108 protein-coding genes, 1 tRNA gene and 1 riboswitch (2 of these 110 only partly in view) are annotated in these 115,343 nt (G+C 46.4%); of the genes, 21 read left to right on the forward strand and 88 right to left on the reverse strand.

Annotated elements, in window-relative coordinates; genetic code table 11:
- The 4 genes from mqnC to metA all read right to left on the reverse strand — a co-directional run.
- Positions 1 to 1,128: the 5' portion of a cyclic dehypoxanthinyl futalosine synthase gene (gene mqnC / locus MKY28_RS17020; protein WP_047844209.1), read on the reverse strand. 9 nt of this gene lie to the left of the window's left edge; only the first 1,128 of its 1,137 coding nucleotides appear in the window; the start codon lies at positions 1,126 to 1,128; its stop codon lies beyond the left edge, outside the window.
- Between the two features lie 229 nt (positions 1,129 to 1,357).
- On the reverse strand, positions 1,358 to 2,530 hold the full coding sequence (locus tag MKY28_RS17025) for a trans-sulfuration enzyme family protein (RefSeq protein ID WP_340936449.1): 1,173 nt from the start codon (positions 2,528 to 2,530) through the stop codon (positions 1,358 to 1,360).
- Positions 2,527 to 3,714 carry a PLP-dependent transferase gene (locus MKY28_RS17030; RefSeq protein ID WP_340026917.1) on the reverse strand — a complete coding sequence of 396 codons (1,188 nt, stop codon included), beginning with the start codon at positions 3,712 to 3,714 and terminating at the stop codon, positions 2,527 to 2,529. Before MKY28_RS17030 ends, MKY28_RS17025 begins: the two co-directional genes overlap by 4 nt.
- A 24-nt stretch (positions 3,715 to 3,738) precedes the next feature.
- Positions 3,739 to 4,656 carry a homoserine O-acetyltransferase MetA gene (gene metA, locus MKY28_RS17035; RefSeq protein WP_340026918.1) on the reverse strand — a complete coding sequence of 306 codons (918 nt, stop codon included), beginning with the start codon at positions 4,654 to 4,656 and terminating at the stop codon, positions 3,739 to 3,741.
- Positions 4,657 to 4,892: 236 nt separating this feature from the next.
- Positions 4,893 to 5,016, reverse strand: a riboswitch (SAM riboswitch).
- Between the two features lie 451 nt (positions 5,017 to 5,467).
- Between metA and corA the strand changes: the two genes are divergently transcribed.
- A complete protein-coding gene (corA, locus tag MKY28_RS17040) occupies positions 5,468 to 6,403 on the forward strand; it encodes a magnesium/cobalt transporter CorA (protein WP_036610074.1) in 936 nt (311 codons plus the stop codon).
- A 70-nt stretch (positions 6,404 to 6,473) separates the two neighbouring features.
- Here corA and MKY28_RS17045 read toward each other — a convergent pair whose 3' ends face one another.
- The 8 genes from MKY28_RS17045 to MKY28_RS17080 all read right to left on the reverse strand — a co-directional run bounded on the left by MKY28_RS17045 (position 6,474) and on the right by MKY28_RS17080 (position 13,798).
- A complete protein-coding gene (locus MKY28_RS17045; RefSeq protein ID WP_047844208.1) occupies positions 6,474 to 7,475 on the reverse strand; it encodes an HRDC domain-containing protein in 1,002 nt (333 codons plus the stop codon).
- A 176-nt stretch (positions 7,476 to 7,651) separates the two neighbouring features.
- The gene (locus MKY28_RS17050; RefSeq protein WP_340936450.1) at positions 7,652 to 8,530 is read right to left on the reverse strand and encodes an ROK family protein; all 879 of its coding nucleotides are present in this window, start codon (positions 8,528 to 8,530) and stop codon (positions 7,652 to 7,654) included.
- Between the two features lie 72 nt (positions 8,531 to 8,602).
- Positions 8,603 to 9,289, reverse strand: a complete 687-nt coding sequence (locus tag MKY28_RS17055; protein WP_340936451.1) for an MOSC domain-containing protein — start codon at positions 9,287 to 9,289, stop codon at positions 8,603 to 8,605.
- A gap of 30 nt (positions 9,290 to 9,319) precedes the next feature.
- A complete protein-coding gene (locus MKY28_RS17060; protein WP_306068570.1) occupies positions 9,320 to 10,426 on the reverse strand; it encodes a phosphodiester glycosidase family protein in 1,107 nt (368 codons plus the stop codon).
- A gap of 5 nt (positions 10,427 to 10,431) precedes the next feature.
- On the reverse strand, positions 10,432 to 11,325 hold the full coding sequence (locus MKY28_RS17065) for a 5'-3' exonuclease (RefSeq protein WP_017689620.1): 894 nt from the start codon (positions 11,323 to 11,325) through the stop codon (positions 10,432 to 10,434).
- Between the two features lie 139 nt (positions 11,326 to 11,464).
- Positions 11,465 to 11,830 carry an arsenate reductase family protein gene (locus tag MKY28_RS17070; protein WP_017689621.1) on the reverse strand — a complete coding sequence of 122 codons (366 nt, stop codon included), beginning with the start codon at positions 11,828 to 11,830 and terminating at the stop codon, positions 11,465 to 11,467.
- A gap of 412 nt (positions 11,831 to 12,242) precedes the next feature.
- Positions 12,243 to 13,226 carry an RluA family pseudouridine synthase gene (locus MKY28_RS17075; RefSeq protein WP_340026922.1) on the reverse strand — a complete coding sequence of 328 codons (984 nt, stop codon included), beginning with the start codon at positions 13,224 to 13,226 and terminating at the stop codon, positions 12,243 to 12,245.
- Complete coding sequence (locus tag MKY28_RS17080) at positions 13,223 to 13,798, reverse strand: cob(I)yrinic acid a,c-diamide adenosyltransferase (RefSeq protein ID WP_036610088.1); 576 nt, start codon at positions 13,796 to 13,798, stop codon at positions 13,223 to 13,225. Before MKY28_RS17080 ends, MKY28_RS17075 begins: the two co-directional genes overlap by 4 nt.
- 148 nt (positions 13,799 to 13,946) lie before the next feature.
- Here MKY28_RS17080 and MKY28_RS17085 point away from each other — a divergent pair, with 148 nt between their 5' ends.
- Positions 13,947 to 14,558 (forward strand): DedA family protein, encoded by a 612-nt coding sequence (locus tag MKY28_RS17085; RefSeq protein WP_091014720.1) that lies wholly within the window; start codon positions 13,947 to 13,949, stop codon positions 14,556 to 14,558.
- A gap of 85 nt (positions 14,559 to 14,643) precedes the next feature.
- Here the strand turns inward: MKY28_RS17085 and MKY28_RS17090 are convergent, their stop codons facing one another.
- The 7 genes from MKY28_RS17090 to MKY28_RS17120 form a co-directional block, all read right to left on the reverse strand.
- Positions 14,644 to 15,186, reverse strand: a complete 543-nt coding sequence (locus tag MKY28_RS17090) for a bifunctional adenosylcobinamide kinase/adenosylcobinamide-phosphate guanylyltransferase (RefSeq protein WP_340936452.1) — start codon at positions 15,184 to 15,186, stop codon at positions 14,644 to 14,646.
- 37 nt (positions 15,187 to 15,223) lie between these two features.
- Positions 15,224 to 15,775: a hypothetical protein gene (locus tag MKY28_RS17095; RefSeq protein ID WP_310333874.1), complete on the reverse strand. Its 552-nt coding sequence runs from the start codon at positions 15,773 to 15,775 to the stop codon at positions 15,224 to 15,226.
- 167 nt (positions 15,776 to 15,942) lie between these two features.
- On the reverse strand, positions 15,943 to 16,164 hold the full coding sequence (locus MKY28_RS17100) for an aspartyl-phosphate phosphatase Spo0E family protein (protein ID WP_179198508.1): 222 nt from the start codon (positions 16,162 to 16,164) through the stop codon (positions 15,943 to 15,945).
- A 188-nt stretch (positions 16,165 to 16,352) separates the two neighbouring features.
- Complete coding sequence (locus tag MKY28_RS17105; RefSeq protein ID WP_036610094.1) at positions 16,353 to 17,561, reverse strand: aminotransferase class I/II-fold pyridoxal phosphate-dependent enzyme; 1,209 nt, start codon at positions 17,559 to 17,561, stop codon at positions 16,353 to 16,355.
- 13 nt (positions 17,562 to 17,574) lie between these two features.
- Entirely contained in the window at positions 17,575 to 18,075 is a 501-nt protein-coding gene (locus tag MKY28_RS17110; protein WP_024628343.1) for an Lrp/AsnC family transcriptional regulator, read from the reverse strand.
- Between the two features lie 160 nt (positions 18,076 to 18,235).
- Positions 18,236 to 18,631 (reverse strand): spore coat protein, encoded by a 396-nt coding sequence (locus MKY28_RS17115; RefSeq protein WP_017689630.1) that lies wholly within the window; start codon positions 18,629 to 18,631, stop codon positions 18,236 to 18,238.
- A 31-nt stretch (positions 18,632 to 18,662) separates the two neighbouring features.
- Positions 18,663 to 18,899 carry a hypothetical protein gene (locus MKY28_RS17120; protein ID WP_036610100.1) on the reverse strand — a complete coding sequence of 79 codons (237 nt, stop codon included), beginning with the start codon at positions 18,897 to 18,899 and terminating at the stop codon, positions 18,663 to 18,665.
- A 97-nt stretch (positions 18,900 to 18,996) separates the two neighbouring features.
- Between MKY28_RS17120 and MKY28_RS17125 the strand changes: the two genes are divergently transcribed.
- Entirely contained in the window at positions 18,997 to 20,217 is a 1,221-nt protein-coding gene (locus MKY28_RS17125; protein ID WP_340936453.1) for an NAD(P)/FAD-dependent oxidoreductase, read from the forward strand.
- Between the two features lie 95 nt (positions 20,218 to 20,312).
- Here MKY28_RS17125 and MKY28_RS17130 read toward each other — a convergent pair whose 3' ends face one another.
- From MKY28_RS17130 to MKY28_RS17145, 4 genes are all read right to left on the reverse strand, one after another.
- The gene (locus MKY28_RS17130; RefSeq protein WP_036610105.1) at positions 20,313 to 21,527 is read right to left on the reverse strand and encodes an MFS transporter; all 1,215 of its coding nucleotides are present in this window, start codon (positions 21,525 to 21,527) and stop codon (positions 20,313 to 20,315) included.
- Positions 21,528 to 21,656: 129 nt separating this feature from the next.
- On the reverse strand, positions 21,657 to 22,223 hold the full coding sequence (locus MKY28_RS17135; RefSeq protein WP_076327048.1) for a hypothetical protein: 567 nt from the start codon (positions 22,221 to 22,223) through the stop codon (positions 21,657 to 21,659).
- Between the two features lie 119 nt (positions 22,224 to 22,342).
- Complete coding sequence (locus tag MKY28_RS17140; RefSeq protein WP_036610109.1) at positions 22,343 to 22,762, reverse strand: DUF350 domain-containing protein; 420 nt, start codon at positions 22,760 to 22,762, stop codon at positions 22,343 to 22,345.
- Between the two features lie 71 nt (positions 22,763 to 22,833).
- Positions 22,834 to 25,200, reverse strand: a complete 2,367-nt coding sequence (locus tag MKY28_RS17145) for an endonuclease MutS2 (RefSeq protein ID WP_047842259.1) — start codon at positions 25,198 to 25,200, stop codon at positions 22,834 to 22,836.
- A gap of 187 nt (positions 25,201 to 25,387) precedes the next feature.
- On the opposite strand from MKY28_RS17145, the gene MKY28_RS17150 reads away from it, so the two are divergent.
- Both MKY28_RS17150 and MKY28_RS17155 read left to right on the forward strand, forming a co-directional pair.
- Complete coding sequence (locus tag MKY28_RS17150; RefSeq protein ID WP_036610114.1) at positions 25,388 to 25,747, forward strand: phage holin family protein; 360 nt, start codon at positions 25,388 to 25,390, stop codon at positions 25,745 to 25,747.
- Between the two features lie 220 nt (positions 25,748 to 25,967).
- Positions 25,968 to 26,360, forward strand: coding sequence for a cytochrome c oxidase subunit II (locus MKY28_RS17155; RefSeq protein WP_036669784.1), 393 nt, complete (start codon positions 25,968 to 25,970; stop codon positions 26,358 to 26,360).
- A 104-nt stretch (positions 26,361 to 26,464) separates the two neighbouring features.
- Here the strand turns inward: MKY28_RS17155 and MKY28_RS17160 are convergent, their stop codons facing one another.
- From MKY28_RS17160 to leuB, 14 genes are all read right to left on the reverse strand, one after another.
- Entirely contained in the window at positions 26,465 to 29,173 is a 2,709-nt protein-coding gene (locus tag MKY28_RS17160; protein ID WP_340936454.1) for a hypothetical protein, read from the reverse strand.
- Between the two features lie 138 nt (positions 29,174 to 29,311).
- The gene (gene pheT / locus MKY28_RS17165) at positions 29,312 to 31,765 is read right to left on the reverse strand and encodes a phenylalanine--tRNA ligase subunit beta (protein WP_340936455.1); all 2,454 of its coding nucleotides are present in this window, start codon (positions 31,763 to 31,765) and stop codon (positions 29,312 to 29,314) included.
- Positions 31,766 to 31,847: 82 nt separating this feature from the next.
- Positions 31,848 to 32,882 carry a phenylalanine--tRNA ligase subunit alpha gene (gene pheS / locus MKY28_RS17170; RefSeq protein ID WP_036669769.1) on the reverse strand — a complete coding sequence of 345 codons (1,035 nt, stop codon included), beginning with the start codon at positions 32,880 to 32,882 and terminating at the stop codon, positions 31,848 to 31,850.
- A 410-nt stretch (positions 32,883 to 33,292) separates the two neighbouring features.
- Positions 33,293 to 35,185 (reverse strand): ribosomal protection-like ABC-F family protein, encoded by a 1,893-nt coding sequence (gene abc-f, locus MKY28_RS17175; RefSeq protein WP_340936456.1) that lies wholly within the window; start codon positions 35,183 to 35,185, stop codon positions 33,293 to 33,295.
- 519 nt (positions 35,186 to 35,704) lie between these two features.
- Positions 35,705 to 35,775, reverse strand: a tRNA-Gly gene (locus MKY28_RS17180).
- A 160-nt stretch (positions 35,776 to 35,935) separates the two neighbouring features.
- Entirely contained in the window at positions 35,936 to 38,062 is a 2,127-nt protein-coding gene (locus tag MKY28_RS17185; RefSeq protein ID WP_340936457.1) for a bifunctional diguanylate cyclase/phosphodiesterase, read from the reverse strand.
- Between the two features lie 289 nt (positions 38,063 to 38,351).
- Positions 38,352 to 39,308 carry an aldolase catalytic domain-containing protein gene (locus MKY28_RS17190; RefSeq protein ID WP_036610133.1) on the reverse strand — a complete coding sequence of 319 codons (957 nt, stop codon included), beginning with the start codon at positions 39,306 to 39,308 and terminating at the stop codon, positions 38,352 to 38,354.
- Positions 39,309 to 39,391: 83 nt separating this feature from the next.
- Positions 39,392 to 40,705, reverse strand: a complete 1,314-nt coding sequence (locus MKY28_RS17195; protein ID WP_340936458.1) for a DUF4129 domain-containing protein — start codon at positions 40,703 to 40,705, stop codon at positions 39,392 to 39,394.
- Positions 40,702 to 41,817, reverse strand: coding sequence for a DUF58 domain-containing protein (locus MKY28_RS17200; protein WP_340936459.1), 1,116 nt, complete (start codon positions 41,815 to 41,817; stop codon positions 40,702 to 40,704). Before MKY28_RS17200 ends, MKY28_RS17195 begins: the two co-directional genes overlap by 4 nt.
- A 4-nt stretch (positions 41,818 to 41,821) precedes the next feature.
- On the reverse strand, positions 41,822 to 42,787 hold the full coding sequence (locus MKY28_RS17205) for an AAA family ATPase (protein ID WP_340936460.1): 966 nt from the start codon (positions 42,785 to 42,787) through the stop codon (positions 41,822 to 41,824).
- Positions 42,788 to 42,908: 121 nt separating this feature from the next.
- Positions 42,909 to 44,015: a PAS domain-containing sensor histidine kinase gene (locus MKY28_RS17210; RefSeq protein WP_036610143.1), complete on the reverse strand. Its 1,107-nt coding sequence runs from the start codon at positions 44,013 to 44,015 to the stop codon at positions 42,909 to 42,911.
- A gap of 446 nt (positions 44,016 to 44,461) precedes the next feature.
- The gene (locus MKY28_RS17215; protein ID WP_017689649.1) at positions 44,462 to 44,878 is read right to left on the reverse strand and encodes a hypothetical protein; all 417 of its coding nucleotides are present in this window, start codon (positions 44,876 to 44,878) and stop codon (positions 44,462 to 44,464) included.
- A 356-nt stretch (positions 44,879 to 45,234) separates the two neighbouring features.
- Complete coding sequence (locus tag MKY28_RS17220) at positions 45,235 to 45,774, reverse strand: peroxiredoxin (protein WP_036610146.1); 540 nt, start codon at positions 45,772 to 45,774, stop codon at positions 45,235 to 45,237.
- Between the two features lie 278 nt (positions 45,775 to 46,052).
- Positions 46,053 to 47,138, reverse strand: a complete 1,086-nt coding sequence (gene leuB / locus MKY28_RS17225) for a 3-isopropylmalate dehydrogenase (protein WP_036669759.1) — start codon at positions 47,136 to 47,138, stop codon at positions 46,053 to 46,055.
- Between the two features lie 233 nt (positions 47,139 to 47,371).
- Here leuB and MKY28_RS17230 point away from each other — a divergent pair, with 233 nt between their 5' ends.
- Positions 47,372 to 48,352, forward strand: a complete 981-nt coding sequence (locus MKY28_RS17230; protein WP_036610151.1) for an aldo/keto reductase — start codon at positions 47,372 to 47,374, stop codon at positions 48,350 to 48,352.
- Between the two features lie 417 nt (positions 48,353 to 48,769).
- Here the strand turns inward: MKY28_RS17230 and MKY28_RS17235 are convergent, their stop codons facing one another.
- The 4 genes from MKY28_RS17235 to ilvB all read right to left on the reverse strand — a co-directional run bounded on the left by MKY28_RS17235 (position 48,770) and on the right by ilvB (position 53,935).
- Positions 48,770 to 50,311, reverse strand: coding sequence for a 2-isopropylmalate synthase (locus tag MKY28_RS17235; protein WP_036610154.1), 1,542 nt, complete (start codon positions 50,309 to 50,311; stop codon positions 48,770 to 48,772).
- A 139-nt stretch (positions 50,312 to 50,450) separates the two neighbouring features.
- Positions 50,451 to 51,443: a ketol-acid reductoisomerase gene (gene ilvC / locus MKY28_RS17240; RefSeq protein WP_036669754.1), complete on the reverse strand. Its 993-nt coding sequence runs from the start codon at positions 51,441 to 51,443 to the stop codon at positions 50,451 to 50,453.
- A gap of 261 nt (positions 51,444 to 51,704) precedes the next feature.
- The gene (gene ilvN / locus MKY28_RS17245; protein ID WP_024628317.1) at positions 51,705 to 52,187 is read right to left on the reverse strand and encodes an acetolactate synthase small subunit; all 483 of its coding nucleotides are present in this window, start codon (positions 52,185 to 52,187) and stop codon (positions 51,705 to 51,707) included.
- Positions 52,184 to 53,935 carry a biosynthetic-type acetolactate synthase large subunit gene (gene ilvB / locus MKY28_RS17250; protein WP_036610160.1) on the reverse strand — a complete coding sequence of 584 codons (1,752 nt, stop codon included), beginning with the start codon at positions 53,933 to 53,935 and terminating at the stop codon, positions 52,184 to 52,186. The genes ilvN and ilvB overlap by 4 nt, the downstream gene beginning before the upstream one ends.
- 604 nt (positions 53,936 to 54,539) lie before the next feature.
- Between ilvB and MKY28_RS17255 the strand changes: the two genes are divergently transcribed.
- Entirely contained in the window at positions 54,540 to 54,983 is a 444-nt protein-coding gene (locus MKY28_RS17255) for a GNAT family N-acetyltransferase (protein ID WP_036611020.1), read from the forward strand.
- Positions 54,984 to 54,989: 6 nt separating this feature from the next.
- Here the strand turns inward: MKY28_RS17255 and MKY28_RS17260 are convergent, their stop codons facing one another.
- The 9 genes from MKY28_RS17260 to MKY28_RS17300 all read right to left on the reverse strand — a co-directional run bounded on the left by MKY28_RS17260 (position 54,990) and on the right by MKY28_RS17300 (position 63,831).
- On the reverse strand, positions 54,990 to 55,379 hold the full coding sequence (locus MKY28_RS17260; protein ID WP_047842246.1) for a hypothetical protein: 390 nt from the start codon (positions 55,377 to 55,379) through the stop codon (positions 54,990 to 54,992).
- Between the two features lie 214 nt (positions 55,380 to 55,593).
- Positions 55,594 to 56,556 carry an ABC transporter permease gene (locus MKY28_RS17265; RefSeq protein WP_036610165.1) on the reverse strand — a complete coding sequence of 321 codons (963 nt, stop codon included), beginning with the start codon at positions 56,554 to 56,556 and terminating at the stop codon, positions 55,594 to 55,596.
- The gene (locus MKY28_RS17270; protein ID WP_036610168.1) at positions 56,557 to 57,636 is read right to left on the reverse strand and encodes an ABC transporter permease; all 1,080 of its coding nucleotides are present in this window, start codon (positions 57,634 to 57,636) and stop codon (positions 56,557 to 56,559) included. It lies immediately after the preceding gene.
- Positions 57,629 to 59,167, reverse strand: a complete 1,539-nt coding sequence (locus tag MKY28_RS17275) for an ABC transporter ATP-binding protein (protein WP_036610171.1) — start codon at positions 59,165 to 59,167, stop codon at positions 57,629 to 57,631. The genes MKY28_RS17270 and MKY28_RS17275 overlap by 8 nt, the downstream gene beginning before the upstream one ends.
- A gap of 299 nt (positions 59,168 to 59,466) precedes the next feature.
- Positions 59,467 to 60,507, reverse strand: coding sequence for a BMP family lipoprotein (locus MKY28_RS17280; RefSeq protein ID WP_340936462.1), 1,041 nt, complete (start codon positions 60,505 to 60,507; stop codon positions 59,467 to 59,469).
- 579 nt (positions 60,508 to 61,086) lie between these two features.
- Positions 61,087 to 61,446, reverse strand: a complete 360-nt coding sequence (gene rplT / locus MKY28_RS17285) for a 50S ribosomal protein L20 (RefSeq protein WP_017689664.1) — start codon at positions 61,444 to 61,446, stop codon at positions 61,087 to 61,089.
- Positions 61,447 to 61,534: 88 nt separating this feature from the next.
- Positions 61,535 to 61,738, reverse strand: coding sequence for a 50S ribosomal protein L35 (gene rpmI, locus MKY28_RS17290; RefSeq protein ID WP_017689665.1), 204 nt, complete (start codon positions 61,736 to 61,738; stop codon positions 61,535 to 61,537).
- 24 nt (positions 61,739 to 61,762) lie between these two features.
- A complete protein-coding gene (gene infC, locus MKY28_RS17295; protein WP_017689666.1) occupies positions 61,763 to 62,257 on the reverse strand; it encodes a translation initiation factor IF-3 in 495 nt (164 codons plus the stop codon).
- A 335-nt stretch (positions 62,258 to 62,592) separates the two neighbouring features.
- Complete coding sequence (locus MKY28_RS17300) at positions 62,593 to 63,831, reverse strand: glycosyltransferase family 2 protein (RefSeq protein WP_036610177.1); 1,239 nt, start codon at positions 63,829 to 63,831, stop codon at positions 62,593 to 62,595.
- 711 nt (positions 63,832 to 64,542) lie between these two features.
- Between MKY28_RS17300 and MKY28_RS17305 the strand changes: the two genes are divergently transcribed.
- Together MKY28_RS17305 and MKY28_RS17310 are read left to right on the forward strand one after the other, a co-directional pair.
- The gene (locus MKY28_RS17305; protein WP_017689668.1) at positions 64,543 to 65,070 is read left to right on the forward strand and encodes a phosphatase PAP2 family protein; all 528 of its coding nucleotides are present in this window, start codon (positions 64,543 to 64,545) and stop codon (positions 65,068 to 65,070) included.
- A gap of 50 nt (positions 65,071 to 65,120) precedes the next feature.
- Positions 65,121 to 66,272 carry a UDP-N-acetylglucosamine--LPS N-acetylglucosamine transferase gene (locus MKY28_RS17310; RefSeq protein WP_036669745.1) on the forward strand — a complete coding sequence of 384 codons (1,152 nt, stop codon included), beginning with the start codon at positions 65,121 to 65,123 and terminating at the stop codon, positions 66,270 to 66,272.
- Between the two features lie 140 nt (positions 66,273 to 66,412).
- Here the strand turns inward: MKY28_RS17310 and MKY28_RS17315 are convergent, their stop codons facing one another.
- The 3 genes from MKY28_RS17315 to MKY28_RS17325 form a co-directional block, all read right to left on the reverse strand.
- Positions 66,413 to 67,966, reverse strand: a complete 1,554-nt coding sequence (locus MKY28_RS17315) for an ABC transporter substrate-binding protein (protein WP_036669742.1) — start codon at positions 67,964 to 67,966, stop codon at positions 66,413 to 66,415.
- Positions 67,967 to 68,066: 100 nt separating this feature from the next.
- Positions 68,067 to 68,996, reverse strand: a complete 930-nt coding sequence (locus tag MKY28_RS17320; protein ID WP_340936463.1) for a carbohydrate ABC transporter permease — start codon at positions 68,994 to 68,996, stop codon at positions 68,067 to 68,069.
- A 30-nt stretch (positions 68,997 to 69,026) separates the two neighbouring features.
- A complete protein-coding gene (locus tag MKY28_RS17325) occupies positions 69,027 to 69,932 on the reverse strand; it encodes an ABC transporter permease (protein ID WP_017689672.1) in 906 nt (301 codons plus the stop codon).
- A 408-nt stretch (positions 69,933 to 70,340) separates the two neighbouring features.
- Here MKY28_RS17325 and MKY28_RS17330 point away from each other — a divergent pair, with 408 nt between their 5' ends.
- Positions 70,341 to 72,593, forward strand: a complete 2,253-nt coding sequence (locus MKY28_RS17330) for an AraC family transcriptional regulator (protein ID WP_340936464.1) — start codon at positions 70,341 to 70,343, stop codon at positions 72,591 to 72,593.
- A gap of 135 nt (positions 72,594 to 72,728) precedes the next feature.
- On the opposite strand, the gene trmB is transcribed toward MKY28_RS17330, so the two are convergent.
- Positions 72,729 to 73,484: a tRNA (guanosine(46)-N7)-methyltransferase TrmB gene (trmB, locus tag MKY28_RS17335; RefSeq protein ID WP_076252463.1), complete on the reverse strand. Its 756-nt coding sequence runs from the start codon at positions 73,482 to 73,484 to the stop codon at positions 72,729 to 72,731.
- A 152-nt stretch (positions 73,485 to 73,636) separates the two neighbouring features.
- Positions 73,637 to 73,837 (reverse strand): hypothetical protein, encoded by a 201-nt coding sequence (locus MKY28_RS17340; RefSeq protein ID WP_036610190.1) that lies wholly within the window; start codon positions 73,835 to 73,837, stop codon positions 73,637 to 73,639.
- Between the two features lie 318 nt (positions 73,838 to 74,155).
- On the opposite strand from MKY28_RS17340, the gene MKY28_RS17345 reads away from it, so the two are divergent.
- From MKY28_RS17345 to MKY28_RS17360, 4 genes are all read left to right on the forward strand, one after another.
- Positions 74,156 to 75,109 carry a TIGR01212 family radical SAM protein gene (locus tag MKY28_RS17345; RefSeq protein ID WP_036669734.1) on the forward strand — a complete coding sequence of 318 codons (954 nt, stop codon included), beginning with the start codon at positions 74,156 to 74,158 and terminating at the stop codon, positions 75,107 to 75,109.
- On the forward strand, positions 75,110 to 75,694 hold the full coding sequence (locus tag MKY28_RS17350) for a class I SAM-dependent methyltransferase (RefSeq protein ID WP_036610195.1): 585 nt from the start codon (positions 75,110 to 75,112) through the stop codon (positions 75,692 to 75,694).
- A 189-nt stretch (positions 75,695 to 75,883) separates the two neighbouring features.
- The gene (locus MKY28_RS17355; RefSeq protein WP_047842239.1) at positions 75,884 to 76,861 is read left to right on the forward strand and encodes a type I phosphomannose isomerase catalytic subunit; all 978 of its coding nucleotides are present in this window, start codon (positions 75,884 to 75,886) and stop codon (positions 76,859 to 76,861) included.
- A 41-nt stretch (positions 76,862 to 76,902) separates the two neighbouring features.
- Positions 76,903 to 77,883 carry an alpha/beta fold hydrolase gene (locus MKY28_RS17360; RefSeq protein WP_253506954.1) on the forward strand — a complete coding sequence of 327 codons (981 nt, stop codon included), beginning with the start codon at positions 76,903 to 76,905 and terminating at the stop codon, positions 77,881 to 77,883.
- A gap of 129 nt (positions 77,884 to 78,012) precedes the next feature.
- On the opposite strand, the gene odhB is transcribed toward MKY28_RS17360, so the two are convergent.
- The 6 genes from odhB to MKY28_RS17390 all read right to left on the reverse strand — a co-directional run bounded on the left by odhB (position 78,013) and on the right by MKY28_RS17390 (position 85,626).
- Positions 78,013 to 79,284: a 2-oxoglutarate dehydrogenase complex dihydrolipoyllysine-residue succinyltransferase gene (gene odhB, locus MKY28_RS17365; protein WP_091032882.1), complete on the reverse strand. Its 1,272-nt coding sequence runs from the start codon at positions 79,282 to 79,284 to the stop codon at positions 78,013 to 78,015.
- A gap of 5 nt (positions 79,285 to 79,289) precedes the next feature.
- A complete protein-coding gene (locus tag MKY28_RS17370) occupies positions 79,290 to 82,163 on the reverse strand; it encodes a 2-oxoglutarate dehydrogenase E1 component (protein ID WP_047842236.1) in 2,874 nt (957 codons plus the stop codon).
- A 634-nt stretch (positions 82,164 to 82,797) separates the two neighbouring features.
- Entirely contained in the window at positions 82,798 to 83,232 is a 435-nt protein-coding gene (locus tag MKY28_RS17375) for an NUDIX domain-containing protein (RefSeq protein ID WP_076318297.1), read from the reverse strand.
- A complete protein-coding gene (locus MKY28_RS17380; RefSeq protein ID WP_036610208.1) occupies positions 83,233 to 83,730 on the reverse strand; it encodes a GNAT family N-acetyltransferase in 498 nt (165 codons plus the stop codon).
- A 359-nt stretch (positions 83,731 to 84,089) separates the two neighbouring features.
- A complete protein-coding gene (locus MKY28_RS17385) occupies positions 84,090 to 84,599 on the reverse strand; it encodes an 8-oxo-dGTP diphosphatase (RefSeq protein WP_076318296.1) in 510 nt (169 codons plus the stop codon).
- A 238-nt stretch (positions 84,600 to 84,837) separates the two neighbouring features.
- The gene (locus MKY28_RS17390) at positions 84,838 to 85,626 is read right to left on the reverse strand and encodes a DUF3891 family protein (protein WP_036610214.1); all 789 of its coding nucleotides are present in this window, start codon (positions 85,624 to 85,626) and stop codon (positions 84,838 to 84,840) included.
- 195 nt (positions 85,627 to 85,821) lie between these two features.
- Here MKY28_RS17390 and coaA point away from each other — a divergent pair, with 195 nt between their 5' ends.
- Positions 85,822 to 86,751: a type I pantothenate kinase gene (coaA, locus tag MKY28_RS17395; RefSeq protein ID WP_076318295.1), complete on the forward strand. Its 930-nt coding sequence runs from the start codon at positions 85,822 to 85,824 to the stop codon at positions 86,749 to 86,751.
- A gap of 64 nt (positions 86,752 to 86,815) precedes the next feature.
- Positions 86,816 to 87,178 (forward strand): DUF423 domain-containing protein, encoded by a 363-nt coding sequence (locus tag MKY28_RS17400; RefSeq protein WP_036610220.1) that lies wholly within the window; start codon positions 86,816 to 86,818, stop codon positions 87,176 to 87,178.
- A gap of 68 nt (positions 87,179 to 87,246) precedes the next feature.
- Here MKY28_RS17400 and MKY28_RS17405 read toward each other — a convergent pair whose 3' ends face one another.
- The 17 genes from MKY28_RS17405 to MKY28_RS17485 all read right to left on the reverse strand — a co-directional run bounded on the left by MKY28_RS17405 (position 87,247) and on the right by MKY28_RS17485 (position 101,520).
- Positions 87,247 to 87,798, reverse strand: a complete 552-nt coding sequence (locus MKY28_RS17405; RefSeq protein ID WP_340936465.1) for a histidine phosphatase family protein — start codon at positions 87,796 to 87,798, stop codon at positions 87,247 to 87,249.
- A gap of 24 nt (positions 87,799 to 87,822) precedes the next feature.
- Positions 87,823 to 88,605, reverse strand: coding sequence for a glutamate racemase (gene murI / locus MKY28_RS17410; RefSeq protein WP_339198352.1), 783 nt, complete (start codon positions 88,603 to 88,605; stop codon positions 87,823 to 87,825).
- Positions 88,606 to 88,900: 295 nt separating this feature from the next.
- Positions 88,901 to 89,287: a hypothetical protein gene (locus MKY28_RS17415; RefSeq protein WP_036610226.1), complete on the reverse strand. Its 387-nt coding sequence runs from the start codon at positions 89,285 to 89,287 to the stop codon at positions 88,901 to 88,903.
- 67 nt (positions 89,288 to 89,354) lie between these two features.
- Positions 89,355 to 89,573 (reverse strand): hypothetical protein, encoded by a 219-nt coding sequence (locus MKY28_RS17420; protein WP_076318292.1) that lies wholly within the window; start codon positions 89,571 to 89,573, stop codon positions 89,355 to 89,357.
- The gene (locus MKY28_RS17425) at positions 89,573 to 90,289 is read right to left on the reverse strand and encodes a GNAT family N-acetyltransferase (protein ID WP_340936466.1); all 717 of its coding nucleotides are present in this window, start codon (positions 90,287 to 90,289) and stop codon (positions 89,573 to 89,575) included. The genes MKY28_RS17420 and MKY28_RS17425 overlap by 1 nt, the downstream gene beginning before the upstream one ends.
- A gap of 2 nt (positions 90,290 to 90,291) precedes the next feature.
- On the reverse strand, positions 90,292 to 90,663 hold the full coding sequence (locus MKY28_RS17430) for a hypothetical protein (protein WP_321163442.1): 372 nt from the start codon (positions 90,661 to 90,663) through the stop codon (positions 90,292 to 90,294).
- 97 nt (positions 90,664 to 90,760) lie between these two features.
- A complete protein-coding gene (locus MKY28_RS17435; RefSeq protein ID WP_340936467.1) occupies positions 90,761 to 91,636 on the reverse strand; it encodes a serine/threonine protein kinase in 876 nt (291 codons plus the stop codon).
- The gene (locus tag MKY28_RS17440) at positions 91,633 to 92,211 is read right to left on the reverse strand and encodes a GNAT family N-acetyltransferase (RefSeq protein WP_340936468.1); all 579 of its coding nucleotides are present in this window, start codon (positions 92,209 to 92,211) and stop codon (positions 91,633 to 91,635) included. The genes MKY28_RS17435 and MKY28_RS17440 overlap by 4 nt, the downstream gene beginning before the upstream one ends.
- A complete protein-coding gene (locus tag MKY28_RS17445; protein WP_340936469.1) occupies positions 92,208 to 92,789 on the reverse strand; it encodes a DJ-1/PfpI family protein in 582 nt (193 codons plus the stop codon). Before MKY28_RS17445 ends, MKY28_RS17440 begins: the two co-directional genes overlap by 4 nt.
- Before the next feature lie 214 nt (positions 92,790 to 93,003).
- Positions 93,004 to 93,924 carry an SDR family oxidoreductase gene (locus MKY28_RS17450; RefSeq protein WP_340936470.1) on the reverse strand — a complete coding sequence of 307 codons (921 nt, stop codon included), beginning with the start codon at positions 93,922 to 93,924 and terminating at the stop codon, positions 93,004 to 93,006.
- A gap of 69 nt (positions 93,925 to 93,993) precedes the next feature.
- Positions 93,994 to 95,322 carry a F390 synthetase-related protein gene (locus tag MKY28_RS17455; RefSeq protein ID WP_340936471.1) on the reverse strand — a complete coding sequence of 443 codons (1,329 nt, stop codon included), beginning with the start codon at positions 95,320 to 95,322 and terminating at the stop codon, positions 93,994 to 93,996.
- A complete protein-coding gene (locus MKY28_RS17460; protein WP_340936472.1) occupies positions 95,319 to 96,179 on the reverse strand; it encodes an MBL fold metallo-hydrolase in 861 nt (286 codons plus the stop codon). The genes MKY28_RS17455 and MKY28_RS17460 overlap by 4 nt, the downstream gene beginning before the upstream one ends.
- Positions 96,173 to 97,168 carry an NAD-dependent epimerase/dehydratase family protein gene (locus MKY28_RS17465; RefSeq protein WP_340936473.1) on the reverse strand — a complete coding sequence of 332 codons (996 nt, stop codon included), beginning with the start codon at positions 97,166 to 97,168 and terminating at the stop codon, positions 96,173 to 96,175. Before MKY28_RS17465 ends, MKY28_RS17460 begins: the two co-directional genes overlap by 7 nt.
- Complete coding sequence (locus MKY28_RS17470; RefSeq protein WP_340936474.1) at positions 97,165 to 98,457, reverse strand: ATP-grasp domain-containing protein; 1,293 nt, start codon at positions 98,455 to 98,457, stop codon at positions 97,165 to 97,167. Before MKY28_RS17470 ends, MKY28_RS17465 begins: the two co-directional genes overlap by 4 nt.
- On the reverse strand, positions 98,447 to 99,448 hold the full coding sequence (locus MKY28_RS17475) for a beta-ketoacyl-ACP synthase III (RefSeq protein WP_340936475.1): 1,002 nt from the start codon (positions 99,446 to 99,448) through the stop codon (positions 98,447 to 98,449). The genes MKY28_RS17470 and MKY28_RS17475 overlap by 11 nt, the downstream gene beginning before the upstream one ends.
- Positions 99,449 to 99,991: 543 nt before the next feature.
- Positions 99,992 to 100,882, reverse strand: coding sequence for a TIGR01777 family oxidoreductase (locus tag MKY28_RS17480; protein ID WP_340936477.1), 891 nt, complete (start codon positions 100,880 to 100,882; stop codon positions 99,992 to 99,994).
- A gap of 116 nt (positions 100,883 to 100,998) precedes the next feature.
- The gene (locus MKY28_RS17485; RefSeq protein ID WP_076252508.1) at positions 100,999 to 101,520 is read right to left on the reverse strand and encodes a hypothetical protein; all 522 of its coding nucleotides are present in this window, start codon (positions 101,518 to 101,520) and stop codon (positions 100,999 to 101,001) included.
- Between the two features lie 167 nt (positions 101,521 to 101,687).
- On the opposite strand from MKY28_RS17485, the gene MKY28_RS17490 reads away from it, so the two are divergent.
- Together MKY28_RS17490 and MKY28_RS17495 are read left to right on the forward strand one after the other, a co-directional pair.
- Positions 101,688 to 102,062, forward strand: coding sequence for a BlaI/MecI/CopY family transcriptional regulator (locus MKY28_RS17490; RefSeq protein ID WP_017689706.1), 375 nt, complete (start codon positions 101,688 to 101,690; stop codon positions 102,060 to 102,062).
- A 9-nt stretch (positions 102,063 to 102,071) separates the two neighbouring features.
- The gene (locus MKY28_RS17495) at positions 102,072 to 103,400 is read left to right on the forward strand and encodes a M56 family metallopeptidase (protein WP_340936478.1); all 1,329 of its coding nucleotides are present in this window, start codon (positions 102,072 to 102,074) and stop codon (positions 103,398 to 103,400) included.
- Positions 103,401 to 103,499: 99 nt separating this feature from the next.
- On the opposite strand, the gene MKY28_RS17500 is transcribed toward MKY28_RS17495, so the two are convergent.
- From MKY28_RS17500 to MKY28_RS17510, 3 genes are all read right to left on the reverse strand, one after another.
- Entirely contained in the window at positions 103,500 to 104,234 is a 735-nt protein-coding gene (locus MKY28_RS17500; protein WP_339188715.1) for a YdcF family protein, read from the reverse strand.
- Positions 104,235 to 104,284: 50 nt separating this feature from the next.
- A complete protein-coding gene (locus tag MKY28_RS17505) occupies positions 104,285 to 104,413 on the reverse strand; it encodes a nucleotidyltransferase family protein (protein WP_143781264.1) in 129 nt (42 codons plus the stop codon).
- Between the two features lie 214 nt (positions 104,414 to 104,627).
- A complete protein-coding gene (locus MKY28_RS17510; RefSeq protein WP_076252512.1) occupies positions 104,628 to 105,473 on the reverse strand; it encodes an AraC family transcriptional regulator in 846 nt (281 codons plus the stop codon).
- 235 nt (positions 105,474 to 105,708) lie between these two features.
- On the opposite strand from MKY28_RS17510, the gene MKY28_RS17515 reads away from it, so the two are divergent.
- Both MKY28_RS17515 and MKY28_RS17520 read left to right on the forward strand, forming a co-directional pair.
- On the forward strand, positions 105,709 to 106,239 hold the full coding sequence (locus MKY28_RS17515) for a TetR/AcrR family transcriptional regulator (RefSeq protein WP_340032292.1): 531 nt from the start codon (positions 105,709 to 105,711) through the stop codon (positions 106,237 to 106,239).
- Positions 106,240 to 106,327: 88 nt separating this feature from the next.
- Positions 106,328 to 107,434 (forward strand): MFS transporter, encoded by a 1,107-nt coding sequence (locus MKY28_RS17520; protein ID WP_340936480.1) that lies wholly within the window; start codon positions 106,328 to 106,330, stop codon positions 107,432 to 107,434.
- Positions 107,435 to 107,460: 26 nt separating this feature from the next.
- Here the strand turns inward: MKY28_RS17520 and MKY28_RS17525 are convergent, their stop codons facing one another.
- Positions 107,461 to 108,069, reverse strand: a complete 609-nt coding sequence (locus MKY28_RS17525; RefSeq protein WP_101313290.1) for a DUF1349 domain-containing protein — start codon at positions 108,067 to 108,069, stop codon at positions 107,461 to 107,463.
- A gap of 223 nt (positions 108,070 to 108,292) precedes the next feature.
- Between MKY28_RS17525 and MKY28_RS17530 the strand changes: the two genes are divergently transcribed.
- Positions 108,293 to 108,559 (forward strand): SunI/YnzG family protein, encoded by a 267-nt coding sequence (locus MKY28_RS17530; RefSeq protein ID WP_017689713.1) that lies wholly within the window; start codon positions 108,293 to 108,295, stop codon positions 108,557 to 108,559.
- A gap of 146 nt (positions 108,560 to 108,705) precedes the next feature.
- Here MKY28_RS17530 and MKY28_RS17535 read toward each other — a convergent pair whose 3' ends face one another.
- The 6 genes in view from MKY28_RS17535 to MKY28_RS17560 are tightly spaced (at most 28 nt apart) and all read right to left on the reverse strand, a layout consistent with a single transcriptional unit that may run on beyond the window.
- Complete coding sequence (locus MKY28_RS17535) at positions 108,706 to 109,695, reverse strand: glycosyl hydrolase (protein WP_340936481.1); 990 nt, start codon at positions 109,693 to 109,695, stop codon at positions 108,706 to 108,708.
- 1 nt (position 109,696) lies between these two features.
- Positions 109,697 to 110,707: a carbohydrate ABC transporter permease gene (locus tag MKY28_RS17540; protein WP_340936482.1), complete on the reverse strand. Its 1,011-nt coding sequence runs from the start codon at positions 110,705 to 110,707 to the stop codon at positions 109,697 to 109,699.
- Between the two features lie 28 nt (positions 110,708 to 110,735).
- A complete protein-coding gene (locus tag MKY28_RS17545) occupies positions 110,736 to 111,635 on the reverse strand; it encodes a carbohydrate ABC transporter permease (RefSeq protein WP_340936483.1) in 900 nt (299 codons plus the stop codon).
- Positions 111,632 to 114,217, reverse strand: coding sequence for a DUF5696 domain-containing protein (locus MKY28_RS17550; protein ID WP_340936484.1), 2,586 nt, complete (start codon positions 114,215 to 114,217; stop codon positions 111,632 to 111,634). The genes MKY28_RS17545 and MKY28_RS17550 overlap by 4 nt, the downstream gene beginning before the upstream one ends.
- Before the next feature lie 14 nt (positions 114,218 to 114,231).
- The gene (locus tag MKY28_RS17555; RefSeq protein WP_076209262.1) at positions 114,232 to 114,852 is read right to left on the reverse strand and encodes a YIP1 family protein; all 621 of its coding nucleotides are present in this window, start codon (positions 114,850 to 114,852) and stop codon (positions 114,232 to 114,234) included.
- Positions 114,833 to 115,343, reverse strand: partial view of an NHL repeat-containing protein gene (locus tag MKY28_RS17560; RefSeq protein WP_340936485.1) — the 3' end only. 956 nt of this gene lie beyond the right edge of the window; the window shows 511 of its 1,467 coding nt (coding positions 957–1,467); its start codon lies off the right edge, out of view; the stop codon is at positions 114,833 to 114,835. The genes MKY28_RS17555 and MKY28_RS17560 overlap by 20 nt, the downstream gene beginning before the upstream one ends.

Below are 115,343 nucleotides of genomic sequence, written 5' to 3' on the forward strand. Positions count from 1 at the left end.
CATTACGAAATCTTCATGTACGGCATTTTCTTCGTCGAACATGCGCACAATCTCGTATCGGGTGTTACGTTGTGCCGGGATATAACCGGACTCCCGAATCAAACGGAGAATGGATTCAATGTTAACTTTATATGTTGCACCAGCAGCAGATACAACGTTCTCTTCAATCATCGTGCTACCGAAGTCATTACAGCCAAATTCAAGCGACTTCTTACCGATCTCAGGACCCATCGTTACCCAAGAGGATTGAATGTTCTTGATATTATCAAGCACCAGGCGGCTGATGGCTACAGTCTTCAAGTACTCTTCTGGAGTCTGACGCTCCAGCTTGAGGTTTGTATTATCCGGCTGGAAAGTCCAAGGAATAAACGCCAGGAAACCTTCGGAGTCATACTTGTTCGCAATACATTCGTCCTGAGCTTCACGTACACGGAGCAAGTGTAATGCACGCTCTTCCATCGATTCACCAAGGCCGATAACCATCGTTGCCGTTGTGTTCATTCCGATGCGGTGTGCAGTTTGCATAACGTCCATCCAATCCCGCCATGAACCTTTCAAACGGCTGATCTTCCGACGTGTGCGGTCATCCAGAATTTCAGCGCCGCCGCCAGGCAAGGAATCCAGTCCAGCTTCGTGAATGGCACGAACAACTTCTTCCAATGTAAGGCCATCGGATACTTCAACCATTTTCATAATCTCCGCTGGGGAGAAAGAGTGCATCGTGATGTTCGGGAAACGCTCTTTGATGGCTTTCAACAGGTCTGTATAATAGCTGAAAGGCAAGTTTGGATTCGTTCCACCTTGCATCAAAATCTCGGTACCATTCACATCTTCCGTTTCCTGAATCTTCTGGAAAATAACTTCGTCCGGAAGCACATAACCTTCATCCGAACCAGGTCTGCGGTAGAAAGCACAAAAACGGCAGTACACATCACACACGTTTGTGTAGTTGACGTTACGCCCAATTACAAATGTTCTGTATGGTTCAGGGTGCATGCGTTTCATAATGACATTAGCAGCTGCCCCGATTTTGTCCACTTCATTCGATTCAAATAGCTCAATCGTGTCTTCCAAGTCCAAACGTTCGCCCCGAAGGGCTTTATCTAAGATACGGTCTACCGTACTCATCGTAAAAAAGCCTCCCTCATGAAGAGAAATTATATAACGATCCGTCCCAACTTGTTCAAGAGAAGCAAGTTCTGGTGGCAACATCGTATTTCTGTACTCCACATATCGTAACACAGGTTACATGTGAAAAAAAGCACCTTATGTACAGGTGCTTTAAAAATAAGTAAAAATTTTTACATATGGAAAAGAATTAGTTCGAACTTAAGTGATACGCATCGGCGTATTCGGGCTAGGATTCCTGAAGTGCTTGCTCCAAATCTACAATCAGATCTTCGATATCTTCCAGACCTACAGAGAAGCGCAGCAACCCATCTGTAATGCCACGGTCACGGCGAACCTCAGCCGGCATTGCCGCATGAGACATCATCGCTGGGTAGGACAGAATACTCTCCACAGCTCCCAAGCTTACAGCAACAATGGGGAGCTTCACCCGGTTAAGAACTGCTTTTGCACGATCACCTGAACCGACGTCAAATGAAACGACAGCTCCATATCCTGTGGATTGGCGCTCATGTGCCTCACGGCCCGGATGTTCCTCCAGTCCAGGATAAAAGACAGCGGTAATATCACTGCGCTCATTAAGCCATGCCGCCAGTTTGGCTGTGCTTCGTTCACTATGAGCCATGCGAGCCCCCAAGGTTTTCATCCCGCGCATCAGAAGCCAGGATTCTTGTGCCCCGAGTACAGTCCCGAGTCCATTTTGCAACTGTTTCAGTTGTACGCCAAGTGATTCCGTGCGAGCAACAGCTAACCCTGCGAGTACATCACTGTGACCTCCGAGAAACTTCGTAGCACTATGTACGACGATGTCCACACCAAGCTCAATTGGACGCTGATAGTACGGTGTCATAAAGGTGTTATCCAGAATCGTGATCAGGTCATGTTCCTTCGACCAGTCAGTTACGGCAGCGATATCCGTAATTCGTAGTGTAGGGTTGGACGGTGTTTCCATATAAACTGCCTTGGTGTTTGGCTTGAGTGCCGCTTTTACTTCATCTATATTGGTCATGTCTACAAAGGTTGTCTCGATCTGCATACGGCTTAATATGGAAGTAAGCAAACGATACGTACCTCCATATACGTCTTCCGTTACAATCATGTGATCCCCTGCGGAGAACATCATGAACACGCTGGATATCGCGGCCATTCCCGATGAATAGGCGAATCCTCGTGCACCGCCCTCCAGCAGTGTGATGTAATCTTCCAAAGCCTGACGTGTCGGATTACCCGAACGACTGTAATCATGTTGAGGCGGATTGAAGATATCAAAATGATGGAATGTTGATGCTTGGTAGATCGGTACACTGGACGCTCCAGTCGTTTTGTCAATCTCATCTCCAAAATGGAGCAATTTGGTATCAAATTTTAACTCGGATTTGGGCTTGTTGTTGGACTCACTCATGAGTGCACGCCTCCTTCCACTTCCTGTTGTGCAACTGTCAGAGCATTGCCGAGATCTGCAATCAGATCATCTGCATGTTCAATGCCTACGGAGAACCGGAGCAAACGGTCATCCACACCTACGGCTTCACGAATTTCAAGCGGAATATCCGCATGAGTCTGTACTGCGGGATAAGTCATGAGTGATTCAACTCCGCCGAGACTTTCGGCAAAAGCAATGAGTTGGATATGACGCAGCAACGGTTCAACATAACGTGCATCCTTCACTTTGAAAGAGAAGATACCTGTATTACCCGTGGATTGTTTGTTCTGTATCTCATACCCCGGGTGATCGGATAGACCTGGATGATACACTTCAACCACCGCTGGGTGCTCAAGCAAGTATTTGGCAATAGTAAGTGCATTGTGCTCATGACGCTCCATGCGAAGAGCCAGCGTTTTCATACCTTTCATCAACTGGTAGGAGTCACTTGGAGATAATACCGCTCCAATGGAATTATGCAGGAACGCCATCTCAGCAGATAATGCCTCACCCTTGGTAATAATTAGTCCGGCGAGCACATCATTATGTCCACCCAGATATTTGGTAGCGCTATGAATGATGATATCGGCACCCAGTTCAATCGGACGTTGGAAAAATGGAGTCAGCAACGTGTTGTCAACAATGGTCAACAGGTTGTAACTTTTCGCCCAGGAAGCGACAGCTTCCACATCTGTGATCATCATCAACGGATTGGTTGGTGTCTCAATAAATACAGCTTTGGTATTCGGCTGACGAACATTTTCCAGTGCTGCAATGTCATTTGTATCCACATAACTTGCGGTTACACCGAAACGGGACAAGATGCGTTCAAGCAGACGATAGGTTCCGCCGTATAGATCCAGCGATACAATCAGATGATCCCCTTGACCGAACATGGCAAAGATGGTTTGTAGCGCGGCCATACCTGAGCTACAGGCAAATCCTGCATCACCGGACTCCAGCGCTGCGGCCGCCTCTTCCAACACTTTGCGAGTTGGGTTGGTCGTACGAATATAATCAAACCCCGTGCTTTGTCCAAGCTTCGGGTGGCGAAACGCAGTGGATTGATAGATCGGAAAGTTAATGGCGCCTGTAACCGGTTCATTGATGGACCCAATTTGTGCTAAGCGGCTTTCGATTTTCAACTTGTTGTTGTCTTCCATTGCTGCATCCTCCTGTAATCTCGATTAGATTTGCGGGCCAATATCGTAAGGTGTTTCTTGATACACATAGTAATTGAGCCAGTTAGAGAATAATAAGTTGGCATGAGCGCGCCAAGTAGCTGGTGGCACACGGGAAGGATCGTCATTCGGATAATAATGTCTAGGCAATGCGATATCCAACCCTTTAGCTGTATCCCGGTCATACTCCCACTTTAATGAGAACGGGTCATACTCGGCATGTCCTGTGGCAAAAATCTGTTTGCCGTCTCTGGTAGCAACCAGGAAGATCCCCGCTTCCTCAGATTCAGCCAAAATCTCTAATTTCTCATTCTTTTCAATATCTTCGCGTCTCACTTCCGTATGACGGGAATGTGGAACGTTGAATACTTCATCGAATCCACGCAACAACGGAACATGTGGTTTGTTGATGGTATGTGGGAAAACGCCAAAACACTTTTCATCAAGTGCAACCTTGGGTACGTCAAAATGATGGTATAAACCTGCCTGGGAAGCCCAACATATGTGGAGGGTTGAAGTCACATTGGTTTTAGTCCATTCGAAGATCTCCTGGATTTCATTCCAATAGTTCACGTCTTCGAAATCCATCTGTTCCACAGGGGCGCCCGTAATGATCATTCCATCGAAACGACGGTGTTCAATCTCATCAAAGGTTTTATAGAACAGATCCAAATACTCCTGAGACGTATTCTTCGACGTATGGGATTTGGGATGTACGAGAACGACATCCACCTGAATAGGCGTGTTTCCCACCAGACGAAGCAATTGTGTTTCGGTCGTTTCCTTTGTGGGCATCAGGTTTAATATAGCGATACGGAGTGGACGAATATCCTGCTGATATGCAGAAGTTTCATCCATGACGAAGATATTCTCTCCTTCAAGTACTTCTTTTGCTGGTAGCGTATCGGGTATTTTGATTGGCATAGTAAGTCTAACTCCTCCTTGTGCATAGATAGATGCAGCCACCCCTGGCTTGATGTCTTCACATCAATACAGTTATAGACTGCCTTGAGCTTGTAAAAACATTGAATTGCTCTTTCATCCAACGTTACAAACAACCTCAAGTTCCTTAGCGAAAATCACTGCTGAGAAGTCGGGGCATATGACAAAGACCTTCCTCGGATTTCGAGAAAGGTCATATGTAAAATAGATATGCGCCTCTCTCATCTCTCAGTTACAACAGTGCCACCTGACACTTAGTCGCTGCAAGAATTAGCACCGTGCGGTATACCGCCGGTTGCCGGGTTTCATCGGGCCAGTCCCTCCACCTACTCTTGATAAGATTTCGCTGTATTAGATTGTAATTAAATATGGTTCACCGTCTACTTTATTACATTAATGCCCTCACGTCAAGATGCAGTTCGATGTCTGCTTCCCAGATCGGAACCGTTCATCATCCGTTGTCATACACTGCCTCAGGGCGCGAAATAGACACATTTTTGCGCTTGAAAGCACCTTGTACCAGCGGTATACTAAACAAGGTGTTATAAACCCTTATGTGAGAGGTGACATATTAAATGGATGGCGACCCGAGGCCTGACTGGCAGCCGAATTCCGACAAACTGCATAGAGAACTGACATCAGCATGCCGGCAGCGGGACGTGACTTCCGTTTGATTATATAGTGAACGCAGCCCTGATCTCCAGGCTCCGCTGCCGACCGGCTGATTTGTTCTTTTTGCGCCCATAATGATAATATCCGCCAAGTTGGCGGGTGCAGAAGGAGTAGATTAACGATGAAAATCCGGTTGGTAAACAACGGTGTATTTATTCCGGTGGACGACATTCAGCAGGCGCTGACTCCACCAGCGGAAGGATTTTACTGGATTGATGCAGACGTAGACGATTTGGCGGTACTTCAGCCGCTGTTCTTGATGCATGATCTGGCTGTAGAAGACTGTCTTAGTGACGAAGAACAACGTCCGAAGATTGAAATTTATGAGAACCATTATTTTATTGTGATTAATAGCATCCGTTTTGATGATGAAGAGATATTTCTACGTGCGGTCAACTTATTCCTTGGCAGACATTTCATTATTAGTGTTACCAAGCACAAGATCAGCGAATTGCGCACACTGAAACCGATCCTGTGGGAACAGGAAATCAGTACACCGGATCGTCTGCTGTATTTGCTGGTTGACTTGATTGTTGATAATTATTTCACCGTAGGTGACCGAATTGAAGCACGAATCGAGAAGCTTGAGGAAGACATTCTGATGCACACCAAAAAGTCACATTTGAGTGAAATTATCGGGCTGCGCAGTGAGATTCTGTGGCTGAAGAAAGTGCTCGGACCTCAGAAAGAGGTCATTAATACACTCAACAAAAAAGATCTGCGTCTCATCGATGATCAACTGCAAAAGTATTTCAGTGACATCTATGAGAATGCCGTAAAAATATCTGAAACCTTTGAGACATATCGCGACCTGATGGGCAACTTGCGAGAAGCCTACCAATCCAGTATTGCGAACCGGGCGAATGAGATCATGCGTGTATTTACCGCCATTACCACGGTCTTCATGCCGCTGACGGTCATTACCGGTATATACGGCATGAACTTTACGAATATGCCAGAGCTTAACTGGAAATACAGTTATTTTGTTGTGATTGGCCTGATGGTTACCCTGGGCCTGAGCATGTTCTTCATTTTCCGCAAGAAAGACTGGGTATGAACTCGTATGAAATAAGAAAGACGAAGCGCTCCTCCGGGAGAAACGCCTCGTCTTTTTTCATTTCTGATCATTAACCAACATTCTTCTCTGTCTCTGCGTGCCGACGGAAGCGGATTCGAATCATGCGCAGTCTTTCATAGACCTGCTCCAGACTTCCTCCATCGGGTTTCTCTCCTCCATACACCTTATGTAATACTGGCTTCAGGAACGTATCTCCCAGCTCCTCATACGCACTCCATACGGCCTCTTGTTCGTTCTCTGGCATCACTGCCAGCTCCACATCAAGAAGACAATCGGTGTCATAACCTTCGTGATCCAGTGCCTCTAACAGCTCAACCAACTCGCGTCGGGATAATCCGGATCGATTAACAATCTCCTCTAACGTATACCCTTCCTTCATGCCTTCAAGCACCTGCTTACGCGTGGTGAACTTATCAAGTTCCTGCTTGTACTTCTGCTCTCTCTGCTTGTATAACCAACTCTCATACTCTTCTTCCTTCAGCGCCGTGTATACCCAGTCCAGCGGGAATGTCGTTGAACGTTCCAACCCGTTTGTAATCTCCATCCATTCCGTACCATACTCAGTTGCTTTGCTCTCTCCTACGCCCGGAAGTTGCATCAGTTCATCCAGCGATTGCGGAACAAAGGCACTGATCAAACGCAACAGACGATTCGTTGCAATAAAATACGGTGCCTTCCGGTCAGACACAGCTCTCTTCCTGCGCCATGTGCACAGATCCGTATATAATTGCTCATTGCCGTATAACTCACTGTAACAATGGAGCCGCTGTCCACCATAACTGCGTGACTTCAGATCATCATTCTCATGAAATAACCCCTGCAACTGCGGTCGGTACCCCTCACTCATCTGTATGGCAAGCTGATGACGGTAAATATGAAGCAGCTCCTCCCAAGAAGTCCCTTCATACCAGATGCTGTCCTCACGCTCTCCTTCCTCGTAGCGACTCCATCCCAGCTGCCAACTATCTTCCTCTTCCCCAATCCATAACTGTGCATACTCTGCATTCTGATCTGACATTCTGGACAATCTGTTCATGAAAATGACTTCCATTTTCGTTCCCTCCCTTTGAATATTCAGCTTATACGAGTTAAAGATGCTACCTATAGGCAGCACAAAAAAACACCCCTCCTGCAAAATCCATGCAAGAGAGGTGCTTCCTCATTAACCGTACTATGCTGTTGCCCATATCATACCACAATGGTAAAATTCGTCAATCCCTTAATGACCTACTTATTCAATGCCAACTTGGCAAGCGCCAGTGAACCACACAGACCCGCATTGTCACCAAGTCCTGGTGAAACAACATACTGGTCAATGTCGGATTGAAGTGCCGGATGCTGAACGTATCCAGCCAGCAACTCCTGCAGTTTGCTACGAACCATCGGGAACAGGTGCTCCTGCTTCATTACTCCTCCACCCATGACAATTTTCTGCGGAGAGAGAATCAGAACATAGTTCATCAGGGCGTGTGCCAGGTAATGTGCTTCGATCTCCCAAGATTTATGATCTGCAGGCAGTTCATAAGCCGGTTGCTCCCAACGTTTGTTAATGGCTGGACCTGCTGCAAGGCCTTCGAGGCAGTCACCATGATACGGACAGAAACCCTCGTATGTATCCTCCGGATGTCTGCGTACAATGATATGTCCCATCTCTGGATGTGACAATCCATGGACCATTTTACCGCCAACCACAGCACCTGCACCAATACCTGTACCCACAGTGATATACAGACAGCTCTCAAGACCTTGTGCAGCGCCCCAGGTTGCTTCTCCAAGTGCCGCACCATTCACATCCGTATCAAATGTCATCGGCACATCAAAATGCTCCTTGAGCTTGCCAATCACGTTATACTGTCCCCAATGTGGTTTAGGTGTTGTTGTGATATAGCCATATGTTGGGCTTCCTTCAATCGGATCAATCGGACCGAATGAACCTACACCCAGAGCTTCAATGCCTTTGCCTTCAAAAAATGAAATCACTTGAGCCATGGTCTCTTCCGGTGTTGTTGTTGGAAAACTTACGCGTTCCAGAACTTCTCCGTTTTCTGTGCCAATACCACATACAAATTTGGTTCCGCCTGCTTCAATTGCGCCTAAGATCGTCATGTTAGTCACACTCCCAAGTTAGTTTAAAAAGGAATTCGAATTGCTTTACTTGATGACACGATAATTACCCTGCTACTTGTTCTCCAGCTTGGACAATCGTTTCATTAACGTTTGCCTCCAGCTGTCTGACAGCGCAGAAATGGCCAGCAACGCCTGAATACCTTCGACATTTTCTTTCCCCTGATGCATGATTCGATTGGCTTCAAGAACCGTCATTGAGGCTGGATCGGTGCTGATCCGTCGAAATATCGATGAAGGCCTTACCTCACCTTCTTGCAGTACACGAAAGTAAAAGCCGGTATATCCACTCTCCTGAAAATAAACAGGCAGCTCCTTATAGTCATACCTCGCACCCAGCTTGAAGCAAGGTTGTCTGGGCTGACTGACCTGCACTGTGGCTTCGCCCAACTCGTACACATCACCAATCCGTACGTCTTCTTCGGCACAGCCTTCAACCGTCAGATTTTCTCCACAAGCTCCCCAATCCAGCTTGCGATCCATCAGTTGTTCGAGCACCGGATAACGACTGTAATCGTATACACAAACGGCTTTGTCAGGGCCGCCATGATGCACCAGATCCGCCTGCGCGTCCCCTGTCATTCCAGTGAATGACAGGAAAACCGCGTCGGATACAGGATGTTTCACAATGCCGCTCAGCACTTCACGCTTCTGCCCAGGGAGCGGCCGCGGCAGTCCTACATTAATGGCCAGAACAGCTGTATTGCCCTCCCCTGGCTTTCGATCAGATGTGAGTGTCATTTGCGTCATACCTCCTATAATCACTTTCTTTTAACGCACAGAGCCGCCAAATACGAGTGTATTACTCAAGAGCCGACCTGGAGAAGTCAGCATTTTGCCCCCGGCATACATACCCGAGGAAGCACCGCCATCCAGATTCATGGCCTGTTTGGCGCCAAGCTTCTGCATCACCGCTGCCCACTCCTTGATTGTTGCTCCGGAAACGGTAGCCAGCATAACAGAACCGTCCGCCATGATCGCAATACCACTTCTGGCTCCGGAAGCATTAAGAATCTTGGCATCCTTGAAACCTTCGCTCGTCGGATTGACAGCTACCTTACCGTCTTTTACCAGACGGGGTCCTGCCCCAACAGCAGTCACTACATCTTGCCAAGGGATCTCTTTGCCTGCTGCGTTCGTATACTTATAATTCATTTCTACGGTCGAACCAACGGTGAAACGGTCCGAAGAAGACTTCTGATTACCTGTGAAAACCAGTACCGAGCCATTCTTAGGAATCGCTACATTTGTATTGGGCACTTTTTTGGTCACGATACCTTTCTCCATGACAACCGCAGTGCCACCTTTGAATCCGACTGTGGCACCTCGTTCAGGCGTATACAGCATCGTAATGCTTGCGTTCGCTGAAGGTGTTCGATTAATAAAGGTTGCATACCAACTCCGTGATTTACCTTTTGTATCCGTTACTTTACCTGTCAAACTCACCTGAAGTGAATCCATGATCGCCGAGCCGTCTTCCTTAAATCCGATGGATGTTCCGTATCTTCCAATATGTATGACCTTACCATTTGCTATTAACATACCGTATGGATCTGGTGCTCCGTTATATGCTTCAAAAAATGCTCCGTTAATGGCTGCTTGCGCACCATAGGCTTTCACAATCGATGGCAATGTTGCCGTCTGGCCAACTTGCTTCTTCGCGAGTCCCACGGTAACCGGTGTTCCCTTTGGAATCGAAACGGTCTGTACGGTAAAATTACGTCCTGCTGCTTTTACTTTCTGTACTTTGGTGTTAATTGCTGCTTTGGCATCCACTGTCTGTGGTGCACTTACTGCTCCCGAAAGAATTACGGGCAAGGCCAGGACGAGGGCCATAGCCCCTGTCCACCACTTTTTGCCTGTTCGTACGTTATTCATGTTGCTCACCCTATTGCCACTCCCATCCAAGAGCCAAGGCTCTTCATCTCAAGTTGTTCAAACTTGTCCATCACCATATCCGGATCAAGACGCAATTCACAGATATCCAGCGCACAGGCAACCGGAACAGCACAATGAATCTCTGCCAGTTTGCGGGACAAATGAAGCATGTCCAGATCATTCTCAATCTTGTTACGCACCGAAGGGGTCAGTTTATCCATGTTGCTCAGAATCCCTTCAATGGAGCCGTATTCCTGTACAAGCTTCAACGCTGTTTTCTCACCAATTCCCCGTACTCCGGGATAATTGTCGCTGGCATCTCCCATCAGACCCTTCATGTCAATCACTTGACGAGGTGTCAGTTGTTTCTCAGCCATGAGCGTTTCAGGGTTGTACACCATGTAGTTGCCATGGCCTTTTTTCATAATAATGATACTTGTGCGGTCATTGATCAGTTGCAACATGTCGTGGTCACCCGTCAATACCATAACATTCATATCGGTCTCTTCGGTATAATACTTCGCAAGCGTCCCGATGCAATCGTCGGCTTCGAATCCTTGTGCACCTATATTCGGAATACCCAGGCTATCCATGACTTCACGAATCAGAGCAAATTGGGGAATCAGGTCATCCGGAGCTTCGGCCCGGTTGCCTTTGTAGGCTGCATATTCTTCACCTCGGAACGTCTTACCGCCCATATCCCAACAACATACGACATGACTTGGCCCAAAAGTCTGAACCGCATCCCAGAAATAACGGATAAATCCGTAGACTGCGTTGGTAGGCAATCCTGCTTTTGTACGTCTGATATATCCGCTTGCAGATGTCGCATAAAAAGCACGGAACAACACCGCCATACCGTCTACCAGCAACAAAGTAGGTTCATTACGTTGATTCACTTGAATTTGTTCTCTCCTATCTAAATCTAGCATATAAAATATCGAAACTAATTCTATCATTATAGCATAGTTCCGCCAACCATCGTTCAGCCAAAAAAGCCCTGAATTTTGAACAATTCAAGGCTGATATTCAGCGCGTTTATGCGTTATTCCATTCCTGCTCGTACGTTTCTTCCTTGAATCCAACCGTCACCTTTTCTCCATCCGTAACGATCGGACGTTTGATCAGTCGACCATTGGAAGCCAGCAAACGAATCTGTTCATCAGCGGACATGCCCGGAAGCTTGTCCTTCAATTGTTGTTCTTTGTATACTTCCCCACTCGTATTAAAGAACTTTTTCACTTCCAGTCCACTCTTTTGGATGAGTTCTGTTAGTTCAGATTCTGATGGCGGTGAGTCAAAAATAGGGATTAACTCCAGCTCATGTCCTTGAGCTTCAAGCCATTTTACAGCTTTGCGGCATGTGCCGCATTTGGCATATTGATATACTTTTAAGTTACTCATGGTATGTGTTCCTCCTCTGCTCCGGTTTCGTGTGGCTCCGGTTTCGACTTCTCGCTTCCCTTGGTTTGCTTCGCAAATCCAAAAGTCGCTCCAAATCGATACCATCGCCATGTAATTTTACTGACTTTTGCGAATGAGATCAAAACACACATTCGCGATATTTTTTGGGTCAAAATCTTACAGCTTTTATTTCTTTAAAAGCTTCAAAAGATTTGAATTCTTGAAGTATTTAACATGAAATTGGTAAACATCAATACATTAAACCATAAAGATTAGCCTACGGCATACTGTTCGGGTGCATGAAGCATCCCTCACAAGGGTTAGCAAACAGCATTGAACCCCAAACAGGACGGGCCTTGCACAAGCTACGGCAAAGGGTTCATATCTTAGGGAAGTGCTCCGACGCTCTCTCTTAGAGCATCTCCCTTGGAGCTGCCTCATCATTCAAACGCTTCTCTAGGGCGGCCATATCTGCTGGAAAAGGAGCTTGAAACGTTATGCGTTCCTTTAGAATTGGATGTTCAAACGTCAATTCACAAGCGTGTAATGCCTGGCGTTCGATCCAGGTATCCCGTTCTTCTCGAACAGCCATGGTCTGCTCATCGATCTCATGCACAGGTAGTGTCTTGTACATTCGATCACCTATCAACGGGCAGCCGATGGACGTCATATGTACCCTGATCTGATGGGTTCTGCCACTTTCCAGCTTGAGGCTTATCGCACTGGCGCTACCTTCTGCCCAACGTGTTACGGTCGTGTACAACGTTCTTGCAGCGTAACCATCAGGTGTTACGATTCGGCGGTGTGGCTCTTCAGGATCGCGGTCAATCGGGCCATCTACTGATCCCTGTTCCGGGACAGGGCTTCCGTGCACAAGTGCAATATATTTCTTGTCTACTGTTCCAGCGATCATCTGTTCAGAGACATGCTGATGCACATAAGGGTTCTTGGCTATTGCGAGCACACCTGACGTTTCCTGATCAAGTCGATGAATCGGTCTGAACCGGAAGCGCTCACCCTTAGATTTCCAATAATGAACAACGCCATTTGCCAAAGTACCCGTATAATGTCCATGCGTCGGATGAACGATGATGCCCGCATCCTTGTTGACAATAAGCAAGTGCTCATCTTCATACAGAACGGTAAAGGGAATAAGCTCAGGCAAAATATCATCCGATTCCTCTTGCTCCATCCGAACTTCAACGACATCACCCGCAGCTACCTTGACGCTAATGTACACGCGCTCTCCATTTAACATGACACCTTGTTCGGTCAGCTTAATTTTGGACAAAAGCTTACGCGACACCAGCAGCCGCCGCTGAAGCACGGTCTTCAGCAGCCAGCCATCTTCTTGTTCGGTCACCGTGTAGACAATCGGCGAATAATACTGGCTCATTCTTTGCGGCGGAAGACTTTTTTGCTCCGCACATATTCAATATCCGCCACCTGTTGTCTCGCGTTGGCCGTCCGTGCAACCACGAAGAAATAATCAGACAGTCGGTTTAGATACCGCCGTACAGACGGATTAATATCTGTATGTTGTCCGAGTGTTACCGTGCGACGCTCTGCGCGACGACATACAGTACGGCACACATGAAGAGCAGAAGAAAGCTGACTACCACCAGGAATAATGAACCGTTCCACTTTTGGATTCTCTGCATCATACTGGTCGATCCATTGTTCCAGACGTGTGACCATTTCATCTCTCACCTTATATTTGGTCTCACTAATCTTCACAAAGGCCAGATCCGACCCGCAATCAAACAGTTCCTGCTGAACTTCCAGCAAATGTTCACGCAGATCTTCAAATTCCCCTTGAGCCGAGTCAATAAGGCTGATCGCCTGGCCTACAAAACAGTTCAACTCATCAATCGTACCATAAGCCTCAACTCGGTCATCATCCTTGATGACGCGTCCACCGATGACCGAAGTCTGTCCTTCGTCACCTGTTCGTGTATATATGCCCATCGTTATCCCTCCAATTGGTAATATAATAATGAATACGGGAATGCCATTTTTTCAGAAACCCGTCTATCGCTTTACACGTATATAAGAATTGGTGTGCTCTGCCGAGTATACGACAAATCAAAGGAAACCAAAAGTAAAGGAGACGATTATGCAAAACTGGATAACCGATTTCATGGAACAATACGGCTACATAGGCATTGCACTCATTATTGCTCTTGAGAACGTATTTCCCCCAATTCCATCCGAAATCATCTTGCCGTTTGGCGGATTTATGACCACCTATACCAGTCTCACTCTTCCAGGAGTTATTATCGCTGCAACTATTGGTTCTGTCCTTGGTGCTGTTCTCTTGTATGGTATTGGTCTACTCATTGACGTCGAACGCCTTGAGAAAATTGTGGAACGCTGGGGACATGTTCTGCGCATCAAAAAAGAGGACATTCACCGTGTCGATGCATGGTTTGACAAATATGGCATGTGGACCGTATTATTCTGCCGAATGGTTCCCCTCGTTCGTAGTCTTATCTCCATTCCCGCAGGCATGTCCAATATGAAATTTGGTTTATTCCTTCTCTTTACAACCATTGGTACATTGATCTGGAATGTCATTCTTGTCTGCGTTGGTGCTGCGCTTGGCGCATCATGGGAGAGCATTTTGCACTTTATGGACGTCTATTCCATTGTAGTGTATGTCATTCTGGCCATCATTGTCATCGGATGTATCATCTGGTGGATCAGACGTAGCAAAAAGCAGAAATAAAAAGGATAGCTTAATAAATAAAGCCTCCTCGCCACCAATTCGTGGTTAAGGAGGCTTCTTTATGTCACCCGTTTATGTCATCTCGCTATCGTTCATCTTCATTTCGCATGCCCTGACTCTTAAGATCGATAGCCAGACCAGATACCAGCAAGTACATCTTTTCAGCATGTATCTGCAGCATCCGATTAACCGAAGCCATTCTCGCTGTAAATATTCGTTCTTCCTCGGTAGGATGCAATGTGCCATGCATTTCATTGGTAATCACAAGCAACTTCCCCTGATAAGACAATAATGCATCAAGCAAAAGCTGTGTCTCTGAACGCTGATGATCCAGATCCTCTGTTGCCCTGAAACCGGCAGCCATCCAGGAGGTCAGACTGTCTACAATTACAATTCGCTGATCCGCCAAAAACATATTGGATTCCCGATTAATCTGGGTGATCACCTCTGTCAGATGCTGACCGTTCCCGGCATGAATGGCACGATAATGAGCGGATGGCAATTCGGGAATAACGGGATCATGATCACCGGTGGATAAATATACACCCTCCCGGCTAATCCCGGCTGCGTACTTGAGGGCAAACCGGGTTTTACCACTACCTATGCCGCCTGTGACCGTAATCAGCAATCCGCTTCCCTCCTTCCATAGCCATTCTGAATTTTCTTTACTCTGTCAGCGCCTTCAGCACTTTTTTGGATTCTTCGACATTGGAAGATGACACTGGAATGGTGGCGAACAAATTGCTCGCAGCATATTCTACATCTTTAAACATTTTCATATCTTCGAGTGGAATGCCGTAAAGATGTGATTCTTGCTTGATGTCTGAACCTTCATCTCCTTCACCCTTCTCTACCAATACTCCACCCTCAAATACACCCCGTTCAAACTTCTTGGGATCAAAAGTATCATCCAGCGGAACATTGGAGCCATTACTTCCGTATTGTTTCATGTCGGACTCAGGCAAAATAAAGATATCATGTCCTCCAGCCGCATACTCTACCATAATTTTCTGAACATCATACATCGCACTGGTAATCACTTCCACCTTAGGTTCCTCACCCAGTTTCTGTTGCAGATTGGCCTGTAACTGTTCTGAGATTACAGATGGATTTCCTTGGTTATCAATGATGAATATGGAAAAACCATCTTTACCTCCACAACCAGCAAGCAGAAAAACGATAGAAATGATTGCAGTAAGCCCCCAAAATCTCTTCATTCCAGTTCCCCCTTTAGTCTCCTATGTCCAATATATCACAATTGTTCCACGCAAAAAAATAACCTGGCTTATCGGGGGATCACCCTGCCTTTACACACAAAAAAGAAGACCTTCTCAGGTCTCCCTTTCTAATTCGATTAATGAAACGTTTCAATCCAGCATAAACGTTATTTTGCTTTAATCGGGTTAGCCTTCATATATTCATTAATCTTTAAATCCAGCAAACTGCTGATCTCAATTACAATATCGGATGTGAATGATTTCTCTTCGAGGAAGATCTGTTCCATCTTGCGACGAAGCATATGAATTTCATCTTCCAAGGAAATGTCATGCAAAGATGCGTTATCGGGTTTCACCGACCATCGGTCGCCATGATCGCCTTCTGCCAGATAGTGCCCACGATTCGTCGGTAAATCATATTCAACACAAAACAAAGCTAACCCCTCCTTGGAAAAATGGTTTCCAAATATATGAAAACTTATTTCAAATTTGAATTATATCACATTATTTTGTAAAATAAAGTTATTTTTTTCCAATAATAACAATGTCACATTTGTAAAAAGATTCTACTTTAGTATTAACCCTCTTTTTGCAGTTTGTAAACAAAGTTTCCGATTCGTTCCAAAGCTTCATTTAATTGAGTTACAGAAGTAGCATAAGAACAACGCAAGAAGCCTTCACCCTGAGGGCCAAAAACATTGCCCGGAACAGCAGCCACTTTATTCTCCGTTAACAATCGCTCAGCAAACAGGTCTGAACTCATACCCGTCTTTTGAATGCTCGGGAATGCATAGAATGCTCCCTGAGGTTCATGACAATCAAGTCCAATATCTCTGAAGCCCTGCACAATTAAACGTCTACGCTGATTATACGATTCTACCATCCGATCTTTCTCACCCAAACCATTCGTCAACGCCTCAAGTGCAGCAACCTGACCCATGGCCGGCGCACACATTACCGTATACTGATGGATTTTGAGCATGGCTGCAATAAGCTCAGGATGACCACACATGTAACCGATCCGCCAACCTGTCATTGCAAAAGCCTTCGAAAATCCGCTTACGAGAATAGTCCGCTCCTTCATGTCAGGGATAGCTGCAAAACTAACATGTTTTTGCGTATACGTCAATTCAGCGTAAATTTCATCCGCGATCACAATCAGATCATGCTTTTTAATCACTTCAGCAATAGGCAACCACTCTTCATACGTCATGATGGCTCCAGTGGGATTACTCGGATAACACAGAATAACCACTTTCGACTTCGGTGTGATACCAGCTTCAAGTGCTTCGGCCGTTAACTTGAACTGATCTTTCGCGTAGGTTTCAACACCAACTGGTATACCGCCACCGATAGAAGCGATTGGTGAATACGCCACGTACGAAGGTTCAGGAATGAGAATCTCGTCGCCAGGTACGATTAATGCGCGCAAAGCCAAGTCAATCGCTTCACTGCCACCCACGGTAACAATAATCTCATCCTTGGGATCGTATTTGGTATCAAACTGAGTATCCAAATATTCACTGATGGCTTCTCTCAACTTCGGCATACCTGCGTTGGATGTGTAACTGGTCATACCTCTTTCCAGCGAGTATACACAAGCTTCACGCATATGCCAAGGGGTAACAAAATCAGGTTCACCCACACCCAATGTGATAATATCCTTGTTGTCTCCAACCAGATCAAAAAATTTACGAATTCCGGATGGAGGTATCTGCTGCACGAGGGGTGCCAGATAAGATGTCATTTTCTTGTTGTTCCCGGTTGTCTGTTCATTCACTATCATGACACATCTTCCTTTACGGCGAGATCATGAGACGGTTGTCTTCCTGATGGTCTTCAAAGATAATCCCGTCCTGCTTATATTTTTTAAGAATAAAATTCGTTTTGGTTGAAAGTACAGAGTCTATCGGAGACAGTTTCTCCGACACAAAATTAGCGACTTCACGCAGGTTGCCACCTTCCACTTCAACGAGCAGATCGTATGCACCGGACATGAGATATACGGACTTTACTTGCGGATAGAGATAAATACGTTCGGCAATCCCTTCAAAACCACGACCACGCTCCGGCGTGATCTGCACTTCAATCAGGGCCGTTACTTTTTCATCATCTATTTTGCTCCAGTTCACGACGGTTGCGTATTTCACGATGACGTGGTCTTGTTCTAGCTGTGCCACGGCGTTCTTGATCTTGTCTTCCGACTCCCCCAGCAGCGTCGACAGCAGTGCGGGAGTCCTTCTCGCGTCTTCCTTCAGCAGATCCAGAACTTTTAATTGCAGATCGTTCAAATCTTTCATGGTTTTCCCTCCAGCGTCATCCAGGTTCCTGAAAATGAATTAATACTTATATTACATGAATTTGACGTTGATGCATAGACAAAAGACCGCCTGCCCTGAATTCAGGCAAGCGGTGGTATGGTCCTGTAACGTTAGGTGCTTCAAACCTCTTTTGCAAAGGTTACATGTAATAAGGGTTACCGTAATTCGGTTGATGCTGAGACACATTAGGAGCTTGGCTATATGAACTGTTCTGCGTATTCTTTTCCTGAATGAATTGCTGACACTTTTGTTGGGTCTGGTGGGCGGACTGAATTTGCTTGTCCACGTCCTGACGAAGTGCCTTGGACGAGACAGAATACATGTTGTTTTGCTGCATCAGATTGAACAGTTCCCCTTGTAATCTTAGGGTATCGTTCGTCAGGTCTGTGAACATTCGACGTGTCATGGGGCAGGAAGCTTCCGTTGTCGCAGTCGTATATTCGCGCGAGGTTCGTCTTAAATCTGCAAGAATCGACTTCAGCAGATCCTGCTCCTGCATAAAAGCGCCATTAGATGATAAAGATTGAGAATACATGCGTTTTCCTCCTATACAGTTAGAGTTGTCTTCAATTACTGACTTGCGCCGGTGCAAGAGACTGATGTTGCTGCAGTGCATTGACAAGCGTGTTCAGATGTTGTTCATGTGAGCGAACATAGTGATTCAGAGCTTGTTGAATTTGTGGATTATGTGTGATGGAAGCTGTGGCTGCACACTGCTTAATCAGCAGTTCTTCATTGGTGATAGAGTCCGCAATGTAGTTCAATTCCTTGGGACTCAGCGCTTGCATAGTATGATTCTGCATGTTTCGATGGCCTCCTCGGCATAAAGTTTATGCGCAATTATTGTTAACCCGGTCACACAAAAGTATACAAATTTAAATTATAAAGGAGATGTTTCTAATGGATCTGGTCTATGGCACACCTTTCTGGCCCTCCACTTTCAATTCAACATTTAATTATTCTGCTCTGCAAGAAGACATCTCTTGTGACTGCCTCATCATTGGTGGGGGCATGGGGGGCGCATTGACATCTAAACTACTCACGGAACAGGGTGTTAACACTGTTGTGATTGATAAGCGAGACATTGCCAACGGCAGCAGTTCTGCCAATACAGGTCTTTTACAATACACCAATGACAAGACACTAACCTCATGTATCCACACTTTTGGTGAAGCAACAGGCGTACGTTTTTATGAGCTTTGTCGTGAAGCCATGAAACAACTTGCTCAAATTGCAGACAGCCTGGATACAGACCCTTGGTTTATCCCACGAACAAGTCTTTGTTTTGCGAGCAGTGAAGATGATGTGGCCCTATTGGAGGAAGAATATCAGACCTTGAAGCGTTATGGTTTTGAAGCTGAACTGTGGGATGCCGACAAAATAAGCCAGCATTTCCCCTTCAGCAAACCCGCTGCACTGTACACCATGGGAGATGCGGAAGTGAACCCCTATCGTTTTGTTCATGCCTTGTTTGAATCCGCCAATAAGCGTGGCGCTCGAATCTATGGTCAGACGGAGATGATACACTGTGAATACGATGAAGATGGTGTAGTCTGCCACACTGCCAACGGTAAAATCCGTGCCAAGAAAGTCATATTTGCTGCCGGTTACGAGACACAGGACATCAAAAAGGATCGCGGAGCCTATCTGAAAACGACCTACGCGATTGCTACCAAACCGTTGTCTGATCTTAGTGAATGGTTTGAACACAGCATGATTTGGGAGACAGCTCGCCCATATTTGTATATGCGAACAACACCGGACGGAAGAATCATCGCAGGCGGTTTGGATGAAGAAACACCTCGAGAGGATCAACGTGAAATACGTTCAAAACACCGGGGAGATACACTCCTGGAAGAGGTCCGTTCCTATTTCCCTTTAGATGATCTTGAAGTCGATTATGCCTGGGGCGCTGTGTTTGGTAATACGAATGATGGCCTCCCCCTGATCGGTACACATCCCGATTATCCGCATTCATATTTTGTAGAAGGATATGGAGGTAACGGGACTGTATACAGCATGATTGCTGCTTCCTTAATTGTGGATGCTATTACTGGCAAACAAAACCCTGATATGGATCTGTTCTCTCTCACACGTACAAATAAACCATCTCCTGTATAACCAACAACTGAATCAATACAACTACAAACAGGGTACAGCACACGGAAAGTTCTCTTTTCCCGCCGCTGTACCCTGTTTATATATTGGGAAGCCTGCTAAGCCGAGGGCTCTTGCCCTTCCGTTCGGTTCAATAACTTGCGCATAAAGATCCATCCAATTAGCGGAGAAGCACCGAGGACAATAATAAGCCAGGTTAACATGCGTAGAGAGGGAGCATTTAAGACCGTCACAATAAATATGGCCAACCCACATAGTCTGCCAAGCATCAGGCATAACTCTCTCAAAACGACAAGTTCAACCCTTTTCTCTACATTTTCGCCACTTGTGCCCATCATGTCGAATCCCGCTGATATCATCGGTAATACATATAACGGCATCGCAACAGCACTCCCAATACCCATGATTAACAGCGTTCCATAGGTCACTTTCCAGAGAAGAGGAAGAAGCACAACAAGCAGAATGAGGGCTCCAATGAACATGCCTTTTGATCTATACTGTGGTTTAAACCATTTCCCGGCTGCCCAATAACTTACTAGTGCCACAGCTGAAGTGATGAGTGAGAACTGCCCCAATTTGTACTCCTGTGCGGTAGCCAAATATACAAGCAGTGCAATCAGGAAGGCAAAGACACCTTCACGTGCACCCTGAGCGAATAAACCCAGGCCTAAGGTCCTCCAGGGACTATCCCGCTTGGATAGCTGTATCCAAGGTTCCGACCAGCGGTATGTACCGCTCACCTTTCTTTTTTTCAGAAAAAAACTAAAAACTACTGCTATAACATAAATAACGAGTGATACCGTGAAGATGAGCCGATATCCTGTATTGTCTGTCATGCGAGTAATAATCAGACCGGAGAACCATGGACCTATAATTCCTGTCATCGAACCAAGTAACCCGACCCAGCCATTGAATAAATCCCTGTTTTCCCGATCCGTTATTTCAAAATACACAACATTAAATGCAATCCAGAATAACCCCAAGGAACAACCTAGTAGCATACCCAGAGGCCATATCCAGTCTACAGCTTTGGAACCAGCCCAGAGGACTATCATATAAAATATGCCGGACAGCGCAGTACCTAGTCGTAGTGCACTCATTTTATTGTGTTCCTTGACCCATTTGCCAGCAAGCCAGAATGTCAGTCCAATGGCCAGTTGCTGGCTGAGAGTGAACCACCCCAACATGGCATAATCCGGACGGCTTTTCCACAGAAACACATTCAAAAAGGTTCCCGACAGCGCTCCGGCTAACGCAAACAATCCATTCACGCCCAAAAGCAGAATGGATTGTCGGCCTAAAGTAATCTTCATCTGCTCCTCCTTCATCCACCTGAAGTGAACTATGTACAGGTAGGTCTTAGGGTTAACGTGCCCCAAGCAAGAGGAAAACATGATGAATCTTCAGGATTGCTATGAAATTGGTTAGAATCGCCGAAATGTTTATTCCTGCGTACTCAGGTTCTTGATCAGACGCAGACGATCTTCCTCAGACAGACTGTATTGAACTTGGAAACATCCCGAGCATACATAGGTCAATACTTTAAACGGTGATGCCAATAGTGACCCTTCGCCTGAAGCTGCGTTAGCAACTGGTGTGAAGTTATCCTGCGTTGTAGCTTGTGTACCTGCGAGAATCATGAATTCCCGGCAATTCGGGCACTCTGGTACTTCTTCCTGATGATCAAGTTGCTTCTGTACACCTTGTTCATACTGAATGAGATCATTACCTTCATCCGCGTATTTGGTTAACGTTCGCAACTCCGGCAATTTGAGTTCGACTTCATCCCCCCACAGATCCGAAAGATCCGTAGTCTGTTTCTCGTTCGTTACATCGTCTACATCATAGATGTCGTCCTCAGCTTCATCGTTCTCTTCATCATCGATGTTAATGTTGAGTGTACGGTATCCTTTTAACTCATTGTGGCAATAAGGACACTCTTCTTCAGGACCGAGCTCCTCATCCCATACAATCTCCGTCTGACACCAAGGGCATACTGTTGTTTCCATATTGATCAACCTTTCTCTTTCATATAATCATGTATTCATTACATAGATGACACCGATGGCAAAAAACACGATCGATGCCGCAAACAAAATCCGTATCAATATCTTCATGACCGGTCCCCCTAGATAATGCTCGCGCCAATAACAAACGACAGCGAGACTGAAATAATCATGGATATCAATCCGACAGCTCGGTTATCCGATTCGATCTCCTTATCAATGGAGAACACGGGTGTCAGGAATTCAAACAAAAAATAGGCAATGAGCAGAAGGATAAACCCTACAAATGACCACGTCATGGCTTCATATACCGAAGATTTCGCTTGTATGCAGAACCGCAATACGTTGCAGATCCCGAAGATCTTACCTCCTGTAGCCATCGCAACGGCCACATTGCCCTTCTTGATCTCCGTCCAGCATTTATATTTAGTCACCAGTTCGAAGCAAGCCAAAAATACGAGCAGCTCCATAATCGCTACCGAGAAAAAACCGAGTACCATCCCCAAGGGATGAGACAGCAATTGGTCAATGCTTTCTATCACGCACCGTTCCCCTCTCCCCATCTGCAACCTTCATGAATAAGGTCGCAGAATATCATTGATTCATGGACCGGCTATTCCAATTCTGCGACGGTCACACCGTTCCCGCCTTCTCCGTAATTGCCCAGCCGGTAGCTTTTAATATGTTTATGCTTACGCAGGTAATCCTGAATACCGGAACGTAAAATTCCTGTACCTTTACCGTGAATAATATAAACTTGGCCCAAGTTGGCAAGGAAAGCTTCATCAATGAACCGGTCTGTCTCCATCAGGGCTTCTTCCAGGTTGGTACCGCGCAAATCCAATTCACTTTTCACATTGTCATCACGTGTGCGCTTCATACCCGTTACCGGTTTTTGCTTTGGTTTGGCTGCGGGAGCCGATTGCTGCAGTTCCAGGTCATCCAGGGATACTTTCATTTTCATAATCCCCAGTTGTACCATAGCGTCTTTGCTGCCCGCCATCTCTACAACATGGCCTTTTTGATTCAAACTGTAGACAAGCACTTCATCACCAGGACCGATAGCACGAGTCTTCGGCGCTGTTGCCGTTTTTTTGACCGTTTTTCTGCGTTTCTCCGGTTCAGCCTCGTCCAGCTGTTTGCGGGCAGCAATGAGTTTGTGCTCCTTCACGGAAGCACCTTCTTCCATAGCCAACAGGCGAAGATCTGCTATAATCTTCTCCGCTTCCGCGCGAGCCTTGTCCACAATGCTGCGTGCATCTTCTTCTGCTTTTTCAATCCGGCGATCACGCTGCTGTTCCAGCTTCTCCAGTTCGGTCTGATGACGACTGCGTAATTTCTCCATATCCTGGCGCAAGCTCTCTGCCTTCTCACGCTCTTGTTCAGCCGTAAGACGGTTCTCTTCAAGAGAAGCAATCATGTGCTCAATCCGTTGATCCTCTTCCTTCACTTCGCCACGGGCGTAGTCGAGAATGTAACCCGGCAATCCCAGTCGCTCTGCAATGGCAAATGCATTACTTCGTCCAGGTACACCCACCAGAAGGCGATAGGTTGGACTCAGTGTGTTGATGTCAAATTCCATGCTGGCATTAATAACACCTTTACGCTCATATGCGTATGCTTTCAGTTCACTGTAGTGAGTGGTTGCAACCATGCGACATCCCGTCCGGTGCATATGCTCCAGCATGGAGATCGCCAATGCGGAACCTTCAGCCGGATCTGTCCCTGCGCCAAGTTCATCGAGCAATACCAAACTTTTTGGTGTCATGTTTTTCAGAATACGAATGATGTTGGTCATATGACTGGAGAAAGTACTCAGATTCTGCTCGATACTCTGCTCGTCCCCAATGTCTGCATAGATCGCATCAAATACACATAACTGACTGCCATCCTCAGCCGGAACAAATAAACCGGACATGGCCATCAGGCTCAGCAATCCAATCGTTTTGAGCGTTACCGTTTTACCACCCGTATTGGGACCTGTCACGATAATGGATGTATAATCATTGCCCAACTCTATGTCAATTGGTACCACGTTTTCAATCGGAATCAGTGGATGACGGCCTTTCTTGAGCTTCAGGAACCCGCGGTCATTCATGCGAGGCAATGTTGCTTTCAGTTCACGAGCCAGACGTGCTTTAGCAAAGATAAAATCAAGTGATCCCAGCAAGTCGACATCATACAACAGCCACTCTCCCTGCTCACTGACAAGTGCCGTCAATTTCTGCAAAATAATTTCTATTTCGCGTTCTTCCCGAATCCGGGTTTCACGTAATTTGTTGTTCATTGCAACAATGGATTCCGGCTCAATGAACAATGTCGCACCCGAACCGGATTGATCGTGCACAATCCCGCCAAAGTACGAACGATATTCAGCTTTCACCGGGATAACAAAACGGTCTCCTCTGATGGTGATGAGCTGATCCTGAAGCATCTTGGATACGGTAGAGGATCGAATCATGGAATCCAGTTTTTCGCGAATTCGCGCTTCTCCGCCTCGCAGCTCACGACGAATCTGCGCCAACGTTACGCTTGCACTGTCGGCAACCTCTGCATTATCGTCAATACAGATTTTGATGGCATCCTCAAGCGTTTTTTGCTCTGACAGTTGATCACTGATATAGAACAATGATTCGATGGGCTCATCTTCATGCAAAGTACCAATCTGACGTTTCAATCGCCGCGCTGCAAAGGTTGTATTGGATATTCCCAAAAGTTCGTGAGGGTTAAGTGTGCCTCCAATTTCAGCACGTTTGATGGAAGCCGTAATATCTACAATTCCCCCAAACGACGGTGAGCCTTTCAAGCGATCAAATGTGAAGGCTTCATCGGTTTGCTGCAGCAACCGCTTCACTTCTTCAAGTTCACTGCTTGGTTCAAGTTGCTCCGCTTTCTTTTTTCCCATGGTCGTCTGGGCAAAGCTAAGCAATGTATTTAAAATTTTGCGATATTCCAGTGTGTGTAAAATTTTCGTGTCCAAGTGTACAACTCCTTCCAAACTATATCTGTATTATAACGAAAGAAACTTTCTTACGCTATTTAACGAATCCTTCCACACATAACTTCAACCATAACACCACAAACTACAGGTGTCAGGATTGTGCAACCTCTCCATCCCCTTGGAGTTGCCCTGCTCAGTTCAATCCGAATAAAAGGAGGTAAACACCATGAATTTCCTGGGACATGTCGTGCGATTTGTCATCGCTGCAATTGTATTAATGGTGGTCAGCTGGATCGTTCCCGGATTCGCCGTTGGTGGCTTCTGGAGCGCTCTGTTGCTTGCTCTTGTCATTGCCCTGCTCGGCTGGATCGTTGAAGGTATCTTTGGCAAAAGAGTCAACCCGTTTGGTCGCGGTATTGTCGGATTTATCGTTAGCGCACTGGTGATTTGGCTTGGTCAATATGTTGTAGATCATGTTGAAGTCAGCCTGCTCGGTGCCATTCTCGCTGCGCTGGTTATCGGGATTATCGATCTCTTCATCCCGGTATCCACCCCTTTTGATGCCGGACGAAGCTCCAAAAGTTAATCTCCACTTCACCCTAACGTCCCCATGTATTCTCCTAAACCTCTGAAGGCCCTGTGCCGGAAGGGGTTTATTTCATTCGGGCAGTACACACGCTCTGCCGTACACGTACAATTTTCAAAAAAACGACATACGCAGCGTGTACAGGCATCCACATATTGCGGTATGATGACTGGAGCAATCATTCAAATTTTATCCATATCACGCTTTAAGGAGGCACATGATGAAGAAAGGCATAACATGGCTTGCTGCCTGTATGTTAATTCTGGTCCTCACTGCATGTGGAGGAGCGAAACAGTCCGCAGAATCTGGCAGCAATGGATCCGATGCTGATGCTGGAGTTACAGCCAGTGAAGAATTGGTCATCAAGGCGAGTAACTATGAATTCGATCAACCTGAGTACCATCTTAAAAAAGGCGTTCCCGTTAACATTGTTTATAAAAATGAAAACGGAAATCACGGTATCCTTGTGCCTGAGCTGAATCTTCAACTGGATACCAGAAATAGCTCCAAAGTCATAACCCCGGACAAAGTTGGTGAGTTTGAAATGTCCTGTTCTGTCTTCTGCGGTTCAGGACACAGCAGCATGATCTCCAAAATTATCGTTGAAGAATAGTATTCAAGACAAGGAGCCCCCGCAGCGACGGGAGCTCCTTCTTTAGTATAACAAATTGTACCAGAGTACGTTGCCCACGAGCCAGTTCTGCTGCATTCATTCCGCTAGGTCTGGTCCTGTTCAATCAATTCAATCCATTCGTTATATTCCGTCTGCAATTTCGTATATTCATCATGCAACTGACGATATTCCGTGTTCAGCTGCTCTGCCTTCTCCTGCTCCATTTCACGTTCAACCTGTAACAAACGTAATTGATTCGCCGCTAGTTCGTAACGCTCCCCCATCTCAAGCAGTTCAGTTTCCATGATCTCTTTCTCTTGGGTCGCTTCTGCACGTAACTTGTCCAGCTGCTGTCGTTCTTGTTCCAGTCCCTCCAGCAACTCACTACTTGCCGCACTTTCTCTCTTCCAAACCGTCAGTTCATTCTCAAGTGTAGCCCAGCGTTCCTGCCAGGATTGTTCCTGAGCCGCCCATTCATCTGCACGGCGTTGCCATACCTGGTCGTTCTGCTCTGCTTGTTCAACGCTTGAGCGAAGTTCTTCTTCACGTCTCGTCAACTGCTCCAGACGGGATGCCAACTCGGCCTGTTTGGCTGACAGTTCTTCGTGTTTGATCTGCCATTCCAACGCTTCTTCCTCAGTCTGGGCTAGCCGGCTCTCTTGCTCAGAGTAACGCTCGGAAAGTTTAGCCGAAGACTGTCTTGCTTCTTCAAGTGCGCTCACAATCTCTTGTTTCTCCTTGCTCAATTCATCCAGCTTGGAACTGTAATTCTCTTCCCGTTGTAATGCATCACTGTAATCATTACGGATTTGTTTATAGTTATCCTGAAGTCGGTTCAGCTCTTCCCGAACAACATTTAGCTCAACTTCAAGCTGATTACGTTTCTCTTCCAAAAGCTCTGCACTCTTCTGGTATTGCACAGCCTCTTCATGGTTGAAACGAGACTCTTCCTTCACCACGGACAATTCATCATGAAGGGATTGCACACCAGACTCCAACGTTTCATTTTGTTCAGCAACTTCAAGAATCTGATTCTCCAGGTCTCCGATCTCAGCCAATCGCTGCTCAGCAAGATCCTTCAAGGACTGCTCACGTTCCGTAAGCGTGCCGATCTCATTCTGCAATGTACGCACCGCAGCATGAGCCTGTTCAAGCACTTTTTGCAGTCTGCGCTGTTCCTCTTCCGACTTCACTTCAGCCTCACGAAGCTTTTGGGCTTCCTGTTCAAGCTGTGCATGTTGCTCCTGAAGTTTGCGTAGCTGCGCTGCGAGAGAGGTTTCTCTATCCACAGTTTCATTATACTTCTGCTTCCATTGTTCCTGTAGATCACGGGATTGCTGGGCAGCCTGTTCCGTTTCACGCAGAAGCTCCTGCAACTGGGAACGGTCCTCTTTCAACTGCTCCAGTTGTTGCTCCAGTTCCGTAATTCGGCGAGTCTGAACTTCCTGCTCCTGTTTACGGACCCCATGCTCATGACGTAACGATTCCAATTGACCACGCTCGTGCTGAAGCTGCTGTTCTTGCTCTGCAACCAAGTCCTGTGCACTAATGAGCTGGGTCATTACTTCTTCTAATTGTTCTTCGACATCTAATAGTCGAGCCTCCGCCTGTTTACGTTGTTCCTCAAGTTGCTGCTTGAGCTTGCCCTGTTCTTCTTGCAACAAGGCCTCTGCCGCCGCTTCGGCTTCTTTCGCCTGGGACGCTGCTGCTTCCTTGGCTTGCTGCAATTGTTCCTCGAGGGCTGCTTCTTTTTCCATCCATTCGAGTTCCAACTGCTCGGATAACGCCTTGAACTCCGCATTCAACTGATTTATCTCAGTCAGGCGCTTCTGCTCCGCTTGTTCCTGCAAGTCAGCCCGTTCCTGATTCGCCTGATCCGTGAGCTCTTGTGTCTGTTGCAGCGCTTTTTCTTCAGCCTGTTGAAGACGAAGTTCCATCTGTTGCTGAAGTTCGTTATATTGCAGCGTTGCCTCTTCCTGAGCTTTCTTCAGATTGCTCTCTGCCTGCTCCAACTCGGACAAAATGGCCGACTCGGCTTCTTCCTTGGCTGTCTGAACCTGCTGCGCAGCCTTGGCTTCAATCTGTTGACGTTCTGCAACGGCACGGCTTTCGGCTTCTTTTAATTGAGCTGCAGTCTTGTCCTGCAACTCTTTATATTGCGCCGCAGCTTTGGCCTGCACCTGCTGCAATTCGGCTGCAGAACGGTTCTGAGCTTCTTTGAGCTGGGAAGCAGCCTGTGCCTGTGCATTTTTAAGCTGGTTAGCCGCTTTCTCTTCCATTTCCTTCAGCTGTTTCGTTCCCTTGGCTTCTGCTTCCTTCAGTTGTGCTGTCGCTTGGGCATGCAATTTCTGCACTCGCTCCGTTGCTTGAGCGCGTTCTTGCTCCAGCAGCTTATTCAACTTGGCTATCTCTGAATTTTTGTCCGATTCGGACTTTTGCAACGCCTGCTCTGCTTCAATCTTCAGCTGTTGCAAATCAGCAAGAGCCTGGTCACGCCGTTCCAATTCTTGTTGATGTTCATTTTGTATGGCGTTTAACCGATTCAATTCGTTTCTCAGTTCTGTACGTTCTCCAGTGAGCATCTTCAGTTCATTACGGATTTCCTGAGTCTGAAGAGACTGTTCAGCCATATGTACAGCCGCCAGTACCGCAATACGCGGAGTATCCAGACGGGAATTTTGCTTGGAGATCGCGCCCATACGCTCATCTACCAGGTTAGCTACTTGTTTCATATAGTCGGCACTGCTGCCAACCAGTTTATAGGAAGTCCCGTAGATCTCTACGGTGACGCGTGTACGATCAGGTGTAGTCACAGTTGTGCCCTCCTTCAAGTCTGTATGTTGATTCTAAGCTGTAATCACAAAAAAGTCACATCGATCCTCTAATGCTAAGGATTCGATGTGACTTCAAACAATTCCTGCTAATCTTTGTTCAAAAAATCTTCTTTTGTCCTATTTACGCAATTCCGCTCCGAATTGCTCTTCCAGACGAGCCACTACACGGGCATGAACTTCAGTAACTTCCTCATCGGTGAGTGTACGTTCACGATTCCGGTATACCAGTGCCATCGCCACGCTTTTCTTGTTTTCACCCAGTTTACTGCCAGTAAACACATCGAATACCTGTACGTTTTGTAACAATTCACCCGCCGATTCACGAATGGCGCGCAGCATATCTCCTGCTTCAATATCCTCATTCACAACAACCGCGATATCACGTTCCATGGCCGGGAAACGCGGAAGCTCACGATAACGAATGTCAGCGTCTGCTTCATTATAGATCGATTCAAGTGCAATCTCTGCGATGTACACATCATTCAGATCATACTGCTGTTGCAGTTCCGGATGCAATTGACCCACTGTACCGATCAATGTACCTTCCCCGCCATCCTTACCTTCCAGGTAAACCGATGCGGAACGTCCCGGATGGAATCCTTCAGGGCTGTTTGCTACCAAGCGAATGCGTTGTTCAAGCCCCACATAAGCGAACAGATGCTCAAGAGCACCTTTCAGATCGAAGAAGTCTACTTTCTCCGCTCCAACATTCCACTGCTGGCTTGCACGATTACCAGTGAGCAACAAGCCCAGTACCGGAATCTCATGTGGTTGCTTGGTCAACTGATCTTCTTCAGTGAAGAACACATTGCCCACTTCAAATACAGCCAGTGAATCCTGTTTACGGTTCATGTTATACACCGCTGCATCCAGCATTTGCGGCAAAATGCTCGTACGAAGCACACTGCGGTCCTCGCTCATAGGCATCGCGAGTTTCACGGCTTTACTTCCTTGTGTCAACGCCGGGAACAGAGTCGCTTTATCCGGGTGTACAAAGGAGTAACTGATCATTTCCTGCCAGCCACTGCCTGAGAGCAATCCACGAATCGTGCGGCGCATTGCTTGAGAGCGTGTATATGCCCCTGGAGTCGTCGGCCCTTCAATCCATGTGGTTGGAATGTTGTCGTATCCGTACAGGCGTGCAATCTCTTCAAACAAGTCTACATCAAGCGTAATATCCCCTCTGCGTGTTGGCACTTCCACATCCAGCAATCCTTGATCAGCATCACCACATGCAAAGTGCAAGCGAGCGAAGATCGTTTTTACCTCAAGCAAAGACAGATCAGTTCCCAGATAACGATTCAGTCGGTCCAGCGACAATTGAATTACACGTTTCTCCGCAGCTTCTGCTCCAGCTTCCACGATTCCCTGGTGCACTTCACCTTCAGCATAACGCTGAATCAGTTCAGCCGCACGATCCAAAGCCGTAATGACCGCACCCGGGTCTACTTCCTTCTCAAAACGCATGCTTGCTTCGGAACGCAGCCCCAGTTGGCGCGACGTTTTCCGTACAGTACCGCCGTCGAACTTGGCGGACTCCAGCAACAGATTCACCGTGCCTTCCGATACTTCGGAATTCTCGCCACCCATAACCCCAGCGATGGCTACAGGTTTCACGCCGTCCGTGATGAGCAACATGTGCGGCTCCAGCTTGCGCTCCTGTCCATCCAGCGTAACAATCGTTTCGCCTTCGTTGGCCATCCGCACTTCAATATGGCCCTTTTCCAGTTTATCCGCATCGAATGCATGTAGCGGTTGACCGTATTCCAGCATGACATAGTTCGTGATATCAACGATGTTATTGATTGGGCGAACACCTGCCGCCATTAGACGGTTTTGCATCCACAGCGGGGAAGCACCCAGCTTAATGCCGGTTACATAACGAGCTGCATAGTGAATGCATTGCTCCTGTGCCTTGATCTCTACAGAGATATGATTCGCGGCTGCATCACCAATTTCAACCAGTTGGTCTTTGGGACTTGGCAGCTTCACTTCACGACCCAGGATGGCACCCACTTCATAAGCTGCACCACGCATGCTGAGACAGTCGGAACGGTTTGGTGTCAGGTCCAGTTCAAGCACATGATCGTCGAGACCAAGAACCTGGCTGATTGGCGTGCCAACCTCCGTTTGTTCCGGCAGAACGAGAATACCTTCCTGCTGATCTTTCGGCAACAATTTGTCGTTCATGCCCAGCTCTTTGGCGGAACAGATCATGCCAAGGGAGACAACACCGCGCAGTTTGGCTTTTTTGATATCCAATCCACCAGGGAGCTTCGCTCCAACAAGGGCTACGACTACTTTTTGGCCTGCATCCACATTTTTCGCACCACACACGATCTGCAGATCTTCTTCCTGGCCGGCATCGATGACACATACATTCAGTTTGTCTGCATCAGGGTGTTTCTCCTTGCTTTTCACATAACCTACAACAACTTTATTCACGCCCTTGTTGCGGTTCTCCACTACATCAATTTCGACACCCGCACGGGTGATTTTCTCCGCCAATTCCTGTGGCGTCACACCTTCAAGGGAAATATAATCAGACAGCCAATCTGTCGATACTCTCATGGACGTTCACTTCCTTCATCTATAAATTGGTGTTCCCGGTTCATTCGCTTGCTCTATATGGTTAATCTTTCTTGTCTTAAAGTTACAGCCGTCCGAATTGCTTCAGGAAGGTCAGATCACTGTTGTAGAAGTGACGGATATCATCGACACCATACTTCAGCATCGCGATACGCTCTACGCCCATACCAAATGCAAAACCACTGTATTTCTCCGGATCGTATCCACCCATTTCCAGTACTTTCGGGTGAACCATACCGCCGCCCAAAATTTCAAGCCAGCCTGTTTGCTTACATACGCGACAGCCGCTGCCGCCACATTGTACACAGGTTACATCCACTTCTGCACTTGGCTCTGTGAACGGGAAGAAGCTTGGACGCAGACGAATTTCTGTGTGGGAACCGAACATTTCGCGCACGAATTGCAACAGGGTTCCTTTCAGATCGCTCATACGAATGTTTTCGCTGATGACCAAACCTTCAACCTGGTTGAATTGGAAAGAGTGCGTCGCATCGTCGTCATCACGGCGGTATACTTTACCTGGGCAGATGACTTTGACAGGCACTTCGCCCTTCATGCTCTGCATGGTACGTACTTGAACCGGAGATGTATGGGTACGCATCAACAAGTCTTCGGTAACATAGAAGGAATCCTGCATATCGCGCGCCGGGTGATTCTTCGGCAGATTCAATGCTTCAAAGTTGTAATAATCCATTTCGACTTCAGGACCTTCTGCAACGCGGTATCCCATACCGATGAAAATATCTTCGATCTCCTGTACCACTTTGGTCAGTGGATGCAGTCCGCCTTGACGTCCACGACGTCCTGGCAGAGTCACATCAATTTTCTCGGATTGCAGACGCTTCGCCGTCTCTTCCTTCTGGAACTGATCCTGCTTGCTGTCGATGACTTCCTCAATGGCAGCCCGAACATCATTGGCTACTTGACCAATAACTGGACGTTCCTCCGCACTAAGCGCACCCATACCACGCAAAATCTCAGTTAATGCACCCTTTTTTCCCAAATACTTTACACGCAGATCACCGAGCGTCTGCGGATCATTCACACTAGACAACTGCTCCAGCGCTTCGATCTTCAATGCCTCTAAACGTTCTTTCATGTGTAATTGCCCCCTTTTTGTGGTGTTTTTGCAACAAAAAAAGGCCTTCTCTCCCCTGAAGGGACGAAAAGACCGTGGTACCACCCTTGTTAGACATCCATTGCTGCGTGGCCCTTCTGGCCTGCAACTGGTTCTGTCTCACTTTGTACGGAATAACGACCGTTAACCGTTTGCCCCTACTGTTGCCTCTGTGTCTGCACACAAACAGGTTCAGGGAACCGCTTCGGAGTGAATTTCGGCAGCCTTGTTCTACAGAAACGCTCTCAATCTACGGCGCTTCCTCCCTGTCCAGAGGCACTGCTTACTTATCTCCATCATCACGTTTGCTTAGTTTACCCATATCGATGTATTCATCGATGATCGTTCATAATTATATGCAAAATAGATCGAAATAGCAAGCCGTCCATATTCTAATTTATGCTTGCCCCCTTATCTTTCAATTGTTTCAGGCGCTGCTGGATTTCGCGAATCTCAGCTGCCTCGACTGCTCGCTCATTCGAATGCTCGGGCTGTGTCAGACTGTCTTTCCCAGCAGTGCTTACAGGAGACAGCAATTCGGATAGGCGCATCTCCAATCGTAACCGCTCGTCATCGGATTCCCGGGTCTCCAGCGCCACCTCCCGAAGTTTGTTGGACTGCTCCCAATCCGACACTCCTCCTTCAAACAGAGTTGCTGTGCCACCAGCCTCCAGATCGCATAACCGATTCGCAAGTGACTTCGTCAGCATCCGGTCATGGGATACAAGCACCAAAGCACCAGAAGCCTGTTTTAATACATTTTCCATGACTTCCTGGGTATCGATGTCCAGATAGTTGGTCGGTTCGTCCAGCACCAGCAGATTGGCTCCGCCAAAGTACAGTCTCAGAAATGCCACTCTGCACTTTTCCCCCATGCTCAAATCCCCAATGCGCTTGAATACATCATCTCTGGAAAATAGGAAACATCCCAGAATGGTACGTGCCGCACTTTGTGTCATGGATGGAAGAGTAAGCAAGCTGTCCAGCAGCGTCTGATTCTCGGGGAGCCCTTCCAGCTCCTGTGAAAAGTAACCGATTTTCAGCTGTGGATGCCGTGTGACCTTGCCTTGAGAAGGTTCCAGTTCACCAATCATCAACTTCAGCAGTGTTGTCTTGCCCGTTCCATTAGGACCTCGTACAGCAAGCCGATCTCCACGTTCCACAGCAATCCGAAGATCGCGCAGCAATGGTTTGTCTCCCGCATATGAAAAACTCACCTCTTCCAGCGCAAGCAGCTGGCGTGCAGCCAGTGGATTCATCTGTAATTCCATGTTCAACTTTGCAGCTTCACGAGGTTTATCCACCCGTTCCCGCTCCAAACGTTCCAGCTGTTTTTGTTTCGCATGGTAACGTGAAATATTTTTGTTGGCTTTGGCCTTGTAGAAGCTCTGGGTGATCTTCACCTCCACATCAGTCGCCGAATTATGCGCTTTATGGAACCATTCCTGATAATTTCGAATCGTTTCTTCCAACGCCTTACGTTCCAATTCCTGCCTGCGGTAGATCGTTTCCTGTTCGCGTAATTCACGCTCTTTGTGGATCTTGTAGTCGGAGTATCCGCCCTTGTATTTGGTCAGGGCATCTGGACTGAACTCAATGACTCCTGTTGCTACCTGATCAATAAACGTACGATCATGTGATACAAATAACAGCGTACCTTCATATGAGGATAACCACTCTTCCAGCCAACGCATGCTTCCCTCATCCAGATGATTCGTCGGTTCATCCAGGATCAGGAACTTGGGTTTGCTGACAAGTAGCCCCGCCAAACGAGCCTTTGTTTTTTGTCCACCGCTCAAGGAATGATAGGGTCTATTCCAATGCTCTGCGGATAATCCAAGGCGGGTCAGTACTTTCTCTACCTCAGTCTCCCACATATAACCGTTCAACTGTTCATATTGCTCCATCACTAGTGTATAAGCTGCAAGCAGCTCTTCATCCGCTTCAGTGCTCATGCTCAAACGTTGTTCCAGTTCTTCCAAGTTCCGTTTCACTTCATAGATCTGACCGCTCTCACGCCGGACCGCATCCAGTACATTCATCCCGGTCTCAATCTCCGAGCGCTGGCGCATGAACCCCCATTCCTGCTGAGGGATATGACGTTCAATCCGTCCACCACCATGCTCCTCACCCAAAATGATGCGTAACAACGTTGTCTTGCCGCATCCGTTGCGACCCAAAATGGCGAGTCGTTCGCCCTCATTAATCTCCAAATTCAATCCTGTAAACAATTCAATACCGTTCCACTCTTTTGATACTTCATGTAAGCGTACCAATGTCATCATGAGGCCTCATCCTTCCTGCATCCTTTTTGCTGAACAAAAAAAACCGCTGGCATCAGCCGGCGGTTTAGCAATTCAGGGTTGGATCAAGCATTCAAAGACAGATCTAAGGTAAGCTACGGCATGAACAAAGAAACCCAAAATACAGGGTACAAATAAACCTCAATGGCTTACTTGCTCCATACCTTTTCCCATAGCTGAATTTGGACACACGGATCCCCTCATTGCTCAGCCGCTCTGGCTGACTGCGTCATAAAACCGTCTGCAGTTAACTGGGGTTCAATTCATGTGCTTTACTTCATGGGACGTATGGTTACCTCTCATTCATGTGTAGTATCAATTTCTCCGTTATTGTACCAGATCATTGTAAAAAAGCAAAGGGTATATAAATCAAACTAAAGAATACTTACTTACTCGCCACTCCGAAAACAGAACAATCTTCTGCTCACTGTTACCACCGAATTTCTTTTAGGGTAATAGAAAAAGCCCCTGCATCGCAAGGGCTCCGGTACTGCTTCGTTAAGCGGGTGATGGGAATCGAACCCACGCTATTAGCTTGGAAGGCTAAAGTTCTACCATTGAACTACACCCGCATGATTGAAGATTTATTGTTAAGTTCCTTAGGAATTTAACAGTGATTTTACAAATAATAATATACCATGATCCTCTATAGCATGCAAGTCATATTTTCCATTTTTTTCATTACGCATCCATCAAAAAAAAGCAGGAGCACCCTCGCGCCCCCGCTGTTCCCTATCCTGTAGGCTTATCCACATCTCTCAAAAACTTCTTTTCAAATTCAGCGGCTTTAATCGGTTTGCTGAAGAAATAACCCTGAGCCTCGTGACAGTGTTGATTGCGAAGAAAGACCATCTGATCTTCGTTCTCCACGCCCTCAGCTGTGACTTTCAGTTGTAAATGATGCGCCATTGAAGTGATGGTAGATACGATCGCTGCGTTATTGCTGTCCTCCATGACTTCATTCACAAATGAACGGTCAATCTTAAGCCGATCAATTGGCAGATCCTTCAGATAGTGCAACGAGCTGTATCCCGTTCCAAAATCATCGATACTGATATGCACACCAATTTCTTTGATTTTGCGCAACTGTTCGAATGACCGGTCTTTATCAAATGTCATGCTCTCTGTAATCTCCAGTTCAAGCCATACAGGCTCTAGTCCCGTCTCTTTGAGAATGCCATTGATATTGTCCAACAAATGGGAGTGCCTGAATTGTCTCATCGACAGATTCACCGAAACACACAGTTTACGATAACCGGCTTCCTGCCACTGTTTGTTCTGTGCACACGCTTCACGAAGCACCCATTCACCAAGTGGCACAATGAGCCCACTCTCTTCTGCCAGAGGAATAAAGTCCGCCGGAGATACCGAGCCTCGCTGCGGATGCTGCCAACGCACCAAGGCTTCCATGCCAACGATTAGCCCACTTTGCAGATTAACCTGCGGCTGGTAGACCAGGTAGAACTGACCTCGATCCAACGCCTTGCGCAGATCATTCTCAAGCTGCAAACGCTCCTGTGCCTTCATCTGCATCGCATGGGCAAAACGATTCAGTTCCATTCCTTGTTCCTTTGCACTGTGCAAAGCCGTATCGGCATTCTGAATAATCTCCAGTGGTGACTCCCCATCATGTGGGAAAATGGCCATCCCAATTCCAAGTGTCAGATGATACTCATTGCCATCAACCAAGACGGGCTTCTCAAAAAGTTGCAAAATGGATCTTGTCCGACGCAACGCTGTATCGGTTGAACTGAAATCTGTCATCGTTAATGCAAACTCATCTCTTCCCAATCCAAAGACTTCTTCTCCTGGAAGGGACAATTGTTTCAGTCGTTGACCTACCTGACGCAAAACACGGTTAGCTGCTTGCTGTCCAAGCGAATCATTAATGGTTTTGAACCGATTAATATTCAGGACCAATACACCAACAAGCTGTTCCTGTACCACGGCATCATCCATCATCTTTTTCAACTGCTGTGAAAGGCGACGACGGTTTGGAAGTCCCGTTACATCATCATGATGAGCAATATAGTTCATCTTGGCTTCCGCGACCTGCTGTTGCAGGAAAGGTGTGTCCACTACGGACGTATACAGCCCTTTTTGAATGAAAAAATATGCCATACAATTACTCATCAATCCTAATAACAGATTGAGATCGTTCACCCCAGTTGCTGAAACAAAATAACATTCACCAAAAAAGAAACACAGAATGCCACATAGAATGGTTGGTAAATCTCCATCTTTGGTTTTTTTCCATTGTACAAACAAAAGAACTGCAATAATGCCATAGAGCAATCCAACCATAAGATGAACTCGGGTGAAGATACCACCAAGCACTTCCCCATCAAGCATACTCGGCAACATGCTCCATTCCTGAATAGCCAATATGTACAAAATAACAAAGGTACCCAATGTCCCACTTAAAAGCAAGAATTTGCGTGGTAATGCAAATTCTTTCTCATTTAAGGTATACACGAGCAATAATCCTACGGAACATACCAAAGATCCCATGGTTGACATCATTAAGGAGAACTCCGATTCCATCATGGCTCCATTTGGAATCTCTTCTGCAAATGAAACGATATGAACCAGTTCAAATAGTCCAATCAATAAAAAGAGTGTTGTCAATAATGTCCTCCGAAGCGTTAGCTTCTGTGTCCGAAACAACCAGCTTTGATTATAGATGCCGATACAAGCCGCTACCGCAGCAAATCCACCCAAGAGTGTCAAAACCGGGTAACCCGATATGATCAGATCAGAGCTTGAAGAAGAACGAAACCATTGACTTGCGAGGAAACATAATAAGCCGCCCACAGCGACCCAAATTATTTTTCTCTGATCTTGCAGATTAACCTTCATGCCGTGTTTTCCTTCCCGGGATCACCTATCCTGAATTACATTAACCAAACTTAACAACTTACTACACGATTCGACAAAAAACATATTAACCAACGTTCAATTCACATGCATACACATGCTATCTGGTACATAATAACATTTAATTTTGTATACGTGAACTAAAAAATAGTTACTCCTAGGAATATTTATTCACAAATATATAGAAAAACAAGGCATTAAGAACTAAAAAAACATGGATCTCCAGTTAGAGTCCATGTTTTCCTATTTTGCAACTGTATTTCAGACTATATTACTTCTCAAAATTCACTTCTGGTGTTGTTAATTTATCATAAAAATCAACAACCTTATCCTTGTCTTCCGATGAGCGAATCGCCATCGCTGAACGTGGATGCTCGTCCAACGCACCTGTAATCATGTAAGGCAGAATGTAACCCCATTCTTCTTTTTCTCTGAGCGGAACCATCAACTGTTCCAATACACCAAGTACTGGACGCAGATTGTATTTTGTTCCTTTCAGATGAGCTACGAGCAATTCGGTTGGACAGTTTCCTGCCGCACGTCCCATACCATACACAGAAGCGTCAAGCAGTTCAACGCCAAGTTCTGCCGCAACCAATGTGTTAGAAAACGCAAGTTGCATATTATTATGTGTGTGAACACCAAGACGTTTGTTAGGCAAGTGAGTCTTGAACTTCTCTACCAGATATTTCACATCATTATGGTCCAAGCTACCGTAGGAGTCTACAATATAAACAACATCCACAGCGCTTTCTTTGATCAATTCAAATGCTTCCAGCAATTCATTCTCCATAACATTGGAGAGTGCCATAATATTAAGTGTAGTTTCATATCCACGATCATGGAATGTTTGAACCAGTGCAAGTGCCTTGTCTACATCTTTGCTGTAGCAGGCAACCCGGATCAGATCCAGCATGCTCTCACTGCGAGGCAAGATATCATTTTCGTCCACACGACCTACGTCAACCAGCGCAGACAGTTTGGTATTGCCTTTTTGAGGAATAACTTTACGCAGGAAATCATCGTTCAGGAAACGCCATGGTCCTGCTTCCTCGGCACCTTTAAGCAACTTCGGAGAGTTCTTATATCCAATTTCCATATAATCAACGCCAGCTTCATTCAATCCAGCATATAGCTGTTGAACAAAGTCCACGCTAAAGTCCCAATTATTCACCAATCCGCCATCACGGATCGTACAATCTACAATTTTGCAATGATTTGTCTTCATTAATGTCTGCTCCTTTTCTGACCAACTTGTGTATTCCTCTCATGATACTTGAACGTGACAAGAAAAGTAAAGGGATTCCGGACTTATTTACTTCGATAAGATCTCCAGATTCGGTCAATCTCAACCATATCGGAACGATCGGGAGCTTTCTCTCCATAACGAACGGCATTATACGTATCTGGCAGTCTCGCAGACAGCTCATCTTCTTCTACCTTCATACCATTCTGAATAATGGTCTGTGCAGCCTCCAGCGGAGTGTGTGTCCCCTGTATTTCCACGCCTCGATGAGCGGCTCTTTCAATCCAAGTCCGATAGTAATACCGAACACGTTCGGCATCCTGTGCAGGTGGCGCTTCTTTCTTCCGAAACCAATTCTTTCGGACTCTTGTTGGCGCATCAAGCGTCTCACTGACATCGATATACTCCGTCCGTGGTTCTGCCTTCTTTTCACCTGGTTGTAACATCCCCTTGAATCGGTCCATAAGTCTGTTTATCGTTTTTTGTCCCAACCTCAGAAGCAGCCACAGGATTGCTCCTGCTACAGCACACATCACTACCCATCCGAGGATGTTCCAGAAGACTGAGGGCTCGGATGGCGGCTCTCTCCAGTCATTCGGTATATTTAACTGCTGATTGGGGTTGTCCATTGGTAATCGTGGCTCCTCGCCGGAAATCGGACCAAACCATCCCCTGATCCATGCGAGCAAGCGATCACGTAGCGGTCCCAGCCAGGCAGCCAGACTTGGGAAAGCACCAATCGCGACGATAACAATAAACATCCACATGAACCGCTGATGATTCGCACGTGCAAAATCTCTTAATACCAATCTTCTCTTGCCGTCATTGAGTATTGCCTGATCCAGTTGCAGCATATATCGTCCAACTAGCCAAAAGGCAAAGCTGATCACTCCGGCAATATAGATCCATAGGGTATAGGTTCGTATCGGCTGCATGAATTCCAACGAGTTCGAAGCAATCATAAGCACGATCGCACTGATTACACCCATAATCTGCAAGCGCCATAACAACACTGAATGAAAGACTGGCTGGAAGGTCAGACCTGTATAAGCCGATATGACTCCACACAGTACCAATGTGATGATATCGGGCAACGGGAGAATAAGGCTCATCCCAACAACGAGTGCGAAGAGAAGTCCTATGACGAGTGCCGCTAGTCCTCGAATGAGTGTACTTTTCTCGCTAAAACCTGGAATTTTATGCTGAATGAACTGTCCCAACCAACCTACAAGAACAACAAGGATGAATAATGTGTACGGCAAATGTTCCATTGCGTAGAATGAAGCAAGCGTAAATATCGGAAAAAGGTATATGCCAGCCATCAAGACGGCAAGCATTGTTATGAGTCCTGTGGTCGTTGCTACCGGTCTGTTCCTCATGCACTCACCGCCTTTGTATTACCCTTCACGTCCTCTACCGGGAGAATCGTTACACGATGTCCTTGTTCGTGCAGACGTGCAATCTCGTGCTCCATAGCGGTAGATACATAGGATGTAATCAGCAGATAGCTGCGGATTTGCTGTGCTTCTTCATTCAGACGTACTTCATCATTCAGGAATTGCTCCATGGGCACCATGCATTTCAACTCTGTCTCAGCCATAGCTTCCAGTAACCGTTCCAGATGGGGCGTGCCATAATCCGGTTCAATCCGAAGTGTATCGCGGCCTCCACCCACATGATAACCATTATGGGCGAAACCTGCTGGCAACCCTCTACCGATGGCATCCACTGCAGCCGTGGCAGCGTAACGAAGTGCCCGCTCAATCTTTTCCGGTCGAGTAACAACACTCCACATATCTGCAGATTCCTGAATGTTGACTACTATCCAGGATTGCGGATCAGCCGTCCATCCCTGCTTGTAGACCTGTAATTCACCTGTACGTGCACTCGCTTTCCAGTGAATACGATTCATGGGGTCGCCTGCACCATAAGGCCGAACACCCAGAATCAAGAAAGGATCTTCAACGATCCATCGTGATACTTCCACTTCTCCCTGCCATACCTGATAAATTGCAGGAAGATCCTCTGCATTCACTAATGAGGGATACACAATCATAGACATTTGCAAAGGAATTGGTTTGGTGGAACGCCACACGCCAAAGAGATCCCCACCTGTCATCGTTGCTGTATTTAATGGATAAATTCCACGCTGAGTACATGTAAAAGGATGCTTGCGCGTAATACGAGTAAACGGTTTTAACGTAAAAATACTCTTATGGTTCTGATAGATTTCGCCTTGACTAATATCCATACCTGAGCCGGAACGAAATACAAACGACACTGGCATCATCGATTCAAGTCTGAGCCACGGTACGGAGACTCGTTTCTCATTCGATATCGTCTCCACCATCTCAAGTTCATCTCCAGCGTAACAACGCAGCTTGCTGAATTGTCTGCTGTACCTGAGCTTTCGCAGTGCAGGTCGTCCAAACCACACACCATGTATAACAACGACAATGCTTCCAACAAGGACAAGCCATAATAATGCCATAAGATTAACGCCCGCTTGTAGCGAGATTCTCCGTAGGCACTTCTGTCTTATTCAGAAGTTCCTGGATGATACGCTCCGCCAAGCCCTCTTGTTGTCTGATCCGGTTACGGAATACCAGTCGGTGGGCCAGCACAGGTTCCGCCAGTACTTTAATATCATCAGGTAAAACAAAGTCTCTGCCATGCAGTGCAGCCCATGCCTGACTTGCCTTGAGTAATGCCTGAGCCCCTCGTGGACTTACGCCAAGCGAGAGCTCTGGATGTTGCCTTGTCGCTTCGGTTAACTGAATGATATATCGTAGCAAATCTTCGTTGATTTGCACTGTTTTATACGTATCCTGCGCCTTCAAAAGTTCTTCACGACTGATCACTGCCGAGAGATCATCAACAGAACGACTGGCTACCGTACGTCTCAAAATTTCTACACTCTCTTCACTGCTTGGATAACCCATGCGAATTTTCATCATAAAACGATCCATCTGCGCTTCAGGTAGTGGAAAAGTTCCCTGGTTATCTACAGGATTCTGGGTGGCGATAACGATGAATGGCCGTTCCAGCTGTCTCGTTGAACCGTCGATACTGATCTGGCGCTCTTCCATACACTCCAGCAAGCTTGATTGTGTACGCGGTGTAGCCCGGTTAATCTCATCAGCTAGTACAAGATTGGCAAACAAGGGGCCGGGTCGGAATTCAAAATCCCCTTCTTTTTGATTAAAAAAATGAATCCCTGTTAAGTCCGAGGGCAGCAAGTCCGGTGTAAACTGTATCCGTTGGAATGTGCAGTCCAATGAAGAGGCTACCGATTTGGCAAGCATCGTTTTTCCGGTACCCGGTACATCCTCCAGCAGCACATGTCCTGACGCTATGATCGCTGTCATTACCAGCTCTATGGTATGCTCTTTTCCCACAATCACTTTTCCCACATGATCCATCAATTGTTGATTCATTCGTTCCATTCCTTGGATTTCCATCTGCATCTCATCCTTCCGTTATGGAGCTTATGTATTCGCATTCATTACTAACTATAACCGTTATTGGCAACATAAAACAAAGGAGTTGGCAAATGGCCAACTCCTCGACTCCCCGCTTTTCTCAATATACCAAGGGTAACATAATTATAAACCGCGTGCCTTCGCCCTTTTTGCTATCCACAGAGATAGTGCCTCCATGGTTCTTGATGATTCGGTAACTCACCGAAAGTCCAAGCCCCGTTCCGCTCTCCTTGGTCGTGAAGAATGGATCAAACAGACGTACAAGCGTGTTATGGTCCATCCCATGACCGTTATCCGCGATGGAGATCTGCACGAACTTGTTTTCCGTGGCGGTAGATATCCGAATTAGACCCGTATGTTCTTCGCCAACTTCCTCAATGGCATCCATTGCGTTTTTCACCATATTCAAAATAACCTGCTTAATCTGTTTGACATCAATGGACACATTCAGCGGGGCATCCCCTTCATCCAGTACGATCTCGCATCCCTTCATCAACCCTTCGCTTTCGGTCAGCAAGACCACCTCTTTGAGCAAAGAGTCGACGGATATCACGGTCTTCTGTGGAGCTGACGGTTTGGAAGAATTCAAAAATTCGTAGATGATGTCATTCGCCCGATCAATCTCCGTCAGTATGATTCGAGCGTACTCGTCTTTGCCGAGCTGCAGCAAATGGGGCCTGAGCAGTTGGATGAACCCACGGATTGCAGTCAACGGATTACGAATTTCATGAGCAATAGATGCTGATATTCGCCCCAGCATCGCAAGTTTGTCATTTTGATAAGCGGTCTGTTCAATTTGTTTATAATCAGATACATCTTTGACGCTGAACAAGAAGTCGCCATCCATCTGATCACCGTACGTCACAGTAACCAGCCAATGCCTTCCGTATTCATCAATCAACTCATGATAGCGCTTACGATGAAAAATAGTTTCCCGATAGATACGTAAAATTTTCTTTTTCTTGAATCGGCTCATCTGCGGATGATGCAGCATTTGCATCAGGGTGCAGCCGCTCAACAGACTTCGTGGAAGCTCCAACAACTTTGCCATCTGAACGTTAATAAACGTCAATACACCGTGACTGTCAAACAACATAATACCGCTATCCAGATGTTCCAGTACATTCTCGTACTTGTTGTTATCCAGATGCACAGGCGGGAATCCATCCGTTGGTTGAGGCACTGTATCCTGAAATTCACTAATCATGTCAGGTTCCTCCTTTTCACGTAAATGATAAACTTGCCATTCGGACATCATATCATCACAGAAACAGGAAGGGCCGATTTTATTGTTCATTACCGGTGCCCTTTCGTTGGGGGGCTGAGCCGAAAATATGGATGGCATGTCCGGAACTCAAGCTGGTCTATTCCCGGTAACCAACAGTCGATCCGGAAAATCATATACGTTTGTTCCATTCTGACCTTCTCCTATTCCCAAACACGAACATTTTTTGCTCCGCCTCTTTGCAAGTCTGTTTTTATCATAGACAAGTTTATAGAAGAGAGTCAATCGGAGAAAGTGTCGAATGGAAATTATTTTAAAAAAAACCTCGAATTAGTTCCAGAACAACGCACAAAAACGAAGCCGTTTCACCCAGTAGGCAAATCAGCTTCGTTTTTAATATCTTTAATTGGTGATATATCCGAGTTCATCTATAGTCCGGTCTTATTATGCTGAATTTTCAGTCTGCGCTGACTCATCACAGCTAATCGACGTTTAAGTTCGCTTTCCCACTTCTCGTCTTTGGTTTCCTTCGCGAGCCTGAGCAAATCCAGAGCCATATCAATCTGGCGCTGCACAATGACCATGGCATCCTCGCTCTCACGGTTTACACAGTTTTCGAAAATCGCATCCTCATCTTCTGTAACATAATCTTGAAAGTCGATCTCGGATGCACCGTCTCCATGCGCATATTCAGCCAGGATTTCGTATTCGTTTTCCACTTTATAATGCACCTCAACCCGGTGACACACCGGGCAAAACAGCAGGGGAACATTATGAACCTGGGTGCGGTAATGCTTCAGCGTGCCCTTCGTTCCAACCATACTTGCCCCACAACAGTAACTCATTTTTGTTCACCCTCCTTATTACGTGCCGGGACTTTTTTGTTAAAATGCCATCCCGTACACTTACAGCACTTCCAAAAAGGAATAGTTCCATCAGTGTATCACATTCATGTACAGATTATAAATGCAGAGCACCGGAATATTTACCGGGTTTCCATACCCTATTCGCCTTAAAGGCCATCAATTCCTCTTTCAACAGATAAAAAGAAGACTTTCTTCTAATATATTATTAACACGCTTAGCTGCTTGTTCAAACACTTTTGATTAACTTCGTGATAACTTCCGTCAAAAGGGTGCAAAAAGCCCTCAATCCCTAACGGGATGAGGGCTTGAACAAAAACCGTTCAAGTTAACTTGGCTTACAGGTTAGTGTCGCCTGGTTTCCAGTTCATTGCACACAATCCGCCGGATTGCAGTGCTTGCAGTACGCGAAGTGTTTCTTCAACACTACGGCCTACATCGTTGTGGTTAACTACTTGATATTTCAATTCGCCTTCTGGATCGATGATGAACAGACCGCGCAATGCTACGCCTTCTTCTTCGATCAGAACGCCGTAATCTTTAGCCACTTGCTTCGTGATATCGGAAGCCAGCGGGAAGTTCAATTGACCCAGACCATTGCTGTCTACAGGTGTATTGATCCATGCTTTGTGGCTGTGTACGGAGTCTACGCTCACGCCAAGAATTTCTGTATCCAAAGCTTTAAATTGCTCGGAAGCAACGCTCAAAGCTGTAATTTCAGTTGGGCACACAAATGTGAAGTCCAAAGGATAAAAGAAGAATACAAGCCATTTGCCACGATAATCGGACAGTTTAACGGAACCGAAGTCTTGTCCGTCTCCCGATACTGTTTCCATTGCGAAATCCGGTGCTGGTCTACCTACCAAACGTTCTGCCATAACTAAAAATTCCTCCTTTGGGATTATGTAAGCATCCTTGCGGATTGCTCATCATCAAGAAAAACGCGTACGCTTTTCCTGTAATTAAAATGATTTGAACCTTGATAACAAGTACAAGTAAAATGTTATCATCCGGACTTCCCAAAGTCAAGATTATAAACATTATTTTTTTATAATCATTATAAATAAGGATTTTTCGTGGCAAAAATGATAAAGGAACAGCCCTCTGTACATTCCATAACTGGAAACAAAGGGCTGCCATGTTTTTGGTCCTATAATTACGCTTGTTTCTGAATAGCCGCCACGATCAAATCTCCCATTTCGGTCGTGCTGATCGCTGTGCTCTTGTCTACAGCAATATCACTTGTGCGGTGTCCTGCATTCAATACATCCGACACAGCTGCTTCAATGGCATCCGCACCTTCTGTATAACCAAAGGTTGTACGGAACATCAACGCCAAAGAGAGAATGGTTGCAATCGGATTAGCGAGGCCTTGACCTGCGATATCCGGTGCGGAACCGTGTACCGGTTCATAGAGTCCGAAGCTGCCCTCTCCCAGTGATGCAGATGCGAGCATACCGATGGAACCTGTCAACATCGCTGCTTCATCACTCAAGATATCTCCGAACATGTTTTCCGTTACGATGACATCGAAGCTGGACGGACGACGCAGCAATTGCATCGCGCAGTTGTCTACCAGTACATGCTCCAGTTCAACATCCGGATAATCCGGTGCTACCCGGTTCACGACTTCACGCCAGAGACGGGAAGTTTCCAATACGTTGGCTTTGTCTACAGAAGCCAGCTTTTTGCGACGTCCTTGCGCAATTTCGAATGCCTGACGAACGATCCGCTCCACTTCTGTTACATTATATGCACACGTATCTACTGCCTCTTCGCCCTGTGCACTTTCACGTCTGAATTTCTCACCGAAGTAGATCCCACCTGTCAACTCACGTACCACCATCAGATCTGTACCTTCCAGTACTTCAGGCTTCAGAGTTGAAGCATCCTTCAAGCAATCAAATACAACAGCCGGACGCAGGTTGGAGAACAATCCAAGTGCTTTGCGAATACCCAGCAGGCCTGTTTCCGGGCGAAGCTCCTTGCTGTTGTTATCCCATTTTGGACCACCAACCGCTCCAAGCAGGACTGCATCTGCACTTTTACATACAGTCAGTGTTTCTTCAGGAAGAGGCGTACCCTTCTCATCAATCGCGATTCCGCCAAACAACGCATGCTCTGTCTCAAAACGATAACCGAATACTTCCTCCGTACGTTTAAGAACTTTCTCAGCCTCAGCTACGACTTCAGGGCCAATTCCGTCACCTGCAATAACTGCAATTTTTTTCACGTCTGCCATTGGGTTGTCCACTCCTTATATTTCATTCATTAATTATTCATAAAGTAACGTCTCATATTAACTCTCTCCTTTGTATCATATTCCAAGGTCATTTGACCAAGATATACAATCTATGACTTTAATAGATTTTACCTATAAGCCAATAGAGATTGGCCTTTCCAAGTTGTTCTGACCTCCCGGCTGGGTTAAAATATAGCTGAATTCAAATCAGGTACGCAGGAGGGATAAGCAATATGCAATATTCGTATTTGGGTAAATCAGGCCTCAAGGTCAGCCGAATCTGTCTCGGTACCATGAATTTCGGGCCTGCTACAGATGAAAAAGAAGCTTTCCGCATTATGGACGCAGCACTTGATGCAGGGGTGAACTTTTTTGATACCGCTAACATCTACGGTTGGGGTGAAAATTCCGGCCTTACCGAAGAAATTATCGGACGCTGGTTCAACCAGGGTGGGGGCAGACGTGAAAAAGTAGTTCTGGCCACCAAAGTATATGGCTCCATGCATGATGATACAGATGGCCCCAACAACGAAGCTGGCCTCTCCGCCTACAAAATCAGACGGCATCTGGAGGGTTCCCTCCGCCGCTTACAGACCGATCATATCGAGCTGTACCAGATGCATCATGTAGACCCTGCCATATCGTGGGACGAGCTGTGGGGTTCGTTCGAGAATGCCGTTCAACAGGGTAAAATCGGTTATGTAGGATCGAGTAACTTTGCTGCATGGCAGATTGCAATCGCTCAAAGTGAAGCCAAGAATCGTCATTTCCTCGGCCTGGTTTCCGAACAACATAAATATAGCCTCAACTGTCGTTTGCCCGAGTTGGAAGTACTGCCCGCTGCCAAAGAGCTGGGCCTCGGCGTCATTCCATGGAGTCCACTGGATGGTGGATTACTGGGACGTAACGCTCTGCAAAAGCTGGAAGGAACACGCAGCGGGGGCATCGCTGGAAGGATCGAGCAACAGCAAACTCAGCTTGAAGACTTTGCCGCACTGTGTCGTGATCTCGGTGAACCACAGGATACGGTGGCTTTGGCATGGGTTGCAGCCAATCCGGCGGTGACCGCCCCGATTATCGGACCGCGTACGCTGGAGCAGTTTGAGACCGCACTCAAATGTCTGGACGTGACTTTGGATGAAGCCGTGCTCAAACGTCTGGATGAGATTTTCCCGGGTCCAGGTGGACATGCACCTAATGCATACGCATGGTAATAGCTTGATGGCGTAAGCCAATGCAATAGGTAATCGTAGAAAAGGTTCTGTGTTGCACTGCCATAATTATATAAATCAGCATTTTGCATAATTCGAATTATACCGCTCACGGGTACAAGAGTTGGACAGGAAGAAGCATCCTGATCCAACCAAGGTATAGACGAACAGAATCATTTCGATCTATATCTTGCTGATTGGAAGACGCTTAGAGGATTTATGCAAAATGCTCAAATACAAGCAAAAGAGTCTGACCCTCCACAGGAGAGTCAGACTCTTTACGTCCCTCACTGAACGTAACAAAGCAAGCCGAACCATCTTCTATATCCATTAAATTAAAGATAGATCATTCTAGCAGCATACATGTGTCTCAGCTTAAAGTTCAGTTCAATGAAAGGTGCGTGCTTCTTGCATTGGAGCCTACAGATTAACGTTTACACGGTTCGTATATGTCTTGCGCTTCTCAATCAATTGATTCAGGCCGTCTACATAGGCGCGTGCACTTGCACCCAATATATCTGTGCTTACGCCACGTCCTTGTACCGAAACCTGATTCTGAGTCAGCACAACATGTACTTCACCCAATGCATCTTTACCGTGCGTTACCGATTTGATGGAGTAGTCAGACAACGTTACATCTTCCCCACTCACTTGGTCAATCGCATTGTAGATCGCATCTACCGATCCGTTACCCTCTGCTTGCTTCTCAATCGTATCCCCATCAAGCGTTGCAATGCGGACTTTGGCCGTTGGTACTGATTCATCTCCGTAAGTTACGAAGATGGATTCCAGTTTATACACCTCAGGTGCATCCTGCAATTTCTCTTCAATTACGGCAAGCAGATCTTCGTCAGTAACTTCTTTTTTCTTATCAGCCAGATCTTTGAACTGGGCGAAAGCCCGATTCAATGCTTCTTCTTCCAGCTCATATCCCAGATCAATCAACCGTTCACGGAAGGCATGACGACCAGAATGTTTACCCAGTACAAGTTTACTTTCCTTCAGACCGATGGACTCTGGGGTCATGATCTCGTACGTGGTTTTTTCCTTCAGCATACCATCCTGGTGAATGCCGGATTCATGTGCGAAGGCATTTGCCCCAACAATGGCTTTGTTTCCAGGCACAACCATACCTGTCAAACGGCTAACCAAACGACTGGTCCGTGCAATCTCAGACAACTGCAGCGATGTTTTCGCCTGGAAAAATTCCTGACGTGTCTCGAGCGCCATAGCAATTTCCTCGATCGCCGTGTTTCCGGCACGTTCACCAATGCCATTGATCGTACCTTCGATCTGATCGGCTCCGTTGAGAATGGCTGCAAGTGTATTGGCCGTCGCCATACCCAAGTCATTATGACAGTGGGCACTCAGCTGTACCTTTTCAATACCGTGTACATTCTCCTTGAGGTGTTTGAAAATGTTTCCGTATTCATATGGGCTCAGGTAACCAACCGTATCCGGAATATTCACGACAGCTGCACCTTCTTCAACAGCCATATTCACCATTTCCACGAGGAAATCATACTCAGTACGACCTGCATCCTCAAGTGAGAATTCAATCTTCGAGAATGTTTTCTTTGCATAACGAATCGCGGAACGAGCTGTATCCAGTACCTGCGCTTTGTCCATGCGCAATTTATGTTGGCGGTGAATAGGTGAAGTTGCCAGGAAAACGTGAATGCACGGGTCCTGTGCACCTTTAAGTGCTTCCTTAACCGCATCAATGTCTTGCTCTCTGGAACGGGACAAGCCAATTACAGTCACATTTTTGACCGCATTTGCTACTGCATTGACAGCTGCCAGATCACCTGGAGATGCCGCCGGGAAACCCGCTTCCATCCGGTCAATGCCAAGCCGCTCGAGCTGATGGGCAATTTCCACCTTTTCACGAGTGTTCAGATTGACTCCCGGGGATTGCTCTCCATCACGCAGCGTTGTGTCAAATACATAGATTTTACGCACGCTTCGCACCTCCTGTACTTGTTGTTATATGTTTCTCTGAACCAGCAATAGCGGCTCACGCATAAGCACGGCCGCTATTCCCAGTTAAAGCTCTAAGTTTACTTGAATACCTTTAAGTGCATGTTCTAGAAGTTAATTCTTATTTCTTGATCCAGTGCATCATCTCACGCAATTGTCCGCCAACCACTTCGATTGGGTGTTCAGCTTCGTTGCGACGAGTTGCTGTCAAGAATGCACGTCCGGATTGGTTTTCCAGAATGAAGTCACGTGCGAATTTACCTTGTTGGATATCCGTCAGCACTTCTTTCATTGCTTTCTTCGTATCTTCAGTTACAACGCGAGGTCCAGTTACATAGTCACCGTACTCAGCTGTGTTACTGATGGAATCACGCATGCTTGAAAGTCCGCCTTCATACATCATGTCAACGATCAGCTTCAGTTCGTGCAGACATTCGAAGTATGCCATTTCAGGAGCGTAACCCGCTTCTGTCAATGTTTCGAACCCAGCTTTTACCAAAGCACTCACGCCACCACACAGAACAGCTTGCTCACCGAACAGATCTGTTTCTGTTTCTTCACGGAAGGAAGTTTCGATAACCCCTGCGCGTGTACAACCGATACCTTTAGCATAAGCCAAACCGATTTCTTTAGCTTTACCCGTTGCATCTTGCTCAATCGCGATCAGGCCCGGTACACCAAAACCTTCCACATAAGTACGACGTACCATGTGACCAGGGGACTTAGGAGCTACCAGCAATACATCGCTGTTTTTTGGAGCAACGATTTGACCGAAATGAACGTTGAAACCGTGTGAGAAGAGCAGTGCAGCGCCTTCTTTCAGGTTTGGTTCGATTTCGTTTTTGTATACAGAAGCTTGAGTTTCGTCTGGCAGCAAGATTTGAACTACATCTGCGCGGCTTGTTGCTTCAGCCGGGGACAGAACTTCAAATCCGTCATTTTTTGCAGTGTCGAAGGATTTACCTTCACGAAGTCCGATGACTACGTTCAATCCACTATCACGAAGGTTTTGAGCTTGGGCGTGGCCCTGGCTACCATAACCGATTACCGCGATCGTTTTTCCTTTCAATACGTTAAGCTCTGCATCCTGTTCATAATAAGTAGTTACTGGCATGTTTATAAGTCCTCCTTTGTATTGTAAAGAACCCTTCATTAATGAGCGGGTGTCTCAAGGGACCGCCTCGCTTGGAGTGTCAAAAGCATCTCTGGTCTGATCCGATCCGTTCAGACACCCGCCCATTAATGCGGGAATGTAGCTATATTTTCAAGCGTTACATCACTAAAATGTTAAATTACAACTGTTAAGGGACTGACACTCACATAAGATCAACTGTATATGTTAGCTAACCGTCGTCCCTCTTCATTCATTATAACTTTATACGTTGCCGCGTACCAATGCAGTTATGCCTGTACGAGACAATTCGCGAATGCCATATGGCTTGAGCAATTCAATCATAGCATCAATTTTGTCCGTATCTCCGACTACCTGCACAATCAGGCTGCCCGGACCAACATCTACAACGGATGCGCGGAATGTTTCTACCACACCCAGAATTTCAGGACGCTCGGAAGGCTCTGCTTTCACTTTAATCAAAGCGAGTTCACGGGCTACCATCGGTTTCAGGCTGAAATCAACCACCTTAATAACATCGATGATTTTGTACAATTGTTTCTCAATCTGCTCCAGCGTTTTATCGTCACCAATGGTGACAATAACCATCCGGGAGAGTCCAGGTTCTTCCGATTGACCTACGGTAATACTCTCAATGTTAAATCCGCGTCGACCGAACAACCCTGATACACGCTGAAGGACGCCTGGCTGATCGTTTACCAATATTGAAATCGTATGTCTAATCATTCGTCAGCATCCCCCATCAGCATTTGATCAATTGTTGCTCCCTGCGGAACCATTGGATACACATTTTCATCCTTGCGTACTACGAATTCTACAACGACTGGTCCTGGTGTGTCCAAAGCTTCCTGCCAAGCACGCGCTGCTTCTTCTTTATTCGTTGCACGCAATCCTTTCACGCCATATGCTTCAGCCAGTTTTACAAAATCCGGGCTTCCTGCCAGATCAATGTGGCTGTAACGGTTCTCATAGATGAGTTCCTGCCATTGGCGAACCATTCCAAGTACCTGATTGTTAATGATCACAATTTTTACGGGTATATTGTTAATGGCACAGATTGCGAGTTCTTGGGAACACATCTGCATTCCGCCGTCTCCGTTAATGGAGATAACAAGTCTGTCCGGATTGGCCATCTGAGCACCAATTGCAGAAGGGAATCCAAAGCCCATCGTTCCGAGACCACCCGAAGTTACCCATGAACGTGGTTGATTAAACTTGTAATATTGTGCCGCCCACATCTGATGTTGTCCCACATCCGTAGTCACAATCGCTTCACCTTTGGTTGTATCATTCAACATTTCAACAACCCACTGCGGTTTCAGCACTTCGTCTGAATCCGTATAGCTGTATGGCTTCTCTTGTTTCCACTGTTTGATCTGGTCTCTCCATGCATCTGCACGCTCTGCACGTCCAACTTCTTTGTTGGCTATTTCAAGTACGGTCTTCACATCACCAACGATTGGAATATCGGTTGCAATGTTTTTACCAATCTCAGCCGGATCAATATCGATATGGACGATTTTGGCATGTGGAGCGAATCCGTCGAGCTTACCTGTTACCCGATCATCGAATCGTGCGCCGATATTAATCAGCAGATCCGACTGTTGGATGGCCAGGTTGGATGTGTATGTTCCGTGCATTCCTGGCATCCCTGTCCATAGTTCATGCCCACTTGGGAATGCACCAAGCCCCAGAAGGGTTGTCGTAATCGGAATGCCTGTCTTCTCAACAAACTCGAACAGTTCTTCATGTCCTCCCGAGTATACCACACCGCCACCGGCCAGAATCATTGGACGTTCTGCTTCCTGAATCGCCTGAGCCAAACGGTCAACCTGCAGTTTGTTTGGTACTGTCCGTGGATTGTACCCTCTTAATGTAACAGGTTCAGTACTTGGTTCAAACAAGGTTTTGTTGGCTGAGACATCTTTCGGAATGTCGATCAGTACAGGACCTTTACGGCCGGTGTTGGCAATATGGAATGCCTCATGAATGATACTCGACAGATCCTTAACATCTTTTACCAGATAGCTGTGTTTGGTGATCGGCATTGTAATCCCGGTAATATCCGCTTCCTGGAAAGCATCCGAGCCGATCAGGCTGGAATTAACATTTCCCGTAATGACAACCAGCGGCACAGAATCCATATATGCCGTGGCTATTCCAGTAACCAGATTGGTTGCTCCCGGCCCGGAGGTAGCGATACAAACACCAACTTTGCCGCTTGCACGTGCATATCCGTCAGCTGCATGAATTGCACCTTGTTCGTGACGGGTTAAGACGTGTTTGAAATCCTCGAAACCATACATTGCATCGTAAATGTACAACACTGCGCCACCCGGGTAACCAAATACGCAATCCACACCTTCAAGCAACAAGCTTCTCAGCAGAATCTCGGAACCGCTAATGACCTCCGGCTTCATCCATTTTTCACGTAATTCATCTGTCGATCGTACTTCTGGAATTTGAGCTCCCATTAGTCATCCTCCTCTCGGAATTTACACCATTCTGACATTTAAAGTTACAAAAAAAACCTTCCATCCCCTGCAAACAAGTTCATGCTTGCGAGGGACGAAAGGTTATCGCTTCCGTGGTACCACCCAACTTTGCCCGAAATTTCGCAATAACGGACCTTACCAGGTACAACAAAACGAATAGCTCAAACGAACATAGTCGTTTCCCATACCTGTTGTCTGTAACGCAGACATACGATTTTCCCTAATACGCGAAAGGAGTGACATCCAGTGCTTTTCAGGAAAACAGCTCCGAGGTGAGCTCGTATATAAGGGATAATGGTGGTGGTTTCAGCAATTCCAGCCACTCTCTGAGCAAAAGAGCCCTTAAAACTTCGTCCTCTTCATAGCCGATGAAATATTCTCGTTAAATGTTAGGAACATTATATGATTCCTCCAACCGATAAGTCAATACCTGTTTTGCATAAAAATTCAGAGAACCTTCTTTCCTCCCTCTTCAGCCTATAAGGTTGCCCTAATCCCAGCGCTTCATTCAGTCACCTTTTATCTTGCTTCGGGCATAGGATATACGAGCAGCACGACTGGTCCTGAAAGGAGGCTCCGCATGGTGATTCGGCAACGCACATCCAAGCTGGATGATGGCGCCATCATGAAGCTGATTGACACTCAACTTGTTCCTTTATCCCATATGAGCGAAAAGGAAATTAATAAAATCCGCAAAGAAATACCCCTGCGAATGAACAGGGGCATGACCTTTGTTGTCTCGCCGGAGCCAGACAAAGCTGCTGTGGCATTCATCCATTTTCTCATGCATGGGGAATTGCTCTATGTCGATATGATGGCCGTTAGTCCGAAAGAACAACGCAAACGTTACGGGCAAACTTTGTTGCTCAAAGCAGAGAGCTTTGCGGTATCTCGGGGTTGTCGAAGATCTAAAGTGATGGTGGATGAGGGCAATACCAAAGGGCTTCAGTTTTATCAAAAAAATGGATACAGCGCGATTCGATACATCATGATAAGCCGCTGCTACGAATTGGAAAAAACATTATAGAATGTCCTAGAAAAATCCTGGTGGGCGTGGACCAGGACCATAAGGGCCGAATCCAGGACCAGGTCCATATCCGCCACCAGGTCCTCCAGGTCCATATCCCGGTCCGTAGCCTGGACCATATCCAGGGCCTGGTTTTGGTCCAGGTCCATATCCGGGACCAAAGCCGGGACCACCTCCATAAGCATAAGGCAGTGTGGCAATAGCGAGCAGATCAAACAATACCAGTGGCAGAATCGCTTTTGTACGTACTTTTTTGCCATTCAAACGCTTGAGTACCAGTTTGTTGCCCGATACTTTCAACAGCTTTCCCGTAACCCGAGTGCCGTCTTTTTTGATTGCAACAATATTTTTGCCTATTAATTTCATCGCTTCATCACGCGTAACTTGTTGTTTCATACTTTCCCCTCCTCCTCGGATCGTTCAAAACAGTGTATTCGTCCATCACTGAATTCGCCTGTTTCTTTGTCCCTACCTGAAAATATGGGTATCTGCACGAGAACCAAGTTAAGCATGTAAAAGTCGATGGGCGTTCAAGAAAACAAAAAAAGGCCCGCACAAGGCGGACCCTTTATCAAAACTCTGAATAGCTAAACTGATATGGAAAAGGTTGTTACCTTTTACCAGGGTCATACGCTTCACCGAGTGCAGACGGAGCCGAAGAACGTCCAACCGCTGCAACGAGAACGATGATTGTAAGCAGGTAAGGCAACATAAAAATAATTTCCTGGGGAATACTTTGTGACCATTCAAACAACTGTACATAGTTTCGGATCGCTTGTGAGAATCCAAAGAAGACAGCCGCACCAAAGGCACCAATCGGATTCCACTTACCAAAAATCATAGCTGCAATGGCAATATAACCTTGGCCGGAAACCGTATTGTGTGAGAATGTACCCGTAGTCGTCAACGTAATCGCAGCTCCACCAATAGCCGCAAGCGCACCACTGATCATAACGCCAATATAGCGATAACGAAGCACTTTAACACCAACCGTATCAGCCGCACTTGGATGTTCACCTACAGAACGAAGGCGCAGACCAAATGGCGTTTTGAACATGATGTAATACGTCAGGAATACGAACAGAATGGCCAGATATGTTGTTGGATATACGTTCTTGAAGAAGGCTTCTCCAAGCAAAGGAATGTCTTTCAACAATGGCACATCAAACTTGCTAAATCCTTGAACCAACGGTGAATCACCAGAACCTTCAAACAACAGTTTAACCAAGTACAACGTACTTCCTGCTGCCAAAAAGTTAATGACGATACCACTGATAATCTGGTCTGCCTTAAATGTGATAGACGCAACGGCATGAATCAGAGATACCATTACGCCCAATACAATCGCGAGCAAAACCCCCATCCAGGCCGATGTCGTTCCGCCCATGCCCGCTTCTTGAGCATAATGCGCCCCGATTCCAGCTGCAAAGGCACCAAAGACCATAAAACCTTCAAGTCCAAGGTTGGTTACACCTGATTTTTCCGAAAAAATTCCGCCGAGTGATGCAAAAATCAATGCCGTAGCAAAGACAAGCGTCGTATTGATAATTTGCCCAATTGTCAACAAGTCCATCTACAACACCTTCTCTTTCTTACGCTTCGAATAGAACGGTTTAAGTATCCAGCGCACGATGCCTTGTGCCGCAATGAAGAAGATAATCGAACCGATCACAATCCGAATAATCTCAGGCGGAACATCCGCAGCAAAACTCATACCTGCAGATCCGTACGTGAGGGTACCAAACAACACTGCCCCCAATAACACCCCAAACGGATGATTCAAACCAATCAGGGCAACTGCAATTCCGTCAAAGCCTGTTCCCGGTGAACCCGACATTACGGTTTGGTATTGGAACACACCAAGAACCTGGAATGCACCACCAAGACCGGCTAGCATACCACTGATAAACATCGCTTTTACGATATTCCGGTTAACATGCATACCTGCATATTCAGCGGCATTAGGGTTGTAACCTACCGCGCGGATTTCATAACCTTGTTTTGTTTTCCACATATAGATATAAAAGAGCACAGCCATCACAAGGGCAATCAACGTCCCCATGTGTACACGGGAATTGCCCATCAGCTCAGAGAGCCATGTCAAACTAATCGAAGCCGATTCGCTGATATCCACGGAACGATTCTCGCCCTTCAACAGCAAGAATTGGCGAACGATAAGGTTGGCGAGATATAGACCAATCCAGTTCAACATGATACTACTGATAACTTCATTGACCCCACGCGCTGCTTTCAGATAACCAGCAATCGCGGCCCACAGACCACCAAACAATGCACCGGCAATCAAAGCCAGTGGCGCATGAAGGTAGATCGGCAAACCTGCAAACTTAACACCAACAAATGTTGCAGCGGTCATACCAACGAGAAATTGACCTTCTCCACCAATGTTAAACAACCCTGCACGTGATGCAAATGCAAATGCGAGTCCAGTCATGATCAGTGGCGTCATTTCCCGTACTGCTTCACCAAAGTTGTACATGTCGCCAAATACCTTGGTGAACAATGCACCATAGGCTTCAATTGGATTGTAACCACCAATCAGCATGACAACTCCACCGAGAATAAGACCCATAATAATAGCTACTACAGGCAAAATAAATGAATCTCGGGTAAACCATTTCAATACGTTATTCATGCGCAGTACCTCTCTTTTGGGTGCTGCCCGCCATCATCAAGCCGAGCTCCCTGTCATTGGTTTCTTCCGGCAGCACCTCGCCAACGATCTGTCCTTCATAAATAACTGCAATTCGGTCAGATACATTGATAATCTCATCAAGCTCAAATGAAATCAGCAGAACAGCCTTCCCTTGGTCGCGCTGTGCAATCAGTTGCTTTTGCACGAACTCAATAGCCCCTACATCCAAACCACGTGTTGGTTGCGCAGCGATAAGCAGTTCAGGGTTTTTATCTACCTCACGGGCGATAATGGCCTTTTGCTGGTTTCCTCCGGACAAGGACCGAGCTTTGGTCTCGATGCTTGGTGTACGCACGTCAAATGCCTCAACAAGCCGCTTCGCCTGCTGTTTGATGGCATCGAAGTTAAGGAACCCTTTACGGGTGTATGGTGCTTTATAATACGATTCCAGAACGATATTTTCGCTCACTGAAAAATCAAGTACAAGTCCGTGTTTATGGCGATCTTCCGGAATGTGGGCTACACCCGACTCCGAGATATGGCGCGGAGAATGATTGGACAGCTCCTTGCCTTCCAAAAGAATCGAACCACTCTCTACTTTACGAAGTCCGGTAAGAGCTTCAATCAGTTCACTTTGGCCGTTACCATCCACGCCTGCGATTCCGACAATCTCTCCTGCACGTACGTTCAGGTTAAGTTGGTTTAGAACCGAAATACCTTCTTTATTCTTGGCCGTTAATTTACTGACTTCGAGCACATTGGCTCCAGGTGTAGCCGGTTTTTTGTCCACTTTGAATGTGACATTCCGCCCCACCATTTTCTCTGCCAGCTCATTCGGATTGGTTTCCGATGTTTTAACCGAATCAATTACTTTACCCCGACGGATAATCGTTACCGTATCGGAGATTTCCATGATTTCTTTCAGTTTGTGCGTGATCAAAATAATGGACTTTCCTTCAGCTACAAGCTTCTTCATGATAATCATCAGTTCTTTGATCTCTTGAGGAGTCAATACGGCTGTAGGCTCGTCAAATATCAGAATGTCTGCACCGCGATACAACGTTTTAACAATCTCTACACGTTGCTGCATTCCGACAGAAATATCATGAATTTTGGCATGAGGATTCACCTTAAGTCCATACTGTTCGGAAAGACGCTGAACTTCAGCGGCTGCTTTTTTATAGTTAATATTGAGACCCTTCGTTGGTTCAGATCCCAAAATAATGTTCTCTGTTACCGTGAACGGCTGTACAAGTTTAAAATGCTGATGCACCATGCCTATGCCAAGATCGATCGCTCGGTTAGGGCTGTCGATGATGACAGGCTTGCCATTCACTTCAATGGAACCTTCATCTGGCTGATAGAGACCAAATACAATATTCATCAACGTTGACTTACCAGCGCCGTTTTCGCCCAGTAGCGCATGGATCTCGCCCTTACGAAGCTGAAGGCTGATGGCGTCGTTGGCAACAATGCCTGGGAAACGCTTCGTAATTTGTTTTAACTCAACGACGGGGGTTGCTGCACCCATGTAATCACCCTTATAACTGATATAGTGTGGTTCCGCAAACGTAAAAAAAAACGTCTATCGACGTACTTTCAAAAAAGACAGACCGCGCTTAGCTGAAGTTTTTCTTGCGATAATCGAATGGTTCAACTCATTAAGAACAACTCAATTCCATTATCTTAAGAAAAGCTCCTACCGGAGCGTTGGTGCACAGTGACCTTGTACAATTGTTATGATGACTTGATCAAATGTTCCTGTTCTTGCAATCATAAGGCCGGTCAAGACCGGCCCCAATGATTATTCATTTGCGACTAAGATCAAAATTACTCCGTAGGAACTTTGATTTCGCCGCTGATGATTTTTTCTTTGTACTCTTCTACTTTAGCAAGTGTATCAGCAGGTACATTGGCAGTAGAGGTATCAGCAATACCTACGCCGTTTTCTTTCAAAGTCAGGTTCTCGGAACCACCAGCGAATGTACCATCAACTACTTCTTTGTTAACGCGCTTAACTGCTTCGTCAACTTTTTTGATCATGGAAGTCAAAGTGATCTCATCACCAAACTCAAGAGATTGGTCTTTGTCTACACCGATAACCCATACATCTTGACCTTGCTTCTTACGAGCACTTGCTTCGTTAAACACACCGTTACCTGTTGCGCCAGAAGCGTGGAAGATAATATCTACGCCTTCATTGTAAAGTGTTGCTGCTGCTGCTTTACCCAAGTCAGGTTTATCAAATGCACCTGTGTAGTTAGAAATAAATTGAGCATCAGGGTTAACTGCTTTAACACCTTCTCTGAATCCTACTTCAAACTTTTTGATCAGTGGGCTTTCCATACCGCCTACAAAACCAATTTTATTGGATTTTGTTGTCAGACCAGCCACAACACCAACCAGGTAAGATCCTTCTTCTTCAGCAAATGTTACGGATTTAACGTTAGGAGCATCAACAACACTGTCGATGATCGCGAGTTTAGCATCAGGGTTTTGCTCAGCTACAGTTTTGATTGCATCAGCCAATTGGAAACCGATACCCCAAGTCAGATCATATCCGCCTTTAACGAATTCGTTCAGGTTAGGAATGTACTCTTCATCGGATTTACTTTGCAGGTATTTAACAGCAGTACCTGTTTCTGTTTCAGTCGCTTGCAAAGCTTCCCAAGCGGATTGGTTAAAGGATTTGTCATTAACTCCACCTACGTCAGTAACCATACCGATTTTGAGATCGGATTTCGCTTCAGTAGATGTACCACCTGTATCTCCTCCGGCATTTGTTTCTTCTTTCGGTTTGCTACCGCAACCTGCGAGCATAACCGATACCGCCAGCAACATTACCAAAGACAAGCTGAGCATCTTTTTCATTTCTCTTTTTCCCCCTTAATGATATATCCCTCATTCCAATCCAGCCTACAATTGAACGGTTAACAGATAGCAGGAATGACTTTTATGCAGAATGTATGGTTTCTTCGACATTAAAAGCGCATTCTCACCCTTGAAGCATCCTATCATCTGTCGAAAAACCGAACATTATGACATGGAGAGAAAAATCTAGGACTAGCCTACTAGAGGTGATTATACAATCAACCAGTGTTAAAATCCAGATGTTTCATCACCAAATATCACATATTTTTGTTCTTTTTTTATTGAAAACGCTTAATAATTTAGCGTTTTAACACACTAACGTTACAACGATGTGATGTTATATAACAAAAACATATCGCGAACTTTAGTGATGAGAGGGATTTACCTGTTTTTATTTGTATTATTTCACCGTTCGTATTTTATGTATTCCCATGGACCGTTATTCACCAGTTATCTGGTTTCATTGTTCCCTTCCAGACTACAGCCTATTCGCTCTACTCATTCAGAGATTCATCTTCGAATTTCTTCCAAGCCGTAAAAAAAGCCGCCATATAGGTACGGCGGCTTGTATCATACAATTTAAGCGTTGATTTTGCCTTTAGCTACAGTAGCCAAAGAGTTGAACGCATTGATGTCGTTAACGGCCAGATCAGCCAACATTTTGCGGTTCATGTCTACTCCAGCAAGTTTCAAACCATGGATCAGTTTGTTGTAAGACAAACCATTCATACGTGCTGCAGCATTGATACGAACGATCCACAGTCTGCGGAAGTTACGTTTCGTGTTGCGACGGTCACGGTATGCGTATACCAGGGATTTCATTACTTGCTCGTTAGCTGTTTTAAAAATACGGTGTTTGGAACCGAAATAACCTCTTGCCAGTTTCAAAACCTTTTTATGACGACGACGTACTACAAAACCGCCTTTTACTCTTGCCATATTAAAGAACCTCCCAAATAAATATAAATGTATCCGTGGTATGTGTACGGCCGTAGCCGATCCCCCATACGGAATGTACTAATTAGAATTAGCCTTTCAAGTTAGCCAAGCCTTGTTTCAAACGTCTAACATCCCCGGCAGCCATAACTGGGTTACCGTTCAGAACGCGCTTAGCACGTTTGGATTTGTGGGAAAGCAAGTGGTTTTTGTGAGCTTTGTAACGAAGGACCTTACCGGAACCGGTAATTTTGAAGCGTCCTTTCAAACTGCTGTGTGTTTTCATTTTAGGCATTTTGTGTTTCCTCCTCCAATGTTATCAGGCTTTAGGAGCCAAGATCATGATCATACTGCGGCCTTCCAATTTTGGTTGACGTTCAACAGTACAAAGTTCTGCAACTTCTACCTTAACGCGCTCCAAAATTCGTTGACCAATCGCGGCATGTGCAATTTCACGTCCGCGATAACGAACAGAACATTTCACTTTGTCGCCTTCGTTCAAAAACTTAACTACATTACGAAGCTTCGTTTGATAATCGTGCTCCTCAATATTGGAACGGAACCATACTTCTTTAATATCAACAATTTTCTGGTTCTTACGGGCTTCTTTATCTTTCTTTTGTTGCTCATAGCGGAATTTGCCATAGTCCATAATACGACACACCGGCGGTTTAGCCTGTGGTGCCACATTGACCAGATCCAAATTCAGGTCAATCGCCATTTGCAGTGCTTCGCGAATGGGCGTAATCCCAATTTGTTCTCCTTCAGCTCCGACAAGGCGTACTTCCTTCGCCCGAATCTCATCATTAATCATGTGATCTTTACTAATAATCGTCCACCTCCAGGTCATTTTGAATATCCAGTTAAACAAAAATAAAAGGGATGCCGGTCAAGCTACCGACATCCCTGTAATCAACACAATTCTTCATGAGTATACACTTCATAAATTATTGGGATCGTTGACCAGCCAACATGTTTGTTGATCAGGTGAGAAGTCGGACTTCTGCTTGTGATTCCATTGCTATTCGCTTTAAGGCACTTGAATACTATATCACCCATGAAATACATTGTCAACATTCTTCACAACTTTTTTTCGTGAATTACCCATTTGTGATATCAGATGTCAACAAAGTATCGCATGCATGTTCCTTACCCTTGTTTGCTTTGCACCTCATCCAACCGTACAACACGTGTATGTTGAGTGTGGCTCCACTGTTTGTTGTTCTGCGTAAAGAAAGCGTAGAACGTAATCGGGTACCAAGACAGCAGGTAGATCGGGAACAAAATCAGATATAGATAAACTTTGGCAAAGGTAACCTTCTCCAGCGCCATGGACAACAGGAACGTCAGAATGTTCAAACCAATAGCCACGAACCCAACCCATAACGGGAAGTATCCATAAATATTAGCAATGTGCGGACCACTGAATATAGCCATGTCTACCCACATCACAGCCGTCATCAGGAACGTAAGCAACACCACATAGACATTGGCTCCGTAGATAGCAAGGTCAAATTTCACCAGGCTTCTTTCCTTAATGGACTGCCATAGCAGCGGGAAGAAGTATCTACGCGCAACTGTAAAGTGACCTTGCATCCAGCGCAGACGTTGTCTCGCTGAAGCTTTGAATGTTAATGGCTTCTCATCAAATACTTTGGCGTCATAGTTGAAAACAGGATACACATTACGTTGCACACTGCGCATCGTAAACTCCAGATCCTCAACCAGACTTGTTGCCCCCCAACCAATTTCCTTCAACAGGTTGGTCTCAAAGCACATTCCGGTTCCTCCGAGGAAATTCGCCATATTCAAGTTATGACGAGACAACTGCCACAGACGGTTGATGTACCAGTAAGATACACCGTAAGCTGCAGTAATCCAGGAATCCTCCGGATTTTTCGTATCAATGTATCCTTGGATAACACGCGAACCATTGTTCAAGTCATCATTCATCTCAAGCAAGAAGTTACGGTCAACCAGGTTATCCGCGTCAAACATAACAACTGCGTCATACTGACGTGGCAATTTCCACAGGTACTTAAGCATCCATTCGATGGCGTACCCTTTACCTCTTAAATCGGCATTGGTACGCACACAGGCGTTTAATCCATGCTCTCTGACAATTTGAGCCGTTCCATCCGTACAGTTGTCACAGATGACAAACACATCGTACAGATCTTCCGGATAATCAAGTTGTTTCAAGTTCTCCATCAAGGCACCAATGACTTGTTCCTCATTGTGTGCTGCGACGAGTACAGCGAATGACTTTGTCGCCGGATAATGTTTCTTTTTCTTTTTCTTAATCAGACCGAACAGCGAAAACGTGAATTGGTACACGGCTAGCAGTGCCAGAATGACCTGCATCGTGACGAATATAGCGTCCAACATCGTTCTCTGTTACCCCCTTTTTTTCAAAACCCAGTTTACTCAAGCATTTCTCTTCCTGATTCTGCAATTTATTTTTTTTTGATCTGCAGAATATGACCCTGTTCTTTTGTGTACTACGTGAATATATCAGGCAATGTTTCAAAGCTTGGTTGCTATCAGTTGGCTGCTTTATCGATTCTGTATCCTTTTCAGTCATTTGTCAAAACCCCAATTCCACTTTTTGAAGCAGAAATGTGATCTTTAAACGCTGAATAGACACTTCGTGATACCACAACCTCGCATTCATGCCTGTTATATCTTATTTTCAGCCGTTTACTTGATTTTTATTTCTAAAGTCCCTGCTTTTTTCATCAGCATGTTATTCTTCGTCAGAGGCTCTATAACAAATAACGCAAACAGACCTCAAAAAGTTTGAAACAGAACTCACATTTTTTTTACCTCATTTCAGCCATGTTGAATCATTGTATCTTTTTTGGCTGACCCAAGTCAAAAAGTTAAGATGGGTATATATCCACTCTTTAACATGAATTTCACGTTCTTTACATGGGTTCTTCTTGAAAAGGACAACATTTAAAAATATGATAAACATATACCTGAAATAACCTCAAGTTCATGAAAAACGGTTATATACTAATCAGGACGAAACCGGATGCAGAAAATCACCGGAAATAATGCCGCCATTACGGGCGGCCTGACTGGCAGGAGGCCAATATGAGCCGTTTATTCTTAAAGTTTCAAGATTATGATCGAAATGTTTTTATGTGGATCAACGGCCGACTTCATAATCGTTTTATGAATTTTTGGCTGTATTATTTCACCCATCTGGGTGGAGCAACTTCATCTATTGCAATATCGTTGTTAATCTGGCTGCTTGCTCCAGCTCCATGGAGCACAACAGGACTCCAGGCATGTATCGCCCTTGCGGTCAGCCACATCCCTGTAGCCATCGCGAAAAAATTGTATCCCCGCATTCGACCTTATCTGGCCTTGCCGGATACAATTACGTTCCGTAATCCCCTGACGGATCACTCGTTTCCTTCAGGGCACACAACTGCCATTTTTTCGGTCACAGTTCCCTTTATGACCACTGATCCGATCTTATTGCTAATATTGTTGCCTGTGGCCCTTATTGTCGGATTCTCTCGAATTTATCTGGGGTTACACTATCCTTCCGATGTTCTGGCGGGTGCCACAATAGGTACTTTAGTCGCACTTGCAACAGTTGCATTCTGGTCTTAAAGCCGATATGTTAGACTCAGAAAAACCTAGCAGGAACAGGTGAAGTAAGCGTGGAGAAAAAAAGAGTATTACTATTATCTGAAGGCTTTGGTACGGGTCATACTCAAGCCGCCTATGCACTGTCCAGCAATTTGCGAAAGCTCTCGCCAGACGTGCAGACAAAAGTGCTTGAACTGGGAAGTTTCTTAAATCCAAAGGTTGCACCTCTAATTATAACAGCATACAAAAAAACGGTTACCAACCAACCCAAACTTTTCGGATACGTATACAGACACCAATATAAAAAATCATTGAACAGGCTGACCACACTGGCGTTGCATAAACTGTTCTATACACACACACGCAGCGTTGTGCGCCAGTTACGTCCCGATGCGATTGTCTGTACACATCCGATTCCAAGTGCTGTCATATCCAGACTGAAACGTCTGGGTGTACAGGTTCCCCTATGCACAGTCATCACCGACTATGACGCACATGGGACTTGGATTAACCGTGAAGTAGACCTTTATCTGGTTTCTTCAGATGAGGTTAAGTCCAAACTAATGCTACGAGGCGTACCTGCAGACAACATTCGAGTCACGGGCATTCCGGTGCATCCAAATTTCTGGGAGCATCCCGGGCGAGAAGAGATCCGAAGCAGATTTAACCTCAAGAACATGCCTACTGTACTGGTGATGGGCGGCGGTTGGGGAATGCTCAGCGACAAGCTGGTCCATCCGTTGCTGACACGCTGGCATGAAGATATTCAGATCATTTTTTGTCTGGGTCGCAATGATAAAACACGGATCAGCATGGAACAGAACCCGATGTATCGCAAAGAAAATATTCACATTATGGGGTACACCAACGAAGTGGACAAATTAATGGAAGTATCCGACCTTCTGATCACCAAACCTGGGGGAATGACATGCAGTGAAGGCTTGGCGAAAGGAATTCCCATGTTGTTCCACAACCCTATACCTGGTCAGGAAGAAGAAAACGTCCATTATTTTACAGCAAGAGGGTTGGGAGAACCCATAACTTCGCCCGACGTAGTGGTTAAATGGATGAACAAGCTGTTGCATCACTACCCGGATGTTGTACGTAAACGCAAACGTCATCTGGCGGAAATCGCCAAGGTTCATCCAATGCAGAGCGCTCAAAGTATTATCGATCTGCTGGAGGACGTTCGTCCTTCATCCGCAGAAGAGGCCCGTTTATGAATTTATCCCATTAGGATGTCGCTTCCTGTATTCTTCGTCCAATCACGCCTCTAACCAACGGCTTCAAACAAGCCTGCAACCACATTGAAAAGGTGCCTTCGAATTTGAAGGCACCTTTTCTTTATGAAGGAAAGTACAAACTATTGAGTGCCTGCTGACTTCAAATACTCCTGCCACTGCTTGGTGTATTCTGCCTGAATTTTTTCCAAACCTGCTTGTTTAGCCTTCTCCATAAATGTGTTCAATCCAGCCTCTACGTCTGCCACCAAACCTACATTAAGCGGATACAGATATTGTTTTTCCACTTGTTCCAATGCAGCCTTCTCGGCTTGGTACGGTGTCCAGTCTTCAGCAAATCCGGTATAAATATCCGGCTTTTTGATTTTGTCGAGATCTTCAAACATGGTCAGCACGTCATCAAAGGTTTTGTCATAGAGCATGAATTCCGGGTTACGCCATGCCCAACCATTCATGCCCTCACGCGGGAAGCCGTTTGTTTGTGCATCGCCTACCATTTTGTAGTATCCATTATCTACCTCGAAGTTTTTGCCTTCAACGCCGTATTCAGTCAACCAGTTATATCGTTTGTCTGTCACCAGTTTCTCATAAAATGCCAATGCTTTTTCCGGGTTTTTACTGCTACGCGGAATCGCAAAACCATTGTGGATCGGGTGAACCGGTTGTGCAAACCCTTTCGCATTCGGGTACGGGAAATAAGCCAGTTTCCAATCTGGATGAGTAGACTGCACCTTGATGACATCTGCATTAAATTTGTTCGGGTTCTCCCCGGAAAGAACAACAGCCGCTTTTCCATTTTGCAGCAATGAGTTGGAAGTATCCTTTACATTCAGTACGTTTTTCGGGAAAAATCCTTTGTCCATCCAACGTTTGTATGTTTTCAGGTCTTCCAGGTGTTGCGCCGATCCCCAGTAGGACGTCACAGTTGTTGGTGTATCATACATAATATCCAGTCCATATGGAAGTTGACCTGCTGTATTAACCAGCTTGGATGTCAATTGACGAATACCATGGGTATGGTTGGCATTGCTATCCGCAATCGGAATCATATTGGGTTCGTTGGCTTTGATGCCCTCCAGATACGCTTCGAGCGTCTCCAAGGATTCCGGTTTCGGAAGATTGTACTTCTCGCGCAAGTCCTCACGGTACGCAATTCCCTCGGTTACATACTCAATCCAAGTGGATGGAACTGTATAGATTTTGTCATTGATTTTGACAGCATTCCACATGTCATCAGGTACATGAGCTTTCAGCGCTGGCGCTGCTGTAGGCAACATTTCATCCAGTGGCAGGAACGCACCCTTCTTGGCATAGGACTGGTAGAATGTCCAATCTGCTGTGAAGATCAGATCGATCGGCTGTCCGGAAGACAGCAGCAGTTTATATTTTTGATCCCAGTCGGTCCATGAGGTGTAGTTGAATTTCACATTGACGTTCAGATCAGCCTCCGCCAGCTTATTGATCTCGGATTCAATAACAGGCAGATCTTTTGGAGCATCCCCAAGCATATAAAATTGAAGCGTGACTTTCTCGCCTTTGTTCCCGGATGTTCCTCCCTGCTCGCTTCCTTGCGTCGATCCCCCCGAACCGTTATTACATGCGGCAAGTACCCCGGCGAACAACATCAGGGCAAGTACCAGAGACAGGTGCCGAATTGTTTTGTTACGCATACGCATCCTCCCTTTTTGTGGTGAACCTTTATATGTTAGCGCAGACTCGCCATGCTTCAGACCAGAAATGATGTCAATGGCCTGACACCCACAGCGTGTTCACGTTCTAACCTTTCACTGCACCAATGGTGAGTCCTTTGACAAAATAACGTTGTACAAACGGATACAGGAACAAAATCGGTCCCGTTACAACGATAGCCATTGCCATCTTGGTTGATTCGGTAGGCACATCCTGACTGAGTGTGATCCCTGTGCCAATCGCCATCTGGTCAATGAATGTGATCGTGTTCATCGTGTTGTAGAGATAAAATTGCAGTTGGTACATATCCGGGTTGTTAATGAAGAGGGATGAGGTAAACCAGTCATTCCAGTAACCGAGTGCCAAGAACAGACCTACGGTGGCGATACCAGGCATCGCCAGTTTCAACACAATGCTGAAATAGATGCGGAAGTCATTCGCTCCATCAATTTTGGCGGACTCAATCAATTCATCCGGCACTGCCGAGCGAATGAAGTTTTTCATCAGGATAATGAGGAATGGCGTCATCAGCCCCGGGAAAATAAGTACGGTGTACGTATCTGTGAGATTGAAGTAGTTCGCCAGCATAATGTACCAAGGCACAAGTCCCCCACCAAACAGGGTTGTGAAGTAGATAAAAAACGAGAACGTGTTCCGATATTTAAAATCCTTACGCTGGAGCACAAATCCGGCCATCGTGATGAGGAACAGCCCTAGCGTAGTCCCCACCACCGTTGTAAAGACCGTTACCCCATAAGCTTTGAGTACCTGAGTCGGGAATTTGAACACCATTTTGTAACCTTCCAGGGAAAAGTCCGTTGGAAAGAGGTGATAACCATCCCTCACAATGGACTCGTTGCTGCTGAATGAACCGGATAGAATCAGCAGAAACGGTAGCAAGCACATGATTGATAAAATGATGATGAAGCTGTAGGAAATCAGTTTAAACATGAAAGTGAATTCCGAATCTCTGAGACGCGTATTCGTACGAGTGTGAGTATTCATTGGCGTGTTCATGATCGTTCTCCCTCCTGCCCTGCGGGCGTTCTAGAACAAGGCGTAGTCCTCATTTACTTTGCGGATAATATAGTTGACGGTCATGATCAAAATGAATCCAAACAAGGACTGATACAGACCAGCAGCCGTTGCCATCCCGATATCAAACGTTACTTTCAGTGAACGATACACATACGTATCAATAATATCTGTAGCGTTGTACAACACCCCGTTGTTGCCGATCAGTTGATAGAACAGGTCAAACTGCCCCTTCATAATGCTGCCGAGTGAGAACAACAACAGGATGACAAAGGTTGGCTTCAGCATCGGTACTGTAATGTACCAGATCCGCTGAAATATATTGGCCCCGTCGATTCGGGCAGCCTCATAATACTCATCACTGATACCCGTTATGGCGGCCAGATAGATGACCATGCTGTATCCAAGATTTTTCCATAGATAAAAGATGATGATCAGAAACACCCAGATCCAGGGTGTGTTATAAATGTCGACCGGGCCGGCCTCAAAACGTTTGAGCACCGTGTTCACAAAACCCGACTCGTAGTTAAACATGTTGTAAGCAATTACACTTAATAGTACAAATGAGATGAAATACGGCAAAAACATGACAGATTGCGTAATTTTTTTGAATAACCTGCCCCGGATCTCGCTAAGCATGATCGCACAGAAGATCGCCAGACCGTTTCCTAATATAATGAAGGCGAGATTGTAACCCACGGTATTGGTTGTGAGCTTCAGCAACATTCCGGATTGCCATAGGAACTTAAAGTTCTCCAGACCGACAAATGGACTACCGAATAATCCGCCTTCAAAATCATACCGGGTGAACGCATAATAGATGCCGACCATCGGAAAATACGAGTTAATCAGAAAAAAGATCAGCGTGGGCAACAGCATCAGAAACATGATTTTGTTTTTGTTCAATTCTTTGAGCATGGCTCGATCCCTCCCGAATTTCTTGCGGTGCTGCGTGGTGGAGCTCTCTTTTTATTGTAGATGCTCTCTTCACTCACGGATACTGAAGCTTCCCTTCAGAAAATGAACGATTCTGCGAAATGAACTATGAACAAAATGAACGAACCATGAAATGAACAGACATCCACACACATCCGTTCACAAATGTTGATATCGTGCATAGACTACACCTAGTGAACAATCCAGCGAAAGTTGAACTTTATGTAGAGAAAACAGGCAAAACAGCCTGTCCATCATTGATGTAAACGCATACATAATATATAATTCAAGTTACTCTTGTTCTTCTGCTCATCCAACTATGAAGCCTCACGTATGTATATGAAATTCTATGTGGTTCACCCAAAATAGGAGGTTTGAGGGGGAAACAGAATGCGTAAACGTTCAGAGGACAGTCAGAAGGTCTTCACACGGATTCTGATCGGCATTATTATTAGTACCGTCGCTACCTTACTTGTGGCTTCTTCTATTTTGTACGTCAACTATAATCGGATTGCTCTTCGTCAGGTTTATCGTACAGATATGAACAGTCTTACTCAAACCAGCCGTGAAGTGGCCAAAATGACCGAGACTGCAAAATCATTGTCATATCAGATTTATCAGGACTACACCATCTCTTCATTACTGCTCTATTCCAAACCGGATATCTATGAAATCACATCCGCGATGGAGCAGCTAGACAACTACCGTATGTCCCTTCCTTTTATTGAATCTATCTATGTATATAACTCCAAAAGCAATGAATTCTTTATCAGTTCCGACGTGCGCAATGGGCAGCAGTCCATCTCGGAGATCGACGATCAGGGGATTAAAAGTATCCTCCAGAACTTCCATGACTATAAACCTTTTGTTCCCATCCCGCGTACATATCAGGTCGGTTCTACTGAAGCGACAGAGGTTAACAGCTACACCTATCTCTGTTATGACACGATCAATGACAATTCCAAACTAAACTACGCTGTCATCGTTAATATCAAGGATAATTGGCTCAGTCCGAATATGAATGCTGTGGATCAACCAGGCAAGACCTTTATCGTAAATGAGAATGGAGACCTTTTATCTGACTTTGGCGACCGTGCATTGATGAAAAATCTCTCCAGCGAAGCTTTTATGAAGCCAATTATCCAGGATACGGGGCAATCAGCTTACTTTAGCGGGAAGGTCGACGGAGAAAAATCTCTCATCACCTATACCGCTCCCGATGATCTGGGTTGGCGTTATGTAAGAATAACACCTTATGATCTGATTACATCAGATATACGGAGTATGCGCACACATACCGTTCTGTTTTGTGTTGGACTTCTCTTCGCAGGCTTACTGCTCTCTTACCTTGTGTCCCGAAAACTATATCACCCTATTGATAAGGTACTTGTTCGTTTACGTGTGATGGAAGCAGAGCGACGTGGCAGTCTTCATTTGTTACGGCAGGATTTTCTACGAGGGGCCCTGCAAGGCCGCGAAACAGTAACTGGAGGTATGCTGGAAGAACGGATGAAGTTCTATGGTTCCTCCATTGATGTTCAGCGTGCATCCAGGCTGGTATTGCTGCGTATTGACCATTTTACCGAATTCTGCGAAACGTACCGTGATGAGACCCAGCTTGTAAAATACGCCATGATGAACATATGCACCGAGACAGCCGATCTCCACTACAATGCGGAAGCTGTGGACATGGGCGGTGATCTGATCACACTCATCTTCAATGAGAAAGCGGAAAGCCATGAACTTGAGCAAACTGCTCATAACCGGATTGAAGAGCTGCTACGTATGATGCAGGCAGCTGTAATGACCCATTTGAAATGCTCCATCTCCTGTACGATCGGCACGGAAGAAGATTCATTGGAAGACAGTATTGCATCCTACACCAGATCAGCCGAAGCCTCACTGCATCGTTTGTTCATGGGACCAGGCTGTCTGATCTATACCTCTGACATCATGGCTTATCACGCCAAGGAGTACGCATTCCCAGCAGGTAAGGAAAGACAGCTTGTTGATCATCTAATGACAGGTAAGACGCGAGAAGCAAAACAAGTCTATGCAGACATCGTCGGCGAGACAGCCGCATATCCATTTACCGTCTTCCAGCTAGCTTTATCCCATCTGACGATGACACTGAACCATGTACGAAATACCCTCAAGAAGAATAATCAACTCACGCTTGATTCAGTCTCGGATGGTCTAATGCTGCCTGTCAAAGACGCGGAAGACATCAGTGAAGTACATGAACACTTCTATCGGATGTTTGATGAGCTTGGTTCCAAAGTCGAGGAGAAACGTACACTGAAGCACGAAGAGTTAATTCGTAAAATCAATGGCATTATTGAGCGGGACTATGCGGACCCCAATCTATGTCTAACTTCTATCGCAGATGAGTTGGGCATGTCGCCCATCTATGTAAGCAGGCTCTACAAACAGCTCACCCTGAAAGGGCTCACGGACGTGATTAACGAGACCCGAATAGCCAAGGCCCAGCATCTGCTGGTGGAGACGGAGAACTCCGTTGCCGACATTGCCGAGAGAACCGGATTCACCAACAGTTCATACTTCTATCGCATGTTCAAAAAGTTCAATGGTGTTACACCAAACGATTATCGCCGCAAAGAATTTCATTCAGAGAACTTTTGAAATCATACCATACCAGACTTGAGTTTATGGAGCATTGCACATGGATTGTTAATGCAAAAAAAAGAGCGACCTATGAGAATGAATCATTCACCTCATGTGTCGCTCTTCTTTAATGAGTTTAAGTTAGATTTCGATTTATTCCTGTTCCTGATCTTCGCCAGACTCATCCGAAGCTTCACGAACTTTATACTTGTCCAGACGTGTCTGCTGATACTCACGCAGGGCCTCTTCACCCACAATCACTTCAACCCGGTGAATGTTCATACCTTTACCCATGAATTTCTGCTCGTACTCCGTCATCACATGTTCTTCATTCAAACCATCACGATGCAGATTCAAAGAAATATTGGTCATTTGCAGGCCGAAGTCGGCAATGGCGTTGAGTGAGAAATCAAACAGCGTCTCCGAATCGGTTTTGAAATGAATCTGACCTTTGGGATTAAGCAATTCCGTGTATTTCTTCAGGAAGCGCGGGTGCGTCAACCGACGACGTGCATGCTTTGCTTTTGGCCAAGGATCACTGAAGTTCAAATAAATGCGCTCCAGTTCTTCCGGTTCAAAAACTTCTTCGATCTGTTCGATATTTGCCAGCGCAAGCTTCAGGTTAGGGGGTGTCTCCACATCAGCCTGACTCCACGCATTACGAGCTTTCTCACTGGCACGACGCACCAGTTCATCATACATATCAATACCGATGAAATTAAATTCCGGATATTTATAACTCATTTGACTGATAAATTGACCTTTACCCATACCAAATTCCACGAAGATCGGATGGTCATTGCCAAACAGTTCAGACCATTTTCCTTTATGTTGCTTGGGGTCCAGTACAACAAGATCAACTTGTTGCTCCAGATTTTCTCTTATCCCTTTTCTGCCACGTAAACGCATTTTATTCCTCCGTTTGTCCCATACTTGTCTCAGACTTATTTTGCCGAAGAACTGGCAAATTGTAAAGAGCAATGAAAAGGGAATCTTCGGATCTGCCACTTTGGGCAAATCTCAAAGATTCCCTCTTCGATTTATTTGGAATTGGGGTCCAACTACTTTAGTAGTTCATAGTCTACCTTATCTTGGTGTGAAAAATCAAATGTCTTTTCGAAAGCATCGCGAACTTTTTGTCTTGCAGCCGCTTTCACTTTCGGATTTCCATTAAAACGAACACCTGTTAAAGCCAGTGCTTCTTCTGCCGTCAATTCAACAGACACATGATTCAACTCATTGTTTTTAACTTGGGAATTCATTCATATCACCTCACGGTATAGTATGGTCCATGACGTCAACGTTGATTCAAATGCTATGATGAATAATACCCATTAGATGGTGTCTGACGCTGATTTAAATATAACATAAGGTGTAAACTATAGCAAGGAGAAAACCTTGATTTTACGGCCTATTTTTGCGTTTCGATTCCCTTTTTTTTTAGTTTTTTGATACAATGATAAAAGTTCATGAAGACACCTATAATCGCTATCCATCGTCTATGACGGAAATCGCATAGCGCTTCTTCTTTTGTTCACGTATGATTACGGTAATTCGACAGCCAAAGGAGTACCCTGAAGATGAATGCACCTGCATTACAGTCCCCTCTCCTGTGGGGAGATAAACGATTCCATACCTGGAATTATGAGATGCGAGATCAATTTAACAATAAGGTTTTCAAAGTGATGCTGGATGCTGGATTCACCTGTCCCAACCGCGACGGTTCCATTGCCAAAGGTGGTTGCACATTCTGCAGTGCGCGTGGATCAGGCGATTTTGCTGGCAGCAGACGTGAAGATCTGGTCACCCAATTCAATACAATTCGAGATAAACAGCACCTCAAGTGGCCTAAAGCCCATTATATTGGCTACTTCCAAGCCTATACGAATACGTATGCTCCGGTTGAGGAGCTGCGCGAATATTTTGAAGAAATTCTTGAGCAACCCGGTGTTGTTGGTTTGTCCATCGCCACTCGCCCGGACTGTTTGCCAGATGACGTTGTTGATTATTTGGCTGAACTGAACGAGCGCACCTACCTGTGGGTTGAGATGGGGCTTCAAACCATCCATGATTCCACATCAACATTGATTAATCGCGCGCACGACACGAAGTGTTATGAAGAAGCGGTTGAGAAACTGCGCAAACGGAATATACGTGTGTGCACACATATCATATATGGTCTGCCTCAAGAGACACATGAGATGATGCTGGACACTGGACGGGCAGTTGCCAATATGGATGTACAGGGAATCAAGATTCACCTGCTACATCTGATGCGCAAAACACCAATGGTGAAGCAATACGAAGCTGGTCTTTTACGTTTTCTGGATCAGGACGAGTATATCAAGCTGATCGTAGATACACTGGAGATGCTTCCACCGGAAATGATCGTACACCGTCTTACAGGCGACGCACCACGTGATCTGTTGATTGGACCGATGTGGTCCATGAACAAATGGGAAGTGTTAAACTCCATTGATCGTGAGCTGCGAGAGCGGGATTCATGGCAAGGTAAGTATTGGAGGCGAGCATAGATGGGCTTTCTTTCGGTTCTCAGCTGTGCGCATCAGTGGATTGCTTCCCGTCTGCAGCCAGGTGATCTGGCGATAGATGCAACGGTGGGTACAGGAGCAGACACACTATTTTTGGCACAACAAGTAGGCCGGCGTGGTCAAGTCATTGGATTCGATATTCAAAGTGAAGCCCTCACGCTGGCACAGGCCCGGATTCGAAAACAAAATGATGAAGCCAAGCTTGGCTCCATCTCCATGCTTCAACTAAGCCATGATCGAATGGCAGAAGCAGTTCCTGAGTCATGGCTTGGTACGGTTGGTGCAGTTATGTTCAATCTGGGGTACCTGCCTTCAGAAAGTGCAGATTCCTCCATCATCACCGAGACTGACAGCACGATCGCTGCACTCGAGGCTGCACTCGCTTTATTACGTCCTCGCGGAATTATTACGGTTGTGCTCTACCCCGGTCATGACGGAGGGGCACAGGAAGCAGAAGCTGTATTGGACTGGTCCTCTGCGCTTCCGGTGGAACAGGCACAGGTTGTGATCTATCGCCAATTGCAGCGAGAAACTTCTCCTTTTCTGATCGGAATCGAGAAAAAATAATTTCCTTTGTTCACCAAATACAATAAACTAGACACAATCGCAAGGCGAGCTATTAACGGCTTTTTCTTACTGCGATCTGTGTTCTACATCTACATATGCAAACGTATTCACTTGTTTGCTCATGGCGACTACATGCCCATGACTGATTAAAGCGATCCACCATTTCATATACTAGAGGAGAGATTACTGATGTCTACGCCATACCCATTACAATTCCAACCTGAGTTCAAAGAACGTGTGTGGGGCGGTCGTGCGCTGGAGCAATTCGGCCTTACGCCCCCTGAAGGACATATCGGAGAAGGATGGATGATTGCAGATCATCCCAACGGTACAACCAAGGTATTAAATGGAGCACTGGCTGGCAAGGGTCTGGATGAAGTTCGTGAACAACTGGGCACCGAATGGCTTGGAACCAAAGGTGTCTCTGAAAAAGGCGGCCGTTTCCCCCTTTTGATTAAGCTGCTTGACTGCAACGATGACCTGTCCGTTCAGGTTCATCCAACTGACGAGTATGAGGCACTTCCTCCTGGCGAGCTTGGCAAAACAGAAATGTGGTATGTACTCGACGCAAAACCGGGCGCACACATCATCTATGGCTTGAACGAAGGCGTTGATCGGGCAACATTAAAAGAAGCATTGGAAAACGGCACGGTGATGGATACACTTCGTCAGGTACCTGTAGAGGCCGGCGATACGTTCTTTATCCCTGCGGGAACAGTGCATGCGCTCTGTGCAGGTGTCGTTGTCGCTGAAATTCAGCAAAACTCGGATACGACGTACCGGATATACGATTACAATCGTCCAGGGCTGGATGGCAAACCACGTGAGTTGCATGTTGAAGACTCATTAAATGTCACCGCCTATGAGGGCGCAGGTGCCTCAACGATGAAAACAAATAACGCTACTCCTGGTGAATGGCTCAAGCTTGCGGAATGCCCTTATTTTGTAGTTGAAAAAGGTATTGTGAATAAACGTTGGGAACTCTCCACCAATCCTGACAGCTTCACGATTCTCGTTGTCTGTGAAGGAGAAGGAACTTTGGAGTGGGCACATGCTGAATCAGACAGCATTGAATTGAAAGCTGGACAATGTTATCTCTTGCCAGCCAATCTGGGTTCTTATACATTGAACGGGAATACCACTGTTCTTCGCTCTTATCTGCCCTAAATCAAGCTTATATGTAACCTGTGAAGGAGGAATTACACGAGATGCAGGAATCTACCTTTGCCTTGGTCGCTAGTGAAGGTACCCGTATTCATGTGTACCGCTGGCTTCCCGATCCGGATTGTAACGTTAAAGGTGTCGTGCAAATTGCACACGGCATGGGCGAAACGGCAGCCCGATACGCCGAATTTGCCGACATCCTTACCCAAAATGGCTATGCGGTTTATGCCAATGACCATCGGGGTCATGGCAAAACTGTGGAGAATGCCAAGTTGCTTGGTAATGCTGGTATCGATGCCTTCCGCTGGATGGCGAGTGATATGATCAATCTGGGCGAAGTAGCCGCCAAAGAGAATCCTGGGGTGCCCCTGTTTCTAATGGGACATAGCATGGGCTCATTCTTGGTACAACATCTCATGTACGCTGGTCATGAGCAGTACCATGCCTTTATTTTATCCGGGACAAACGGCAGACGTGGTCTGCTCCGGTTTGGAGAGAAGTTGGCCTTCTTGCAGTGCGGCATTCAGGGGGCTACCCACCCCAGCATGCTACTCAACGCGATTGTATTTGGTGGATTTAACCGCTCTTTCCGCCCTGCAACGACACCGTTTGATTGGTTGTCCCGGGACTCACAAGAGGTTCAACGATTCATTGATGACCCCCTGTGCGGAGCAGTCTGTACAGCAGGCTTTTTCCGCGACTTCTTCAAATTGCTGCTTGAAGTCCATCTTCCACACAATATGGAGCGCATACCCAAACACAAACCCGTATACCTGTTCTCAGGTGAGAAGGACCCTGTCGGACTTCATGGCAAAGGCGTTCTTAATCTGGTCTCGCAGTATAAGAAACTTCAACTGGAGAATATTGAGTATCGCCTTTATCCGGATGGACGCCATGAAATGCTGCATGAGATTAACCGAACAGAAGTGGCCCAGCACGTTGTGAACTGGCTAAAGCGGAATACCCCTGACTCGAATACACCCCCTAGTCCGTTGAACCTGACTGAGACGGCTGACTCTATATAATAGAGTCGGAGACAACATACCAAGAGCCAAAAGAAACCCCTGAATCGGATGTACAGCTCACGCTGCGCTCCAGTTCAGGGGTTTTCTTGTTAAGCGATATGAATAATAGCTATAATCAAACGTTATGGATTAACCTTCAATTAACAGGGATTCCGGGTCTTCAAGCAGTTCTTTCACGGTCACGAGGAAACGAACAGCTTCACTACCGTCGATAATCCGATGATCGTAGGACAACGCGATGTACATCATTGGACGGTTTTCCATCCGCTCTGCATCAATCGCCACTGGACGAAGCTGGATCTTATGCATCCCCAAAATACCCACTTGAGGTGTATTCAGAATTGGCGTAGACAACAAGGAACCAAATGTTCCACCATTGGTGATGGTAAACGTTCCACCTTGCAGATCAGATAACGCCAGCGTGTTGGAACGAGCTTTGGATGCCAGGTCCGCAATGCTCTTCTCGATCTCGGCAAAGCCCAGACGATCGGCATCACGCACAACCGGTACAACCAGTCCTTCCTTCGCAGATACGGCGATGCCGATATCATAATACTTTTTGAGTACAACATCTTCGCCATCAATCTCTGCGTTAATTGTAGGGAACTTTTTCAGAGCCCCCACAACCGCTTTAGTGAAGAAGGACATGAAGCCCAGGTTAATCTCATGTTTCTCTTTGAACTTGTCCTTACGGCGTTTACGTACATCCATGATCGCAGTCATATCAACTTCATTAAACGTAGTCAACATGGCTGCTGTCTGCTGAGCCTCTACCAGACGTTTCGCAATGGTTGCACGACGGCGAGACATCCGCTGACGCTCCACTGGTTTGGTATAGGTAGAACTTCCAGCTGCCGGAGCACTTGGTGCTGCTGGAGCTTTACTCGCAGGTGGAGCAGCAGGAGCAGGCGCCTGATTGTTATGGCTCTTCACATCATCCTGGTATACCCGTCCAATCGGATCTTTGCTCTGAACCTGATCCAGTTCGATACCACGTTCACGTGCAAGCTTACGGGCAGACGGTGAAGCCGTCTTAGCACTATCGGATGACTCCGGTGCTGCCGCAACAGGTGCTGGTGGTGGTGTTGGAGCTTCAGGTGCAGGAGTAACGGCCTTTTTCTCCTCAGCTGCTGGTTCGGAAGCGGGGGCACCGCTTCCTCCTCCAGAACCAGCTGAGAGTGTACCGATCGTTTCACCGATTTCGACCGTCTCTCCTTCCTGACGAATGATCTTCTCCAGCACGCCACTTTCTTCTGCGCTGATCTCAATATTTACTTTATCCGTTTCCAGTTCAAGAAGTACATCACCCTGATTAACGGTATCCCCTTCTTTAACCATCCATCTGGATACAGTTCCCTCAGTTATTGACTCACCCATTGCAGGTACTTTAATTTCACTCACAGCTGTTACCTCCCCAGTGGAATATTATTCTTCGTCGTTTGTTTCAACGCAGATGTAATAATCTGTTGCTGTTCCATACTATGCACAAGCTGATAACCGCTGGAAGGACTTGCGTGTTCCGGGCGACCTTCGTATCTAACGGTTGTGCCTTCAGGGGCAACTTCACGAAGACGAGGCTCCATGTATGTCCAGGCACCCATGTTTTTGTTTTCTTCCTGTACCCATACCAGTTCTTTTACATTGCTGAAACGTGCGAGTATGCGTTTAATCTCTTCTGCCGGGAACGGATATAGCTGTTCCACTCGAATGATGTGAAGCCATGACCAATCAGCTTTATCTTTTTCAAAAGCATCTTCCAAGTCAATGGCAATCTTGCCACTGCACAAAATAATGCGCTCTACGCGATCCGGCTGTGTACCCAGTCCGGCTTGCTCCAGCACAAGCTCAAACTTGCCTTCACTGAATTCGACTGCCGGTGAAGCAACACGCGGATTCCGAATGAGACTTTTCGGTGACATCATCACAAGTGGACGAGCATCTTCCGTTTCAGTCAAGGAAGCTTGACGACGCAACAAGTGGAAGTACTGAGAAGCACTCGACAAGTTGGCAACCGTCATGTTGTCTTCTGCACAAAGCTGCAGGAAGCGTTCAAGACGAGCACTTGTATGCTCAGGTCCCTGACCCTCATTCGCATGTGGAAGCAACATGACCAGACTGGATTTCTGAGACCACTTGGCACGACCCGCTGATACAAACTGATCAAAGATAACCTGTGCACAGTTGGCAAAGTCACCGAATTGAGCTTCCCAGATGACCAGTGTATCGGGTGAATATACGTTATATCCGTATTCGAATCCAACAACGGATTCTTCAGACAACGGACTGTTATAGATTGCAAAGGATGCTCTTGCCTGTGGCAAGTGATGTAATGGGCAGAACTTTGCTCCATTCTCCGAATCATGCAACACCAGATTCCGATGAGCGAATGTAGCACGCTCGGCATCCTGTCCACTAATCCGAATTGGCTTGCCATCTGCCAGAATGGTTGCAAATGCGAGTGTCTCCGCAAGGCTCCAATCCACTTTTTCCCCTTCGTTCAGGGAAGTGCTCCGGCGTTGCAAAATTCGCTGTAACTTCGGATACACATTGAAGTTCTCAGGCCATTTCAGCAGATCGGCATTAATGCTGCGAAGATTCTCCAGCGGTACCGCAGTCGGAGTAATCGTAACAGCCTCCGGCTCACTGATTTTCCGCTGATAATATTCATGCACTTCATTTTTCTTCATCTGGTCATAAGCTTCTTTTAATTTGTTCGTTACTCCATCGCGAATGCTCGTAATGGATGCATCATCGATAATCGATTCCTCTTTCAACTGATCCTGATACAAGTGGCTTACCGTTGGATGGTTTTTCACCTTGTCATAAACGATAGGTTGAGTTGTTTCGGGATCATCGGTTTCGTTATGGCCGTAGCGACGATAACCGATCAAGTCGATCAGGAAATCCTTTTTGAAGCGATTGCGATACTCGGCTGCCATACGAATGGCTGCAATACAAGCATCCGGATTGTCCGCATTCACGTGTACAATCGGAATTTCGTACCCTTTAGCAAGGTCACTTGCGTAGTACGTTGAACGGGAATCACTGCTATCTGTAGTGAAACCCAGACGATTGTTGACGATAATATGGATGGTTCCGCCATTCTGATATCCTGGCAGAGCTTTGAAGTTAAGCGTCTCTGCAACGATCCCCTCTCCAGGGAATGCTGCATCACCGTGCATCAAAATGGTAGCTGCCTTCGTCACGTCCTGCTTCGGATACCCAGGGTCACGACGGTCATCCTGAGCCGCACGAGCAAACCCTTGTACAACCGGATTAACGTATTCCAGATGGCTCGGGTTATTCGCCAGAGTAAGGCGTGCCTGTACAGTTTCCCCGTCTTTCACAAAACGGTTGGCACCCATATGATATTTGACATCCCCCGTCCAACCGTAGTTGATCCCAGTCGAACCTTCCGATGGAACCAAATCTTTGTTCGGAGCATGATGAAATTCAGAGAAAATCTTGCTGTACGGTTTGCCCAAAACATGAGCCAGTACATTTAACCGTCCACGGTGGGCCATACCCATCAGAATGTGGCTTGATCCGGCTTCTGCCATGATGCGAACAGCTTCATCCAGCATCGGCACAAGCACATCGTTACCTTCGATGGAGAAACGTTTCTGCCCAACAAATGTTTTGTGAAGATAATCTTCAAATTGCTCGACTTCAACCAAACGTTCCAGCAAAGCCTTACGTTCTTTCGGCGTAAGTGGAGCCGGTGATGTCCGAGATTCCGCACGACGATTCAGCCACTCACGCTCTTGAACTTCGTGCACATGACTGAATTCGTAGGCCATGGGTCCAGTGTATATCTGACGCAAACGTTGGATTGCATCCCATCCGGTTGCTGTCTGCCCATCTGCACCTTCCCAGATCAGGGAAGCAGGCAAAGCTTTCAGATCTTCTTCGTTTAATTCAAAATGCTGAGGTTCCAGCAAAGATGTGTCTGTATCTTCACTGATTCCAAGCGGATCTATATCTGCAGCAAGATGACCATAGGTGCGGATGTTCCATACCAGTTTACCCGCTGTAACCGCTTTCTGTAATAGTTGAATGTCTACGCTTCCGGAAGCCGATTGGGCGTTGCCGGAATTCAAGGTTGTGCGTGCATCCCTGCCAGACATCGGCGGTGCACCCCATTGTTCAAATAGTTCACGATAAGCCGGTGTAACCGAACCAGGGTCTTGAGTGAATAATTCATATTGTTCCTGTACGTATCCCATATTGGGGCCATAGTAACTTTCCCAGGGCTTCTTGTTGCCTTCCACGATCGTCATCGACGTTCCCTCCGTCTTGATTTAGTCATAAGTTTTTGACGGAAATCATTGACTAAGCCGTAATTTGCGTTCGTTCAACATTTTAAGCGAAATTTTTCATGAAGTCCAATAATCGTGCTGTTGGTGGTAGTAACGTTAGTCCGACGCTCCCGTCAAGGTTTGTCTGCGTTTTCAAAATCAAAGTAAAACAATGATTGTATATACCGTCGCACAGATGTCGAATACTGTCCTGATCCGTTCGAAGGTTACACTTTCTCCACTTCTTCAAGTGAAGTCCATGTTCTACTATCTATTCTATAAACTTTTACGCTCAGGAGCATTTCCTATTTTTAGTTCAATTGATGCATAAATTAGATGAATCGAATAAATCGATCAATTTGGGTAGAACAACGAACACTTAATTACAACAAAATAGGCATACGATCTCCCATTTTACCTCCTTAATTGAATTGTGGTCCATTATGTGCAAAAACAAACCGTCAAGTTAAACATTAACCATTTGACGTCACATTCAACAAATAATTGGGGTTTTCTTCAGGAGACCCACAGCAAAAAGCTGGCCCAGACATAAATTATCCGAGCAGCTTCTTTGGATTCATCAAATTTAAGTTAACAATAAAGTTGAGGATGCACATCAAGATGTACTTTTGCTAATCATATACTCTGCAAACGGCGTTAGGGAAAGATCTCTAACTTGCTCCAGTGTAAACCAGTCCCCGCCCAACGAATCTTCACCATCGGGTTCTTTTTTGATATGATCCGGCTGACTGGCTGCGGTCAAAACAACATCATACAACATCCCGATATGGTGCAACTCTTCCGGCTCACCTTGATACACCCATTCCAGTACCGTAGACTCCGCAGAACGAATCATCACTTGTAGATGGGTCAGGCCCGTCTCCTCTTCAATCTCACGATGAAGAGCAGTCTCTGGCTGCTCGCCAAATTCCAGCCTTCCGCCTGGTAAATCCCATTGCCCCTGATATGCTCCGCGAGCCTTATGAATCAACAGGAATTGGCCCTCCCAAGCTACCAAGCCATATACCCCAATATGTGTATGCCGATTCACTTAAGGACTCTTCCTTTCGTTTTCATCCTCTGTAACAGCATCCAGATCTATGGCCATACGGATCATATCCACACAGCGGATACCATCCTCAATAATCTCTTCCTCATAATGCCTCACAAAGAAGTCACGATCAACCCCGATAATGCGGAAACCGCAACGTTGGTATAACTTCAATTGATGAAAGCTGGAGTTGCCCGTCCCAATCTCGAGAATTCGGCATCCCAATCTACGTGCAGCTTCCATCGCTTCCTTAATCATGTGTTTGCCTACACCTTGTCCCTGCAGTTCTTCCTGTACGGCAATATTAACAATCTCCGCAGTCTCTGGACGAGTCTTCAACAATACGAACTCCCCAACCATCTCTCCTTCATACTCGGCAATAAAACAAACACCCCGACTCAGGTATTCATCCACAATTGCTTTTGAAGGATCAGCCATCAACAAAAGTTCGTAGGGTCTCTCTTCTTCCCAGTCCAAAATCCGGAACGACAATTTCATGCCAATCTCCACCTTTTCATCGTACAATATTCATTTACGTTCTGTTTGCAGAAGCCTATGTATGGCAAATCTACAAATATATCATTCTTCATTTCAACAAACTAGTTTACTCAATCTATTAATCACACACTATTACCCACAGACTAGTCATCTCCTATAAAAATAGTAAACTTCATTATATCATAATATTTGGATATAAATATATAGATATGGATGATACATTTTGAGGCATTATTTTTATCCTAACCCAAGCTTAAATGCTCATGAATTAATTTCCATTCCCCATCAAGCGTCGCCGCACTGTATCCTTGCAGGGCATGCTGGTATCCCATGATTTTTCCTCCTTCTGACGGTTTAACTTATCGGGTCACACTCTGTTCAAGTACGGAATCGCTATACACCATAAATGTCTCTTGCAACGTACGGCCGGATGACTTCTCCCAGATCACACTCCGCTCAAAAGTGCCTTTTTGGAAAAAACGTGGGAAACGTTCAGCGAACCAATCCTGCATAGGCAGCTCAAAAACCCGCTTCATAGGCACCCATAACAGTTCGCCTTCGGGCGGATCTTGCAATAACTGACCCTCGAATGAAGTCGCCAAATAGTTAAATACCATGTACCGCAATCCTTGTTCGGGATCACAAAACTCATCAAGACCTTTATACGTAATCTCATTAACTACTAGCCCCGTCTCCTCCAGAACCTCCCGCACGGCACCATCCACGATACTCTCCGGAAAATCTACCTTTCCCCCAGGAGCGATGTATCCCGGAAATCCTTTGCGGTCCGGCCGATTCATTAACAACACCTGATCATTCATTTTGTCCCATACCATACACATCGTTAATATTTCTATTCTAGTATCCATATTCGTCCTCCTGCTAACGCGCGCTTCTCTGCTGTACACTAACATTTCTGGGAATAACATGTGTTTTCCTTCTTTATTCCCACTCTGATTCATTCGTATTTTCACCGGTCTCACACTATAGTCTATGATGATATATATGCATACGAAAGGCGGACGCCCTGTACACCTGTACATCAGAAGCCCGCCTGTTTTGTTATATTCTATGCTGCTATTTCCTCAAGCCTGGAGTTTCCAGTTCTCAGTTCAATTCCGTAATCAACACCCGGCGTTCCTTCCATTCAGCCCGGCGATAAGCCTGTTGCATACCAAATTTGCGGATACTTGCCTTTGGTACCGATTTATATGGTAAAACGATCGTAAAGTCCTCATCAAACGGGAAAAAAGACAGGCCTACTTTTTCATTGGATAACCACTCTGCCTGAATCGGTTGTCTGGAACAGGCATCAAATGTACAACTGAGTCCTTCTGCAAAAAAATCATAACGCGCAGCAGGTGTTCCAGGTTCCTCCATACAGAGAAACAGACTGAGCTGATCACAGAAAAGCATGATCTCCACATCACTTTGCAGCCTCTGTTTCAGTGCTTCAGCATCACCACCAAGCTGTTTCTCCCAATCCAGCTGACGTTCGTGTTCTTGTTGCAGATAATCTCGGATGTCATCATCATCCTGAGCATTGGCCCCCAGATTTTTCTGAAATAGCTCCGTGTACATCAAGCTACACAATAATCCGGCGTAGAGGTTTTTCTGACGAACTTCTTCAATCCCTTTATGGTAGAATACAAAACGCGGACGCAATGGAAAGTCACGAAACGAATACGGCGATTGACTGTAATCATTCCAGAACGGAGACGAATCCAGTTCAATCCAGCCACGGTCATGTTCCTTGGCCGCTAGAATCAATTCATCCCGATGCGCAGCATCGGATAATAATTCATTTTTCCAGTGGGAAGCCATCTCTCCGGCTACTAATCCATGCTCATGCTGTGCGGTCAAAACAAAATCATGCTCTCTCTCATATACGATCATGTGCTGTCACCCTTCCGCATGGTATACGTTGACTTTAACATAAATTGGGTTAAACTTTCCTAGTAAGTTGTTTTTCGCTCCATTTTGACGAAAGGCATTATGAAAGGCACAATGTAAAGGTGTTGTCAGTTTCCTGAAATTTGATACACTAAAGATTGTGTCCACAATTATATTACATACAGAAAGCGGGATCTCATGAATTTATACTCTCCTTACATCGAGTTTAACCGCAAGGAATGGGCTGAACTTAAAGAACATCAGACCACTCTTCCACTGACGGAAGCCGAATTAGAACAGTTAAAGGGATTGAATGAAGAGGTATCGATTCAAGAAGTCGAAGATATATATTTGCCTCTTACCCACTTTATTAACCTATATGCAAGAGTTTCACGAGAGCTGAATCAACTGACGGCCTCCTTTATGAAAAAAGAAGCCCTCCCCACTCCCTACATCATTGGAATCGGGGGGAGTGTTGCCGTGGGCAAAAGTACAGCGGCCCGCTTACTACAGGCACTGCTCGCCAGAGGTAAGAATAGCCCGAAGGTTGACCTTGTCACAACCGACGGTTTCTTATATCCCAATGCGGTGCTGCAAGAGAAGGGCATCATGAACCGCAAGGGATTCCCGGAAAGTTATGATATCAAATCCCTGATTCAGTTCATGGGTGATGTGAAATCTGGCAAACCCGAAGTGAAAGCACCCGTCTACTCTCACCTCGCCTACGATGTCATTCAAGGAGAAGAGAAGCAGATCTGTCAACCGGATATTCTCATTATTGAAGGTATCAATGTACTTCAGATCAAAAAGGAAACGCCTTTGCTGGTTAGTGATTTCTTCGATTTTTCCATCTACATTGATGCGGAAGAAGAGCATATACGACACTGGTACGTTGAGCGTTTTAAGCTACTCCGCAATACAGCGTTCCAGAACACGGATTCCTTTTTCCATCAACGATTCGCCAATATCGATGAAGAAGAAACCGTGCGTACGGCCAACCAGATCTGGCAAGATATCAATGCCAAAAACCTGCATGAAAACATTTTGCCAACCAAAGGACGTGCCAGACTGATTCTGAAAAAGGAAGCCGATCACTCCATTGGGCAGATTCAATTGCGCAAACTGTAGACAACACTCGTGCAGTACACTTTGATGTTATATCTAATTACCCTTAAAAGGAGAGAAAAACACATTGCAAACCCTGATTATACTCGGCAGTATTATGATGTTCCTGGCTGTTGCATTGGGTGCTTTTGGCGCACACGCGCTCAAGCGCAAACTATCGGCTGACATGATCAAAATCTATGAAACCGGTGTTCAATATCACCTCATCCACGGACTGGGCATCATCCTGATCGGACTGCTGGCAGACCGTCTTGAATCCTCTTCACTCGTCATGCTTGCCGGATGGCTGATGTTCGCCGGGATTATCCTGTTCTCTGGCAGCCTGTACGTTTTAAGTGTGACGGGTGTTCGCAAATTGGGAGCCGTTACCCCACTTGGCGGAGTCGCATTTTTGGCTGGATGGGTTATGATCATGATTGCTGCATTGTAGTATGCCCCGTGGATAAACGAAAAGAGTGTTCTGGCTGATATAATATCGCTGGAGCACTCTTTTGCTGTTTAATCTGTCCAGATTCTTCGAATGGTGGACAGCCCTGCATCCGGTCGTTGTCTCTCCAGCACATACACATCCGGGTTAGACAGTTTGGTCCACTCTTCATAACCAAAGGATGGTTCATACTCACGAATAAGCAGTGATAACAAGTTCCCATGTGTAACCACGGCCCCGTGCTGTTCCGGTCTGCTCCACAACTCTTCCAGTAGTGCCAGCCCCCTTGCAGCCGCGTTTCTCGAAGATTCCCCGCCTTCTTCCACCCAATCCACATCATCGTATGTACGTTTCAGTACATCCATCCAGTTTGGCAGATCAAGAGAGCTAAGTATCCTCTCCTGGAGACGTTCATCCGTATGTATATGTTGCAGCGTTGCTATGCCCAGGGGCATAGCGGTCTGAACGGCCCTTTTCCATGGACTGGAGACAATATACGTTATGGAATGATGAGCCAGGATATCTGCAAGTTTTTCGGCCTGCCTGATCCCTTCATCTGTAAGCTCTGCATGGGGTTCCTGCCCTGTGGCCTTGGCGTGACGGATAAGATAAATGGACTGCATAGCTATCACCTCCTATGGTGTAACTTACTTGGAGTTCATCTCAAGATATTGGAGTGCACTGGACATCTTCTCCTGCTCTTCCGGTCGGCCTGATGAACTGAGGAAAGTGACCTGTTCCCCTGTTCTGTCTCCATGCTGAGCCACCAGTCCAAGCCGCTGCTTCAGATGGTTTACCGTGCCTGTACTGCCATCAATAATCTGTATATGATCTGGCAGAACCGTGCGCAGAATGGACGTATAGTATGGATAATGCGTGCAACCAAGCACCACTGTGCCATACATATGAAGATCGAGATCTGCCAGCTTGAACCGGAAATAATCAGCGATTTTGCCCGGATCAAAATCCAGCTGTTCACACCACTCCACTAGTTCCGGCAGCGCAATGGAATCCACACTGTGGTGATCATCAACACGTGATACCAGTTCGTTATACTTGGTTTGGCTCAAGGTGAGGGCCGTGGCAAATACAAGCACTCTCTTACCACTATCACGATTCATCTCCACGGCTGGTTTCACCGCAGGCTCCATGCCAATGATCGGGATATCGTACTTGGCGCGCAGATCCTTCACAGCCAGACTTGTTGCTGTATTACAAGCAATCACGATTGCCTGGACATCCTCCTGAACGATGGCTTCCACACAATCAAAAATATGTCCTCTAACCTCATCCGCAGACTTGGTTCCATACGGGACATGTAAAGTATCCGCATAATACAGAAATTTTTCTTCCGGAAACTGTTTTAATGCCTGATGCAAAACGGTCAAACCACCGATGCCTGAATCAAAAAAAGCAATTTTTTTAGTCAAGGATTTCACCTCTATAATGTATTCTTTCGGGTTCCAAGAACCTCTCAATGCTGCTCATGCTGACTGGAGGTGAGGTTTGTACTTCCGGCTCATCACACACTACAGTGCTTGACGGCTTGCGGGAACCATTCCGGTTACGGATCGTTCTTCTGATGGCTGTTGTCTCCAAATTTTCTTAAATAACCTTATAGATGTATAAATTCGGAGACATAGGCGAACGCTATCGCTTCTTCAGAATCGATTCCGCCCCCTCCATTACTTCCGCTAAGTCAGGTACTATAGAGAAGATAAGCCATTATTCTACGCTCATTTTATACTGTCTGAGCCAGTCCTTGCCACTATGCCACGCCTTTACAGGGTTAAGCTCTCCAAGCAGTTCAGTACTTGCCTGAGCCATGATCCATTCCTTGAGACCATTATCCGGACTGGATTCGAGCTGCTGTAGCAGGAAAGGCAGTCCTGCCTCCCCCGTATTCAAGATGTCGTCGTAAGCCTCCCGGTTACCAGCAATATAATCATTCGGATTGCTGCTGGTCAGGAGGACAGGGTCGCTAACCATCTGCTGCAGGTTGCTTTCAATCGATGCTGTTAATGCTTGGTCTTCTGTCCGAATCGAACATGCTGCTACCGTCAATGCTGTGCATACGGATAACAAACCCAGAATCAGTCTTCTCCGATTCACTGTACCACTCCTTTCACCAACGAGTTAACGCAACAGATTCAGCTTTCATGCTCAAGCCCCCGGCCAACTACAGAACAAGTTCCCATTGTTCTTCGGTAAGCTCCTGACCTGACAACATCTGCTTGCGGACTTCCTTCACTTCAAAGCCCACAGATTGATATAATCTACGCGCGCCATTGGTGATAAATTCAGCAAAGCTATGATCATAATTATACTCGTTTCGATAGATTCGGATATGTGCTTCAATGACATACTGCAGATCCTTTTGTACGAAAGTGCGGATCATCAGACATCACAGTCCTTCCTCAAATCCACAGTTGTGATACTGAAATCCACACCGAACTGAATTAATCCGAGTTTACGGGCAACTTGCTGTGAAGCGAGATTATCCCAAGATGTACTGTAGATTGGCATGCGTCCACGCTCCTTGACATAATACTGCCAGCACTTTACCGTCTCCACTGCATATCCATGTCCTCTGTAACCGGGTGCCGTATACAGACTCGCTTCCGCCCCATGATCGGAGAGCCTCGCGGAGCAACACACTGCCACAGCAGAATCCCCAATAACATAAGCGGCAACAGGGCTTTTTTCATACAAGTAGTCTGTTAATTCAGGGAAATGCTCTGCCAGCAAATAATGCTGCTCCTGACCAATCAACTGAACCTTCTGATTCCACTCGTGAGATATCTCAGGAAAAGCATAGGCGGGTCCCATCCACACACGGTTAACTGGCTCAAAGGTTTCCACCTTGCGAATCAGTTTCGGAATATCCAACGGAAGCTCGCAATCCCTACCCAACTCATTCATTAGATCCGGCGGTAACTGCTCATGGTAATAGATCAGTGAACCAGCAGAAGTCATGCCGATAAAAATGGCTGGAGCTTGCCCACCACCTGGCTCGTTAATGCTTAATAGACGCTGCTGCTCATTGATTGTATACAACGTGCTCACCTGTATTTTCAACATTTCCATAGACGACAGGTTGGATTTTGGAACCATAACTATGAAGTTAACCTTTGCAATAATCGTTTGCCTTCACTGCCTTTACCAGCTTCCTGCTGCTCCAGAAAATCGGATAATTCACGTAAATCAGCCGGTCGATATCCAGCCCCGCACCCGCAATTATGATAGGTAAAACCATGACGATACAACATCATCACTTTGGTCCATTGTTTGGTATCATTTTGCTTGGGCGCCTGGAAATCCTGTCCCATGCTGACCATAGACGTGGCACATTGCGGGCATTTATATTCAAGTTGTGCCACCACCTCAGGGCTCAGGTCATGTCTGGAAACTTGTTTAAATGATTTGCGACAAATGAAACATGCATAGATGTCTTTATATGGTCCTGACAAGGCATATCTGCACATCATCTGCACCCCCTTAATAATTTCCATTATACGGGATTTCACACACATATACGAATGGATTTTGCACATTTGCGAAAATTCAACCACTCACTCATTGACCTTAAATCGCAGCTTGTTTCCAGGCCTCACCAAGTTCCGCAATCGATGCGTACCGCTCGGACCGATCATCGCTCACTGCACGTATCACAACCTGATACAATGCTTCTCTGGCATCCCATCTGTCATAGGAACGATCTTTCTCCCCACCAAGCAACCCAAACGCCATTGCCCCCATGTTGAATACATTGGTAACCGCATCTATGGGTGCACCCAACTCAAATTCCTCAGGGGACATAAAGCGGGAAGATCCCCACATGCGCCCCATGGTATTGGTAAAAGAGCCCTTCCGATACAAGTCGATATCACAAATTTTCATAAAGTTTCTGTCAAAATCATAGATCAGACTGCCATCATACAGATCTACAGCCACATAACCTCTTCGTTCCACCTCGATATGAAAATCCAGAATCTGCTCCATTGCCCGAATGCGTGTCTCAACAGGAAGCTCTCTGAACCGATAATAGGGTGAACGCGGATCTTCATATTTGGCCGGAGGCGGAAAATACCAATGGGAGTGCAGACACTGCCCATCCACCCAATCGAATACACAGGCATACCCCTCATCCGTTGCAAAATGATCCGTTAGTCGAATCAACGTGTCATGCGCCAAATCTTCGTAAACGGAAACAGATGATTTCAGATTAAGAATGGCTTCCGGGGGACTTCCCGTATGATTCGCATGAATTGTATGTGCTCCCGCATATTTAACGAACAATCGCTTTCCATCCTTTTGCACAATACCGAAGGAGATATTCCCTGAATCCTGCTGATCGAATACGCGAAAGACCGTACCCAATGGCTGTAACCAATCGAAAGAATGAGACTCTTTTAAAACAAAGGAAATACCATCGATCTCAAGTTCAACTTGATCTGTCATCGGACTCCTCCTGTGCTGGTATCTTCATTCAATGTTGAATGCTCCGTATAAAAGTAATTCATATGCGCCTCATCATATCCCTGACCGTTGACTTCCAATGCGTTACGCTCGATGCCGTAGACTTCAAATCCATATCGCTCGTATAAACGTCGGGCTGATTTATTTGTTGTCACTACACTCAGATTAATCTGCTTGATGCCTTCCAGATGTCTTCCACGATCCAGCACCTCGCGGAGCAAGAGCGAAGCCAGCCCACTTCCCCGATATGGCGGAGCAACATAGACGCCCCAGATCATGCCTTTGTGCCTGAGCTTTAGGCCATACTCTCTTTTGAAACCCATCATTCCCGCCAAGGTTCCTTCTTCTGTGTATGCTCCCAGAATATAATCATCCGGTTCATTATGTATGCGCTCCTGCACTTCACTCATGGGGAGCTGAATGGACAACTCGAACGAAGCCCCGAAGGCTTCAGGATGTGTTTTCAGTGCTTCCAGTCGCAAAGGCCAGTAGATGTCTGCTTCATCCCGCTGAATATTGCGAATGGTATAGGTCTCTTGCTTTTGGCCTTCATTCATTCTTCGACCACTCCCTGCATCTCATAAGGATAATCGATCTGAAGTTTTACATTCGTTGCCGCTTCCTGTCCTGCAAGCAACCTAACAACATAAATCCCCAGATCAATGGACGTGGCCACACCACCGGCCGTAATGACATTCCCATCTTTTACAATCCGCTTCTGAATCACCTCGGTGACATACGGCTCAAGCAAATTATATGCACGGGGATGTGTTGTTGCTTTTTTGCCGGATAAAAAACCAGCCGCACCCAGCAGCAGAGAGCCTGTGCACACCGAAACCTTCAAAGGCACAGACTCAGCCTGTTTCAGCCAACCTACAAAGGCCTCGTCATATCGAAGCTTGCGCGTTCCCATGCCTCCGGGGATAAACACGAGATCATATTCCGATAGGTCAGGCTTCACTCGATCCACCTTCAACGTTAGACCTGACTCATCCGTGACCTGATCTGTCATGGCACAGGTTTCCCACGTCGTTCCTTTGGTAGGTTCAAAGAAATTCAACCGATTGATCACATCATAAAATCCTGCAAAATCAAGGAAAGTCAGTCCATCAAACAAAACGAATGCCATTTTCATTGGTAACCTCCGCGTTTTAATTTGGAGCATCCTGATTATGTTTCTGATTCCGATCCCGTTCCATTGCTTCCTTCACCCGGTCACGCGCTGGCAGCTTGCTATTGATATGAAAGAGCAGACCCACAATCGCAAGAAGTAAAATGATGACGATGAATTCGAATATGGCTAACCCCTCCCATTCGCAAACTGTACAATTTTGGCTCCTGCCTAATCTCTATTTTAAACCACGGGCGATGATCCACTCCAGCCACTTCCACGGTAGCAGTGCTTTACCTATGATGAGCACACGCGAACCTTTTCCGAGCGCATATCGAAGTCTTGGTGCACGCATCCGTGCAATTCGGCCAATCAGATCAGCTACCTCCTGTGGATCAGGAGCTGTCTCGCTCGCATGTTTGGAATAACGAAGAACCGCGTCCAGCTTATGCTTATACGGAGAGTCCTCGCTCCGGTGAATCTCACCCAAACCTTTATTCCAGATCGGTGTGCGATAAGAGCCAGGCTCAACTAATACCACCCGAACACCAAACGAAGACATCTCATGACGCAAACTTTCCGTGAATCCTTCCACAGCGAATTTGGAGGCAGCATAGGGCGCATACCCTGGAAAACCGGACAAACCACTGACGCTGGACAAGTTAACAATTAACCCCTGCTTCTGTTCACGCATCACAGGCAGGACCGCCCGTGTCACGGCGATTAATCCAAACAGATTCGTTTCCATCTGGCGCCGCCAATCCTCCATCGATACTTCCTCAATGAACCCGCCAACCGCAAATCCTGCATTGTTCACCACCATGTCGATTCGGCCATTATTAAGAAGTACGGACCCAACAGCTTTCTGCACCGATTCAGCATCGGTCACATCCAGTTGCACATATTGCAAACGTTCAGCTACCCCCGCCTGTTCAGCCAGTTTCACCAATTCTTCTCTTCGACTCAGATCACGCATTGTAGCAACAACAAGGTATCCCTGCTTGGCAAGGGTGATCGCAGTAAGCATACCGAAACCACTGGATGTACCCGTAATTAAGGCCACCGGAGCGTTAGTTCCTTCCTTCGTCTTTTTCACTACATCAGAACCTGCATTAATCCGTCCCTGTCCGGCTTCTGTTAAGTTTTCCTCTACTGTCACGGCGTGACCTTCTTTCCTCGGTAAATTACTTACTTCCCGTTCCTACCTATACCGCACGGCCCTTGCTGCTTAATCCGCCACTCCATTATGCCGTCTCTCCACCCTGCGCAGCTTCGTAAGTCCCGGTTCAAACGTATACGGTACAAATCTGATCTCAGGTAAGGTGCATTCAAGCCGCTCTCCCAGCTTCATCAGTTCCAGCAGTACATTGGTCTCAACCTGAGCCATCACTGCGTTCCCGCCAAGTCGAAGGGATACCTCCATTGTTCCGTCCCCTTGCTGCACCACACGATAATGTTCAATATCCGGCGAAGCCGCAATGACCGAACGGGTAACGAAATCCGGAAAGACCGGTACCGCCTCACCCGTATGCATGTTTGAAAAATAAAGCGTGTCATCACAGCGGCCTTCAATCCGCTCAATGGCAGTAAACGGGGAACCACAGGCACATGGCAGCGCCGCCTCGGTCAGAATATCATTCAGCCGATACCGGATGATCGGCTGTGATGTTCTGGAGAAGTCCGTAATAATGGGCACGAACCGTCGGGTGGCGGGATCAATGAACTCTTTTTCAATATGCACGATATCTTCATTCAAATGCAGTGTGCCATAACGACAGGTTGCACCCAGGAACCCTTCTGTACACTGATAGACTTGATGAACGGTCTGTCCGAAGATCTTCTCCAACACCTTGCGATCCAGGGGGTCCAGCACCTCGGCAACAGAGATGATTTTATCCGGTACAGCAGTCAGATATCCTGCCACATACGCATCCGCCAACAGACGTAGCATGGATGGAGGAGCCACCCACACGGTAGGTTGGTAGGTTTCCAGACGTTTAACCAAGGTCTCCACACGTTCCAGCAGATCAAAGTACTGAAACTGCAATTTACCACGTTGCACCGATTCATACAGATTACTGTTGGCCCGCAGGAAAAACGCAATCTTCGCAGGTTTCCACAGTCCACCAGGCAGCAACTTGGCCAACACCGTACCCGTCCACGCATCCTGCTCCCGATCACTCACCAAAAATATCCCCCGGTTCCCTGACGTGCCCGAAGACAGTCCAACCGTCACACCTTGAATGGAAGGTTTGAAGTCACGTGTTTCTTCACTTTCACCTGCAAGAGCCAGAGCTTTGTCCTTGGTAATACCCACCGTGTTCAGTGTATCAAAATGTTCCATCATGGTTGATTTGTCAATCAACGGAAAGCTTCTCCAGTCGGTTGCGTCCACGCCACCCCACCACTTCCGGTAAAACGGAGATCGGGCACGGATCTGATGAACATGCCGAATAATCCGGCGCTCTTGCCAGCGCTCAAGTTGTTCTCGTGTTTTCCATTTTCGCAGCCCACGTGCGAGTGCATAATGAACCACAATACGAAAGGTATTACTCATCGTTTCTGCCCTCCTGTACCCCAAGCGTCCAATACCTCTCGGCAATGACTCGGCACAATCTGAATGTGGGGAAACTGCTGATGCAGCTGAACCAGCTTGTCAAAGTTACGATTGTATTCCTGTCGATTCGACATGATGATTCCAGCAAGAATATTCGGTCTGCGCTGTTCACGAAAAGCCCGACTCGACCATACCGCGTCCGCACAGAGAAAATAGTCATGTTCTTCTGTACGCAACAGGAGTCCCATCATGCCTTCCGCATGACCGGATACATCCACCCCAAGCAGACTGCCATCACCAAAGATGTCGTAGACCTCATCAAAAGGGAAAGCTTCCCCCGCTCTTATCCATCGCTCAGGCTCACACGTAACTGGCAATGATCTGACTATAAAATCCTCGGGCAACAGCCCCGCAAGAAAACCTGCTTTTACAGCCGCAATCGGACCAAGTGAGCGCACAGCATCATAGGCTCTTGGCAGATAGATGAATTGTGCCTCCGGGAAATCTCGTACACCCGCGATATGATCGCCGTGAAAATGCGAGAGGATGATATACCGAATATCCGAAGCTTTCAGTCCAATTCGAGCCAAAAAATGAACGGCACTATCCTCTTCACGATAGACCACAGGTGTAATATGACGATACAGTGCGTTAGGCAAATGAGCCGTTTCCTCGAAAAAGCGGGAACTATATCCCGTATCCAGCAGGATCGGTCCATGTACGGGATGAATGATGCAGGCAAATCCTGCCGGGAAAGGTACTGGGCTCAATCGACCACCACGCAGCGTCAGAAACTCTGGATGTGTACAATAACCCGCCGCACCCAAATATAGTTCCACAGGAATTGTTGTCAGCATGATTCAGCCCTCCACCAGTCTGCAAATTGTTGTAATCCCTCTTCAATGGACACCCGAGGGACATACCCCAATTGCTCCCTTGCATCCGTAATATCCAATGTCTGTGGAATAGATAAGGAGCCGACTGTATACCGTGTCAATGCAGGTTCACCCATCGCAGGGATAAAGCCATGAACTCGCTCTAGCAACGCTGCCACACCATATGCCATCCGATAAGGAATGTTTCGACGACGCAAGGGCATATCCAGCATGCCAAACAGGCTGCTCACCAACTCACTGAACGCCCTTGGATCGCCATTCGAGATATTGTAGGCTCTGCCGAGCGCTTCGTCAGAGGCATCGCGACACAATAATAGGGCATCCACCACATTATCCACACATGTCAGATCGATTAAAGCCTGTCCACCACCGATCATGGGCACGCCCGATTTTGCGTTTGCTGCGACAATTCTGGGAAATAACGTCTGATCATACGGACCAAAAATGGCTCGCGGTCGAATCATGATCGATGGAAGTCCCTTCGCATGCCCCTCCATTACAACCTGCTCAGCGAGAAGCTTCGTGGCTGCATAATGATTGGCTGGTTTGGATGGCAACGGATCATTCTCATGTACGTTATACCGCGGGTTGTAGTTAAAATATATACTCGGAGTTGAGACATGTATGAATCGCTGCACCTCATTATGCAGGCAGCCATCAATGAGGTTTTGTGTGCCTTCTACATTACTGCTATAAAAGTCACGATATCGGCCCCATGGCGAGGATAGAGCTGCACAGTGAAACACCACATCCTGTCCCGTACACGCTTTGTTCACTGCAGCCTCATCCCGTATATCTCCATTCAGGAATCGGATTCCTGCCAACTCAAGTTCTGCACCAACCTTTGGCTGTCGGCCCATGCCAGTGACTTCCCATCCCTCTTTAGCAAGTCGTATCGCGAGATGCCTGCCCAGACATCCCGTAGCTCCTGTAACCAATGCTCTATTCATTGTTGTTCACCGTTCCATTCTATGTCATGAGTCAAAGCTTCAGTCAGCGAGCACTTCTGCGATCTTGCCAGACGCCATGCAGCTAGCACCACTTCGAATTGTTCAAATACAGGCTGGATATCCTGCCCTACATAGACCACATCCCTGGCTCCACGCCACGCAGCTATCCATGCACGGAGCTTCCTTTTGCCTAAGATCTGCTGCAACCCGCTTCCCAGCATGGGAAGCATGAGCATGGCTTTGGTGCCACGTGCGGGAGTGATCATTTTTCTTTCTTTTACCAACGTCTCCGGTTCAGTTAGTGCACGCACCAAGTCATCTCCGGGGTGAAACAGATGAATCCCGCTCGTTGCCCTCGGATTACACTCAATCGCGTACACTCGCCTATCCTGACCTTCTATAAAATCAAACCCAATCTGTCCGCTAAACCCCGTTGCCTCAACAAATTGTCTCACCCACGCAAGGGCACCTTCATGTTCCACCTGTTCAAAAAAAACACTGGCTCCCACGCTTCCTGTACGATAGCGACTGTCGTAAGTGGCATGTGCAACCAGTTGCCCTTCATGCGCTATGCTGTATGTACACAACATCTGACCAGGAATGTAGGCCTGTGCAACCCAAGGTGAAATAGATGATAGTGCTACCTCGTCCGGAGGGTCGTTACGGAAATGTCGACGTTTCTTTTCACTTACGTTTCCTTCCTGATCCGTCCCTGCCCTAGCCTCATCGTTCATGAGTGTTGGCATGCGAACTTTGGCTGCAAAGCGGGAATACACCGGTTTCCACACCCAATCTCCTACTTTTTCTATAACAGACTGGGCTTCCATCCATTCCTGCCGACTGTGGATCAGACGTGTATCCGGAACCGAAAGACCGAGTGACCTTGCAAGCTGGATAAAATCATATTTATGGTGCAACTCATGTAGCTGCTCCAGAGTTGTAACCAGAACACGGCAATATGCACGCAATCTGTCTGCCCCTTGGGCAACATAGAAGACTTCTTCACACATCGGAATCAACAGGTCGATCTGCCAATCCTGTGCCAACCGTTCCAGCTCTGCCAGATACGCACGTGTGTCATGACGTGGCGACGGGACCACAGCGCACTGTTCCACTGCACGAGATAATCTGGTCAGATGCCGTACGGCACTCTCCGCGACATAGACCCGATGGCCTGCCCGATGAAGCATGCGTGCCAGATCGAGTGTTACAGGAGCCCTTCCGCCTGTAAGCAGCACACGGAGAGAAGCAACTGTACGATGTCTGGTTTCCCCAGATCTAGTAGTCAAAAATGAGTCCTCCCAATGATAATCCGGCAGCCGTGCCAATCATCAACACCCGATCACCACGCTGAATACGCCGTTGTTTAATCGCTTCATGCAGACCCATCGGGATCGATGCCGCAATCGTATTGCCGTGATTTCGTGTGATGTCCATAAACCGATCTTCAGCAATGCCAAGCTTCTTGCGAATCAGTCTCATCGCCATGGCACTTCCCTGATGGGGAATGACCAATTGGAAATCCTCCATTCGATTCCCGGTCGCCTGCAACATATCACCAATGAATCCAGGCAAAAGTCTGGAAGCCATGCGGAAGATCGCCTGTCCATCCATATGAAAAAGGTAGGGTTCAGGCTGATCCGCCTTATAATTCGAAGCATGCAGACGTGTACCTCCACCTGCAATCTCCGAGAAGCGAGCACCTCGGCTGTAGGTTTGAAGGGAAGCATGTACAATCTGAGAGGATGACCCTTCAGGCGAACGCTCAATAATAACAGCGGCCGCTCCATCTCCGAACAGGGCCGCACTTTCTTTATCCGACCAATTCAGTCCGGCTGAGGCAATCTCAGTGGCTACGAGCAGTACTCGCTGGTAACGTCCAGCATCTACCATATAGGAAATCACATCCAGTCCGTTCAGGAAACTTAGGCAGGTTGCATCCATATCAAAGGCAGGTACGCCCGAATCTTGCTGCCCCATGGCCTGCTGGATAAATACCGCCGTACTTGGCAACGGTTGTTCCTTCGTGCCACTGGTACACACCAGACAGTCGATATCACTAAATTGTAATCCTGCATCCGCCAGTGCAGCTTCCGCAGCCCGTGCGCCCATGAAAGAGGAGGTTTCTTCACCCGAAGCATAATGACGTACACCTACGCCTGTAGCTTTGCTAACCCAGCCCGCAGGCACGTCCAAGCGGCGATCCAGTTCCTCATCGGTGACTTCCTGTTCAGGCAGGTACTTCCCTGTCCCTGCGATCCTTACTCTTCTAAGTTGCATTTCCCCAACCTCTTTCTGTTCATCTGACTGATATAATATAAGCTCGTATTCAAAAAGACCGGTTTTCAGTACCGAGAAGATGGGATGAAGCTAGAAATGGAGTAGCGGAGCGTAGGCAAACTACGTGAGCAACCACAATGTTTCCAAAGGAAACATACTTCGTAAGCCTCCAGCTTATTTCGGCTGAATTCCATATTCGATGCTGATGATGCCGATAGGCATCCTTCGTAATCAAAAGCGGACTTTTTGAAAAACCTCTATAAGTTCAGCTAATTAGTATTTACACAGACACTGCGATGACAGAACAACTTTCCGATCGCTGTTATCCCCAGATTTTTTTGATTCCTTTTGTAAAATGGGGAAATCCGGGGATAAGCATATGCTTCCGATGCAGCTTTCTTTCAGAAAGCTTTTAGGCGACCGCTTCGCTTCTTCAAGTTATTTCTATCCTCTCCGTTATCGTGTAAATGTTTAGTTGAACATATATAACAAAAGGGCAGATGCCTCTGCCCTTCCTGTTGTGTTTTCTTTTGTTATGAAATGTCATTTCTTCTTATTCAAAATCTCGGCAAGAGCTGCATCTAGTGTACCGTATGTGAACGTGAAGCCTTCCCTCTCCATTCGCTCGGGAATCACCCAACGGCTTTTGAGAACCAGTTCCGTCTCGGTCTGAATGAAGCGTGCGCCCAGTTCAAGCATCCAGCGAGGAGAAGGTAGTCCAATCCGCACCCCCATCTGTTCTCTCAGACGCGCCATTAGCTCCCGATTCGTCACCGGATGCGGAGAGGACGCATTGAACACACCATTCAAGTGTGGATGCTCTTGCAGATAGATTACCATGCGGAAGAGATCCTCGATATGAATCCAGCTGAACTGCTGTGTTCCTGCGCCTTGAGATCCTCCCAGTCCAAAACGGACGAGGTTCGTCATGGGCACCATCACGCCGCCCTCGCCCAGCACAATCGCAATCCGAAGTGCAATCTGACGCGTAGACGGCAGACTGAATTCAAAGAAAGCCTGTTCCCATGCCTTGGCAACGTCGACCGAGAATCCGGAGCCAATCTCGCCCTCTTTTTCCGTCATGGGACGATCTTCAGCATGTCTGTATATGGTCGCTGTACTCGAATTAATCCATAGTTCGGGAGGTTGATTACAAGCTAGGACGGCTTCCCCGAGAATGCGCGTTGTACGGGTTCTGGATTCCAGAATGACTTTGCGATTCTCATCCGTATAACGGCAGTTCACCGATTTACCTGCCAGGTTAATCAACATTTCTGCTTCTTCCAGTGCCCCTATAATTCCTGCACGATCCTCCCAGGCAATATGACCGGGCTGACGCGAGATAATTAACACCTCATACCCCAGCTTTCTGAATCTTTGGGCAAAATCCTGTCCAACAAATCCCGTTCCACCAGCTAATACAACCTTCTTCACGGTATCCCCTCATTTCCCATACTGGGTAAAGAATTCGCAAGATATAGATTGGAATGTTTCTATGCATGCAAAATACAGATATTAGATTAACACCGCCGGTGACCCGTTGGTTTGATTTATTTCGCACCAAGAGCTGCGTACAAGCGATCCCGCTCTTCGATAGCCCATGCGTTTGCAGGGTTTTGTTCCAGCTGATATCGGAGTTCATCATAAAAATCATGGATCATGAATCCATCTGGCAGATTGCCAAGCATGGCTGTAAAGTTGTACTCGGGCAGTGTTCTCTTTCCTTCACTGATCTGCTTCAGCCAGTCCATCCACTTTGCAAGAGTAAGCACTTCCTCCTGCCATAACTCAGCCTGTAACCCAAGCGCATCCTGAAGTTGCTCGTACGCCAATGGATCGGCGAAGACCCGGCAGGCCTGAACAGCCAGTTCGTACAACTCGGTCACTGCACGGCGTACCTCATGCTCAAGTTCGACCTCCAAGCCTCCCATGTAATCCTGAACCTGGATGCCCTGTCCATCATCATATAATAGTGGTGCCTGCGCCAACAGGCGTACAATCTCTTCCATCGCTTGCATTGAAATTCGCTTCTGCTCATAGAGAGCAGGTAATTGATATGCTGTAATGATCATTCACTCCTACATCGTTCTTCTATTAATGACCTATATTATAACATGGTTTGGCAATCATCTATCAGGATAACTTGACTATCCACTACAAGTTGTAGTAGTTTATACGTACTACGTAGTGTAGTAATACGATCGTTATGGACGCATAACGATGTTAAGGAGTGTTCACTGTGAACCAGATTCAAAAATTATCCGAAACAGAAATGGAGTTAATGGTTGTTATATGGTCATGCGCCCCACCGGTCACCTCCACAGAACTATTAGACATATTTGCTGAGAAGGGGAAAGCGTGGAAAGCGCAGACCATGTCTACCTTTCTGTCACGGTTGGTGGATAAAGGCGCTCTTACCGTCACGAGACGTGGACGGACCAATGATTATGAGCCTCTTCTGAAACCCGAAGATTACAAACTACAGGAAACGCAGCATGTTCTTGATGGACTGTATCAAGGTTCAGTCAAGAATTTGGTTTCGGCCATGTATGACGGTGACAAGCTTTCAGACGATGACATTTCAGAACTGAAAAAATGGCTTTCGGAAAAGTAGGTGCAGATGATGAATATCTTTTTTGAGATTCTGTGCAGCCTGACCGTGGCGGGAAGTATCGTTTCTGTTTGTATTTTGGCACTACGACTTATACCCGTATCTGTCTTTCCGACCAAGTGGCTCTACAGACTCGGTAAACTGGCTATCTTGTTTTATCTGTTCCCGGTATCTCTTGGCCTTTCATGGCTTTTGGATATTGCATTCCAAACGACATCAACTATACCAGGTACGGAGAATGCAGCAGCTTCGGATGTACTTGCAGGAACGTTTATCCCGGAACAAACCATCTCGGTAACCACAGCCTGGTTCTTGTTATGCGTCTGGGGCATTGGAGTCATTGGTTTTTCTGCATGGCAGGTGTACTGTTATCGAAGATTTCTGAATGAATTATCTCGTACACGTACCCCAGTCCTCTGTCATAGTGAAGCAGCTGTACAGCTACCATTAATCAAAGAAGCTTTGGGTCTCAAACGTAATATCACGCTTGCTCACAGCACGCTAGTACGAAGCCCTATACTGGTTGGCTTGTTTAAACCCACGATATATCTGCCACCCGAAAATACGGTGAAAATGGACATCAGTATGGTAATTCATCATGAGTTGGTACATCTAAAACATAAAGATCTGTGGGTCAAAGCTTTGACCTTGGGGGTTAGTGCCCTGCACTGGTTCAATCCCCTGATTCATATGATTCGCAGGGACATTCATACCTGGAGCGAGTTGGCCTGTGACGAAGATGTGGTGAAAGAGATGTCCCACGAAGAACGCAGACGATATGGTGAGACAATTTTAAATGTGATGGCGGGAACCAAGAAAATGCCTGCTCAATTTTGTTCGTCCCTATCGGGTGAAGGCAAACAATTAAAAAGGAGATTGATGATTATGTTTAATGTAAAGAAACTGAAAAAGAAACATTGGATGTTAAGTATGGGAGCCCTCCTGCTTATTACAGGTGTAAGTACGTCCACCGCCGTATGGGCATCAAACCACACGGTTAAAGTGGAGGCTGAGGCTTCTGAAGCTGTGACTGTTCCTTCTACGGGTGGATCTTCTGAAATCGTAGCTTCTCCCAACAAGGTTGGAATTTCCGAAGCTGTAACTGCTCCTTCTACTTCCGAAACTCCTGAGATCGTGGCTCTCCCTGAGGATGAAGTTTCCGAAGCTGTGCCAGTTCCGTCTGCTACTGTACCTTCTACTACTGTTCCATCTACTACTGAACCTTCTGAGGCTAAAGTTGTAGAATCAGCCACTGTTCCTTTTACTGGTGAATCTCCTGAAATGGTAGCTCTCCCTGGGGATAAGGTTTCAGTAACTGTACCTGCTCCTTCAGAAAAATAACCTATCGTTAAGGAGCAATAGCCATCCTTATATGCAACAGGACGAAGCATAGATCATAGATCTCCGCTTCGTCCTGTTTGCTTTTTTCTGTCATGTGCATTAGATAAATGTTTTGATCGTAGCAAAATATTCACGGATCATGTTGACGGGTTTCAGATAACCCGGTGACGGGGCCGATATGCCGTATTCTGCTGCATAACCGTTCTTGGCAGCGATGTATTTGGAACGGAACATATGATAGTCACTGGTGACAATCATGATCTCAGGGTGCTCTAACCCGGATTCAAGAATGATTCTTTTGGAAAAGGCCAAATTCTCCTGTGTACTTGTGGAGCGATCTTCCATAATGACTTGGACGGGGTTAATCCCCTGTTCAATTAGATAGTTTTTCATGGCGAGCGCTTCAGGAATGGATTCTCCAGGTCCCTGCCCACCCGATACAATGACGGGTGTCTGAGGGTGGCTGCGAATGTAGTCCAAACTTGCATCCAACCTTTGTTTCAGGGTCAATGACAATTCCGTTCCACGGATGCCTGAACCCAGAATAATGACATAGTCTGCCTCATCCGGATCATTCGCACCGAGCTGTGTGAATACAAGGGCTTCGATAATGACAAAAGAGACGGCAGCCACGCTAATTCCGGTAAGGATAATCCGTTTCAGAATAACATGCTTCTGATAGTCAATCCGTCTTAGAACGATAAAAGCCACCGTGATCATTCCGAAAAACATGACTGGGAATCTTTGGCCCCAGAAGGCCAGGAACGCCACAAAACATGCCAACAGGACAAGATCAATGATCAGTCCATTTTTTTGTAAGAACTTTTTTATCAAATCCGTAGACACTCCTTCTTGTACCCACTATTCCGCAAATCACTTATTATTCAATAATTACGAATATATCCTGCACCTATGTAACTTTGAGGCAAATGGAGACTACGAACTCTCCGCAGGTCACGCATTAATTGCTCGTGTTGGATGATCGTCTGAATGAATGGGTTCTCATATAACATATCTGCCTCCTGCGGTTTACCTCGTTGTCCTCTTATTGCTGTTAACCTTCGTTCCAATATATCATGTTTACCTATCCGCAATAAAATGAACAACGCTTGAACATCCTCTGTACAACTTCGAATCTCTGATTCATCACAACCAAATAACCCATAAACAGCTTCGGTTATCCGAATGTTTATGGGCTACAATGATCGAGTTTGAAACGGTTAAAATTTATTTAATCGGTATCCAGATTTGTGGCGGTTGATTGGGCCCCGGATATACTTCCAGCTCCGGCATATATGCGTGCTCATACGGGTTGGATGGAAACCATTCCGAAATAATCCGTTTCCATAGAAGCTGCATACTCTCCGGCATCGGGCCTTCTACTTCAAATACACTCCATTTGGAAGCAGGCATAGTGAAGCTTGATAATCCTTCCGGTACTTCACCATCGTAAGTCGTAGCAATCCAGTATTGCATCTGTTTTTCCTGGATTTCGCTCTGATCCACAACGACGCCAAGTAACCCTGGAATATCCCTGTTGTTCAGTTCAAATAAACGATCCTCTGTACCGCTCGTCCACGCTTCCTGCCACATCTTTCCGATTCCTTGCAGATGTTCTCCATCTGCATATGAGAAAGTCTGCTCTACTCCGACCAACGTAAATTCGGGATGTTCAACGATTTTATATTTCATCGGTTCTGCTCCTTTTAGACTCACTTGAATCACCAGACGATTATACGATTGGATAGCGTTACCATTCTTACGAGCCTCACTGGGTGCGATCCCATGTTGTCTACGAAATGCTTTGGAGAAAGATTCCGGTGTGTCATAACCGTATTTAAACGCCAGATCAATGATTTTGTGATCACTTTGTAGAAGCTCATGTGCCGCCAGTGTCAATCGTCTGCGTTTTAGGTACTCGGCTACAGTAACATCCGTTAATAAGGCAAAGGTACGTTGAAAATGAAAAGGAGAGATATGGACCTGTGCTGCAATCTGCTCCATCGTCATATTTTCGAGCAAGTGGTCTTCCATATATTGAATAGCGACCTGTAATGCGTTGATCCAGTTCATGTAATAATCACTCCTTGATGTCTAATATAACGGATAAACCACCCAAAAACCTGTCATGTTGTGCTCTCATATGTCCGGTTAATGTGCAAAGACGTTGTTCATATAACGCCCTGCCCAGGCTTTGAACTAACCAAAGAAAAGGGGAGTCACAACATTTGACAATGTCTACGAATTATTATAGCCTACAAGTATAATGATCGTTCTATCTTATTTTGAAGGGAGAGTATCATTGAATATGAGCAGCAAAAAAGAAATGCTTTTGAACGTGGCTGAAGAATTATTCTACCTCCATGGCTTCCATTCCATCGGTTTGAAGCGGATTATCACGGATGCCGGGATTGCGATTATGACGCTATACAATCACTTTGAGTCCAAGGATGATCTCATTGTCCAGGTACTCTTGCGACGCGAACAGCGTTATTTAGAACAGCTCAGGCAATATGCAGACAATAAAGCACAACCTATGTTCCTCAATCTGGCTGAAGGACATGCAACCTGGTTGAAGGAACACGAATCAAGAGGTTGCTTATTTCTACGCGCCAAAGAAGAATTCGGAGGTCATGCAGATCATATCATCGTGCAGACAGTAAATGCGCACAAAAGACATATGCGAACTTTAATCCAAACATTGGCGCCTACTGCAAGTGATCGAGATCTATTGCGATTCTCCCTGCTGCTGGAGGGTTCCACTGCACTTGCTGAGACAGAAAATGTAAATAACGTCTGCCGTGAGCTGATCCATATGACGCAGACCAGTTTCAAGTAATGCTATTCCGGGTGAGTTAGTAGTTCAACTCACTTTTTTATTTAATGAGAAATATAATGATCGTTCTATCTAAAAGGCGGTGGATTTAATGAAAAAAATTATCTTTCCAGGCATTGCACTTATCGCTGTATGTTATGCATTCGGGCGATTCAGTTATGGATTGTTTATGCCGGAAATTTCGGAAGCCTTACAATTAAATGATGCAGCCTCTGGCGCGATTAACTCAGGAACGTATATTGCCTACTGTCTGTCCCTTCTAACTGCACCACTGTTGATTAATCGCAAGGGACATCATTATGTCATTCAATTGGCAGGGATCAGCGCAGTGCTCGGATTAACCGGCATCGCCTTGGCTCAGAATGCATGGGTTCTTACATTTAGTATATTTCTAGCAGGTTTGAGTACAGGCTGGGCCTCTCCAGCCCTCGGTAACACGGTTAATGCCGAGCTTGCTCCCGAGCTACAAGCAAGAGGCAACAGCTGGATTAACACAGGGACCAGCTTCGGAATTGTAATATCAGGTCCACTCTACTGGCTGTTCACGGATTACTGGCGTCTAACCTACATCCTGTTTGCTGTAATCGGTGTTGTGGTTCTTTTGTGGAACAGACGTGTTATTCCGGCAACCAAGACACTGCCTTGTACCAAGTCTCTCTGGACATGTATGAAACCTACCAGACCAGGGTCTGCTCTGCTCATGGCTTGTCTGTTGACAGGTTTCAGTTCTGCAATCTACTGGACCTTTGCCCGGAACTTCCTCACAGACGAGAAAGGGGCCTCCGATTCGGAAGCCGTGTTGTTCTGGATTGTGATGGGGGTTATGGGGATAATCGGTGGATGCGCTGGTCGCATTATTGAACGGTTCGAGATTGGGTGGTCCTACCGAATAGGCATACTGTTATTGGCTATTTCGCTCGGGGTTATCCTTCTGCCTTCAATGACTGCCAGTCTCATCTCTGCGATCATATTTGGCAGCACGTATATTTTCCTGACCAGTGTATTTATCGTTTGGGCGACGAGACTATTCAGTCCAAATGTGTCCATCGGAATTAGCCTTGCCTTTCTCGCGCTGGGTGTTGGGCAATTCCTTGGCTCATCTATGGCAGGTTATACGATCGAAGTGTTTTCCAATACAACGGCATTTCTGGCCTTTGCTATACTCGGTCTGTTCGGAATGTTAATTCGGGTGAAATAAATGACAGAACAACCTTCTGATCGCTGTTATTTTACCCGGCGGACACTTCCGGTCACTCCATGTTGAAGCTGTACGTCTGTAAAAGTAACCGTTGTCCCTTGTCCAATCGGGGATTGGGCCACAATGCCAACTTTGATCTCTTCCGGGCAGTCGAGTCCGAAATAACGAACCAGCTTCCACTTCTCTCCATCCTGAGAATAATGGAAAGCAAAGCTGTTGCCTGCCCGGGCTACACGTAAATAAGGCTTATTAACGTCTACAGGTGCTGATACACAATCATCCGAGTTACCACGAGTAACAACACTAAGAATGGACGGCTGTTCCTCAAAATACTCAAAGCAGACTTTAGCCCAATTCGTATCGTCCACCCTCACCATCAGGCACCCGGAGTCATACTGTTCTTTCATGTCCACCTGTACTTGAGTGACGATGCTGAAATCTCCCTTGACTATCGTATGTAAAAATGGAGCTGAAGCTTTCACCGGCTCACCTCCCGGATCAATGAAAAAGTCACTGATTGGCGAAACGGTTATCGTTACTTTGCCGTCTTCAATGGACCAATCTGCTGGCTCGTTCAGCCATCTCAGGTTGGCAGATAATGTTTGACCTGAACAATGTTCGAATAGATTCGTCATGTGGCACACCCTTTGTGTTGGAGTATAAGTTCTCTAATTTCTCTATTTGTATTCGATATATATCATGGTTAATCCTGTATGTTTTACATCAAGTTTCCATCCCTGATATCAGTTGACAGAGATCGTTACTCTTTATTATTAATAAGGTAATTTTATCCAAAATATGATAAACTGGACATACGAAATTACTTCAATAATATGAATCACAACAGGAGGTCATCCTATGTTTGGTGTTAACGTGAAAAAAGTAGAAGATCAACTGGTCATCCGGTGGCAGTTTTCCAAAATTGAAATTCCCATCACACATATCACATCGGTCACCCTGGATGATACGTACGGTGGAAGCGAACCATCCGCCATTCGGATCGGTCCAGTCAATGGCACAAGCGAGAGGATTCTGATCCGCACGGTTAATCAATCGTACATTTTATTCACTTCCAGCGTGACTTTACATACCAATATCCAAGCTATGTTACACCCGTCAAACTAGAGTGTTGCTCAACTTCTAATGTTTTAGGGGTCATGGATTCCACTTACATATGTGCGCTACCAACAAATGAAGCGTTAGTATTCGCATGAATTCTTACAGCGAATACTAACGCTTCATTGATTCCAATTCAAGTTGGAAGTGGGGTCTTATAGCCAACTCCACTTCGGTAACTGATCGAGCGTAATGACCTCTTTGCTATGGTACAATTCCTTCAAAAACGCCACATCATTATGCGTCCCGTCTCTCAGGAATCCACCTGTCCAGGTACAGAACCAACTCCAGTGTACATCCTGTTCCTTCATCTGCTTAGGGTCAGGGATGGAGCCGTTCTCGGCCAGTGCGATGATTTTGCCGTTCTGTACGAGCTCTCGCAGGTTGGTGTAATGTGCAGCCAACGGGCTGTGATCTCCTGCTTCAGGGTATACATCCACACTGACAATATCCACGACATCATCACCCGGATACCATTCCGGTTTTTCCGAGTTCCAGACCCAGATGAGATTGTGCAGCTGATGTTCTTGAACCAATCGATCATACAACAAACGATACAACTGTTTGGCAGGTTCGGGGCCTTTCGCTCCCCACCAGAACCAGCCACCCTCCGCTTCATGAAGTGGTCGAAATAATACAGGCACACCAGCATCCTTCAACTCTTGCAAGTGAAATGCAATCGCATCGATATCCCGAATCAATAACTGATATGCATCCGATTCAGTATCAGCCAGCGCGGAGGCAAGATCATAGGTGGTCGCATCCGTGTAAAACCCCCGCCACCACTCTTTACCTGGTTCATCGATCAGATCTGTCGGTGCATTCCAGTGCCAGCACAGCGTCACAATGCCACCTTGTCGGTGCCATGCAATCGCATCCCGGATCTCCTGGGAGACCGCGCCGCGCTCTGTTCTTGATGGCGAATATTCCATGAGATCAAAGCCAATCACAGCTGGTTTGCGGCCTGTGTTTTCATTAATCCAGTTCAGGTTGCTGTAGTCCTGCTGGCCTGACAACATCCCTTTTTGATAACGCTCGACCAGGAACGCCATCAGCTCTCGGGCTTCGGGAGTCGCTGCTTCATTCACCGGAACTCTGCTGATCTCACGCACTGTCATCTCTACACCTCCAATTGGATTTACCATGTTAACCCACTACACCGGAACGTTCAATACTCTCCACGAAGTAACGTTGCACGAACAGATACAGAATAATCAGCGGTGCAATAGCCAGCAAAATGCCTGTATCCACAATCATCGCCACATAGTTCGGGTCGGCCTTGATGCCCGAGTTCGAGCCAAAGCCCATCAGCTGCGGAATCAACTGGTTCGCCTGAGCAGGTAAGGAAGCCACCTTCAGCGAGATCAGTGGACTTTCACTCATGAATAATGCCGAATAAAATGTATCATTGTACTGCCATACAAACGAGAACAGAATGACCGTAATCAGCGGCGAGATTGCATTGGGTAACATGATACGGCCAAACGTTTTAAATCCACCTGCACCGTCAATCAGTGCGGCCTCCTCGATTTCCTTTGGCATGCCCTTGAAGAACTGACGGAAAATATAGATGAACAGCCCCGCCTTCAGCCCTCCCGCTGTAGCAGCCGTAATCATGGAAGGCCAATACGTATTGAGCAGATTGATGCCATTCTTTCCCGAGAACAACTGGATAATGCCGAGAAAGTCAAAGCTGCGGAAATGCAGATACATCGGCACCATGAGCGTGCTTGTTGGCACCAGAATCGTAAGAATCACCAGCACAAAGAGCACATTACTACCCGGAAACGAAAATCGGGCGAAGCCGTATCCGGCAAGTGCACAGGATATCGCTGTCAGAAGCGTTGTGATGGTAACGAACAATAACGTGTTCGCCAGCAGAGGCAGGTAATCCATCACTTGCGCCGCTAGCCGGATATTATCCAGCGTAAAATGCTGAGGAATCATATAAATCGTTGGATTGTAGATATCCTGTTTATCCTTGAATGCAACTGACACTTTGAGAAATAGCGGGTACAAAATAATAAATGAAATGCCGATGACCAGTGCATATCTGAATATGGAATAGAGAAGGTCCGATGTTTTGTTTCGCACCCGATGCATGTGATAATTCTGCTTCGGAACTACCACCATGCGATCTGTCCCTGATGCAGCCATAATCTGAAGCCTCCCTTAATGTTAACCGTCAGTTGTAGTGAACCCGCCGTGACAGCACCCAGCCTACTACGATCAGGACAAGACCAATCACCAGTGTGTACAGCCAGGACATCGCCGAGCTTAAGCCAAAGTTCTGGGTTTTGAATGCGGTTTGGTAGATGGCCTGTGTGACTGGACTCCCCGCAAATGAATCAATGATCGTATAGATGACATTTGTCAGAATCAACGGACTGACCATGGGAAATGTAATTTTCCAGAATGATTCATAGGCTGTCGCCCCTTCGATCTTTGCAACCTCATACATCGATCCCGGTACCGATTGCAGTGCAGCGAGGAAGATCAGAATCTGGACGCCAGAGCTGCTAATAATCTCATAGATCCGCATGATGGCTTCTACAATGTAATCCACATAGGCCATCGGCAATCCCACATCCGCCAGCATCCGCACAATGGACACCACATTGAACGAAGCACCGCCTTCGGCTGATGCATCCACCGCACTTGCATCCCCCATCAGATTGATTAATCCCGCAGACTCAGCTGCTGCAACTGCACTGGAAGCCAAAATAACCGGCAGGAAAAAGATCGCACGTGCCATCGTTCTGCCTCTGAACTTCTGGTTGAGCAGTGTCGCCGTGAACAGACTGAAGAACAGAATCATCGGCACATTCAGTAGCATCGCTCCTACCGAGTCGACCAGAATCCGGTTGAATGTAGCATCAACCAGAAGTGCATCCTTGAAATTTTTAAATCCAACGAAGTCCAGAACGTACCCGCCCGGAGCAACGGACAGATTACTCAAACTGAACCGAATCGATTGCAGGAGTGGTGTGGCAAAGAGGAAGATGAAACCGAGCAGCCACGGAGAAATAAATGCAAGTCCAAGCAACGCTCTCCGTGACTTCAGCGATAATCGAATGGTTCTCATCGGTTCACTCCTCCCACCACATAATCCGTCCCGCCAACCGTTGTTCCATCCACGGTTACTGCATCCGCATTGTAATTCACAAGGATGGATGTACCGCCAGTATAGATGATCCGGACCACGCCATCCTGAATGCGTTTATGCTTGAGAATCTGCTCATTCGCCAGATTTCCCAGCACTTCATTGGCCTGCTTATACAAGGCAACAGCGTCATCCACCCAATATGCATACTCCGTCGCATAGGCCGAATCATAATTCGTCAGCTTCAGCCTGGATGATGGTTCATAGGTCCATTGAAAATATGGAGCTGCCCCAAACTCCAGGCTGCGCAGCAACTGTTTGCGGAGATCCTGATCCCCCGACGTATTCATCGGAGATGCCGCATAGTTCATGTATCCATGAATGACCATCGCATAAAAAGGAACTTCTTCATCGGTAATATTGAACCGACTCGATCCTGCGGGCACATTTACAACATGTTGCGCACTTCCCCAAGCGTAGCTATTTGCAGCAGATATCATCAGGTTCGGATAGGACTGTTCCAGCTTGCCCAACTGCTCCTTCACAATGTTCTTCGCCGTCTCCCGATGAATCACCCGACTATCCCGATAATCGGAAGTCAGGACCTGCCCGAGATCACGAAGGGATAATCCGCCGAGATCCAATTTATTGAATTTGTCAGCAAACTCACTCACTACATAAGGAAGCTTGGCCGCTGAGAGCAAATAATAGCTGTCCCTACTCTGATCCATGCGATTAAGTGCAGGATTGTACGGATACAATTCTGCTGTCTCCTTTGTTACAAACCGCGCTGCATCCGAGGAAGGAGCAAAGCGCATATCATCGTGATAAATGTGCTGGAAAGCCACATCCGGGAACAGTGCTCCACCCGACTGCTCCAGCTTGGTGGACAACGCCTGCAGTTCGGAACGACTGCCCACTTCACTGTCCAACTTCACCTGGGTTGGCGTATGATGACTGATGCCACCGCCAAACCATCCTTGATACCGCATTTGTACACGTTCAACACCATCCTGCTGTAACTTTGCTGCCATTTCTGTAGCCTGTTCGTACGTGGTCATGGCTAAGGTGGTTCGATAGGGCACACTCAGGAACGAAGCCTTTTTGTCCACTGCACCAAGCACATCTACATAAAACGGCAACTCCGTCTGTTCTGCGAGCGGCTTCAATACATCCTGCTCGATCAACTGCTGCTGATACAGGCGGGCCATACCCGAGTAACTGGCATCTTCTCCATGAAGGAAATGATAACGGACCTGAATATCTCCACGGAAAGGCTCTTCGCTAAGCAGCTGGATCTCCTGCATTTTCTGCGAGGTGTACATCTCCAGCTCATCCTCCCCGCGCAGGGAGAAGGTCGCGTGTACATGGTTGTAGCTATTCTGTCTGCCTCCAATATCCGCAGAGATACTGGCAATACCGTCCCCTTTTTCAATCACCGCAAACCAGGCATTCTCCCCGTTCTTCAGACCAAACACAGGCATATACGCGGATTCACTAACCTGAGGACGACTGAGCGAATTATCATTGGGGTCTGCGCCGTACACGCGCTGTACATACTGCTCTTCCTGGGTTTTCCCGTTGTTTAGGTGGATCAGGCTGCCGGAACCGTCAGGTACGAGCATGTAACCCTCGCCCTTTGTATCCGCAGCGCCGAAGTAAGCGAGCAAATCAATATTCCGAATGCGGTATTGCCCACTTTCTTCTATTTGGCTCAGAGGCACGGTCACAACGAGTGCCCCCTGCTCAAGTCGATATTCCACAGAAATGACGAAGCTCGGCTTATCCGACACACCTCCGCCTTCGACTCCATTCTCCTGATTGTCAAAAGCCAGATCGTCCGCCGTATACCCCGCCGTCTCAAAGGCACCCAGCATCTTATTCAGCACAAGTTGCTTCGAGATCTGTCCATCCAGCCGCTCCAGAATATCCGGATTGTTCTTGGTTGGATAATATCGGGCAGATGTGTATCTTGCGACAGTAGCATCCAGCTTGGAAAGAACCTTCTCCTCCAGTCGCTGTTTGCTAATCAACTTCGGCAGCGCATCAATGCCAAGTGATGTATCCCCAAGGGTATAATTCACCCGTATCCCTTGATCGATCTGCCCCACAGTGAATTGTTTGTTGCTGATACTGGAACTGAAATTCGGAAAGTTCTCCAGTGTGCCCATCGCATCCCGGAAAGACACATTCAACTGGGAGGACAGCACCTCTTTTTCATATGCGGAAGCAAGACCGTCCTCAGCCCGTTCTTTCGGGTTGCTGTACCAGATCTCTCCACTTTTCCCGTCACGTACTGCAATTTCCGTTGTCTCCTCGTTATAGTACAGGGCGAGTCTCTGATCTTCAGCGACCAGTTGCATACCAGGCACACCCTGCGAGGAGTCGCTAAGGAACTGCAACGGGTCCTCCGTGACGGGCATGGCTTTGGTTGTCGTATCCAGATAAGCCGCGGCTTCTACGGCAGGAATCCCCCTGTTGTTTATATACAGCAGCCCGGCTGCAATCATGATTACAGCTGCACCACCAGCCAGCACCGTATATAATCGTTGCCTTTTGTTCACGGATGCCGCCTCCTTTAGGTCCGAAAAATCAACTCGCGGTAAATGTTATAACCGAATTCGTACAGCTGTTGCAGCATGCTGAAGACCAGTGCGCCAAGGAATACAATAATGCCCATCACAATGAGCGTCAGCACCATCGTAATGATTGTTCTAATCACCGTGTACTGGTGTACCGTCATCATGCCAATGAACAGAAGCAGTACAAACCAGAAGAACGCAATACTATTGAACAGATAATAAAAAGCAGTCTCCTCCTGCACCATAAAACGGCTGATCACGATCATTGGGGCATAGATCAGAATAACCGGAATGAGCGAGTAACCTGTCGCCAGAACGATTTCCTTGAACTTGCCTTCCCCTTCCATCAAAGTTGTTACCGCCCAGTTGGCCATGCACCATAGAAAGAAAGGTACTGCAACCGTGGCGATTTCGATGATGCTGTTAATCGTACGAGGATCGATGTAATTAACGAGAAATCCTGCGTACTGCTTTTGCAAAATCATCATAACAATGGTAAGCGCCAATGCTGCAAAAGCAACAAACAGCCGTCCCCGGTTATCTGACTTGAGGTCCCAGAATGCATCAATGGGGTGAAAAATGAGATGCAGCGGAAACTTAATGAAATCCTGCTTCACGATCAACCTGCCTCCTCCGTCTCCATTTAACCGTCACCCGGGTCAGGATCAGAATGACAATCAGCGCGATTACAGCGGTCAGGAATGTACCAAAATGTTCCTTCATCATCTCCCGCCGATGCCTCTTGAACGCCACAGAATAACTCTTGCGGTCCATTCCAAGTTCGAAGTAACTTAGCGCTTCCTCGTTTTTCTTCTCCATTAATAAGGACTTGCCGATACCGATATAAGCGATGTCATAGTTGGCATTCAGCTTCAGCACTTCTCTCCATATATTTACGGCCTCCGTGTCCTCGCCCCGATAGTGGAGTGCCACCGCTTCATTCACACGGGCACCAAAACGGGTTGGCTCATAGACAACAAGGTTGTTCTTGCCCCGATCCAGAACCAAGTGATGCTCACCAGATTGTTCAATCGCGACAGGTGTTTTGAGCGTGCCCACCTGATTTCCTTTGCCACCGTATATGTAGAGCAGATGACCTTCATCGTCG

The organism is Paenibacillus sp. FSL R5-0473 (genome assembly GCF_038004565.1).
In the GTDB taxonomy this organism is placed as follows: Bacteria; Bacillota; Bacilli; order Paenibacillales; family Paenibacillaceae; genus Paenibacillus; species Paenibacillus amylolyticus.

Excerpts from the sequence above, each read along its gene's own strand:
- MKY28_RS17025 (WP_340936449.1), bottom strand. The coding sequence starts at position 2,530 with ATGAGTGAGTCCAACAACAAGCCCAAATCCGAGTTAAAATTTGATACC.
- MKY28_RS17030 (WP_340026917.1), bottom strand. The coding sequence starts at position 3,714 with ATGGAAGACAACAACAAGTTGAAAATCGAAAGCCGCTTAGCACAAATT.
- metA (WP_340026918.1), bottom strand. The coding sequence starts at position 4,656 with ATGCCAATCAAAATACCCGATACGCTACCAGCAAAAGAAGTACTTGAA.
- corA (WP_036610074.1), top strand. The coding sequence starts at position 5,468 with ATGAAAATCCGGTTGGTAAACAACGGTGTATTTATTCCGGTGGACGAC.
- MKY28_RS17045 (WP_047844208.1), bottom strand. The coding sequence starts at position 7,475 with ATGGAAGTCATTTTCATGAACAGATTGTCCAGAATGTCAGATCAGAAT.
- MKY28_RS17050 (WP_340936450.1), bottom strand. The coding sequence starts at position 8,530 with ATGACGATCTTAGGCGCAATTGAAGCAGGCGGAACCAAATTTGTATGT.
- MKY28_RS17055 (WP_340936451.1), bottom strand. The coding sequence starts at position 9,289 with ATGACACTCACATCTGATCGAAAGCCAGGGGAGGGCAATACAGCTGTT.
- MKY28_RS17060 (WP_306068570.1), bottom strand. The coding sequence starts at position 10,426 with ATGAATAACGTACGAACAGGCAAAAAGTGGTGGACAGGGGCTATGGCC.
- MKY28_RS17070 (WP_017689621.1), bottom strand. The coding sequence starts at position 11,830 with ATGAGTAACTTAAAAGTATATCAATATGCCAAATGCGGCACATGCCGC.
- MKY28_RS17075 (WP_340026922.1), bottom strand. The coding sequence starts at position 13,226 with ATGAGCCAGTATTATTCGCCGATTGTCTACACGGTGACCGAACAAGAA.
- MKY28_RS17080 (WP_036610088.1), bottom strand. The coding sequence starts at position 13,798 with ATGGGCATATATACACGAACAGGTGACGAAGGACAGACTTCGGTCATC.
- MKY28_RS17085 (WP_091014720.1), top strand. The coding sequence starts at position 13,947 with ATGCAAAACTGGATAACCGATTTCATGGAACAATACGGCTACATAGGC.
- MKY28_RS17095 (WP_310333874.1), bottom strand. The coding sequence starts at position 15,775 with ATGAAGAGATTTTGGGGGCTTACTGCAATCATTTCTATCGTTTTTCTG.
- MKY28_RS17105 (WP_036610094.1), bottom strand. The coding sequence starts at position 17,561 with ATGATAGTGAATGAACAGACAACCGGGAACAACAAGAAAATGACATCT.
- MKY28_RS17110 (WP_024628343.1), bottom strand. The coding sequence starts at position 18,075 with ATGAAAGATTTGAACGATCTGCAATTAAAAGTTCTGGATCTGCTGAAG.
- MKY28_RS17115 (WP_017689630.1), bottom strand. The coding sequence starts at position 18,631 with ATGTATTCTCAATCTTTATCATCTAATGGCGCTTTTATGCAGGAGCAG.
- MKY28_RS17120 (WP_036610100.1), bottom strand. The coding sequence starts at position 18,899 with ATGCAGAATCATACTATGCAAGCGCTGAGTCCCAAGGAATTGAACTAC.
- MKY28_RS17125 (WP_340936453.1), top strand. The coding sequence starts at position 18,997 with ATGGATCTGGTCTATGGCACACCTTTCTGGCCCTCCACTTTCAATTCA.
- MKY28_RS17130 (WP_036610105.1), bottom strand. The coding sequence starts at position 21,527 with ATGAAGATTACTTTAGGCCGACAATCCATTCTGCTTTTGGGCGTGAAT.
- MKY28_RS17135 (WP_076327048.1), bottom strand. The coding sequence starts at position 22,223 with ATGGAAACAACAGTATGCCCTTGGTGTCAGACGGAGATTGTATGGGAT.
- MKY28_RS17150 (WP_036610114.1), top strand. The coding sequence starts at position 25,388 with ATGAATTTCCTGGGACATGTCGTGCGATTTGTCATCGCTGCAATTGTA.
- MKY28_RS17155 (WP_036669784.1), top strand. The coding sequence starts at position 25,968 with ATGAAGAAAGGCATAACATGGCTTGCTGCCTGTATGTTAATTCTGGTC.
- pheT (WP_340936455.1), bottom strand. The coding sequence starts at position 31,765 with ATGAGAGTATCGACAGATTGGCTGTCTGATTATATTTCCCTTGAAGGT.
- pheS (WP_036669769.1), bottom strand. The coding sequence starts at position 32,882 with ATGAAAGAACGTTTAGAGGCATTGAAGATCGAAGCGCTGGAGCAGTTG.
- abc-f (WP_340936456.1), bottom strand. The coding sequence starts at position 35,185 with ATGATGACATTGGTACGCTTACATGAAGTATCAAAAGAGTGGAACGGT.
- MKY28_RS17185 (WP_340936457.1), bottom strand. The coding sequence starts at position 38,062 with ATGAAGGTTAATCTGCAAGATCAGAGAAAAATAATTTGGGTCGCTGTG.
- MKY28_RS17190 (WP_036610133.1), bottom strand. The coding sequence starts at position 39,308 with ATGAAGACAAATCATTGCAAAATTGTAGATTGTACGATCCGTGATGGC.
- MKY28_RS17195 (WP_340936458.1), bottom strand. The coding sequence starts at position 40,705 with ATGAGGAACAGACCGGTAGCAACGACCACAGGACTCATAACAATGCTT.
- MKY28_RS17200 (WP_340936459.1), bottom strand. The coding sequence starts at position 41,817 with ATGGCATTATTATGGCTTGTCCTTGTTGGAAGCATTGTCGTTGTTATA.
- MKY28_RS17205 (WP_340936460.1), bottom strand. The coding sequence starts at position 42,787 with ATGGAAATCCAAGGAATGGAACGAATGAATCAACAATTGATGGATCAT.
- MKY28_RS17210 (WP_036610143.1), bottom strand. The coding sequence starts at position 44,015 with ATGATTAGTGAATTTCAGGATACAGTGCCTCAACCAACGGATGGATTC.
- MKY28_RS17215 (WP_017689649.1), bottom strand. The coding sequence starts at position 44,878 with ATGAGTTACTGTTGTGGGGCAAGTATGGTTGGAACGAAGGGCACGCTG.
- MKY28_RS17220 (WP_036610146.1), bottom strand. The coding sequence starts at position 45,774 with ATGGCAGAACGTTTGGTAGGTAGACCAGCACCGGATTTCGCAATGGAA.
- leuB (WP_036669759.1), bottom strand. The coding sequence starts at position 47,138 with ATGGCAGACGTGAAAAAAATTGCAGTTATTGCAGGTGACGGAATTGGC.
- MKY28_RS17230 (WP_036610151.1), top strand. The coding sequence starts at position 47,372 with ATGCAATATTCGTATTTGGGTAAATCAGGCCTCAAGGTCAGCCGAATC.
- ilvC (WP_036669754.1), bottom strand. The coding sequence starts at position 51,443 with ATGCCAGTAACTACTTATTATGAACAGGATGCAGAGCTTAACGTATTG.
- ilvN (WP_024628317.1), bottom strand. The coding sequence starts at position 52,187 with ATGATTAGACATACGATTTCAATATTGGTAAACGATCAGCCAGGCGTC.
- ilvB (WP_036610160.1), bottom strand. The coding sequence starts at position 53,935 with ATGGGAGCTCAAATTCCAGAAGTACGATCGACAGATGAATTACGTGAA.
- MKY28_RS17260 (WP_047842246.1), bottom strand. The coding sequence starts at position 55,379 with ATGAAACAACAAGTTACGCGTGATGAAGCGATGAAATTAATAGGCAAA.
- MKY28_RS17265 (WP_036610165.1), bottom strand. The coding sequence starts at position 56,556 with ATGGACTTGTTGACAATTGGGCAAATTATCAATACGACGCTTGTCTTT.
- MKY28_RS17270 (WP_036610168.1), bottom strand. The coding sequence starts at position 57,636 with ATGAATAACGTATTGAAATGGTTTACCCGAGATTCATTTATTTTGCCT.
- MKY28_RS17275 (WP_036610171.1), bottom strand. The coding sequence starts at position 59,167 with ATGGGTGCAGCAACCCCCGTCGTTGAGTTAAAACAAATTACGAAGCGT.
- MKY28_RS17280 (WP_340936462.1), bottom strand. The coding sequence starts at position 60,507 with ATGAAAAAGATGCTCAGCTTGTCTTTGGTAATGTTGCTGGCGGTATCG.
- rplT (WP_017689664.1), bottom strand. The coding sequence starts at position 61,446 with ATGGCAAGAGTAAAAGGCGGTTTTGTAGTACGTCGTCGTCATAAAAAG.
- rpmI (WP_017689665.1), bottom strand. The coding sequence starts at position 61,738 with ATGCCTAAAATGAAAACACACAGCAGTTTGAAAGGACGCTTCAAAATT.
- infC (WP_017689666.1), bottom strand. The coding sequence starts at position 62,257 with ATGATTAATGATGAGATTCGGGCGAAGGAAGTACGCCTTGTCGGAGCT.
- MKY28_RS17300 (WP_036610177.1), bottom strand. The coding sequence starts at position 63,831 with ATGTTGGACGCTATATTCGTCACGATGCAGGTCATTCTGGCACTGCTA.
- MKY28_RS17305 (WP_017689668.1), top strand. The coding sequence starts at position 64,543 with ATGAGCCGTTTATTCTTAAAGTTTCAAGATTATGATCGAAATGTTTTT.
- MKY28_RS17315 (WP_036669742.1), bottom strand. The coding sequence starts at position 67,966 with ATGCGTATGCGTAACAAAACAATTCGGCACCTGTCTCTGGTACTTGCC.
- MKY28_RS17320 (WP_340936463.1), bottom strand. The coding sequence starts at position 68,996 with ATGAACACGCCAATGAATACTCACACTCGTACGAATACGCGTCTCAGA.
- MKY28_RS17325 (WP_017689672.1), bottom strand. The coding sequence starts at position 69,932 with ATGCTCAAAGAATTGAACAAAAACAAAATCATGTTTCTGATGCTGTTG.
- MKY28_RS17330 (WP_340936464.1), top strand. The coding sequence starts at position 70,341 with ATGCGTAAACGTTCAGAGGACAGTCAGAAGGTCTTCACACGGATTCTG.
- trmB (WP_076252463.1), bottom strand. The coding sequence starts at position 73,484 with ATGCGTTTACGTGGCAGAAAAGGGATAAGAGAAAATCTGGAGCAACAA.
- MKY28_RS17340 (WP_036610190.1), bottom strand. The coding sequence starts at position 73,837 with ATGAATTCCCAAGTTAAAAACAATGAGTTGAATCATGTGTCTGTTGAA.
- MKY28_RS17345 (WP_036669734.1), top strand. The coding sequence starts at position 74,156 with ATGAATGCACCTGCATTACAGTCCCCTCTCCTGTGGGGAGATAAACGA.
- MKY28_RS17350 (WP_036610195.1), top strand. The coding sequence starts at position 75,110 with ATGGGCTTTCTTTCGGTTCTCAGCTGTGCGCATCAGTGGATTGCTTCC.
- MKY28_RS17355 (WP_047842239.1), top strand. The coding sequence starts at position 75,884 with ATGTCTACGCCATACCCATTACAATTCCAACCTGAGTTCAAAGAACGT.
- MKY28_RS17360 (WP_253506954.1), top strand. The coding sequence starts at position 76,903 with ATGCAGGAATCTACCTTTGCCTTGGTCGCTAGTGAAGGTACCCGTATT.
- MKY28_RS17370 (WP_047842236.1), bottom strand. The coding sequence starts at position 82,163 with ATGACGATCGTGGAAGGCAACAAGAAGCCCTGGGAAAGTTACTATGGC.
- MKY28_RS17380 (WP_036610208.1), bottom strand. The coding sequence starts at position 83,730 with ATGAAATTGTCGTTCCGGATTTTGGACTGGGAAGAAGAGAGACCCTAC.
- MKY28_RS17385 (WP_076318296.1), bottom strand. The coding sequence starts at position 84,599 with ATGGATACTAGAATAGAAATATTAACGATGTGTATGGTATGGGACAAA.
- MKY28_RS17390 (WP_036610214.1), bottom strand. The coding sequence starts at position 85,626 with ATGATCGTATATGAGAGAGAGCATGATTTTGTTTTGACCGCACAGCAT.
- coaA (WP_076318295.1), top strand. The coding sequence starts at position 85,822 with ATGAATTTATACTCTCCTTACATCGAGTTTAACCGCAAGGAATGGGCT.
- MKY28_RS17405 (WP_340936465.1), bottom strand. The coding sequence starts at position 87,798 with ATGCAGTCCATTTATCTTATCCGTCACGCCAAGGCCACAGGGCAGGAA.
- MKY28_RS17420 (WP_076318292.1), bottom strand. The coding sequence starts at position 89,573 with ATGATCCGCACTTTCGTACAAAAGGATCTGCAGTATGTCATTGAAGCA.
- MKY28_RS17425 (WP_340936466.1), bottom strand. The coding sequence starts at position 90,289 with ATGGTTCCAAAATCCAACCTGTCGTCTATGGAAATGTTGAAAATACAG.
- MKY28_RS17430 (WP_321163442.1), bottom strand. The coding sequence starts at position 90,663 with ATGATGTGCAGATATGCCTTGTCAGGACCATATAAAGACATCTATGCA.
- MKY28_RS17435 (WP_340936467.1), bottom strand. The coding sequence starts at position 91,636 with ATGACAGATCAAGTTGAACTTGAGATCGATGGTATTTCCTTTGTTTTA.
- MKY28_RS17440 (WP_340936468.1), bottom strand. The coding sequence starts at position 92,211 with ATGAATGAAGGCCAAAAGCAAGAGACCTATACCATTCGCAATATTCAG.
- MKY28_RS17445 (WP_340936469.1), bottom strand. The coding sequence starts at position 92,789 with ATGAAAATGGCATTCGTTTTGTTTGATGGACTGACTTTCCTTGATTTT.
- MKY28_RS17455 (WP_340936471.1), bottom strand. The coding sequence starts at position 95,322 with ATGAGTAATACCTTTCGTATTGTGGTTCATTATGCACTCGCACGTGGG.
- MKY28_RS17460 (WP_340936472.1), bottom strand. The coding sequence starts at position 96,179 with ATGCTGACAACAATTCCTGTGGAACTATATTTGGGTGCGGCGGGTTAT.
- MKY28_RS17465 (WP_340936473.1), bottom strand. The coding sequence starts at position 97,168 with ATGAATAGAGCATTGGTTACAGGAGCTACGGGATGTCTGGGCAGGCAT.
- MKY28_RS17475 (WP_340936475.1), bottom strand. The coding sequence starts at position 99,448 with ATGCAACTTAGAAGAGTAAGGATCGCAGGGACAGGGAAGTACCTGCCT.
- MKY28_RS17485 (WP_076252508.1), bottom strand. The coding sequence starts at position 101,520 with ATGATCATTACAGCATATCAATTACCTGCTCTCTATGAGCAGAAGCGA.
- MKY28_RS17495 (WP_340936478.1), top strand. The coding sequence starts at position 102,072 with ATGAATATCTTTTTTGAGATTCTGTGCAGCCTGACCGTGGCGGGAAGT.
- MKY28_RS17505 (WP_143781264.1), bottom strand. The coding sequence starts at position 104,413 with ATGTTATATGAGAACCCATTCATTCAGACGATCATCCAACACGAGCAA.
- MKY28_RS17510 (WP_076252512.1), bottom strand. The coding sequence starts at position 105,473 with ATGAACTGGATCAACGCATTACAGGTCGCTATTCAATATATGGAAGAC.
- MKY28_RS17515 (WP_340032292.1), top strand. The coding sequence starts at position 105,709 with ATGAGCAGCAAAAAAGAAATGCTTTTGAACGTGGCTGAAGAATTATTC.
- MKY28_RS17520 (WP_340936480.1), top strand. The coding sequence starts at position 106,328 with ATGAAAAAAATTATCTTTCCAGGCATTGCACTTATCGCTGTATGTTAT.
- MKY28_RS17525 (WP_101313290.1), bottom strand. The coding sequence starts at position 108,069 with ATGACGAATCTATTCGAACATTGTTCAGGTCAAACATTATCTGCCAAC.
- MKY28_RS17530 (WP_017689713.1), top strand. The coding sequence starts at position 108,293 with ATGTTTGGTGTTAACGTGAAAAAAGTAGAAGATCAACTGGTCATCCGG.
- MKY28_RS17535 (WP_340936481.1), bottom strand. The coding sequence starts at position 109,695 with ATGGTAAATCCAATTGGAGGTGTAGAGATGACAGTGCGTGAGATCAGC.
- MKY28_RS17540 (WP_340936482.1), bottom strand. The coding sequence starts at position 110,707 with ATGGCTGCATCAGGGACAGATCGCATGGTGGTAGTTCCGAAGCAGAAT.
- MKY28_RS17545 (WP_340936483.1), bottom strand. The coding sequence starts at position 111,635 with ATGAGAACCATTCGATTATCGCTGAAGTCACGGAGAGCGTTGCTTGGA.